Genomic DNA, 110,629 nt, shown 5'->3' with positions numbered 1-110,629 from the left:
CCATCGCTCTTGATGAGCTGAGATCGTTGATCCCGACATTTAAAATTTGAGGGGAAGGCTCAGGGTCAGGTCCACCAATGCTACACGAGCGGGACTGTAAAGCGGCCCGCCATCACCCTACGGTCCGGCCCGTGTAGAAATGGTGGACATGACCGCGGATGTAAAAATCCCCGCGCACCTTGCGATGCGCGGGGATTCTGTCATGGCTTCGATTTAGAAGTTGACTTTGAAGGTGCCGCCCCAGGTGCGCGGCTCGTTCAGCATGCCGGTCAGGTTGTCGAAGTCGATCGCGCCGACGATGACTTGCCGGTCGGTGATGTTGCGGCCGAAAGCCGCCACTTCGTACTTGCCGTTGCCCCACTTGTAGCCGGCGCGCACGCCGCCCTCGGTCAGCTTCTTGGCCTTGTATTCAGGCGCCTGGTACAGGAAGAAGTTGTAGCTGCTGCGGAAGGCCCAGTCGGTCAACGCGTAGAACTCGCCGTCGCCGATCGGGGTGCTGTACTTGAGCGTGAAGTTCACCTGCGTCTTCGGCGCGCGCGGCAGCGGATTGCCGTCGATGCGCGAGGTGCCGGCGAACGGTCCGGCCGCGTTGGTCGGCGTGCAGCCGCTGGCGCCGGTCGGATTGTTCAGCACGTTGCCGCAGTACTGGACGTACAGGTTCGGGTCCTTGATCTCGGTGTCGTTGTAGCTGCCGCCCAGGGTCATGCTGAACTCGTCGCTCAGGTTGGCCTGGAAGTCCACTTCGACGCCCTGGCCGGTCACCTTGTCGGCGTTGATCAGCTGATTCATGTTGACCGAGCCGCTGCCCGCCGTCAGCTGGCGGTCCTTGACGCGGTACTGGAACACGCTGGCGCTCAGGCGCGCGCGCTTGTCGAACAGGTCCTGCTTGATGCCGGCTTCGTACGACAGCGCTTTTTCGGCGCCGGCGAACGATGGACGGTCGCCCAGGCCGTTCAGGCGGCCCTGCATCGACGGCGCGCGGTAGCCGGTGGCGACGCGGGCGAACAGGTTGGTCGCCTTGGTCAGTTCATAGGTGCCGCTCAGATCCCAGCTCACGTTGTGCGAGGTGCTGTCGATGTTGAACGGGCCGGAAACCGCCGGCGGCTCCACGCGCGAGGCCGAGAATTCCTTCTTGTCGTTGGTGTAGCGCACGCCGCCGCGTACTTTGAACTTGTCGGACACGGTGTAGTTCAGCGAGCCGAAAGCGGCCCACGATTTCGAATCCTGGAACTGCACCGCGTAGGCGGCGTTCTGCGGATTGCCCGGCGCGAAGCTGTTGAAGCTGATGCTGTCGATCTGGATCTTCTCGTTGAAAAAGAACAGGCCGCCGATCCACTGCAACGGGCCCTTGTAGTTCGACTCGGCGCGGAACTCCTGCGAGAACTGGCGGTGGTTGGGCAGCACGTCGGCCGTTTCGACCGGGAACGGAATGAAGCCCGGGCCCGAAGGCGGCGCGAACACGGCGCCGTAGCCGCCGTCGACGTCGGCGCGGCTATAGAACTTGAGCTTTTCGTAGCCGGTGATCGAGTGCAGCGTGAGGTCGCCAACGTTGTACTTCAGGCGCATGCTGCCGCCCTTGGTTTCCAGGTCCTGGTTGTTGACGCCGTCGGTCGGGTACGAACCGTAGTCGAAGCCGTCGACCAGCTCGTTGGTGCCCTTCTTGATGATGTTGGCGCGGAACAGCGTGGCGCTGCCGTGGTAGTTGCGCGCGTGGACGTTGAACAGCGCGCTCAGGTCCTTGTTCGGTTGCACCAGCGCCTGCAGGCGGAACGCCTGGTCGCCGTAGCCTTCGAATTCCTGGGTGCCCTTGCCGGCGGTCGGGTTGGTGTTGGTCACGCGGTTGTCGCGGTGCTGGCTGGTGCCGGAGAAGCGCAGGGCCACGGTGTCGCTGACCGGCATGTTGAACATGCCCTCGACCGTCTTGGCCGAGTAATTGCCGATGCCCAGCTGCAGATAACCTTCCTGTTTGAACACCGGCTTGGCGGAGTCGAACTTGATCACGCCGGCCGGCGAGTTACGGCCGAACAGCGTGCCCTGCGGCCCGCGCAGCACTTCGATCTGGTCCACGTCGAACACCGGGAAGCCCTTGAGCATGGCGTTTTCCATGACGATATCGTCCATCACCAGGCCGACCGGCTGCGAGGCGTTCAGGTCGAAGTCGGTGTTGCCCAGGCCACGGATATAGAAGCGCGGGAAAGTGCGGCCGTAGTCGGATTCGATGGCGACCGACGGCGAGCGGCCCGACAGCACGCGGATGTCGCCGGCGCCCGAGGTCAGCACGTCGAGCTTGTCGCCTTTGATGGTGGCGATCGACATCGGCACGTCCTTGATGTTTTCGGCGCGGCGCTGCGCGGTCACGATCACGGTTTCCAGCTGGCCCTTGGTGGTCGGCTCGGGGGTCGCAGCCGCAGCGTCTTGTCCCTCAGCGGCTGCCGGCTGGGCGTTCGCGCCCGCTTCGGTGGCCAGGGCCGCGTGCAGCGGGAAGGCGCTCGCCACGGCCAGGGCGATCAACGATCGCACTGCGAAACCACTACTGTTCTTGCTCATAAATGCTGCTCCCGGTTGTATAAGTTTGGATGGTATTTGTTGTTATCCCAATTATCGTAGCATGGAAAAAAATGACATAAACCCACTTTTTCCATGGTTCGATTCATATCAATTTTATATAAATGACTAAATAAAATCGAATTTGTCGTACATATCCAGGCTGATGCATAGTAGTGGACTGCCTAAAAAATAGCCGCCTGAGAGCGAAAAGGCGTTTAGCTTGCACCAAGGAAGCTGCTTTGCGAATGACGGGCGATCACCGGACGGGTTCGCCAGGCCGGTGGCACGCGACTTATCCGAACGGCAGGAAGTTTTTCCAATAGGACAAAAAGCAACAATATAAAAATATTTAATTTGGCTGCGACTGTTGCGGCAGTGCGACATGGGCGGCCGGGAAGCGCCGGCGGCGCGAGGCGACGGCGGGTTGACAACCGCTGCCATTTAAACAAGCTTTCGCCGAGCCATGGCGGGCAACGCCGGCCCGGTAAGAGGTAAAGCTCTAAAAATCAGGGGTTTGCCGCCATAAAACGGCGCCGGATTATATGTTTCGTCCAATAAAAATATACAATATCGATCTTCCAGGAGCCTATTCATGAAACTTTCACAACTTAGTTTGACGGTTGCAGCCATTTGTATCGCGGCCAGCGCGTCCGCGGCGGATCCAAAATTGGCCATCGTGTATGACGCGGGCGGCAAGTTCGACAAATCGTTCAACCAGTCCGCTTTTGAAGGCGCCTCGCGCTTCAAGAAGGAAACCAATATCAATTTCACCGAGGTGCAAGCCTCCAGCGACACCCAGGCCGAACAAGTGCTGCGCGGCCTGGCGCGCAAGAACATGGACCTGATCGCCTCGATCGGCTTCGCCCAGCAGTCGGCCGTGCAGAAGGTCGCCAAGGAATTCCCGAAAGTGCGTTTCGTGCTGATCGACGGCGTGGCGCAAGGCGCCAACATCAACTCGATCACCTTCAAGGAAGAAGAAGGGTCGTACCTGGTCGGCGTGGCCGCCGCGATGGCGTCCAAATCCAAAAAACTCGGCTTCATCGGCGGCGTCGACATCCCGCTGATCCGCACCTTCGCCTGCGGCTACACGCAGGGCGCGAAATCGGTCGACAAAAAGGTCGACGTCACCTCCAACATGGTCGGCACCACCGCCGACTCGTGGAACAATCCTGCCAAGGGCGGTGAGCTGGCCCGTTCGCAGTTCGACCGCGGCGTCGATGTGGTGTTCGCGGTGGCCGGCGGTTCGGGCCTGGGCACGCTGCAGACGGCCAAGGAAAAAGGCAAGCTGGCCATCGGCGTCGACTCCAACCAGAACCACCTGTATCCGGGTGCCATCCTGACCTCGATGGTCAAGCGCGTCGACAACGCCGTCTACGACTCGTTCATGCAGGTCAAGGCCGGCACCTGGAAGGCCGGCGTCAGCGCCAAGGGCATCAAGGAAGGCGGTGTCGATTGGGCGCTGGACGCCAACAACCGCAAGCTGATCACGCCGGAGATCGAGAAGCGCGTGCTGGGCGCGCGCAAGGACATCATCGACGGCAAGGTCAAGGTCTTCGATATCCGTTCGGGCGCGGCCTGCCCCGTCTGACGCGGTTTGAACATTGAGCGCGCCGCCGGGGTTGTCCCCCGTGCGGCGCGTTTAACGTTTTACGCTTTACCGTCTTCTTCAACCGAACCGAAAACGACCCTATGCAGCCAGCAGTAGAATTTCGCGGCATCTCCAAGCATTTCGGAGCCGTCAAGGCGAACACGGACGTCAGCTTCGCCATCGCCAAGGGATCGATCCACGGCCTGGTAGGCGAGAACGGCGCCGGCAAATCGACCCTGATGAGTATCCTGTACGGCTACTACCGCGCCGACGGCGGGGAGATTCTGCTCGACGGCCAGGCGCGCCGCATCCACAACAGCCAGGAGGCGATCGCCCTCGGCATCGGCATGGTGCACCAGCACTTCATGCTGGTCGAGAACATGACGGTGCTCGACAACGTCATGCTGGGCAGCGAGGGCGGTTTCAAGCTTCAATCCAAGCGCGCCGCCGTCGAGGCGAAGTTGCGCGAGATTTGCGCGCGCTACCAGCTCGACGTCGATCCGCTGGCCACCATCCACGACCTGTCGGTGGGTGCGCAGCAGCGCGTCGAGATCCTCAAGCAAATCTACCGCAGCGCCAACATCCTGATCCTCGACGAACCCACCGCCGTGCTGACGGCGCAGGAGACCGCGTCGCTGTTCGAGATCCTGCGCCTGTTCAAGGAACAGGGCAAAACCATCATTCTGATCACCCACAAGCTGCAAGAAATCCTCGACATCACCGACACCGTCACCGTGATGCGCGGCGGCCGCGTGATCGGCGCCGTGCCGACCGCCGGCACCACCAAGGAAGCCTTGGCCAACATGATGGTCGGCCGGCCGATCGAGAACAACCTGCCGCGCGCGCCGTACAATCCGGGCGCGCCGGTGCTGCGCGTCGAGAACCTGCAGCTAAGCGATGACCAGCAGGTCAAGCTGCTGGCCGACATCGGCTTCACCTTGCGCGCCGGCGAGATCGTGGCGATTGCCGGCGTCTCCGGCAACGGCCAGAGCGAATTGATGGAAATCCTGTCGGGCATGCGCCTGCCGACCTCCGGCAAGCTCGAATTCCTCGGCAAGGACCTGCCCTTTAGCGGCCGCTCCGACGCCGACGGCCTGCCGCGCACCTTCCGCGAACTGGGCATCGCCCACGTGCCGGAGGACCGCCTGCGCGACGGCGTCGTCAAGGCCTTCTCGGTTATGCACAACACCATCCTCGGCTACCAGGACAAGCTGAAAAACAAATGGGGCCTGCTCAACTTCAAGGCTATCGCGGCGCGCTGCGACGCGCTGATGAAAAGCTTCGACGTGCGCCCCGATAACCACGACCTGCGTATCGGCCTGCTCTCCGGCGGCAACCAGCAGAAAGTGGTGATCGCGCGCGAAGTGCTGGCGCAGCCCAAGCTGATGCTGGTCGGCCAGCCCACGCGCGGCGTCGACATCGGCACCATCGAGAGCATCCACAAACAGCTGCTGGCCCTGCGCGACTCCGGCGTGGCGATCCTGCTGGTGTCGGTCGAGCTGGAGGAGGTGCGCGCGCTGGCCGACCGCATCCTCGTCATGTGCGGCGGCCGCATCACCGGCGAACTGAAAATTGAAGAATTCGACACGACCCGTATCGGCTTGCTGATGGGCGGAATGCACAAATCATGAACAAAGACCTGCCACGCTGGGCGACCGCGTTTGCCCTGCCCTTACTGAACCTGCTGTCGGCACTGCTGGTGACCGCGCTGGTGATCCACCTGCTGGGCGAGAGTCCGACCGAATCGCTGGCGATCCTGATCAACAGCGCCGTCGTCAACCCGGAGGGCTTGAGCTACACGCTGTTCTACGCATCGACCTTCATCTTCACCGGCCTGGCCGTGTCGATCGCCATGGAGGCAGGCCTGTTCAATATCGGCGCCGAAGGCCAGATGTACTTCGCCGGCCTTGGCCTGACGCTGGCCATGCTTACCTTCGACAGCTCGCTGCCGGCCCTTTTCCTGATCCCGGTCGGCATGATCGGCGCGGCGCTGTTCGGCGCGCTGTGGGCCTTCGTGCCCGGCTATCTGCAGGCGAAGCGCGGCAGCCACGTGGTGGTCACCACCATCATGTTCAACTACATCGCCGCCGCGCTGATGAACACCGTGATCGTCAAACTGGTGCCGCCGGGCGAGCAGAATCCTGCCAGCCGCTCCTTCGCGGCCGCCGCCGAAATGCCGCGCCTGAACCAGTGGTTCCCGGTGCTGGGCGAGACGCCGCTCAACATCAGCTTCTTCCTGGCGATCATCGCGCTGGTGATTTACGGCGTGGTGGTGTCGCGCTCCTCGTGGGGCTTCAAGCTGCGCGCCACGGGCCTCAATAAACACGCCGCCCACTACGCGGGCATCCGCATCAGCAAGATGATCATCATCGTCATGCTGATCTCGGGCGCGCTGGCCGGTCTCGGTTCGGTCAACTCCATCATGGGCTCGACCCACTACCTGTCGCTCAACTTCGTCGGCGGCGCCGGCTTCATCGGCATCGCCATCGCGCTGATGGGCCGCCAGCATCCGGTCGGCATCTTCCTGTCGGCGGTGCTGTTCGGCGCATTGACCCAGGGCGGCTTCGACCTGTCGCTGGAAAAACAGAACATCCCGCCGGAGACGGTGATCCTGGTGCAGGGACTGATCATCCTGTTCTGCGGCGCGATGGAAAACCTGTACGCGCCGGCGATCGCCAAACTGCTCAAACTGAAGAAGTGAGGACACTATGACTTTCGACGACCTCCATATCGGCAGTATCCTGGTATCGACCGTGCGCAACGCGCCGGTGTTGATTTTCGCCGGCATGGCCGGCCTGTTCGCCGAGCGCTCGGGCGTGATCGACATCGGCCTCGAAGGCAAGATCCTGGCGTCGGCCTTCGTCTCGGCGGCCGTCGCCTTCACCACGCAGAACCCTTGGTACGGCGTGATGGCCGGCATCGTGGTGTCGATGCTGCTGGCCAGCCTGCAGGCCTACATCGCCATCACCCAGAAGGGCAACCAGCTGGTGGCCGGCATCGCCATCAACATCGCCATGAGCGGCCTGACCTTCGTCGTGGCGCAGTACATCTTCCAGCAGGGCGGCCGCACGCCGGACCTGGGATCGGCGCGCCTGTTCGACGTGGTGTTGCCGGGGACGGCGGCGGTCGAGGGCATTCCGGTCATCGGCTGGGTGTACGCGCATCTGATCGGCGGCCATTCGGTGCTGGTGTACATGGCCTTCGCCCTGGTGCCGCTGGTGCACTGGATCGTTTATCACAGCCGCTTCGGCCTGCGCCTGCGCGCCTGCGGCGAGAATCCGCACGCGGCCGACGCGGCCGGCGTCAGCGTCGAGCGCCAGCGTTACATGGCGATGCTGATCGCCGGTTTCCTTTGCTCGTTCGCGGGCGCCTACCTGTCGATCGTGCAGAGCGGCTTCTTCCTGCGCGACATGTCGGCCGGCGCCGGCTACCTGGCGCTGACCGCCATGGTGTTCGGTAACTGGCGTCCGCTGTACACCTTCCTGGGATGCCTGATGTTCGGCTTCTTCGGCGCGGTGCAAATTCAGATCGAAGGCGTGGAACTGCCGGGCATCGGCCGCCTGCCGGGAGCGATGATCCAGATGGTGCCGTACGTGCTGACCGTGATCGTGCTGGCCGGTTTGATGGCCAAGTCGGTGGCGCCGAAATCGCTCGGCGTCCCGTTCGTCAAATCGCGCTAAACGCACGCCCCTCTAGCGGAACTCCCGCATATACACCAGCAGATCGGCGATCTGCTGGTCGTCGCTGATACCCCAGAAACGCATGCTCGTCCCCGGCACCACATCGTGCGGCGCGCGCATGTAGGCGGCCAGCTTTTGCTCGGTCCAGACTATCCCCGATTTCTTCATCGCCTCGGAATACTTGAAGTCGGGCGTGGCCGCGGCTTTGCGGCCGATGATGCCGTTCAGTTGGGGGCCGTAGCCGGCTTGCGCGTAGCGGCCGACCTGATGGCACGAAGCGCACTTGCGGAACGCCGCCTGGCCGGCCTTGGCGTTGCCGACGTAGCCGGCCGCGCCGGCATGGCCGGAGCAAATGCAGGCCGACAGAATCGCCAGATAGATCTTGTTCATACCGCTATTATGCGCGCGCTGTCAAAATACCGATGTTCCACGTAGGGCGGATTAGGCGGAACGCCGTAATCGGCCATGCATGCGCCGACGCGACGCATCCAGTGGCCTCGATCAAAATTTAGCGCAACAGATGCAGCGCGGCGTATTGCAGCAGCATGATGGTTTTTCCGTCGGCGATTTCGCCGGAGGCCATCATCGCCATCGCCTGCTCCATGGTCAGCTCCAGCACTTCGATGTCCTCGCCCTCTTCCGCCACGCCGCCGCCGGCGCCCGGACGCGAAGCCGGATCGTACTCCGCGACGAAGAAGTGCAGCCGCTCCGTGACGGAGCCGGGACTCATGAAGGCTTCGAACACCTTGTGCACTTCGCCGATGCGATACCCCGTCTCCTCCTCCACCTCGGCCTTGATGCGCACTTCCGGCGTAGCCTGGTCCAGCAGCCCGGCCGGCGCCTCGATCAAGAAGCCCGGATGCCCTTCGACATACGCCGGAAAGCGAAACTGCCGCACCAGCACCACGGTGCGCCGCTCGCGGTTGTACAGCAGGATCGTCGCCCCGTGGCCACGATCATAGGTTTCGCGCGACTGGCGCTGCCACGTGCCGTCACTGCGGCGATAGTCGAACGTGGTCTTCTTCAGCACGAACCAATCGTCGGACAGGGTTTCGACTTTGTGGATGCGGATGCGGTCTTCAGGCATGGCGGCCTTCCTTTCTCTGATTGCGTATTTTTACGATATCATGCATTATCGTGCAATATCAAGATAATTCGTGCAAATCATGCTAACACGTCAACGCAAGGAACTGCTGCTGTCCCGCCTCAAACAGGACGGACAGATCGTCGCCAAATCGCTTAGCGAGGAGTTGGGATTGTCGGAGGATACGATACGGCGCGATCTGCGCGAGCTGGCCGGAGAAGGCTTGCTGCAGCGGGTGCACGGCGGCGCGCTGCCGTTGGCGGCGCTACCCGCATCGCCGGCGATGGGCAACTTCGCAGAGCGCCAGCAGATATCGAGCGATGCCAAGCCGGCCATCGCGCGCGCGGCGGCCGCGATGATCCGGGCAGGGCAAGTGGTATTCATCGACGGCGGCACGACGGCGGTCCAGCTGGCGCGCCACTTGCCGCACGACTTGAAATGCACCGTCGTCACACACAGTCCCAGTATCGCGGTCGAGTTGACGGAGCATCCGCTGATCGAGGTGATCATCATCGGCGGCCGCCTGTTCAAGCATTCGATCGTCACCATGGGGCCGGCCGCGCTGGACGCCATCGCGCAGATCCGCACCGACATCTACTTCATGGGTGTTTGCAGCCTGCACCCCGAGCAAGGCATCAGCACCGGCGACTACGACGAAGCCGGCGTCAAACGCGCGATCGCGGCGGCGGCGCAAAAGACGGTGGTGCTGGCGTCGCCGGAAAAACTGGACACCGCCTCACCGTTCCAGATCGCGCCGATGCAAAGCGTGGGCGCGATCATCGTCAACGCCGGCGTGCCGGAAGCACTGCTGGCGCCCTACCGCAATATGGGCATCGAGGTGGTGCTGGCCGGTTGACGGTTCAGGGCCAGATGGCTTTGAGCACGGCGGCCAAACGATAGCCGCCCCGGGTCAGCTGCGTGCTGGCGTCGGCCGACGTCGGCACCGGATAGTCGGCGGGCACCGACACCGGCCAGGTGTAGTAGACCGCTCCGGTGCTCTTGCTGGTCTGCTTGGACGCCGTGCCCGGGACCACGCCGTCATAAGCGCGCTTGGACACCGACAAAGCCTGTTCGGCCCACCGATAAGGCCAACCTAACGGATCGCCACTGTCGGCCGCCACCGCTGGATTGGCCGCGATGACCGCTTCCGCGAACTGCCGCGGCGAGCGCGCGTCGATGCGGCGGAAGGCGTAGTTCACCACCGTGCCATCCCAATACGAATGCAGCGGACGCGTGGCCCTCGGCGCGCGCGGCGGCCCGGGCGGCTCGACGTTTTCGGCGGCCGGCGGCGGAATCAGGCGTTCACTGCTCGCACTCAGTTTGACGTCATCGAGCAGCAGGTTGTTGCCGCCTAGCGTGGCGAACGCCTCGCCGACGTCGATCTGCTTCTGTCCCGCCGGCACGACGAAACCGCCGTCCTTGCCGACATACGCCTCGCCCACGTGCAGCGGCTGCGAGATATCGCCCGTCAGGTGTGCCAGGATCAGCAATGCTTGGCGCGGCGTGAAGTTGCGCGGATTGCTGGTCTTGTCGCCCTTGCCCTGCAAAGTGGCGATGCACTGCTTGAGCGTCTGCACGATGTCGTCGTCGGCGGTGCCGACCGCGTGGTCGTGATACTCCTTCAGCTGGAACGGCACATTGGTGTAGTGGAACTCGGTGTGCCGGGGATTGGCCGCCACGTAGGCCTCCATCTCCGCTGTCTGCGGACCGCAAAAAGTCCCTTTGAGGCAGTCGGCCCAGATGGCGATCTTCTCCAGGCTTTCGCCGGGCAGCAGCAAGGCCTGCACGCGCTTCTCGGCGTTGCTGCCCTTGATCAGCTGATCGGCGATGGCGCCAACCGCGCGGTGGCCGTCGTTGCCCCACGCCTGCGCGTCGGAGGAGACAAACGCGGAGGCGAAGGCGCCGCACATCGCCGCTGCCACCAATAGCTTCTTCATTCCGCTTTGCCTTTGACAGGTTTCGGGTACTGCTTGTTGATGTCGAGCGCCTGCGCATACTGCGAGCTCCAGATCTGTTCCTGCGTCGCGGCCAGGCGCTGCGCCATTTTCTCGTTACGCATCACCACTTCCATATTACGCGAAACATCCATATAGCCGCCAGCCCAGTTGCTGGTGCCGACCCACGCGATCTGATTGTCGATCACCATGGTCTTGCTGTGGATGACGCGCGCGAACGGAATGAATCCGCCCGAGGCCACCGGTATCGTCACCACGCGGATTTCCACGTTCGGCAGCATCGCCAGGCTCTTAAGATAGGCTTGCGCCGGCTGTTCCATATTCCAGTTGGACACCATCAGCTTGATCTTGACGCCGCGATTGGCGGCGGCGCGCACCGCGTTGTCGATCACGGCGTAGTAAGGGCGCGTGCCTTTCGGCCCATAACTGAGGGGCGCGTAGTCCAGCAACTGGACGCGCACTTCGCTTTTGGCGTCGGCCAGCAGCGCCGGCAGCCCGGATTCGGAATCACCGATGCCGGCCGGGTTGTAGCGGTTCGGACTGGCCAGCAGGAAGGTCTCCTGGCGGTAGTTGGGCGCTGCGGTGATGGCGTTGAGCGCCGGTACCGCCGCGCCCTGCTCCGTCAGCGCCTGCGCGCGCCAGTCCTGGTTGAACACCGCCAGCACCTGGCCGGCGAGCTTGGGATCGGTGATGCGCAGTCCCGTCTCGTGGATATGCTCGAAGGCGCGCCAGTCGAAGTTCTGGCTACCGATAAAGGCGATGGTGCCATCGACCACCATGTACTTGGCGTGGATGATGCCGTTGCCGGTCAACTTGCTGAAATCGAGTACGCGAAGTTCCAGGTTCGGTATCGCCCGCAGTTGGTCCAGGGTCGGCTTCTCCGACAGCCCAAGGCCTTTCTGTTCAAGCAGGAAGCGGATCTTGACACCACGCTTGCCGGCCGCCGCCAGGCGCTCGACGACCTTGTCGAACAGGCTGCCCGGCTTGTTGACCGCGTAGAACTGGGCTATCACGATCTCGGTTTTGGCGTTGTCGAACATCTCGCTCCACACCGTCGCGGGATCGCGCAGGTCGTCGCTGCGCAGCGACGTTTCGACAGGCGCCGTCTGCACCAGTTCAAAGCCGGGAATGGAAAACTCGGCGCGGGCCGGTGCGGCGGATGCCAGCAACGCCGGCACGACAACGGAAAGTAAAATACGACGCATAGCGGCTACTCCAATGAATATATTTAGTCTTGACTACCGCAGGCGCCTGATGCGCTGCTGCGTTTCGGCCTTGCCGGCTGGCTTGCCCGTTTCTTCGCGCTTGACCAGGTGGGCGGTCAACGCATCGACAGCGAGGATGCCCGATTCGGCGCGGTTGGCGCCATTGGCGAACATCGGAAAAGCATCGCCGCCTTCGGCCAGGAAGTTATTCACCATCACACGATAGGACGACTCCCTCTGCAACGGCAGGCCGTTCAGCATCACGCTGTCCGCCACCACCTTGCTACCCTCGCCGCGCTTCGCATCCCACTGATAGGTGAAGCCGTCGGACACCTGCAGCAGCCCGCGCCACGAGTCGCGCCCGCCGATCCACTGCTGCTCCAGCAGCTCGTAGATCTGCCACCCTTTCAGGTTCATCGCCACCAGCTTGTTCCCGAACGGCAGCACCGCCTGCGCCTGGCCGACGGTGACGCGCTGACCCGCGCCGGTTTCCAGATCGCTGCGGATGCCGCCGTCGTTCATGAAAGCGATCTGCACGCCGAACGGACGTCCCGCCGCCAGCACCGAATCGGCCACCAGATCGCCCAAAGGCGACTCGCCGTTGTCATCGAGGCCGCGCGCCACGCTGCGCACGGCCAGCGCAGCCACTGGACGCGCCAGTTGCGCCGCGCTGCGCTCGCGCGCCTTCTTCAAATAGTCATCGAGCGCGGAAGCGGCCGGCCAGGTACCCGGCACCATCACCTCCTGCGTGGCGCTGACATCGCGCAGCGTGTTGGTGCCGGTATCGACCCTCAGCTTGATGCGCGCCATCACGTGGCCCGCCGAATCGGACTGCGTCACCAGGCGGCCGTCCACCCGGCACAGGTAGCCTTTGTGCGAATGGCCGCTGACCACCACGCGGATCGCCGGATCGAGTCGTTTGACGACATCGACCACCGCGCCTGTCAACTGACTGCAATCCTGCTGGTCGAACTTTTCGACGGTGGTGCCGCCCTGGTGCAGCAGCACGACGAATACGCCCACGCCCTGCTTGCGCAGTTCCGGCAGCTGACGGTTGATCGCGACCGCCTCGTCGATGAACTCAAGGCCGGCAATGCCGGAAGCGAGCGAGGTTTCGGCCGTCTCGCGCAGCACGGTGCCGATGAAGGCCACCTTGACCCCATGCGCGGTCTCGATCTTGTAGGCCGGAAGGATAGGCTTGCGGGTCGCCATGTCGATCACGTTGGCCGCCAGATAGCTGAATGTCGCGCCGGCGTAGTCCGGGTCGAACTTGCAGGCCTTGTCGGCGCGTGGCGATTTGCAGCCGCCCTTCTGCTGGCGCAGCAGCTCGACGCGGCCGGCGTCGAATTCGTGATTGCCGACGGTGCTCGCGCGCAGTCCCAACAAATCCATCGCGGCCATGGTCGGCTCGTCGGCCCACATCGACGAGATGGCCGGGCTGGCGCCGATCAAATCGCCGGCGCCCACCAGCAGCAGTTCCGGGTCCCGCTTGCGCCAGGCCTGCAACGCCGCGCCCAGCGTATCGATACCACCGGCCATCACCGTGCGCGCTTCCTGATCGTGCACGCTGTCCCACACGTACTTGCTCGGCTCGAGGTTGCCGTGGAAGTCGTTCAACGTGACCAGTTGAACCTCGACGACGCCAGGCGGCAACCGCGGCCCAAAAGCGCAGCCGCTGGACAAGGCCGCCAGAGCGCCCGCCAGCACGGCGGCGGCGACGGAACTCAATCGTTTAGTCATTACGGATCAACTCGAAAATAATCAAATATTGTACAGCCCAAGCCGGCTGAAGAACGCCGCCTGCCCCGGCGAAAATAATACGTTACAAACCATCCTGGAATAAAAAAACGGCTGATGTCGCCACCAGCCGTTTTTGCTTCAGAGACTTGCTACGAACTTAGAATTCGTAACGGGCCGTTGCCTGAATCGCCCACTGCGACTCGCCCTTGACTTGACGGACATCGACGCTTTCGACGTCGCGCACGCGGTACACGTACTTGCCGGACGAATCCAGACCCTGGTAGTCGACGAAGCTGCGCGCCACGCCGCCGTTGCCTTGGAAGCCGACTTCATTGATACGGCCCCATTTACGGTTCAGCAAGTTGCCGACGTTGAAGATGTCCAGCGAGAACGTCGCCTTGTTTTTGAAGAAGCCCGGAATCTCCTGCGAGATGCGCAGGTCGAAGCTGTTGGTCCATGGTGCGAAGTCGCTGTTACGATCGACGACGCGGCCTTTCGAATTGCGCAGCACGCCGTTCGAATTGACGACGCTCCAGAACTTGTCTTCGTTGGCATGGTTGGTGGCCGTGTCGCCATAGAACACCACTTGGCCCGAACCCGGCGCCGAAGGGATGAACATCAGGTCGTTGCCGGCCAAGCCGTCACCGTTCAAGTCGTTGTTGACGGTCCAGCTGTATGGTTTGCCCGAACGACCTTCGTAGAACACGCCGAAGGTGGTGTTGTAGCTGCCGAACAAGCGCTTGCGGAAGTTGAGCAGCGCGCTGATACGGTCTTTCACCAGGTAGGTCGAGTTGGCGTTGACTTCCTCGTTCGGATTGAACGTGGCGCGGCTCGAGTAGTTCGACGACGAGGTCGACGACGTCAGCGGCGATACTTCCTTGGCCGAGGTGTAGCTATACGCGGCCGACCAGCTCCAGCCGTTCATCATCGGACGGGTCAGCGAGACGGTGGCGACATTGCTGTAGCCCTGGTCGGTCTTGGTGGCGACCAGCACGTTGTTGAACGACGAGTTGCTCAATGCCTTGGAGACGAAACCTGCGCAAGTGCCGTTGGTGATCGCGGCACCGGTTGGCGACCAGCAGGACTGATTGTAACCCTGCGCGCTGTAGTACAGCGCGCGGCCGTCGGTACCAGTGCGGGTAGCCACGCCCAGGTTGGCGTTCTGGTAGTAGATCGCGTCATTGGTCTTGGTCTTCAGGAACTCGGCGCTCAGCACCAGGCCGTACCATGGCAGTTCGGTTTCAACGGCGATGTTCGCTTTCCACACCGAAGGCTGCTTCAGGCCGGGCGCCAGGATATCGACGTTGGCGGCGGGAACCGAGCCGGTGAAGCTTGTCACCTGGTTGTTGATGTCGGTGCGGAACAAGCCGTCGGTGCTCGGGCACGCCGCGTAGCCGGCGATACCGCAACCAACGGTGCGGGTCTGCACGCCGGTGTTGGAGAACGGATTCGACAGCCATACCGTCAAGGCGGAGCCTTGGAACAGGCCGGCGCCGCCGCGGATTTGCGTCTGGCGGGCAGTGTCGAGCTTGTAGTTGAAACCGGCGCGCGGCTGGAACAACTTCTGGCCGTCGAAGGTGTTGGTATTGTCCATACCGAAACCGCCGGTGGCACGGGTGTTGGTGGCTGGGTTGCCGGCGATAGCCGCTTGCGCCACGCGGTCGTTGCGCAGCGGACGCTCGGCGACATCGGTGGCGTCGACGCGCACCCCGAAGCTCACGTTCAGGTTCGAGCTGACAGCCCAGGTGTCCTGGATGAAGGCACCGTAGTTCTTCATCGTGAATTGCGACACGGCGTCGTCCAGGGTCAGGCCCGGATTGGCGACCTGCACGCTATAGCTGCTTGGACGGCCACGACGGAAGTTCTCCAGCACGGCGGATTCGATCTGGGCGTTGCTACCGGTGCCGCAGTTGAAGTTGGCGTTGTTGTTGAACTGGTAGGCAACGTTGGTGATGCAACCGAAGGTATAGTTGCCCCAGACGTTTTGCAGGAACGCGTTGTAGATCTTGTTGCGGCTGTAATCGCTGCCGAACTTGATCTCATGGTCGCCCAGCGACCAGTTGGCGCCGGCGTAGGCGTCGATGGTCTTGGTGCCCAGGACGTTACGCTGACGGCTGTTGTCAGTACCGAAGAACAGCGTACGGTTGGCCGACGAGACGGTCGACGGCGTGCCCGGTGGCAGCGCGCCCGAGAATTGCAGGCCGATCAACGGCAGCTGCGTGTTCAGCTTCGGCACGGAATCATAGTCGCGCGAGGACAACTTGAACTCGGTCGAGAAGGTAGGCGTCCAGTCCGACAGCACCTGGGCGACCTTGGTTTCGATGGTCTTGCCCTGCTGGTACCATTCGCTATTGAGCGACAGGCCGGTGGCCGACAGGCCGCTGAAGATAGGCTCGGTCTGGTCCGTCTTCGAATAACGGAACATGGCGCGGTGGTTGTCGGTGATGTTCCAGTCGAACTTGACCAGCTTGTCGGTGACATCCAGCGCGGCGCCCGACGGCACATTGCTGTTGCCGATGTCGACGCCATAGGCGCTCTGCGCGATCGACTGCGCCGAGGCGATGGCCGACGGCGTGATGCCGACGTTGGTGACAGAGCTGCCCAGCGGGCCGAAGGCCGGCGCTGCGCGCGTCGACTCCAGCTTTTCCCAGCCGGCGAACAGGAACAGCTTGTCCTGGATCAGCGGCAGGCCGATGGTGCCGCCCTTGGTGGTTTCCTTGAACGGAGCCGGCGCGGCATAGGTGTCGTTGGTCGCGTTGAAGCGGTCACCAGCCATCTTGTCGTTACGGAACACGTAGTAGACGCTGCCCTTGACGGTATTGGTACCGGACTTGGTGACGGCGTTGATGTTGCCGCCGGTGTAGCCCTTCTGGGTCACGTCGTAGTTGGCGACGTTGATTTGCACCGACTGGATGGCGTCGATCGAGATCGGCTGCTTGGCGGTCGGGGAACCGCTCGCTTCCAGGCCGAAGGTGTCGTTGACGGACACGCCGTCGATGGTCAGCGAGTTGTAGCGCGAGTTCTGACCGGCCACGGACATTTCGCCGCGCTCTTTATCGGTCTGCGACACGCGCGGATCGGCACGGGCGTAATCCTGCAGGTTGCGGTTGATCGAACCCTGGATGGCCAGTTCGGTCGCGCTGATGCTGGTGCCGGCGCCCATGTTCGACTTGTTGAACTTGTCGGAACGCGCGGCGGTGCCGGCGATCGTCACGGTCTGCATGGCCGGCGCGCCCAGGGTGGCGTCGACGCTGGCGGTTTCAGCCAGCTGGATGAAGACATCCTTGCGCGTTTCCGTCACACCATCTTTGGTGATGGTAATCGTGTACGGCCCACCGGTACGCAAGCCACGCTGCACATAACGGCCCTCGGCGTCGGTCACCACGTTGGTGACGGAACCCGATTCGGTGTGGAGAATGGACACTACGGCACCCGCCGCAGGCTTGCCGTCAGCCACCGAGACACGGCCGCCGATGGCCGACGTCGTGTTCTGTGCAAAGGCCGGTGCCGCCGCTAGCGCGATAGACAGGCTGAGCGCTATTTGCGTCAGCTTGAGCCGTTTATGATTGATCATTGTATAACCCCAAAAAAGACTAATAGTTATGTGGAAATCCTGCGGATGGCCGGATTCCTCTTTACGTTTGCTGCAACTGGTCGAGCCGCCCAAATCCCGGCGTGCCAACGGCAGCGGGTGAGTGTAACGGCTTAATATGTCAGGGCTGTGACGTCCGTAGGTGACGCTTCCGCCTGGTTTGCCACTTATCTACTGAACTGTGAGAAAGCAATAATCTTGCTTTTTTGGATCATTTCATCCAACTATGCAGGATCGAAAAAAGCATGACAAATACGATTTATTTTAAGAATTCAGATGAAAAATATATAAATAAGGCTAAATTAACAGGCGACGGCAACTACCACGAGTAATAAGGCGGAATTATAAATCAGCCATTCTCACGTGAAATCTTTTCATTGGTATAAATGCAAAAAGCGACACCACTGGCGACGCTTATGTCGCATCGCGGCCACAAGCGTGAAAAAAACGTCGCGACGCATGCCACAGAGAGGAATTTATGACAACAGTCGGATGCTGCTGTGCGGAAGGATATTTTGTAACAAACAACAGAATGGTGTGGGTTGCGCACCACACCACCCTGCTGTTGAGCCAGCTTTTCGCCGGTGGCGCCAGCCCGCTTAGCGTGCCGCCTTGCTTTGCGACGCAGCAATTTCAGCCTCAAACTTGCTGAACTTGCCGTCTAATCCCTTCAACAGCCGCTGCTTGTCGGCCTCGGCCAGGAAAGAATAACGAATGCTGTCATATGACAGTTTTTTGACTTCCGCGTAAGTCGGCTGATAACGGGCGGCGTACAGCACGAATTCGCCGGACAGGTTGTTACGCGAGACACCCGCATCGTCTGTCGACAGCACGAACGGTACGCCGTATTTGCGGTACAAGGTGACCGGGTGCGCGGCGCCCTTCACACCCAAAATAAAGTCGTTACTGGAGAGATTGACCTCGACCGGAATCTGCCGATCACGCATTTTTTTCATGATGCCCAGTGGATCGGTCTCGTGGGCGATGTCCATGCCATGGCCGATGCGGCTGGCGCCGGCGACGTCGATGGCGTCGCGGATGTGGAAGGTCAGGCCTTCCGGCTGCACCATGCCCAGCGCCAGCTCGCCGGCGTGCAGCGCCAGTTTCACCTTCGGATATTTCGTCTTCAGGAATTTGAACATCTGCATGTGCATCGCGTAGTCGCGCATCGCCACATGGACGCTTTCCTGGCCGACGATGTTCACGCCGACGATCATCGGGCTGGATGACGCCAGTTTGAAGCTCGACACCATCTGCGAGAACACCTGCGACGGCGACAGGAAGCGCAGCGCGAACGGCTGGTAGCGCATCGTGAAGTCGGCGTCGTCGATGCCGGCGCCGGAGGTCTTGACGTTTTCCAGGTAGGCGGCGATCCAGCCCTGGAAGGCCTTGTCGTCCTCCAGCTTGGCGCTGTAGGCGGCCAGATCGGCGTCGGTCACGCCGCCGGCGATGGCTTTCTCGTCGAAGGCCTGGTCCTGGGCGATCGGCGCGATCTCGTAAATGGTCTCGATGTAGCTCAGGTTCTCCTGGATGGCGCGCTGCTTGAGCGTCTTCAGGCCTTCGGCGGCATTGGTCGACGCCACCGGATTGAAATAAGCGAAGGTGTCGAAGAACTGGCGGTCCGGCGGCGACTGCACCGCGCCATGGTTGTGGAAGTCCTTGTCCGACCATTTTTGCAGCAGGTTGGCCAGCACCGTGTTGTTCTGCAGGACGTCCTGGCCGGACAGGCACGCGCGCTCGGCCAGCGGCTTGGCGCGCTCGCTGGCGACGGTGTCCTTGGCCGTGTCGATCATGAAGCTGTTCTTGTTGACGCAGTAGCCCTCTTTGTCCACCCACTCCAGATACTGCTCGGCGTAGATCGAGCCGGAATAATGGTGGTGCAGATCGCCGCCCTTGGGCATCATCGTGAAGAACATCGTCAGCTCGGCCAGTTTCGGCTCTTTGCTTGAGACCAGCGAGGCGAAATGGGTCTTGACGATGTCCTCGTTGCTGGCCGCGTGCGCGCCTTGCGGCGTGGCGCAGAACACGGCGGCGGCAAGGGCGACTGCCTTCAGGCTGGCGATATTTTTTTGCATGTGGCTTCCAATGTGAATATAGTCAAGTCGAGGCGCGGGCGTGCACTTTGCGGCCGGCGGAATATGTCGCCGCGATGGCGCGGTCGTCGCCCAGCAACGCCAGCGCGAACAGCAGTTCCTCCAGGCTTTCGACGCGGTCGGTGCGCCGCTGCAGCAGCGGCGTGGCCTGCGGGTCGACGACGATGAAGTCCGCCTCCGCGCCGGCGCTGAAATTGCCGACCGTGCCTTCAAGCTGCATGCTGCGCGCCGCGCCCAGCGTGGCCAGGTAGAACATCCGCAAAGCCGGCAGATAACTGCCGCCCAAGCGCGCTACTTTATAGGCTTCATTCATGGTTTGCAACATCGAGAACGAGGTGCCGCCGCCGACATCCGTCGCCAGCGACAGCAGCACGCCCGCCCGGTCGGCCTGTTCGAAGTCGAACAAGCCGCTGCCGAGGAACAGGTTGGAGGTCGGGCAGATGGCGGCGGCGGACCGGGTTTCGGCCATGCGTGCACGGTCGCGCTCATCGAGCCAGATACAGTGGCCATACATCGCGCGCGGACGCATCATGCCGTAGCTGTCGTAGACATCGATGTAGCTGCGCGACTTGGGGAACAGCTCGCGCACCCACGCGCATTCGGCTTCGTTCTCCGATACGTGGGTCTGGATGAAGGTGTCCGGATAGGCGCGCGCCAGTTCGCCGGCCAGGTGCAGTTGTTCCTCGGTGGAGGTGGGCGCGAAGCGCGGCGTGATGGCGTACAGCGAGCGGCCGTTGTTGTGCCAGCGCTTGATCAGCGCCTCGGTGTCGCGGGCGCTCGATTCGGCGGTGTCGCGCAGGTAGTCGGGGCAGTTCCGGTCCATCATCACCTTGCCGGCGACCATGCGCAGGCCGCGCTGCTCGCTGGCGGTGAAGAAAGCGTCGACCGATTGCGGATGCACGCTGCAATAGACCATCGCGGTGGTGGTGCCGCAACGCAGTAGCTCGTCGAGGAAGAAGTCGGCGACGCCGGCGGCGTGCGCGGGGTCGCCGAATTTGCTCTCGACCGGGAAGGTGTACGTCTCCAGCCAGGGCAGCAGGCCTTCCGCCGGCGAGGCGATCATGTCGGTTTGCGGGTAGTGGACGTGCGTGTCGATAAAGCCGGGCATCAGCAGCTTGCCGCTGTAATCGTGCACTTCCGTTCCCGGCGGGAGCGTGGCGTGCAGCGAGGCGTAGTCGCCCGCCGCCTGGACTTTGCCGGCGGCGACGATCAGCAGCCCGTCTTCGTGCCAGTCGTGGGACTGGTCGCTGAAGGCCGGATCGGCGAGAAAGTGAAGCAAGCTGCCTCGGTAGGCTTGCAGGTTTGGGGTGGACATAAGTTCTTTCAAAAATTTCGTGGATCCACGTAGGGCAGATTAGGCGGAACGCCGTAATCGGCCATCGGTGAGCCGTCGGCGGCGCATGCATAGCCGATTACGCTTCGCTAATCCGCCCTACGTGGATTAACGTCGGATCATGATTTGGTGGCCGTCGGATCAACATGACGCCACACGCATCGGCGTTGATTCGTTGAGGGCTGCGCTCTGCTGCGCCTCCCAGACCATCAACAGTTGGGCGCATACGGAGGCGGCGATGGCGGCGGGCAGCTTATTGGTGATGCCGGCCAGTCCAATCGGGCAGACCATGGCGTCGATGCGGTCTTTCGGCAGGCCGCGCGCGGCCATCCTGCGTTCGAACTGCACGCGCTTGGTCTTGGAGCCTATCAGGCCGAACCAGCCGACATCCGCGCGGGCCAATATCGCTTCGCTCAAGCGCTGGTCCAGTGCGTGGCTGTGGGTCATGACCAGGTAGCTGGCATCGGCCGGCGCACCGGCGACCAGCGCCTCCGGCATGTCGGTCGCTTCGACCGTGACGTTGGCCGGTATCGTCGATGGGAACATGTCCTCCCGCTCGTCGACCCAAGTGACGGTACACGGCAGCTCGCCCAGCATGCGGACAATGGCCGCGCCGACATGGCCCGCGCCGAACAACAGCAAATGCTCGCGCGGAGCGAGACATGGGTCTACGAGCCAGCGGCGGCCGACAGCGTCTTTCAACACATGGGTACCGCGCTTGCGGTCAACCATTGGCGCGCCTTCGCCCTCCCCCGCGACCGTCATGCCATCCGCATCCAACAGCAGCGCAGCGGACTGGCCGTCGATGGCGCTCAAACGCCAGCTATCCTCGCGGCGACGCGCGATCAAACTTTCCAGCACGGACCGCAGCGAAACATCGACCCGCTCGAACGCAAGATGAACCACGCCACCGCAGCATTGTCCCAAGGTCGGCCCGAGCGCGTACCGTTCCAGCCGCGCCGCTCCGGCGCCGGCCAGCATCGCGCGCGCCGTCTCGACCGCGCACATCTCCAGATGCCCGCCGCCGATGGTATCGACCTGGCCTCCCGCCGTCACCAGCATCTTTGCGCCCGGCTCGCGCGGACCGGAGCCTTCGACGATGGCCACCGTCACCAGCACCGCCGGTTGCGTGATCCGCGCTGTCAGCCACTCGTTCACTTAGGCCGCCATTTCCACTGCGGACACCGCGCGCAGTATCTCTTCGCTGGTCGCGGGCGCGTTCAGCGGCGGGTTGACGCGATGGCCGCCGACGCTGGAAATCGCATCGCGGATCGCGAAGAACACCGAGAACGGCAGCAGCAGCGGCGGTTCGCCGACCGCCTTGGAGCGGTGGATGCTGTCCTCCACATTGCCGTTGTCATACAGCTTGATGCGAAAATCCTCCGGGCAGTCCGACACACCGGGAATCTTGTACGTCGACGGCGCGTGCGTCATCAGCTTGCCGGCGGGGTTCCACCACAACTGTTCCGTGGTCAGCCAGCCCATGCCCTGGATGAAGGCACCCTCCACCTGGCCGATATCGATGGCCGGATTGAGCGAGCGGCCGGCGTCGTACAGCGCATCCGCGCGCAGCAGCTTCCATTCGCCGGTCAGCGTATCGACCACCACCTCGGATACGGCGGCGCCGTAGGCGTAGTACGAGAACGGATGGCCGTTCATCGTCTTCGGGTCCCAGTGCAGGCCGGGGGTGGCGTAGAAACCGTCGGACCACAGCTGCACCCGCGCCAGATACGCCTTCTGCACCAGCTCCGGGAACGGTACGGCGTGGCCGTTGACGTGGACGGCGTTGTCGAAGAAGCGCACCGGCCGGCCGTCCTCGTCGCCATATAATTTGACCGCGTAGGCGGCCAGGCGCTCGCGGATCTGGCGCGCGGCGTCCTGCGCCGCCTTGCCGTTCAAATCCGCGCCGGTCGATGCCGCCGTCGCCGATGTGTTCGACACCTTGCTGGTGTCGGTCGCCGTCGCGCGCACATGCTCCATATCCAGCCCAAGTTCATGCGCCACCACCTGCATCACCTTGGTGTTGATGCCCTGCCCCATCTCGGTGCCGCCATGATTGACCAGCACAGAGCCGTCGACGTACACGTGGACCAGCGCGCCGGCCTGGTTCAAGTGGGTGACGTTGAAGGCGATGCCGAACTTGAGCGGCGTGAACGCCAAGCCCTTCTTCAGCACCGGGCTGCCGGCGTTCCAGGCGTCGATGGCCTTGCGGCGGGCGCGGTACTCGCTGGTTTGCTCCAGCTCCGACGTCAAGGCCTCGATGACGTTGTCGACGATCTCCTGGCCGTAAGGCGTGACATTGCGCTCGGTCTTGCCGTAGAAGTTCAGGCGGCGGATATCGAGCGCGTCGCGGCCAAGGTTGCGGGCGATTTCGTCGATCACGTATTCGATGGCGATGGCGCCCTGCGGACCGCCGAAACCACGGAAGGCGGTGTTCGATTGCGTGTTGGTCTTGCCGCAGGCGGCGCGGATGTCGACGTCGGACAGATAATAGGTATTGTCGAAGTGGCACACGGCGCGCGTGGCCACGGGGCCCGACAGGTCGGCGGAATAGCCGGCGCGCAGGGTCATATCCACTTTGGCGGCGAGGATCTTGCCGTTGTCGTCGTAGCCGACTTCATATTCGTAGAAGAAGCAATGGCGCTTGCCGGTGACGAGCATGTCGTCGTCGCGGTCGGCGCGCAGCTTGACCGGCCGCCGCAGCTTGGCGGCGGCGATGCCGGCGGCGGCGGCCCACAGCGCCGATTGCGACTCCTTGCCGCCGAAGCCACCGCCCATGCGGCGGCACTCGACCTGCACCTTGTGCGAATGCACGCCAATGGCGTGGGCGACAACGTGCTGCATTTCGCTCGGGTGCTGGGTCGAGCACTGCACCAGCATGCCGTTGTCCTCCTTCGGGATCGCGTAGGCGATCTGGCCCTCCAGGTAAAACTGCTCCTGGCCGCCAACGAACAACTGTCCCTTCACCACGCGCGGCGCCGTGTCGAACGCGCTCTGGAATTGTCCGCGCTTGAGCTGCATCGGCGGCAGTACGTACGATTGCGCGGCCTTGGCCTCCTGCGGCGTGAAGATGGCGGGCAGCTCGTCGTAATCGACGACGGCGCGGCGCGCGGCGCGGCGGGCGTTGTCGTGCGTGTCGGCGACGACGACGAAGATCGGCTGGCCGACGTACATCACCTCCTCCACGCAGAAAATCGGATCGTCGTGGATGATCGGGCCGCAGTCATTGGTGCCGACGATATCGCCGGCGGTGTACACCGCCACCACACCGGCCGAGGCGCGCACCGGCGCCAGATCGAGCGCGGTGATGCGCGCGTGCGCCTTCGAGGACAGGCCCAGCGCGGCGTGCAAAGTGCCTTGCAGCTCGGGGATGTCGTCGGTATAGGTGGCCTGGCCAAGCACGTGCAGCTCGGCCGATTCATGCGGGCGGGCGACGCCGACGGCTTTCCACGCCTCGGCGGCGGCGGCCTTGGCGTCGTTCAAGGAAACAGGAGCGGCTGGATGGTTCATGGTGGCTCCTTTCAGGCGCGGCAAGCGAAGGCGTTGACGGCATCGGCCGCGAGCGGTGCATCGGCGCGCGTTTCGAACCAGAAGCGGCGCAGCAGGTTTTGCGCGGTCTGCATGCGGTAGGAGCTGGAAGCGCGCATGTCAGACAGCGGCGCGAAGTCCTGCGCCAGCATATCCATCGCCACGCGCAAATTGGCCTCGTTCCAGCGCAGGCCAATCAGCGAAGACTCGGCACGTGGCGCCCGGCGTGGCGTTGCGGCCATGCCGCCGAAAGCGATGCGGGCGTCGACCACGACGTCGCCATCGAGCTTGAACGCGAAGGCGGCGCAAACGGCGGAGATATCCTGGTCGAAGCGCTTTGCCAGTTTATAGGTGCGGAATTCGATGCCGGCGCGCGGCAACGGCACGCGCACGGCGGCGACGAATTCGTCCGCCCGCATATCCTTTTTCTGATAATCGAGGTAAAACGCCTCCAGCGGCAGTACGCGTTGGCCGGATGCGCTTTGCAGCACTACTTCGCTGCCCAGCGCAATCATCCACGGCATCGAATCGCCGATCGGCGAACCGTTGGCGACGTTGCCGCCCAATGTACCCGCATTGCGGATCGGGAGCGACGCGAAGCGCTGGCGCATTTCGCTCAGCTGCGACGGATACCGTTTCGTCAGCGCTTCATACGCGTCGTCGAGCGACACGCCGGCGCCGATCTCCAGCATGCCGTCCTTTTCGCTGATGGTTTGCAGCGCGGTGACGTGGCCAAGGTAGATGATGTCGCCCAGCTCGCGCATCTGCTTGGTGACCCACAGGCCGATGTCGGTGGAGCCGGCCAGCAGCGTCGCCTTTGGATGCGCGCCGCGCAGCGCCACCAGTTCTTCCAGCGTGCGCGGCGCGTGGAAGCTCTGGCCGTGGGCGGTATAGCTGGCGCCCGCGTCGCGCCGCAAGCCGCGCAATTGCTCCGCCAGGGCCTCGCGGTCGAAGCCGACCTTGGGCAGCTCCGTCATCCGGTGCGCGGCGTCGATGATGGGGCGGTAGCCGGTGCAGCGGCACAGGTTACCGGAAAGGCAATCGTCGATCTCCTTGCGCTGCGCCGGCCGGCCGTCTTTGTCCAGATACATGCCCCACAACGACATGACGAAACCGGGCGTACAGAAGCCGCATTGCGAGCCATGACATTCGACCATCGCCTGCTGCACCGGATGCAGCGCGCCGTCGGCCTGCTGCAAATCCTCGACGGTGAACAGCGCCTTGCCGTCCAGGGTGGGCGCGAACTGGATGCAGGAGTTCACGGACTTCATCTCCAGCTGGCCGCAGGCGTTCAAGCTGCCGATGACGACCGTGCAGGCGCCGCAATCACCCTCGGCGCAGCCTTCCTTGGTGCCGGTGCAATGCAGGTCCTCGCGCAGATGCTGAAGCACGGTGCGCGTCGGCGCGGCGTTGGTGATCTCCTGGACCGCGCCACGGAAGTAAAAACGAATCGGTTCGGACATCGTGGCCTCAATCTGCAAATGGGTGTGTGGCGTGCCAATGGTCGGCGATATCGATGCGGCGCGTGATCCAGACCTTGTCGTGCCCTTGCACGTAATCGAGGAAGCGCGCCAGCGACGCCGCCCGCGCGGGCCGGCCGGCGATGCGGCAGTGCAGGCCGATCGACAGCATCTTAGGCTGGTTCAAGCCATTCGGATCGCCTTCCGCGTACAGCACATCGAAGGCGTCCTTCAGATAGTCGAAGAACTGCGTGCCGGAGTTGAAGCCCTGCGCGGCGGCGAAACGCATGTCGTTGGTGTCCAGCGTGTACGGCACGATCAACTGCGGCGCCGTCGCGGCCTTGCCGTCGGCGCCCGTGTAGTCGACCTTTTGCCAGAACGGCAAGTCGTCGCCGTAGTGGTCGGAGTCGTAGCGGAAGCCGCCGTGCTCCATCACCAGCCGGCGCGTATTGGGCGAATCGCGGCCCGTGTACCAGCCTTGCGGGACGCTTCCCGTCAGTTCGCGGATGATATCGACCGCTTCCTTCATGTGCGCGCGCTCGGTGGCCTCGTCCATGTTCTGGTAGGTGATCCAGCGCAGGCCGTGGCAGGCGATCTCGTGACCCAGCGACTGGAACGCGGCCACCGCCTCCGGATGCCGCTTGAGCGCCATCGACACGCCAAACACCGTCAGCGGCAGCTTGCGCTCCTCGAACATGCGCAGCAGGCGCCACAAGCCGGCGCGCGAGCCGTACTCATACAGCGACTCCATGCTCATGTGGCGGTTGCCGAAGGACGCGGCGCCGATGATTTCGGAAAGGAATGTTTCCGATCCTGCATCACCGTGCAGCACGTTGTTTTCGCCGCCCTCCTCGTAGTTCAGCACGAACTGCAGGGCCACCCGGGCCTGGTTCGGCCACTGGGCGTGGGGCGGTTTCGGCCCGTAGCCGATCATGTCGCGCGGATAGTTGTCGTAAGTGGTCATGGGCGCCGGCAAGTCGATGGGGAATATATCTGTAATCATATATGCGTGGGCGGCTGTCGGTATATGATTTGTACAATAGATACTTATGACGTACACATATAGGACAACCATGGGCAAGCTCAGTACGCACGTTCTCGATATCACGCAGGGCAAGCCGGGGGCCGGCGTCAAGGTGGCGTTGTACGCCGTCGGCGCGCAGGGGCGCACGTTGATCAAAACCGACGTCACCAACGCCGACGGCCGCTGTTCGGCGCCGCTGCTGGAGGGCGAGACCATGAAAGCGGGGAAGTACGAGCTGGTTTTCGGCGCCGGCGATTATTTCGCCGCGCAGGGGGTGGCGCTGCCGGAACCGCGTTTCATCGACGAGGTAACGATCGCCTTCGGCGTGGCCGGCGCGGAGCAGAATTACCACGTGCCGCTGGTGGTATCGCCATGGGCGTATTCGACGTATCGCGGGAGTTGAGGATAATTGGTGTACCGGCGGCCGGCGACGATGAAATCTCGTATAAACACGTAGGGCGGATTAGGCGGAACGCCGTAATCGGCCATGCGCGCGCCGCCAACGGAGCATGCATGGCCGATTACGCTGCGCTAATCCGCCCTACGTGTATCCGTGAGGGATCACCGGTTGCGTAATCGCCGCCCGCTTGTCCGCCGGCGGGAACTCCCCTAAGATGCGCACCATGACCGAATCCCATTCCGCCCTCGAGGCGTCCTTCCTGCAGCAGGCCGTCGAACTGCACCAGCAGGGCCGCCTCCAGCCGGCGCAGGCGCTGTACCGCCAGGTACTCGACCTCAATCCCCGCCAGTTCGACGCGCTGCATCTGCTGGGCGTGATCGCCCGCCAGCAGGGCGACGCGGCGACCGCCATCGCGCTGATCTCGCAAGCGATCGACATCGACGGCCAACAGGCCAAAGCCCACGCCAACCTCGGCGCGGCGCTGCTCGACGCCGGGCGCACCGACGAAGCGCTGGCCAGCCACGAACGCGCCATCGCCCTGCTGCCCGACTACGCCATGGCCTGGAGCAACCGCGGCAACGCGCTGCGCAAGCTTGGGCGTCTCGACGACGCGCTGCTCAGTTACCAGCGCGCGATCGAAATCCAACCGAATTACGCCGAGGCGCACTGCAACCGCGCCATCGCGCTGCAGGACCAGGCCCGCTATCTGGAGGCATTGGGCGCGGCGGAAGATGCGCTGAACATCAAAGACCGCTACGCCGATGCCTGGTTCGCGCGCGGTAACGCGCTGCACTGCCTGCGCCTGCTGCCGGACGCGGTGGAAAGCTTCGACCGCGCCATCCATCTGCGGCCGCAATGGGCGCAGGCTTATAGCGCGCAGGGTTCGAGCCTGTTCAAGCTTGGCGAATTCGAGGCGGCGCTGGACAGCTACGATCACGCGCTCAAACTGAAACCCGACCACGCGCTGGCGCACTACCATCGCGGCAACGCCCTGCGCTCGCTGGGCCGCAACGACGAGGCCATCGCCGCCTACCGCGCCGCGCTGGCCCATGGCGACAACCCGGAAACCATCGCCTTCGCGCTGGCGTCGCTCGGCGTGGGCGAGACGCCGGCCGTGCTGCCGGCCGAATACGTGCGCTCGCTATTCGACCAATACGCCAACCACTTCGACGAGCATCTGGTGAAGGTGCTGGACTACCAGACCCCGGCCTGTCTGGACGCGATGCTCCGTCGCGTGGCGCCGGCGACCGCTCTTGACACCGTGGACATCGGCTGCGGCACCGGCCTGTGCGCCCCGTATCTGAAGGCCTACTCGCGCCGCCTCGACGGCGTCGACCTGTCGCGGCAGATGCTGGACAAGGCGGCCCGGCGCGGCGGCTACGATGAACTGGCCTGCGCCGACCTGCTCAGCTATTTGGACGGCTACGAAAACCACTGGGACCTCGCGGTCGCCGCCGACGTCTTCGTCTACATCGGCGACCTGCGGCCCGTATTCGAGAGCGTACGGCGCGCGTTGAGGTCTGGCGGACGCTTCTGCTTCTCGGTCGAAGCCGGCGACGGCGCCGACTTCACCTTGCGCCCCACCAACCGCTACGCCCACACCTTGGCCTATCTGGAACGCCTGGCCGAGGCCACCGGTTTTGAAATCCTTGCGGCCGAACCACTTGCCGCACGCCAGGAAAACGGCGCGACCATCGCCGGCCACGCCCTCATCCTGCGCAACGTGAAGTGATTTATCTGCTGTAGTCCATGATCAGCCGCGTCAACAGGTACAGGCGCGGCGCAATGCTGTCGACTTCGATATATTCCTCCGGCGTGTGGATGCCGCCGCCGACGATGCCCAGCCCGTCGATGGTCGGCACGCCGGCCGCCGCGATCAGGCTCGAATCGGCCGCGCCGCCGCTGCCTTCCAACGTCAGCTTCTTGCCCAACTCGCCGTAAATCGCCTGCGCGCGCGCCGCCATGCCGTCGGTCGCCGCGTTTTGCGGCATCGGCGGGAAGCCACGGCGCAGCTTCGCGCTCACCTGCGTGTCCGGGATCAGCTTGTTGGCGGAGATGCGCGCCATGTCCTTTTCGACCCGGTCGAACTCCTCCGCCACCGCCACCCTCACATCGGCCTCGGCGTGTGCGGCGTCCGGTATGACGTTGCTGCGCTCGCCCGCCTTGATCACCGTGAAGTTGACCGTGGTCTGCTTGCCGGCGTCGCCCAGTTTGCTCAGTTGCAGAACCTGGTGCGCCGCCTCCATGGCGGCGTTGCGGCCCGCGTCCGGCGCCACGCCGGCGTGCGCCGCCTTGCCCTTGACGTCGAGCTCGATGCCGCCGCTGCCCTTGCGCCAAATCACCAGGCCATCGGCCGGACGGCCCGGCTCCAGGTTGAAGGCCACATCGTGTTCGCGCGCCTGCTTGTTGATCAGCGCCAGCGTGCCCACCGAGCCGGTTTCCTCGTTGGTGTTGAGGATCAGCGTCACCTTGGCGTAGTCGTCGAATTTGGCGTCGCGCAGCAGCTTCATCGCATACAGCGCCATGACGATGCCGCCCTTGTCGTCCATGATGCCGGGACCGTAGGCACGCTTGCCGTCGACGCGGAACGGCCGCGCCGCCGCCGTGCCATCGCCGAACACGGTGTCCATGTGCGCCACCAGCAGGATGCGGCCCTTGCCCTTGCCGTTCCAGGTGGCGACGATGTTGCTCGACTTGGCGGGCGACGCCGGCAGCACTTCGATGCGCGCGCCGAGCTTTTTCAATTCCTCCTGCGCGATGGCGCCGACCTTGTCCAGCCCCGCTTCGTTGTAGGTGCCGGAGTCGATGTTGACCAGCCGTTCGAGCAGCGCCAGCGCCTCCGGCTTGGCCTTTTCGGCCTGCGCCAGCAAGGCCTGGTTCGGCGGCGCCGCCTGCGCGGCCGCGCCGCCCAACCCCAACATCAAGCCAAGCAAAACAAAGTTCTTACGCATGATCGACGACCCTTATCGTTATATGGAAGTAAGCTCCATAGTAACGCCTCGTCAGCGCCATGGCCACACGGCGCGCACCTCAGCCACGCGGTCCCAGGACCTGGCTGAACTGCTGCTTCTCTTCAGCCGAGGCGCCCGGACGTTTGACGGCCGTGGTCAACGCCGCACGCAGGTTGGGCGTGAGCTCCACATCGCCGCTGGTCACCGAGCTCAGTGTTTCCCGGACCAGGTCGCCGGAGGCGCCTTTCGACAGCTGCGCGATGGCGATATTGGAAGCCTCCCCGGGTGAGCTCAGGCGGTAGAGCTTCTGCACGGCCAGCGCCCGCACGATGTCGCTGCCCCGGCCCTCTGCCACCTGGTTCAAGAGTGGCACGGCGTCGGCGCGCAGGTTGGCGGTGTCGCCGTTTTTCTGCTCCGCGAGCGTACCGATGAAATTGAGCCGCGCGACGGCGGTTCGCTCATCGGTTGGCGCGCCCGCCTTCAAATCGGCCAGCGCCCGGACGATCACGTCTTGCGGCACCTGGCCCGGCAGGTTGAAATACGTCTCGTACATCTCCCCGAACTTGCCTTCGCTCTTGCCCTCCCAGATCGCGTTCGCCTCTTGCAGCACGATACCTCGGCCATCCGACGACCCGACCAGCAGCGACCGGATCATGTCGCGCTCCATGGCCTGATCGGCCGGCATGTTGTGATAAAACTGTGCCACGGCCTTGCCGACGGCGGGATCGCTTTCGATCGATGCCAGCAGCCGGACCTGGAGTTCCTCGACCTCTGTCGACGACAGGTTATCCCGCTTCAGTATCTTGTCGACGAAACCCCGCAGACTTGCGGCCGCCTCATCCGCAGTGAATGGCTTGACGGCGGCGGAGCCGGACTGATCCTGGACGCCGCCCGCCCCGGCGGACAACGCCGCCGGCGCGGCGGAGACCGTCGGCGCACGCGACAATAGCGCGTTAAAACCATCGACATACGGCGCTGCGGCCTTGTCCGCCCGAGCCTCGCCGCGGGAAACGAAGTAGCTCCCCGCCGCGATCAGGAGACACCCGCCGATGACTGCCGCCGCAACGACGCGGGGCGCGGAAAAATGTAGTTTGAAAGGCATTGTGGCGGCGCCCTCAAATCCTGTCGTACTGGCAGCTGCTGCCACGCCACTCGGGCAGGTAGCCGTCGACGGTGTACGCGCCGCCCACATACGTGCAACGCCAGCTCGGGCCGCCCATCCAGTCGGACCGCCAGCCGGCCGGGCAGCTCGACCTCAACGTCAGGTAATTATCCGCACCAAGCACGCGCATTTTTCCCCGGCGCTCGCTGAAGTTGATGACCGCGCGGCCCTTCCAACCCACCTTGGGGCTGCAGGTGACGGTTTCGCTGCGGATGTTGCAGGCAGACCAGGAATGGTTGGCCGAGGCGTTGATTTCCATGCCACCGATCTTGGTCGGAATGGCCCATTTCGCGCCGATGTTAAAACCGGTTGTGCGACACTGGGAATGACCGGTCGTCAGCGCGACGGAACCGCAGCTACCGCCCCGATCGCTGAAACAATAGTGCCAGCTCGATCCGTCCAGGTAGTAGCCGTGCTGGTCCTTACCGATCCAGCCCCAGAACTGCGTGTTGAGCTGTTGTGCGCCGGCCAGGCCGCTGTAGGCGGCCATCAAAACAAACAAAAAAGTTATCTTTATGGATTTCATCATGGGTTCCCGGGTGAGGTTCGCACAGTGATGCGCGGCGATGGAGGTATTGATGTTTGAGAATTTTTTTCTAATGCACAACCATGCGCAGCTTACAAATCTATTGTTACGGCATTGTTACGGCATGAAACTAGTCCAACTTGCACCTAGCTCATCCATGCCTTAAAATTCCAAGCTGATAACGCTCTGGGCCTGCAGCCGCTGCACGGCGACCAGTTTTCCAGACTCTTTACGGTGACTATTGGATACCGTGCCCTTATGGGTGCAACTTCTTGCACTCGCCCTCCTGATCTTGTGCTCGGCCTTTTTCGCCATGGCCGAAACCGCCCTGATGGCGGCCAACCGCTATCGCCTGCGCCACGAGGCCAAGCGCGGCAGCCGCGCCGCGATCACCACCTTGTGGCTGCTCGACCGCACCGACAAGCTGCTGTCGCTGATCCTGATCGCCAACACCTTGGTCAACGCCATGGCCACCGCGCTGGTGACGTCGATCGCCATCGAATACTTCGGCCACGACGACAACGTCATCATCATCTCGACCGGCGTGGTGGCGTTCCTGCTGATCGTGTTCGCCGAGATCTCGCCGAAGATGATCGGCGCCACCTATCCCGAGCGCATCGCGCTGCCCACCAGCGTGGTGCTGCGGCCGCTGATGGCGCTGTTCAAGCCGGTGCTGTGGTTCGTCAACCTGTTCGTCGCGCAAGTGCTGCGGCTGTTTCGCACCAAGGCCGTCGTCCACCTGCAGGACGAGCGCGTGTCGCCCGAGGAGCTGCGCTCGATCGTGCTCGAGGGCGGCAACTTCATCCCGCAAAAGCACAAGAGCATCCTGCTCAACCTGTTCGACCTGGAAACCATCGTCGTCGAGGACATCATGACGCCGCGCTCGCAGATCGAGGCGCTGGACCTGGAACAGTCGGTCGACGAGATCAAGCGCGAGCTGACCACCTGCTACCACAACAAGCTGCCCGTCTACGAAGGCGAGATCAACCGCATCGTCGGCATCCTGCACGTGCGCAAGGCGGTGGCGCTGCTGAACCAGGAAGAGGAGCTGACGGTCGAGCATTTCCGCGCGCTGCTGACCACGCCTTACTTCATCCCGCAGGACACCGGCGTCTTCACGCAGCTGCAGTACTTCCAGGAGCGCAAGGAGCGCCTGGGCATCATCGTCGACGAGTACGGCGAGGTGCAGGGCCTGGTGACCCTGGACGACATCATCGAGGAAATGATCGGTGAATTCACGACATCGGTGCCGGGCGACGCCCGCGCCGACAGCTTTGCCTGGAACGAGCAGGGCGAGTGCCTGCTGGAGGGCGCCACGGCGCTGCGCGACGTCAACAAACGCCTGGGCCTGAACTTCCCGCTCGACGGCCCCAAAACGCTGAACGGCATGCTGCTGGAACTGTTGCAAGAAATTCCAGAAGCGCCGATCAGTATCAAAATCGGCCCCTGCATCATCGAGGTGATCCAGGCGCATGATCAATCCATCAAAGTCGTCAAATTGATACGTCCCGGCACGAAACGCGGTTAAACGCGGTGTCTGATTGCTAAGCCCGCGTGGCGAACGCAACACCCGGGCGTACAATCGTTTCTTGGCAGCGACAAACGGCTTTACAAAATTAATGCTCAAGAGCATGATTCTTTGACCGCCCGTCCCCTATCAAGATAGATGCTTCTATGGCAGCAGTCCTACCCAACGCCGCGCCAGGCGCCCCGATGCCGGGGTTGGCGCGCGCATTGCTGCAAGCCGGACGGCTCTCCGCCATGCAAGCCGAGGCGCTGCAGAAAAAATCCGTGCACGACAAGCTGGCCTTCATCGACGTGTTGCTCTCGAGCGGCGTGATCGACGCCCGCGCCCTCGCCGCCTTCTGCGCCGAAACGTTCGCCTATCCGCTGATGGATGTGGCCGCGCTCAACCTCGACGCGCTGCCGGCCAAGGCCATCGACAACAAGCTGATGCAGGCCCAGCGCGTCATCGCGCTGGCCAAGCGCGGCAACAAGATGTCGGTGGCCATTTCCGATCCGACCAATCTGCAGGCGCTCGACCAGATCAAGTTCCAGACCGAGTCCACGGTCGAGCCCGTCATCGTGCCGCACGACGCGCTGCTGCAGCTGCTCGCCCGGCTCAACAAGACCAGCGAGCAAAGCATTTCGGACCTGGCCGGCGACGAAGCGGACATCCAGTTCGCCGAAGAGGAGAGCGCGGCGGCGGCGGTGGCGGCGGCCGAGTCCACCCCCAACGACGTCGAGGACGCCCCGGTGGTGCGCTTCCTCAACAAGATGCTGATGGACGCGGTCAACATGGGCGCGTCGGACTTGCACTTCGAACCGTTCGAAAAATTCTACCGGGTGCGCTTCCGCGTCGACGGCGTGTTACTGGAGCACGCCCAGCCGCCGATCTCGATCAAGGAAAAACTGGTCTCGCGCATCAAGGTGCTCGCCAAACTCGACATCTCGGAAAAGCGCGTGCCGCAGGACGGGCGCATGCGGCTGATCGTCTCGCCCACCAAGACCATCGACCTGCGCATCTCGACCCTGCCCACCTTGTTCGGCGAGAAGACCGTCATGCGTATCCTCGACGCCACGCAGGCGCAGATGGGCATCGACGCGCTCGGCTACGACCCTGACCAGAAGGAAATCCTGCTCGAGGCCATCCAGCGTCCCTACGGCATGGTGCTGGTGACCGGGCCGACCGGTTCGGGCAAGACGGTGTCGCTGTACACCTGCCTGAACGTCATCAACAAGCCCGGCATCAACATCTCCACCGCCGAGGACCCGGCCGAGATCAACCTGCCGGGCGTGAACCAGGTCAACGTCAACGACAAGGCGGGCTTGACGTTCCCGGTGGCGCTGAAATCGTTCCTGCGCCAGGACCCGGACATCATCATGGTCGGCGAGATCCGCGACCTGGAAACGGCCGACATCGCCATCAAGGCGGCGCAGACCGGGCACATGGTGTTCTCGACCCTGCACACCAACGACGCGCCGTCGACCCTGACGCGGCTGATGAACATGGGCGTGGCGCCGTTCAACATCGCCTCGTCGGTGATCCTGATCACCGCGCAACGGCTGGCGCGGCGCTTGTGCAACTGCAAGCAGCCGGTCGAGATCTCGCACGACCTGCTGCTCAAGGCCGGCTTCAAGCAGCATGAGCTGGACGGCAGCTGGAAGCCCTACGGCCCGGTCGGCTGCGAGCGCTGCAACGGCGGCGGCTACAAGGGCCGGGTCGGCATCTACCAGATCATGCCGATCACGCCGGCCATCGAAAGCATCATCCTCGCGCACGGCAACTCGATGGAAATCGCCGCCAAGTCCGAGGAGGAAGGCGTGAAGTCGCTGCGCCAGTCGGGACTGGTGAAGGTCAAGAACGGCCTGACCAGCCTGGAAGAAGTGCTCGGCTGTACCAACGAATAGGACATTCACCATGGCGACTTCGGGCAACGCGGCCAACCAGGTCAAGGAAATGATCTTCGCCTGGGAGGGCAAGGACAAGACCGGCAAGACGGTGCGCGGCGAGATGCGCGCCGGCGGCGAAGCCGTGGTCAACGTCACCCTGCGCCGCCAGGGCATCATGGTCACCAAGGTCAAGAAGAAGGCCTACCGCAGCGGCAAGCGCATCACCGACAAGGATATTTCGCTGTTCACGCGCCAGCTGGCGACGATGATGAAGGCCGGCGTGCCGCTGCTGCAATCGTTCGACATCGTCGGCAAGGGCCACTCGAATCCATCTGTGTCCAAGCTGGTGATGGACCTGCGCGCCGACATCGAGACGGGCACCAGCCTGAACCAGGCTTTCCGCAAATTCCCGCTGTACTTCGATCCGCTGTTCTGCAACCTGGTCGGCGCCGGCGAACAGGCCGGCATCCTGGAGGACCTGCTGACGCGGCTGGCGATCTACAAGGAAAAAACGCTGGCCATGAAGGCCAAGATCAAATCGGCGCTGATGTATCCGGTGTCGATTCTCGCGGTGGCGTTCGTCGTCACGGCGGTGATCATGATCTGGGTGGTGCCGGCGTTCAAGGAGGTGTTCGCCAGCTTCGGCGCCAACCTGCCGGCGCCGACCCTGTTCGTCATGGCGCTGTCGGAGTTCTTCGTGACCTGGTGGCACGTGATCTTCTTTACCATCGGCATGGGGATCTATTTGTTCTTCCGCGCCTGGCAACGTTCGCTGCAAATGCAACGCTTCATGGACAAGCTGCTGCTCAAGCTGCCGGTGTTTGGCGACGTCATCCGCAAAGCCACGATCGCCCGCTGGACCCGCACCCTGGCGACGATGTTCGCCGCCGGCGTGCCGCTGGTCGAGTCGCTCGACTCGGTGGGCGGCGCGGCCGGCAACGCGGTGTACCTCGACGCCACGCGCAAGATCCAGAACGAGGTCAGCACCGGCACCAGCCTGACGGTGGCGATGCAGAACGTCGAGGTGTTTCCCAACATGGTCACGCAGATGGTCGCCATCGGCGAGGAATCGGGTTCGCTCGACGCCATGCTGGGCAAGGTCGCCGATTTCTATGAAGAGGAAGTGGACGAGGCCGTGGCGTCGTTGTCGAGCTTGATGGAGCCGGCGATCATGGTGATCCTGGGCGTGCTGATCGGCGGGCTGGTGGTGGCGATGTATCTGCCGATATTCAAGTTGGGGTCGGTGGTTTAAACAGTATCCTCGGAAAAACGGGACGCACGAGATACACGGATGCGCGGCGGCTCGAGACCTGCGTGATACGCGCGATGCGCTGGGGCTCGGGACGCGCGAGATACTCGGAGACACGTAGGGCGGATTAGCGAAGCGTAATCCGCCATGCATGCGCCGCCGACGGCTCATAAATGGCGGATTACGGCGTTCCGCCTAATCCGCCCTACGTGTTTCCGGGATTGTCTCCGCGGTGTTGCCGGGCTCCCCGTCCACGATTAGCCACGCGATTCGGTGCGGCCCAGCCAGGCTGCTAGCCTTTGCCGCCAGCGTCCTCCGCGCTCGCTATGCGGCACGTAGCACACCTTGCCCGGCACCTTCAGAATCACCTCGGTCCCCCGCTCGGGCAAACTCAATACCTCCACACCGCCACCCATGCGCTCGGCCCGCTCGCGCATGCCGGCCAGGCCACGATAGCCAGCCTCCGACGCCAGCGCATCGATCCCCTTGCCGTCATCCCGCACGAACAGCGAAAAGAATTCGCGGCCATATACCAGCTCCAGCTCGATATGACTCGCCTGCGCATGCTGAAACGCATTGAATAGCGCCTCGCGCCCGATGCGAAAAATCTCCTCGCCGAACTCGCCATCGAGCGGCAGCGCCTGCCCGGTGACGATGATCCGGAACGGCGTCTTGAAACTATCCCGCAACGAATGTCCGACCTGCGCGAACGCCTGGCTGACATTGTCCCCGTACACCAGCGGCATGCGCAGCGCCAGCACCTGATGACGGCCGTCGGCCAACACCTCGTCGGCCTGGTCGAGAATGGTTTCGATGGTGTCGCGCTCGGCGCTGCCGGCCGGCAGCCGCTGGCCGACGCTCTGTACCCGCAGCAGCACGCCCTGCATGCTTTGCAGCAGCATGTCGTGCAGATCGAAGGCGACGCGCTCGCGCTCCTCCAGCTGCTTGAGCCGGGATTCGTAGCGGCGCGCGATGTTGCGCAGGCAAATCCGGAAGAACACGCCCAGCAGCAGGCATTCAAGGATCAACCCCAACATTACAAATAAAGGTGTCTGTATGAACAACAGCAAGAACGGCTCCGTGCGGCGTGGGTTGTAATATGAATTCCGATATCCGGCTCCCGCACATTGCCATCATTTCAATATCCTTCCCATATCCCCAACGAGAGAGGCACGGCGCGGGCCGTCCGGGGCGGCAAGCCCCGAAAAACGCCCCGCAATGTTGCCGTGATGCTTTAATATGGGCCTGTGACCACCTACCCGCCCGCCCAGGGACGATGACTCCGTATGCTCGACTCGATGCCGCAATCGCCGCTGCTGTTCGCCCCCGCCGCCGACCTGGCCATCAGCCTGATCGCCGGCCTGTTCGGGCTGCTGATCGGCAGCTTCCTTAACGTCGTCATCCACCGCCTGCCGAAGATGATGCAGCGCGAGTCGGACAACTATTGCGCCGTCGAAGCCGGCAAGCCGGAGATCCACATCGAGCGCTACAACCTGATGGTGCCGCGCTCGGCCTGCCCTCATTGCCACCACCAGATCACGGCGATGGAGAACATTCCCGTCGTTAGCTATCTGGCCTTGCGCGGCAAATGCAGCAACTGCAAGGCGCCGATCTCGCCGCGCTACCCGGCCATCGAGCTGTTGACCGGCGTGCTGTCGGCGCTGGTGGTGTGGAAGCTCGGCACCGGCTGGCAGGGCCTGGGCGGCTTGTTCTTGCTGTATTTCCTGGTCGCGCTGACCTTCATCGACGCCGACACCCAGCTGCTGCCCGACGACCTGACCTATCCGTTGATCTGGGCGGGCCTGCTGATCAACATCAACGGCACTTACGTGTCGCTGCACGACTCGGTAGTCGGCGCGGCGGCCGGCTATCTGGCGCTATGGACCATTTATTGGGTGTATAAACTGGTGCGTGGCCGCGAGGGCATGGGCTACGGCGACTTCAAGCTGCTGGCCGCGCTGGGCGCGTGGATGGGCTGGGCGACCTTGCCCGCCATCGTGCTGATGGCCTCGCTGGTCGGGGCGGTGGTGGGCATCGCGCTGATGGTGGCGAACCGGCGCGGCTTCGATTACCAGATCCCGTTCGGGCCGTATCTGGCCGCCGCCGGCCTGATCACCTTCCTGTACCGGGAGCCGCTGACCGCCTTCACCCGCGTCGTCTATCCTTACTATTAAAAGCAAAGCCACAGCATGAGCACTGCGCCCTTCTCCATCGGCCTGACCGGCGGCATCGGCAGCGGCAAGACCACGGTGGCCAATATGTTCGCCGAGCGCGGCGTGAGCATCGTCGACACCGACCTCATCGCCCATAACCTGACCGCGCCCGGCGGCTCGGCCATGCCGGCCATCATCGCCGAATTCGGCCCGGCGTTCGCCGACGCGACCGGCGCGCTCGACCGCGCACGCATGCGCCAGCTGGTGTTCGCCGACGCCGGCGCCAAGGCGCGCCTGGAAGCCATCCTCCATCCCCGCATCCGCGACGGCGCGCTGGCCGCCGGCGCGGCCGCGACCGGCAGCTATGTCATCTACGCGGTGCCGCTACTGGTCGAGTCCGGCACCTGGCGGTCCCGGGTGGCGCGCGTGCTGGTCATCGACTGCCGTGAGGAAGTGCAAATTGCCCGCGTGATGGCGCGTAACAATTTGCCGCAATCGCAGGTTCTGGCCATCATGGCGGCCCAGGCGAGCCGCGCGCAACGGCTGGCCGCCGCCGACGACATTATCGAAAATAACGACGGAATCGCCGCCTTGGGGCCTCAAATCGACCGTTTACACGCCCTGTACATGAAAATTCGCTAGCATTTTCAAAAAGAACGGTAACAATACCTTCGCAACGTTTGTATTTTTGCTTGGCTTGCTTCAGAATCACGTGAATTCACCGCAGGTCCACAAATAGAGGGATGTTATTTTGATTGTCTACGAATATCCTTTCAACGAGCGCATCCGCACGTTGTTGCGATTAGAGGATCTGTACGAGAAATTCAAATTCTTTGTGCATCAGGAACATCCGATGCAGCATCACGTCGCCCTGTCGACGATCTTCGATATGCTGGAAGTGGCCGGCCGCGCCGACCTGAAGTCCGACCTGCTGCAAGAGCTCGAGCGCCAGCGTCAAAGCCTGCTGGGCTACCGCATGAATCCCAATGTCCAGAGCGAAACCCTGGACGCCATCCTCGCCGAACTCGACGGTGTGAGCAGCGCACTCGTCGCGGCCCAGGGCAAGACCGGCCAGAACGTGCGCGACAACGAGTGGCTGATGAGCATACGCGGCCGCACCATCATTCCCGGCGGCGCCTGCGAATTCGATCTGCCGTCGTATTACGCCTGGCAAAAGCGGCCGGCCGAACAGCGTTTCAACGACATCGCCACTTGGTTCGCGCCGCTGGCGCCGTTGTTCGACGCGCTGGCCTTGGTGCTGCGCCTGCTACGCGACTCCGGCGGCCCGGTCAAGATGATCGCCGTCGCCGGCAGCTATCAGCAAATGTTGCAGGGCAAGGTCTATCAGATGCTGCGCCTGACACTGGACGAATCGATGGGCGCGATCCCCGAGATCTCCGCCAACAAGTACATGCTGTGGGTGCGCTTTACCACCCAGGGCGGCGACCTGAAACCCAAGGCGCTGGAAGATGATGTACCATTCGAGCTCACACTCTGTAACTTCTAAAGAATTATCATGGCCACCGTAGTTGACTGCCCTACCTGCTCCGCCAAAGTGGAGTGGAAGGAAGAGAATAAGTATCGCCCGTTCTGTTCGGAACGCTGCAAACAGATCGATCTCGGCGCCTGGGCCGAGGAAAAGTACGCCATCCCCGCCGCGCCGCCGAAAGATCCGCTGGAAGAAGAATAAGCTGGTTCGCTGAACGCGATAAACTTCTAAAACACGTAGGGCGGATTAGCGAAGCGTAATCGGCCATGCGTGCGTCACGTCGGCGCATGCATGGCCGATTACGGCGTTCCGCCTAATCCGCCCTACATGACCTTAACGGCTCTGCCGATATACAGGATCGGCCCGGTCGGCCTACCCGTCGGCGAGCCGGCCTCAGGCTCCAGCGTGATTTCAAACAACTGCCCGGCCTCGACCCGCGGCAGTTTGCCCAGCGCCACCTTCAGCGGCTGGTTCGGCGTCACCAATCCCAGCGATTCCGGCTTGCTCCAGGTTTTCCCCTTGGTCCAGAACTGCAGCGATTTCTGGCTCGGCACCGGCGTGCCTTCCAGCGGCGTCAAGGTCAGCTGGTTGTTCAGGCTCGCCTGCACCACATAGCCGGCGTTGCGTTCCTGTGGCGACACCAGCACCACCATATAGGCGGGCTGTGCCGGGTCGGGACGCACCAGCACGATGCTGGCCAGCACGAAGGAGGCGACCATCGCCAGGCCCGCTAGCGAGCGCCACAGCCGAAGATCGTCCCACCAGCGGCGCCATCCACCAGCATCGGTCACCGCCTGCGGGCGCAGATTGCCGACGATGCGCGGCCACAGCTTGGTGGACGGCTCGACCGGCTCGGCCAGCGCGGTCAACGGCAGCAGGCGGCGCTCCCAAGCATCCACTTCGGCGCGCAGCAGCGGCTCGTCCCGCATGCGGCGCTCCACTTGCAAGCGCGCCGCCAGCGGCAAGGTGCCCAGCACATACTCGCCGGCCAGCTGCTGCAATTCCTCCAGTGATTCGTTCATCCCATGCACTCCCGCAATGCGGCCAGGCCGCGCTTGAGCCAGGCCTTGACCGTGCCCAGCGGCGCGTTCAGCCGCGTCGCGATTTCGCTGTGGCTGCAGCCGTCGACATAGGCGCAGACGATGCTGTTGCGCTTGGCGCTATCAAGATGGCCGAGGCAATCGTTCAAGCGGCCCATGCTGGCCTGCAGTTCAAATTGTTCGGCCACGGTGTCGGTCCGGTCTTCCTGCAAGGCGTCGAGCGTGTCGGCCTCGGCATATACTTCCCGCTCGCGCGAGCGCAGCGTGTTGAGCGCCTGGTGGCGCACGACGGTGAAAATCCAGCCGCGCGCGGCGCCCCGTTGCGGGTCGAAGCTGGCGGCTTTTTGCCAGATGCTGACGAAGGCGTCGTGCAGCACATCTTCGGCCACGTCGCGCCGGCGCACGATGCGCAGCGCCACGCCGAGCAGGTGGCGGCCGTCCTGTTCGTACAGGCGCTGCAAGGCTCGCTGGTCGCCTTTGGCACAGGCGTGCAGCGCGGCATCGTAGTCAAAACCGTCCGGGGCGTTCGGCATCAGCAGTCGGGAAAAAAAGGTTGGGCGCGGCCCGGCGGTGATCTGCTGAGTGTCGGCCGATTATAGCCGATCACATCCGCGCAACCGCCGGCTATGCAACGGAATTACGCGGCTTTCCAGAAGATGTAGTCGGCCTGGTACTTCACGGTTTCCTTGGCGCCGAGGTTGGCGGCGCTGCAAGCGCTGGCGGGCGCCACGCCGCCCTTGGTGGCGACGCGCTGGATGTAGGTGACGCCGGTCATCGCGCCGCCGCCCATGGCCGGATTCGCCTTGACCAGTTGCGATGGAATATTGCCGGCGCCGGCCGGGGCAACCGCGACTTGGGTGGCGGTGACCTTGGAGCCGTCGTTGTTCTGCCAGGTGGCCGGCGGGCCGAAGTATTTGCCGACGCTCATGCCGCTGCGGTCGCTCAGGACGGCGTCGGGGCCGACGAAGGTCCATTCGAACTGGCCGGCGGCGTCCTTCTTGGCCTTGCATTCGTAGGTGATATCGCCGGCGCCGACGGTTTCCATGGCGACCTTGTTACCTGCTGGCACTTGCACGGCCACCGGCAAAGCCTGTTGATCGAAGGTCGGGGCGCTGGCGCAAGCGGACAGCAGGACGGCGGCGGCGAGGATGGCGGCGGATTGGTTGATTTGCATGTCAGGCTCCTGAGTAGTGGTAAGAACCAGCGGGATTTTCCCGTTGATAGCAGTACTACACGCCAGCGCTGAGTTTGGATGCAGAGGGATGCAAATATTTTTTGTAGGGCGGATTAGCGCAGCGTAATCGGCCATCGATGCGCCGTCGGCGGCCCGACCACGGCCGATTACGGCGTTCCGCCTAATCCGCCCTACGTGTCTCCAGACGAACCACGTCCAGCCATTCGAGCAGCGGTATCGTCGCCGGCAGCAGCGGTTCGACGCCGACCGTGCCCTGCCACGCGAACGCCTGGCCTTCGAGGCTTTGCGGCTCGCCTTGCCAATCCCGACTGATGTAGAAATGCAGCCGCACGTGCGCGTGCGGGTACACGTATTCGACACCACACCACTCCTCGGCGCTGTTGATCGTCAGCCCCAGCTCTTCGACGAACTCGCGCTTGAGCGCCTCCAGTATCGTTTCGCCGGGATCGACTTTACCGCCCGGGAATTCCCAGTAGCCGTCGTACGGTTTGCCGGCCGGGCGCTGGCCCAGCAGCACATCGCCGTTCGGCTTCATCAGGATGCCGACGGCGACGTCGACCGGTTTGATCTTCGCTTCGCCGCCGCTCATGCCTGGCCGCCCTGCGGCAGCTTGCCGGCGTAGTCCTTGGCGAACTGCCACGCCACCCGGCCCGAACGCGATCCGCGCTGCAAGGCCCAGCGCAAAGCGTCGCCGCGCGCCGCTTCGATCTGCGCCTCGGTGCAGCCCAGCGTCGACAGCCAGTGGCCGACGATGGCCAGGTAATCATCCTGCTTGAACGGGTAGAACGACAGCCACAGGCCGAAGCGCTCCGACAGGGATATCTTCTCCTCCACCGTTTCGCCGGGATGCAGGTCGCCGTCCTCGTCGTGCTTGTAGCTGGTGTTGTCCGACATCCGCTCCGGCATCAGGTGCCGGCGGTTGGACGTGGCGTAGATCAGCACATTGTCCGACTGCGCCGAGATGCTGCCATCGAGCGCCACTTTCAGCGCCTTGTAGCCGCTCTCGCCCTCTTCGAACGACAGGTCGTCGCAGAAGATGATGAAGCGCTCCGGCCGCCCGGCGACGATGTCGACGATGTCCGGCAGCTCGGCCAGATCGGCCTTGTCCACTTCGATCAGGCGCAAGCCGTCCTTGCCGAACTGGTTGAGGCACGCCTTGATCAGCGACGATTTGCCGGTGCCGCGCGCGCCCGTGAGCAGCACGTTGTTGGCCGGCCGCCCCTGCACGAACTGGCGCGTGTTCTGCTCGATCTGCTCTTTCTGCGGGCCGATATGCTGCAAGTCGTCCAGCGCGATCGGTGACACGTGCGCCACCGCTTGCAGGTAGCTGGCGCCGCCGCCGTTGCGCTTGCGCCAGCGGAAGGCGAAACCCAGCTTCCAGTCGGGTTCACGCGGCGCCTGCGGCAGCACCGCCTCCACGCGCGCCAGCAGGGCCTCGGCGCGCACCAGGAATTGTTCGAGGGGCGTCGCCATCTTAGGAACGGTAGTCGGCGTTGATGCTCACGTAGTCGTGCGACAGGTCGCAGGTGTAGACGGTGGCCGCCGCCGCGCCGCGCGCCAGTTTCACGCGCACGGTGATCTCGCTTTGCTTCATCACGCGCTGGCCGTCTTCTTCCTTGTAGTCCGGATTGCGGCCGCCGTTCTTGGCGACCCAGACATCGTCCAGGTACAGATTCAGTTTGCCGACGTCCAGATCCACGCCGGCGTAGCCGATGGCGGCCAGGATGCGGCCCAGGTTAGGATCGGAGGCGAAGAACGCGGTCTTGACCAGCGGCGAGTGGCCGATCGAGTAGGCGATCTTGCGGCACTCTTCGACGCTCTCGCCCTCTTCCACCGTGATGGTGATGAATTTGGTCGCGCCTTCGCCGTCGCGCACGATGGCCTGCGCCAGGAACAGCGACAGTTCGCCGACGGCGGCCGCCAGTTCGGCGTATTCCGGCGAGTCGACCGAGTTCACTTCCAGGGTGCCGGCGCCGGTGGCGATCAGCATGAAGGAGTCGTTGGTCGAGGTGTCGCCGTCGATGGTGATGCAGTTGAAGCTTTGGTCGGCGACCTGCTTGACCAGCACGTCGAGCACCGGCTGCGCCACCTTGGCGTCCAGCGCCAGGTAGCCCAGCATGGTGGCCATGTTCGGCTTGATCATGCCGGCGCCCTTGCTGATGCCGCTCATGGTCACCGTGTGGCCGCCGATGGTGACCGTGCGCGAGCCGGCCTTCGGCTGGGTGTCGGTGGTCATGATGGCTTCGGCCGCGTTGTACCAGTTGTCGGCCTTGAGGCCGGCGATCGCCTGCGGCAGGCCGGCGATGACTTTGGCGGCCGGCAGCGGCTCGAGGATCACGCCGGTCGAAAACGGCAGGATCTGCGACGCCTCGCAGCCCAGTTGCGCGGCCAGCGCGGCGCAGGTCTCGTTGGCCAGCGACAGACCCAGTTCGCCGGTGCCGGCGTTGGCGTTGCCGGTGTTGATCAGCAGCGCGGCGATCGGCTTGCCGCTTTCCTTGGCGGCGGCCAGGTGCGCCTTGGCGATTTGCACCGGCGCGGCACAGAAGCGGTTGAGCGTGAACACACCAGCCACGGTGGCCGTCGGCGCGACCTTCAACACCAGCACGTCCTTGCGGTTCGGCTTCTTGATGCCGGCTTCGGCGAAGCCGATTTCGACGCCGGCGACAGGCTTGAGGGCGGAGGCGAGGGGCAGAGGGGAATTGACGGCCATATAAGTGATCTCGTGGGTGGAAGGTTGGGAACTGGGAGCCGCTATTGTAATACCTGACGGGCAAAACGTCGCATGCCCGTCGCGCCCTTCCATGCCGAGCCCGGCATCGCAAGCATTAGTAACTATTAGTCACACAGCTCAAGGTTTGTGGGATCACTTGTGAAATTGACAAATATGCGTAAAGAGTATCTTGACGATGCATGCAACCCCAGGAATCCATCGGGACTTTCGCACAAAAACCACATCTTTTTAGCACGATCGTACATTTTATTGCTTTCGATTTCATGCATTTGGGAAATTAGTTTAACGTGAGCAACGAATGCCCCATCCCCGCATTGTCATACACAAACTGAACCATACCTCGACCAAGACCAAGGATTTTGATTACATGAAAAAGCAACTTTTAGTAGCGGCAGTCCTGTCCGCCCTGACCGCCACCGCCGCCACGCAGGCGCGGGCCGGCGTGCTCGACGACGGCAACCTGACCATCAGCGGCTTCGGCACGCTGGGCGTCGCCAAGAGCAATACCGACGACGTGCAATTCGCCCGCTACAACCAAGCCGAAGGCGTCGGCGACAAGGCCCGCATCGGCCTCGATACCAACCTGGGTTTGCAAGCGACCTACAAGATGAACGACTGGCTGTCCGGCACCGTGCAGGTACTGACCCGCAAGACCACCAGCGACAGCTACTCCACCGACCTGACCTGGGGCTTCCTGAAGGCGCGCGTCAACGATGAAGTGAGCGTGCGAGTGGGCCGCATCGTCATGCCGATCTTCCTGATCTCCGACTACCAGAACGTCGGCTACGCCAACACCATGATGCGTCCACCGATCGAGATGTACGGCCAGGAGCCGATGGAAAACGCCGACGGCGCCGACATCAACTACCAGCGCGCCTTCGGCGACTTCAACTTCACCGGCCAGGCCTTCGTCGGCCGCAGCCGCGGCAAGCTGTTCGTGCCGACCGGCGCCGGCTCGGTGGCCAACTACCGTGCGCCCGCCACCGGCATTAGCCTGGGCGGCGAATACGGTCCGTTCACGGTGCGCGTCGGCCACGCCCGCGCCGACTTGAAGATCAAGGATCTGGCGCCGATCAACAGCCTGGGCGCCACCCTGCGCCAGGTCGGCTTCGCGCAGCTCGCGAGCGACATTAATCTGACCGACGGCAAGAAGATCGCCTTCACATCGCTGGGCGCGACCATGGACTGGAACAACATCCTGGTGCAAACCGAGTACGCCCAGCGCCGCGCCAAGGACCCGGTCTACATCCCGGACACCAACGCCTGGTACTTCATGACCGGCTACCGCCTCGGCAAGTTCCTGCCGTACTACTCGCACGCGGCCACCAAGGACGCCGGCAGCTCGGTGAACCTGCCGGCCAACTTCCCGCGCGCGGGCGTGCTGTCGTCGACCGTGCGCAGCACCTTGACGTCTGCCGAACAGAGCTCCGACTTGATCGGCGTGCGCTGGGACTTCGCCAAATCGCTGGCGCTCAAGGTGCAGGTAGACCGCGTCAAGCCCAAGACCAAATCGGGCATGCTGATCTTCGCGCCAGCCGCCGGCTACCGCAACAGCGTCACCGTCGTCGGCGCCTCGCTCGACTTCGTATTTTAATTGGAGAGCGCACATGAAAAAAATCGTTATCTCGCTCGTGCTGTCCGCGCTGGCCATGGCCTCCTTCGCCCTGTCGGCGTCGGCGGAAACCGTCGTCATCGTCAGCCAGAAAAATCCGGCCACCCGCATGTTCTCGGAACAGGCGTCGCAATTCTTCCTCGGTAAATCGACGCTGTTCACGCCGATCGACCAGGCCGAGGGTTCACCGATCCGCGCCGACTTCTATCGCAAGGTCGCCGACAAGGACGCCGCGCAGGTCAAGGCGCTGTGGTCCAAGCTGGTGTTCACCGGTAAAGGCACGCCGCCGAAGGAATACGCCGGCAACGCCGAAGTGAAAAAAGCGGTTGCCGCCGACCCCAAGGCAATCGGTTATATTGACAAGTCGGCAGTGGACGACACCGTCAAGGTGATCCTGACGCTGCCTTAACCTTCAATCCATCATGCCGGGACGGCGCACCGCCATCCCGACATGACGAAGCGACCTTTGTGAGCCGACCATTGTGAGCCTATCGCTGCGCGCCAAATTCCTTTTACTCAGTGCCGTGATCCAGGCGCTGGTGGTCGGCCTGCTGATATGGAATAGCATCCGGCTGATGAACCACGCGGTCGGCACCAACGCCGAACGGGTCGCGCAGGAATACGCGGTCACGCTCAATCTCTCCCTCAGTCCCTACGCCACGCGCGGCCGCTTGCCGGAGCTGAGCGGCTACCTGGCCGAAATGCTGGCCGACCCCGACGACAGCTTGCTGCGCTATCTGCTGATACTCGACGAAAACGAACAACCGATCATCGAAGTGGGCAAGCGCGACGAGCCGCTGCCCGCGATCCTCAAACAAGGTGGCGGCACCAGCTTCAAGGGCGTCCACACCATCATCACCGACACGACGCTCCATGCGCGCTCGCCGCTGCTGCTGCAGGATAACCGCATCGGCAGCATCAACTTCGGCCTCACCACGGAAGATCTGAAACACGCGCGCGACAAGGTCATGCTGCAGGGCGGCGTGATCTCGCTGGCCGGCCTGGCCTTCGGGCTGCTGCTGTTCTACGCCTTCACCCATGGCATCGGCCGCCGGCTGCGCGCCCTGATGGGGCAGTCCGCGCAAATGGAACTGGGCGACTACAGCAAGGCGCTGGCGGTCGACGGCGACGACGAAATCGCCGCCTTCGCGCGCGCGCTCAACACCATGAGCGCGGCGCTGCGCGAACGCATCGCGCAGCTGGAGCATTCGGAGCTGCGCCTGTCGGAAGCCAAGCGCGATCTGAAAGACCTCAACGTCTCGCTGGAAAGCCGCGTGACGGAGCGCTCGGCCGCGCTGGAACGCGCCAACGCCGACTTGAGCGCCGCGCTGTCCACCTTGCAGCGCACGCAGGTCGAGCTGCTGGCGTCGGAGAAAATGGCCTCGCTCGGCTCGCTGGTGGCGGGCATCGCGCACGAACTCAACACGCCGATCGGCAACAGCCTGCTGGCATCGACCTCGCTGCTCGACCGCGTCGAGGATTTCGAAAGCCGTGTCGCAGCCGGCGCGCTGCGCCGCTCGGAATTGATCGTGCATCTGGAGGAGGTGCGCACGGCCAGCCAGCTGATATCGAACTCGCTGCACAAGGCGGCGGAGCTGATTTCGTCGTTCAAGCAGATCGCCGTCGACCAGACCAACGACCAGCGGCGCGCGTTCGACCTGCAGGAAGCGGTGCGCGACACCATCGCCACCTATACGCCGCGCCTGCGCCGGGCCGGTTGCGAGGTGGTGCTGGAGATACAGGAAGGATTACGCTTCGACTCGTACCCGGGCGGGCTGTATCAGGTCCTGAACAATTTGATGAACAACGCGCTCAATCACGCGTTCGAGGCCGGCCAGAGCGGGACCATCACCGTGCACGCGGAAGCGGCGGCGGATGGCATGGTGGCGCTGACTTTCAGCGACGACGGCGTCGGCATGACGGAGGAAGTGTTGCGGCGGGTGTTCGATCCGTTCTTCACCACGCGCATGGGTCAGGGCGGCACGGGGTTGGGTATGCACATCGTGTACAACATCGTCAACGCGGCGCTGGGTGGGCGTATCACGGTGTCGTCGGCGCCGGGTGCGGGAACGTCGGTGCGGATGCTGTTGCCGCGCTCCGCGCCGCAGCGCGACGCCGGCCGCTAAAACATGCGTCATTCTAAAACACGTAGGGCGGATTAGGCGGAACGCCGTAATCCGCCCTACGTGTCTCCACGTTATTCATATGCCGGCAGCCGTCGCCGCATAAAAAAACCGGAGCGCTTGGCTCCGGTTTTTTTTCTTACGCCAGCTTGCCGTGGCAAGCCTTGTACTTCTTGCCGCTGCCGCATGGGCAAGGGTCGTTGCGTCCGACCTTCAGGCCCAGCTCCATCAGCTGCTCGCCGCTCAGGCCTTGCAGCTCCGGCGGCAGGCCGCCCAGATTCGACGCCGCCTGTGGCGCCAACAACTCTTCCGGCGCCGCGTTCGGGTTGAAGTCCGCGTGCTGATAACTCACGTTCTCCACGTGCGATTGCTGCATCGCCGCTTCGGCCGCGTCGATCTCTTCGCGCGACTGGATCCGTACCGTCATGATCAACTTGACCACTTCGTTCTTGATCATCTCCAGCATCTGGCCGAACAGCTCAAACGCTTCGCGCTTGTATTCCTGCTTCGGATTCTTCTGCGCGTAACCGCGCAGGTGGATACCCTGGCGCAGGTGGTCCAGCGCGGCCAGGTGCTCGCGCCAGTGGCTGTCGACGCTTTGCAGCATGACGTTGCGCTCGAAGCCGCCGAACGATTCCTTGCCGACGATATCGATCTTGGCCTGATACACCGCATCGGCAGCAGCCAGCACGCGTTCCAGGATGTCTTCGTCGTTCAGGTTCTGCTCGGACTCCAGCATCGCCGTCAGCGGCACGTCGATCTGCCATTCCGCCGCCAGCGCCGCTTCCAGGCCCTTGACGTTCCACTGCTCCTCGACCGATTCGGCCGGCACGTATTCGCGTACCAGGTCGGTGAAGGCGCCGTGGCGCAGCGATTCGATCAGTTCCGAGATGTCGGTGGTTTCGAGCAGCTCATTACGCTGCTGGTAGATGACTTTACGCTGGTCGTTGGCGACGTCGTCGTACTCAAGCAGCTGCTTGCGGATGTCGAAGTTGCGCGCCTCGACCTTGCGCTGCGCCGATTCGATCGAACGCGAGACGATGCCCGCTTCGATTGGTTCGCCTTCCGGCATCTTCAGACGGTCCATGATGGCGCGCACGCGGTCGCCCGCGAAGATGCGCAGCAGCTGGTCGTCGAGCGACAGGAAGAAGCGCGACATGCCCGGGTCGCCCTGGCGCGCTGCGCGGCCGCGCAGCTGGTTGTCGACGCGGCGCGATTCATGGCGCTCGGTGCCGACGATATGCAGACCGCCGGCGGCGACCACCTGCTCGTGCAAGGCTTGCCAGCCGTCGCGCATCGCCTTGGCCTGCGCAGCCTTGTCGGCGTCGCTCAGGTTCGGGTTGGCTTCGATGAACTGGATCTGCTTCTCGACGTTACCACCGAGGACGATGTCGGTACCGCGACCGGCCATGTTGGTGGCGATGGTGATCGCTTTCGGGCTACCCGCCTGCGCGATGATTTCCGCTTCGCGGGCGTGCTGCTTGGCGTTCAGGACGTTGTGCGGCAGGCCGCCCTTGGTCAGGATGCCCGACAACAGCTCCGAGTTTTCGATCGAGGTGGTACCGACCAGCACCGGTTGGCCGCGGTCGTAGCATTCGCGGATCTCCAGCATCATGGCGTTGTACTTCTCGGCCGCCGATTTGTAGACCTGATCCTGGCGGTCCTTGCGCTGCGAAGGACGGTTCGGTGGAATGACGACGGTTTCGAGGCCGTAGATTTCCTGGAACTCGTACGCTTCGGTGTCGGCGGTACCGGTCATGCCGGCCAGCTTGGCGTACATGCGGAAGTAGTTCTGGAAGGTGATCGAGGCCAGCGTCTGGTTCTCGTTCTGGATCTTGACGCCCTCTTTCGCCTCGACCGCCTGGTGCAGGCCGTCGGACCAGCGGCGACCCGTCATCAGGCGGCCGGTGAATTCATCGACGATGACGACTTCATTGTTCTGCACCACGTAGTGCTGATCCTTGAAGTACAGCGCGTGCGCGCGCAACGCCGCGTACAGGTGGTGCACCAGGGTGATGTTGGCCGAGTCGTACAACGACGCGCCTTCCGGCAGCAGACCCATTTTGGTCAGGATCGCTTCGGCTTTTTCGTGGCCGGCTTCGGTCATCAGCACCGAGTGGGCTTTTTCGTCCTTGACGTAGTCGCCCGGGACTTCGACCTTGCCTTTGCCGTCAGACGTCTCTTCGCCGATCTGCTGCGTGAGCATTTTCGGCACTTCGTTGATCTTGTGGTACAGGTCCGTATGGTTCTCGGCCTGGCCGGAGATGATCAGCGGGGTGCGGGCTTCGTCGATCAGGATCGAGTCGACTTCATCGACGATGCCGAAGTTGAGCGCGCGCTGGACGCGGTCGCCGGCCTCGAACACCATGTTGTCGCGCAGGTAGTCGAAACCGAATTCGTTGTTGGTGCCGTAGGTGATGTCCGACGCGTAGGCCGCCTGCTTGGTGGAGTGCTCCATCTGCGACAGGTTGATGCCGGTGGTCAAACCGAGCCAGGCGTACAGCTTGCCCATGGTCTCGGCGTCGCGCTGGGCCAGGTAGTCGTTGACGGTGACGATGTGCACGCCCTTGCCCGACAGCGCGTTCAGGTAGGCCGGCAGGGTCGCGGTCAGGGTTTTACCCTCGCCCGTGCCCATTTCGGCGATCTTGCCGAAGTGCAGAACCATACCGCCAAGCAATTGAACGTCGAAGTGGCGCATCTTGAAGACGCGCTTGCTCGCTTCGCGGCAGACGGCGAACGCCTCGGGCAACAGCGCGTCAAGCGCCTCGCCGTTGGCGATGCGCGCCTTGAAGGCGGGCGTCTTCGCTTGCAGCTCGGCATCCGACAGTTTTTCCATCGCCGGCTCGAGCGCATTGATCTCGCGTACCGTTTTTTGGTATTGCTTGAGCAGACGCTGGTTGCGGCTGCCGAAAATCTGGGTCAGTAATGACATGCTTGAATTCTTGAAAAAACGCCGTTAAAAAAAGCTCTGTAGGTGAAAAACGCCTTACCGCACGGAGTTCGACTATGGCAAAAGACGGTGATTTTATCATGCGTCCGTGCCAAGGTTGGGTTATTGGCCTATATAACAATACCCCAAGCGTAAACAATGTCACTCAATCAATCAAATTTCCCCGTCGGCGACGGGCGCGGGCGCGGTGGCAAAGCAGGCTGATGACGGGAAAGCGGCGTCGTGATATGGTTCGCCGCATGCGATTTAATTCCTCCAATGTATCGATCAACCGCCGCAACCCGGTCGGGGCGACCGACTTCCTGCGCCGCGACGACAAACTCGCGGCCATGATGCCGGCCATCGAGCGCATGGCGGCGCTGCAAAAAGATTGTGCAACGGCCTTGCCGGCGATGTTCAAGTATTGCGAAATCCTGGCCTTCGACGACGGCCAGCTGACCTTGTCGCTGCCGAACGCCTCGCTGGCGGCCAAGCTCAAGCAGCAAATCCCCAAGCTGCAGGAAACGTTGGCGCGGCGCGGCTGGCAGGTGAACGGCGTCAAGTTGCGGGTGCAGATGACCAAGCCGGCCGAGATCAAGGAGCAGATGCGGGCGCTGTCGCTGCCCGAGGCGGCCGTGACGGCCTTCGACGCGCTGGGCGACACGCTGGAGGACACGCCGCAAAACGCCACGCTGATCGCGGCGCTCAAGGCGATGGTGGCGCGGCGCCGCCCAAAAACCACGTAGGGCGGATTAGCGCAGCGTAATCGGCCATGCATGCGCGGCCGATAGCGCATACATGTCCGATTACGGCGTTCCGCCTAATCCGACCTACGTAAGCGCCCACTCCCGCGCCATCTGGCGCAGATACGACGGCGGCGCCGATTCGTTGGTGTTAAACGAGACGATTTCATACGCATCCGGATGCTTGAGCAATTCCAGCAACAGCTGGTTGTTCAGCGCGTGGCCGGACTTGTGTGCCTCATAACTGGCGAGCAGCGGATGCCCGACCAGATACAAATCCCCGATCGCGTCGAGAATCTTATGGCGCACAAACTCGTCGTCATAGCGCAGGCCGTCCGAATTGAGGATGCGGTACTCGTCCATCACGATGGCGTTCTCGAGCGAACCGCCGCGCGCCAGGCCGATGCCGCGCAACATCTCCACGTCCTGCATGAAGCCGAAGGTGCGGGCGCGCGCCACGTCGTGCACATAGGAGACGTCGCCGAAGTCGACATTGGCGCGCTGCTGCGTGCCGTCGACCGCCGGATGGTTGAACTCGATGAAGAAATCCAGCTTGAAGCCGTTGTGCGGGGTCAGGCGCGCCCATTTTTCCTTGTCGCCCTTACCTTCTCGCACTTCCACCGGTTTCAGCACGCGGATGAATTTCTTCGCGACCGGCTGTTCGAGCACGCCGGCTTGCTGCAACAGGAACACGAACGACGACGCCGAGCCGTCCATGATCGGGATTTCCTCGGCGCTAACCTCGATGTACAGGTTGTCGATGCCGAGGCCGGCGCAAGCCGACATCAGGTGCTCAACGGTCGAGACCCTGGCGCCCTCCTTGACCAGCACCGACGCCATGCGGGTATCGCCGACGGCCATGGCGCTAGCGGGAAATTCAACGACGGGCGACAGGTCGACGCGGCGGAAAACGATGCCCGTATCGGGCTCGGCCGGACGCAAGGTCAGCTCGACCTTGGTGCCGGAGTGCAGGCCGACACCCGTGGTGCGGACCAGTTCTTTGATGGTGCGTTGTTTTAACATGGTCCGATTATAACGAAGTTGAGATCGCCGCGCTGCGGCCCGGGTTTCCTGTCGTTAAGGGTGCTCGGCCTCGACGTGCACCGCCTCGCGCCGCACCAGATAAATGCCGCTGGCGATGATGATGCCGGCGCCGAGCAAGGTATAGCCATCGGGCAGCGTCTGCCACAGCAGCCAGTCGATCGCCACGCCCCAGGCCAGCGCCGAATACTCGAACGGCGCCACCACCGACGCCTTGCCGGTGCTGAAGGCCTTGGTGATCGCCAACTGGCCAAAGAAGCCCGACAGCGCCAGCGCCACCAGCACCCAGCCGTCCTCGACGCGCACCGGCACCCAGTTGCGGTACGACAGCGCCACGGCGCCGGCCGCCATCATGGTCAGCAGCCAGAACATCATCGACTCGGTGCTATCGGTGCGCGCCAGCACGCGGGCGGCGATGGCCGACATCGCATAGCAGGCGGCCGCGGCCAGCACGGCCAGCCCGCCGATGGTCAGGAAGCCGGTGCCTTCCGGGCGCAGCACGACCAGCACGCCGATCAGGCCGACGACGATGGCGACCCATTGTCCCGGGCCGACCTTCTCCTTCAACACGAACACCGACAGCGCCGTGATCAGCGACGGCGCGATGAAGAAGATCGAATACGCCTCCGCCAGCGACAGCGACTTCAGGCCGAAGGCGAAGGTGGTGAGCATGGCGATGCCGAGCACGGCGCGGAAAATCTGCATCGACCAGCGGACCGCGAAGATGCCACGGAAGGCGCCGCGATAAATGATGTAGCCGCACAGCAGCGGCAGCGAGCTCAGCGCTCGCAAGGCCGTCACCTGCATGGCGGGATAGTGGGCGGACAGCAGCTTCATGGCCGTGTCCATGAACGAGAACATGGCCACGGCGATCAACATCGCGTAGATGCTGTGCAGATTTTCTTTGCGGGAGATGGGAGTGGAAACGGAAGACAGAAGAAGCTCCTTGCTACAGGCCCGGCTCGGGCCACTGGGAACGTCATCATGGCGACGTCCGGAGCCAGGATCGCGGACGGCAACGAAGGGTCATCGGCCGCGCGATCGATACCGATTATAGCAAGTTGACAATTGCTTTGCAGTAGGCCGGTGGGCCGGCGGTTATCGAGCGATTTTCGAGCCATGGAACTTTCGCGAGAATTCTTTCCCTTTTTTTATGAAGGTGTTGCAAAATGCATATCCCCTCTATTTCCTCTTCAGGAAAAGATGAGCGCATGTGCAATAACCGATCAAAACCATGTTTTTTCAACGTCGCTTCCTCCTTCTTGCCGCAAGCTTCGCAGCATTGTGCGGTCTGTCATCCCCAATTCTCGCGGCTCCCATCCCTATGAATGAAGAAAATTTTTGGCACCTGATTGAAGTAGTAAAAATCGAGGCCGGTACAGACCTCCAGTCCAGACCCGCCGTCTTGCAAAGGCATCTCTCATCATTTGAGCCCGAGCAGATTCAAAGTTTCCAGCAGCGATACGAGTCCCTGCTACTCGAAGCCAACAGTTGGAGCCTCTGGGGCGCGGCTTCCCTCATGAACGGAGGATGCTCCGATGATGGATTTAAATACTTTCGTGACTGGCTGATTTCCGAGGGGAAGAAAACCTTCAAGAGCGCGGTTAAGAACCCCGATTCGCTGGCCTCGGTTGCGCGGATAGAGTATTTCGAACTGGAGCTATTCGGCTACGCCGCCCTCAAAGCCTACGCCGCGAAGGGCGCCGGGGAATTGCAACGGGATTTCAAAGTGGAATATGCTGTCACGGCAGGCGAGGAATGGGACGAATCGGATTTACCTCGCCTGCTACCCGCGCTAGCCGCGAAGTACCTTGCGAACTAAAAGACACGAGTGCGGTTCCGACTTTTCCGGCGAGTTCGTCTACTCGGACACGTACGGCGGTTTGATCGATCGTGAGGACGCCGAGTTGTCTTAAGCCCCGAGCGCGTTGATCAAAAAAAATTGCGCTGGGCTGTCGAATTCACCTCCTCCTGTTCGTCGTCACCATGAAATACCTTTTATCATCCGGTTATCCTCATGGAGGCGTCATGAACAAACAAGTTATCTTCAACCTCGCGGTCAAGGACCTCGACAAGTCCAAAGCGTTCTTTTCCGCTCTGGGCTTTGGCTTCAGGCCGGAATTCAGCAACGAGAACGCGGCCTACATGGTCATCGTCGACGACAGCATTCATGCCATGCTCATGACCGAAACCTTCTTCCAGTCCTTGATCGACAAACCCCTCGCGCAAGCCAGCGAGGCCAACGAAGTCATCATCTGCCTGAGCTGCGAGAGCCGCGACGAGGTCGACAGCCTGATCGCCAAAGCGGTCGCCGCCGGCGGGCGCACGCCGCATCCGCCCGAGGATCACGGCTTCATGTACGACCAGGGCTTCGAGGATCTGGACGGCCACCTGTGGAACCTGGTGTGGTCGGCGCCGCAGGCCTAACCTGCTCGGACAGTCCCGCTCCACCCCGGATTTTTCCGAGAAAATTCTGGCGCCGGCGCCTACAACCACGCGGCACGCAAGGTGACAAGCGCGCCCCCTCGTCCGTCATAAGCTGGCCTGACTCAGGGAGACCGACGATGGCCATCGAAACGATCGACGAGGCATTCCAACCCACCGCCAAATCCACACCGGAAGGCTATGTCCACGCCGAGGATCCGGCGCACGCGCACCAGCACGAGCACCCGCACGGCTGGCGCCGCTGGCTGTACGCCACCAACCACAAGGACATCGGCACGCTCTACCTGTGGTTCTCGCTGGCGATGCTGATGGCCGGCGGCCTGCTGGCCATGCTGATCCGGGTCGAGCTGTTCCAACCCGGCCTGCAGTATTTTCATCCCGAGTTCTATAACCAGATGGTCACCCTGCACGGCCTGGTGATGATCTTCGGCGCCATCATGCCCGCCTTCGTCGGCTTCGCCAACTGGATGATCCCGCTGCAAGTCGGCGCCTCCGACATGGCGTTCGCGCGCATGAACAACTTCTCGTTCTGGCTGCTGCCGCCGGCCGCCATGCTGCTGATGGCCTCCTTCTTCAGCGCCGGCGGCGCCACCGCCGCCGGCTGGACCTTGTACCCGCCGCTGTCGACGCAAATGGGCATGGGCATGGACATGGCCATCTTCGCCATCCATCTGATGGGAATCTCGTCCATCATGGGCGCGATCAACATCATCACCACCATCCTCAACCTGCGCGCCAAGGGCATGACCTTGATGCGCATGCCGATGTTCTGCTGGACCTGGCTGATCACCGCCTACCTGCTGATCGCAGTCATGCCGGTGCTGGCCGCCGCCATCACCATGATCCTGACCGACCGCCACTTCGGCACCACCTTCTTCAACGCGGCCGGCGGCGGCGATCCCGTCATGTACCAGCATATCTTCTGGTTCTTCGGCCACCCGGAGGTCTACATTTTGATATTGCCCGCGTTCGGGATGATCTCGGAGATCATCCCGGCGTTCTCGCGCAAGCCGCTGTTCGGCTACGCGTCGATGGTGTATGCCGCCGGGGCCATCGCCATCATTTCCTTCATCGTCTGGGCGCACCACATGTTCGCCACCGGCATGCCCATCACGGGCCAGTTGTTCTTCATGTACGCGACCATGCTGGTGGCCGTACCCACCGGGGTCAAGGTATTCAACTGGATCGCCACGATGTGGCGCGGGGCGATGACCTTCGAGGCGCCGATGCTGTTCGCGGTGGGCTTCCTGTGGGTGTTCACGATAGGCGGCTTCTCGGGCCTGATCCTGGCGGTCGCGCCGATCGACATCCAGGTGCACGACACCTACTACGTCGTCGCCCACTTCCACTACGTGCTGGTGGCCGGCTCGCTGTTCGCGCTGTTCGCCGGCTACTACTACTGGGTGCCGAAGTGGACCGGATACATGGTCGATGAATGGCGCGCCGCCTTCCACTTCTGGAACTCGCTCGTCTGGGTCAACGTCACCTTCTTCCCGATGCACTTCCTCGGGTTGGCCGGTATGCCGCGCCGCTACGCCGACTACTCGACCCAGTTCACCGACTACAACCAGATGGCCACGGTGGGCGCCTTGCTGTTCGGGCTGACGCAGGTATACTTCCTGTTCGCCGTCGTGCTGCCGACCATCCGCGGCGGCAAGCGCGCCCCGGCCCAGCCGTGGGAGGGCGCCAACGGCCTGGAATGGACGGTGCCGAGTCCGGCGCCGTTCCACACCTTCGAAAAACCGCCGCAGGTGGTTTGAACGGGAGCGAGCGATGCCGCGTGATGTGCCTTCGGAACGACGCAGTTGGCTGTTGCAACGGCGCGCGGCGCTACGGCGGCCGCAACTGACCGTGCTGTTCGCCACGCTCTGCTGTCCGACGCTGGCAATCAGTATCGCCTTCCTGTATTGGGGCTACTGGCACATGCTGGCGTACGCGCTGCTCGAGATGGCCGCGCTGGCCGCCTGCTTGGGCTACTACGGACGCCACCTCGACGACTACGACCGCATCGACATATCAGAAAATGGCATCGTCGTTGAACAGCGCAGGGGCAACCGGTGCAGCTATCGCCATCTCGACCTGTGGAGCACCCGCCTGCTCTCGCCGGTACGTGAAGGCGACCCGATACGGATCGACGACAAACGCGATAGCGTGGTTACCCTGGGAGGTTTTCTCAGCACGGAGGAACGCCGCCGCCTCGCCAATGAACTAGGTCAGTGTCTGCGCAATAGATGACATCGCGGATGACATCGAGGCCATCGACGCGCCGACGGTGGCTCACGCATGGCCGATTACGGCGTTCCGCCTAATCCGCCCTACGTGGATCTGCGGTTTTCCGATTGCGCAGGCCTCCGCGCCGGTTAGATCGGCAGCAGCATCACCAGCTTCAGGTCGTGGCGTTTGGCCAGATGCAGGGTTACCTGGTTGAAGCGCAGTTCGCCGCCTTCAAGCGATTGGAAACTCCGCAACCCGCCCTCCCTGCCCACCACGTCCTGCAGGCGCCACAACTCCCGGAACTCGGCGCTGTCGCGCGCCACGTCTGCGATCAACTCGCGCACGGCCGGTTGCTCTGCGTGCTTGCCGATGTCGGCGCGGAACTCGGCCACCAGCCGCCGCGCGCGCTCCGGCCAATCGACGATCAACCCGCGCGCCGCCGCCGACTGGAACATGAAGCGCAACAGGTTCGGCGACGGTCCATCCAGCCAGCCGGCGAACAACCGCGCCGCCCCGTCGTTCCACGCCACCGCATCCCAGCGCAGATCGAGCATATACGCCGGCGCCTCCACCGCCGCCACGATCGCGTCCAGCGCCACCTCGGCCGGTGCGCCATCGGCATCGCCATGCGGATCGAGCCGCTCGGCCAAGCTGAACAAATAACCACGCTCGGCCGCGCTCAGTTGCAGCACCTCGGCCAACCTCGCGAGCATCTTGCCCGACGCCGACACCGGCCTGCCCTGCTCCAGCCACGTCAGCCACGTCGGGCTGACCTCGCACAGCTGGGCCAGCTCCTCGCGCCTGAGCCCCGGCGTACGCCGCCGTCCCCCTCCCGGCAGCCCGACGCTGGCCGGCGTGGTGCGCTCCCGATGGGCGCGGATGAAATCGCCTAACTTGTTTTGCATGGTGATTTTTATACCAGGATAAGTACTTGCCTTGTTACAGGATATAAACCCGCCTATTCTGCCCTGACCCGCCCAATTCAGGAGAAATAAAATGCAACAGCAAGCCGTCGTCGCCCAACAATTCGGCCAAACCGCCAGCGCCTACCTGACCAGCGCCGTCCACTCGCAGGGCGCCGACCTGGCCGCGCTGCGCGAACTGGCTGCCGGCCTGGGGAAACCACCCGTGGTGCTCGATCTCGGCTGCGGCGCCGGCCACGCCAGCTTCGCCGTCGCCCCGGCCGCGCGCTCGGTCACCGCGTTCGACCTGTCTTCTGAAATGCTCGCTGTGGTGGCCGGCGCCGCCAAGGAACGCGGCCTGCGCAACATCGCCACCGAACAAGGCGACGTGGCGAACCTGCCGTTCGCCGACGCCTCGTTCTGCATGGTCGTCACGCGCTTCTCGGCGCACCACTGGTTCGACGTGCCGGCGGCGCTGCGCGAAGTCAAGCGCGTGCTCAAGCCCAACGGCATGCTGGTCGTCATCGACATCACCGCGCCGGAGGTCCCGCTGCACGACACCACCCTGCAGGCGGTAGAACTGCTGCGCGACGGCTCGCACGTGCGCGATTACCGCCCGTCCGAGTGGACCGCGATGCTGCAGGCGGCAGGCTTCCTGCCGGAACGCGCCGGCGACTGGAAGCTGCAGATGGTATTCGATGAATGGACCGCGCGCATACGCACGCCGCCCGAGCGGGTGGCCGCGATCCGCAGCCTGTTCGCCAGCGCGCCGGAGGAAACGCTGAAGTACTTCGAGGTCCAATCCGATGACTCGTTCACGATCGACTCGACGCTGTTCAAGGCCACACATAAGCACAGCGACATCTACTAAACCGACAGACGTAAAAAAAGGCGCCGTCTCCGGCGCCCTCTTCACTGCATCAGCACTAGCTTACGCCTGGCCCAGCAGGGTCTCGGCGTTCGACACTTCGAACTTGCCACCTTGTTCCACGTTCAGCTGCTTGACGACGCCGTCTTCGACCAGCATCGAATAGCGCTGCGAGCGCGTGCCCATGCCGTGCTTGCTGAAGTCGGCGTCCAGGCCCAGCGCCTTGCTGTAGGCGGCGTTGCCGTCAGCCATCATGCGGACGGTGCCGGTGGCTTTCTGGTCGCGGCCCCAGGCGCCCATGACGAACGCGTCATTGACCGAGATGCACCAGATTTCATCGACGCCCTTGGCCTTCAGGTCGGCGGCGTGCTTGACGTAGCCTGGCACGTGCTGTGCCGAGCAGGTCGGGGTGTAGGCGCCTGGCAGGCCGAAGATCGCGATCTTCTTGCCCTTTACCAAGTCTTGCACATTGAACGTGTTCGGGCCGAGCGAGCAGCCTTCGGTTTCGGTTTCGACGAATTCGGACAGGGTGCCTTCCGGCAGGGTATCGCCAATCTTGATGGTCATGTGTGACTCCTTTTGTTGGGGTAGTGAACGTAAAAAAGCCGCGGCAAGCGCGGCTTCTCCCGGCATAGAACGCACAGTATGCCTGAACCCCGGCCATCCTGCACAATCGTGCGGGATGGCCCAAGCGACTTTTGGTGAGTCCCGATCGACTCTTAGTCGGCCTGCTTGCGCAGGAAGGCTGGAATGTCGTAGGTCTCCATGCCGTTCTTTTCCATCGCGCGCACCTGCTCGGATGCCGACTCGCGACGCCATACCGCCGGCGCCTTCATGCCGTCGAAGGCCGGGGCGCCACCGCCGCCCATGCCGCCGGTCGCACCCATCGACACGCCGGCCGACGCCGCGCCACCCAAGGCGCCCGAAGGCATCATCGGGCTGTTGTGGGTACCGGTGCGCAGCAGCTGCTGCGGCACCAGCTGCACGTGCTTCTTGTTCTTGCCCAGGCCAGTGGCCACCACGGTGACGCGGATCTCGTCGCCCATCGTGTCGTCGTAGGCGATACCCTGGGCGATCGAAGCGTCCGGCGCCGCGAACGCGCGCACGGCGGCCATGACTTCCTTGATCTCCTTACCCTTCAGGCCACGGCTTGCGGTCACGTTGACCAGCACACCGCGCGCGCCCGACAGGTCGACGCCGTCCAGCAGCGGCGAAGCCACCGCCTGTTCGGCCGCGATGCGCGCGCGGTCGATGCCCGACGCGGTCGCGGTGCCCATCATGGCCTTGCCCTGCTCGCCCATGATGGTTTTCACGTCGTTGAAGTCGACGTTGATGTGGCCCGGCACGTTGATGATCTCGGCGATACCGGCGACGGCGTTGTTCAGCACATCGTCGGCGTGCTGCAGCCACTCGATCAGCGATTCATCTTCGTAGATCTCTTCGAGCTTCTCGTTCAGGATCACGATCAGCGAGTCGACGTGCTGCGACAGCTGCTCCAGGCCTTCGTCGGCGATGTCCATGCACTTCTGGCCTTCGTGCGAGAACGGCTTCGATACCACCGCCACGGTCAAGGCGCCCAGCGACTTGGCCACTTCGGCCACGATCGGTGCGGCGCCGGTGCCGGTGCCACCGCCCATGCCGGCGGCGATGAACACCATGTGCGCGCCGCGCAGCGCGTCTTCGATGCGCGAACGCGATTCCTCGGCCAGCTTGCGGCCGACGTCCGGCTTCATACCCGCACCCAGGCCGGTCTCGCCGATCTGGATGACGTTGTGCGCGCGCGAGGTGGACAGCGCCTGCGCGTCGGTGTTTGCGGCGATGAACTCCACGCCGGACATGCCTTTAACGATCATGTGTTGAACTGCGTTGCCACCTGCTCCGCCGACTCCGACGACCTTGATGACGGTGCCCAAAGCTGCGTTATCGACCATATCAAACTCCATGATGTGCTCCCTATCAGAATGCGGTTTTCAAGCGCCAGTCCTCATATTTGTAGGAGAACTGGGGATTGAAAACTGCGGTTTCAATTTAAAAAAATTTGGTGAAAACCACCCGTGTTTTTACTCGTACTGCTTTAGAAATTACCTAAGAACCATTCCTTCATGCGCTGCCATACCGCCTTCACCGACCCATCCTGCCGCGTGACGATGTGACCACGCAGGTACTGCTTTTTCGCTTCCAACAACAGGCCAAGCACGGTCGCGTAGCGCGGGCTGCGCACCACGTCGGCCAACTGGCCACGATAGTCCGGCGTACCAAGGCGCGCCGGCTTGAGGAATATGTCTTCCGCCATTTCGACCATGCCCGGCATGATCGCGGTGCCGCCGGTCAGAACGATGCCCGACGAGAGCACGCCCTCGTAGCCGGATTCGCGCACCACTTGGTGCACCATCGCGAACAGCTCCTCGACGCGCGGCTCGATCACCGCCGCCAGCGCCTGGCGCGACAGGTTGCGCGGACCACGGTCGCCCAACCCCGGCACCTCCAGGCTCTCGCCCGGATCGGCCAGCACCTGCTTGGCCACGCCGTAGCGGATTTTGATTTCTTCGGCTTCCGAGGTCGGCGTACGCAGCGCCATCGCGATGTCGTTGGTGATCTGGTCGCCGGCGATCGGGATCACGGCGGTGTGGCGGATCGCACCGTCGGAGAACACCGCCACGTCGGTGGTGCCGCCGCCGATATCGATCAGCACAACACCCAGCTCTTTTTCGTCGGGCGTGAGCACCGCGTCGGCCGAGGCCATCGGCTGCAAAATCAGGTCCGACACTTCCAGCCCGCAGCGGCGCACGCACTTGACGATGTTCTGCACCGCCGACACGGCGCCGGTGACGATATGGACTTTCACTTCAAGGCGGATGCCGCTCATGCCGATCGGTTCGCGCACATCTTCCTGGCTGTCGACGATGAACTCCTGCGGCACCGTATGCAGCAGCTGCTGGTCTGTCGGGATGTTAACCGCCTTTGCCGTTTCGATGACGCGCGCCACGTCGGTCGCCGTCACTTCCTTTTCCTTGATCGCCACCATGCCGCTCGAATTGAAGCTGCGGATATGGCTGCCCGCGATGCCGGCGTAGACATTGCGGATCTTGCAGTCGGCCATCAGCTCCGCTTCTTCCAGCGCGCGCTGGATCGATTCGACGGTCGCTTCGATGTTGACCACCACGCCCTTCTTCAGGCCTTTCGATTCGTGCTGACCCAGCCCGATCACCTCGTGGCGTCCATCGCCCATCACCTCGGCCACCACGGCCACCACTTTCGAGGTGCCGATGTCGAGACCGACGATCAGGTTTTTAGCGTCTTTTGTCATGTCTGTTGCTACCTAGTGTTGGGGTTTAACGCTTATCGTTTTTTTTGCTGCCGCTTTTGGCTTGGCGCCCTCTTTCGGAATCTTCAATCCCGTCGCGCTCAGGGCCAGGCCGTTCTGGTACCGCATATCTATCGTCTCTATGTCGGGCAAGTGCTCCACCAGTTGCGGATAAATCCCCGTCAGCCGGTCCACCCGTTCCTTCAACGTGGTGCTGGTCTGCTCGCGACCCAGCGCCACGCTCATGCCGTTATCGAGCCGCACCGTCCACGCATAGCGGCTCGACAGCGACAGCGCCTGCGGCACCAGCTTGAGCGGCGCGAACCAGCCACGCAGCTCGGCGTAACGCGACATCACTTCCTTCTCGCTGCCATCGGGCCCGTCGAACGCCGGCAGCTCGTGGTCCTCTTCCGCCTCGGCCAGGTTGGCGGTGAACACATCGCCCTTGACCGACAGCAGCCGTCCGTCCTCGCCCCACGTTCCCAGCGCCTCATGCTCCTCCAGCGCCACGATCAACTGGTCCGGCCACTCGCGGCGGACCGTTGCGCGGCGTACCCAGGGCACCGATTCGAACGCCAGGCGCACCGCGTCCAGGTTGGTCGTGAAGAAGTTGCCCTTGATGCGGCCCAGCGCATTGTTGCGCAGGGTCAGATGATTCACATGCTGTAACTCGTCATGCCCGATGCTCTCGATACGAATCGTGCGCAGGTTGAACGCCGGGCGCTGCGCCACCCACCACACGCCGGCGGCGATGCATGCCAACAGCACCAGGGCGAAAATGCCGTTGGCGGTTGCATTCAAGGCTTTAGCGTCTTGCCACATCTGCTGCTTATCCCTTCATCTTCAAACTGGCCGTGCGCAAAATTTCCACGCACAGGTCTTCATAGCTGATGCCCGTCGCGCGCGCCGCCATCGGCACCAGCGAGTGCGTCGTCATGCCGGGCGAGGTGTTCACCTCCAGCAGGAACGGCTTCTGATCGCGCTCGCGCAGCAGCACGTCGACCCGTCCCCAGCCCTCGCAGCCGAGCGAGCGGTACGCTTCCACGGCGATGCGCTGCATCTCGGCGGTCAGCGCGTCCGGCAGCACCGCCGGGCAAACGTATTTGACGTCGTCGGTGAAGTACTTGTTCTGGTAGTCGTAATTGCCGGCCGGCGCGATGATCTCGACGATCGGCAAAGCGCGCGCGTCGGCGCCGCCGCCCAGCATCGCCACCGTGAACTCGCGCCCGGTGACGAATTCCTCCGCCAGCACCGAGTCGTCCAGCGCGGCGGCGATGTCGTAGGCGGCCTTGAATTCCCCGGCGGCGTTGACCTTGGTGATGCCGATGGTCGAGCCCTCGTGCGGCGGCTTGACGATCAGCGGCAGGCCCAGATCCGCCGTGATCTTGTCCAGATCCGAGCTCGAATTGAGCACCGCGTAGTTCGGCGTCGGCAGGCCGGCGGCCAGCCACACGATCTTGGTGGTGATCTTGTCCATGCCCACCGAGCTGGCCATCACGCCGCTGCCGGTGTACGGAATGCCCAGCAGTTCCAGCGCGCCCTGCAGGCTGCCGTCTTCGCCGTAGCGGCCATGCAGCGCGATGAACACGCGGTCGAATTTTTCCGCCGCCAGTTCGGCCAGCGAGCGTTCGGCCGTGTCGAAAGGATGGGCGTCGACGCCCTTGCTTTGCAACGCGGCCAGCACGCCGGTGCCGGACATCAGGGACACTTCGCGCTCGGCCGAGCGGCCGCCGAACAGCACGCCGACCTTGCCGAAAGTTTTTACATCGATAGGAGTAAGCTGGTTCACGATCAGACCTTTGGATAATTAGTCAGTTTCGCCGGGACGCCGCTGATCGAGCCCGCGCCCATGGTCATGACGACGTCGCCGTCGCGCACCACGTTCATGATGGTTTCCGGCATATCGCTGATTGCCTCTACAAAAATCGGTTCCGTCTTGCCGCGCGCGCGAAGGGCGTGCGCCAGCGCGCGGCCGTCGGCCGCCACGATGGGCGCCTCGCCTGCGGCGTAGACCTCGGCCAGCACCAGCACGTCGGGCGTACCCAGTACCTTGACGAAGTCCTCGAACAGGTCGCGCGTGCGGCTGTAGCGGTGCGGCTGGAAAGCCAGCACCAGGCGGCGGCCCGGATAGGCGGCGCGCGCGGCGCCGGTGGTCACTTCCATCTCCAGCGGGTGGTGGCCGAAGTCGTCCACCAGCGTAAAGGTGCCGCCGCCGGGAATCGCGACCTCGCCATATTTGGTGAAGCGACGGCCGACACCTGCGAAACCGGCCAGGCCGGCCTGGGTGGCGCTGTCCTCGATGCCGATCTCGCGGGCGATGGCGATCGCCGAGCAGGCGTTCTGCACGTTGTGCATGCCGGGCTGGTTCAGCACCACGTCCAAGTCCGGATAACCTTCCTGGATCACGGTGAAGTGCATCTCCACGCCGACCGCGCGGGCGTTCACGGCGCGCACTTCGGCGTCCTCGTGGAAGCCGTAGGTGGTCACCGGCTTGGTCACGTGCGGAATGATCGAGCGCACGTTGGCGTCGTCGATGCACAGCATGGCGCGGCCGTAGAACGGCAGGCGGTGCGTGAAGTGGACGAACGCCTGCTTGAGCTTTTCGAAATCGTGCTCGTAGGTTTCCATGTGATCGGCGTCGATGTTGGTGATCACTTCGATCATCGGCGTCAGGTTCAGGAACGACGCATCCGATTCATCGGCTTCCGCCACCAGATACTCGCCGCTACCCAGTTTCGCGTTGGCGCCGGCGGAAGTCAGGCGGCCGCCGATGACGAAGGTCGGATCCAGGCCGCCCTGCGCCAGCACCGACGCCACCAGGCTGGTGGTGGTGGTCTTGCCGTGCGTACCGGCGATGGCGATGCCGCGTTTGAGACGCATCAACTCGCCCAGCATCACCGCGCGCGGAACGATGGGAATCTTGCGGCTGCGCGCCGCGACGATTTCAGGATTGTCCTGTTGTACAGCGGTCGAGGTCACGACGGCGTCGGCGTCGCCGATGTTTTCGGTCGCGTGGCCCTGGAACACTTTCGCGCCCATGTCCGCCAGGCGCTGGGTGACAGCGTTGCTGCCCAGGTCCGAGCCGGAGACGGTGTAGCCGAGCGTAAGCAGCACTTCGGCGATGCCGCTCATGCCGCTGCCGCCGATGCCGACGAAGTGTATGTTCTGTACTTTATGCTTCACTGCTTAACCTTTTACCTTTGCCGATTGTTCCAATGCTTGAGCGATCGATTCGTTCGAATCGCGTTTGCCGACCTTGTACGCCGCCGTGGCCATCGTCAGGCAGGCGTTGCGGGTCAGCGTTTCCAGCAGCGTCGCCACACTTTGCGCGCTCATTTCCGTCTGCGGCATATGGATCGCCGCGTTCTGCTTCGCCATCCACTGCGCGTTGTCGCGCTGGTGGCTGGTGGTCGACGCCACCAGCGGCACCAGCACGCTGGCCACGCCGGCGGCGGTCAGCTCCGACACGGTGATCGCGCCGGCGCGGCAGACCACCACGTCGGCGGCGCTATAGGCGGCGGCCATGTCGTCGATGAAGTCGACCACATTGGCCTGCACGCCGGCTTGCGCGTACGACGCGCGCAGCGCATCGATGTTCTTCTTGCCCGACTGGTGCGTCACCAGCGGACGCTGGCCCGCCGGGATCAGCGCCAGCGCCGCCGGCAGGTTGTCGTTGAGCGCCTTCGCGCCCAGGCTACCGCCGACGACCAGTATCCGCAGCGGACCTTCGCGGCCGGCGAAACGCTGCGCCGGCGCCGGCATGTCCAGAATCTCTTTGCGCACCGGATTGCCGGTGACGACGGCCTTGTCGGCCGCTTTGCCGAAATCGGCCGGGAAGCCGAAGCACACGCGGTCCGCGAACGGCACCAGCGTCTTGTTCGACAACAGCAGCGCGGCGTCGGCGTTGACCAGCACCAGCGGCACGCCGCCCATGCGCGCCATCAGGCCGCCCGGAACCGTCACGTAACCGCCCATGCCCAGCACCACGTCCGGCTTGCGGCTGCCGATGTAGCCACGGCAGGCGATGAAGGCCTTGACCATCTTCAGCGCGCCGCCGAGCGAGTGCTTCAAGCCCTTGCCGCGCATGCCGGTGAAGTCGATGCTGTCCATCGCGATGCCGTGTTTCGGCACCAGTTCCTGCTCCATGCCGGCGGAGGTGCCCAGCCAGGTCACGTCCCAGCCGCGCGCGCGCATCGTCTGCGCGATCGCCAGGCCGGGGAAAATGTGGCCGCCGGTGCCGGCCGCCATGATCATCAACTTTTTCATAGTCTGCCACCGCGCATCAGAACCCGGTTCTCGTAATCGATCCGGAGCAGGATCGCGAGTCCGACGCAGTTAATCACAACACCCGTGCCGCCATAGCTCATCAGCGGCAGGGTCAGGCCCTTGGTCGGCAGCAGGCCAAGGTTCACGCCCATGTTAATAAACGTCTGCACGCCGATCCAGATGCCGATGCCCTTGGCCGTCAGGCCGGCGAAAGTCTGGTCGATGGCGATCGCCTGGCGACCGATATCGAAGGCGCGCTTGACGATCCAGTAGAAACAGCCGATCACCACCAGCACGCCCACCAGCCCCAGTTCCTCGCCGATCACCGCCATCAAGAAGTCGGTGTGCGCCTCCGGCAGGTAGTGCAGCTTCTCGACGCTGCCGCCCAGGCCAACGCCGAAGATCTCGCCACGTCCGAAGGCGATCAGCGAGTGGGTCAGCTGATATGCCTTGTTCAATGCGTTGTCCTCTTCCCACGGATTCAGGTAGGCGAAGTAGCGCTCGCGGCGGAATTTCGACAGCGCGATGATCGAGCCGAAGATCGCCACCAGCATGACGCCGATGCCGCCGAACCAGATGGCGTTGATCCCGCCCAGGAACAAAATGCCCATGGCGATGCAGACGATCACGCCGAATGCGCCCAGGTCCGGCTCCAGCAGCAGCAACAGACCGACGAAGCCGACCGCCGCCGCCATCGGCATGAAGCCCTTGGTCAGCTTGTGCATGTATTCCTGCTTGCGCACCGTGTAGTCGGCGGCGTACAGCACCGCGACGACCTTCATCAGTTCCGACGGCTGGATCTTGATCACCACCAGCGACAGCCAGCGGCGGCTGCCGTTGACGACCGAGCCGAGGCCCGGAATCAGCACCATCACCAGCAGCACCAAGGTGGCGATGAACAGGTACGGCGCCGCCTTCTGCAACGTCGATATGCGGGTACGGAACACGAACAGGCCGATGATCAGCGAAACGACGACGAACATCGCCTGGCGTTGCAGGAAGTAGGTGTTCTGCCAGCGGGTGTAGTTGGCGAACTTGGGCGAGTCGGGCAGCGAGATCGAGGCCGAATACACCATCACCATCCCCAGCAGCATCAGCAACAGGGTGACCCAGACCAGCGGCTGGTCGTACTCCATCATCTTGGATTGCCGCGCGCGGCTGTCCATCGACGGAACCGTCGATTTCGCGCCAAAACGGAACGGCATCTGGAGCGCCATCAGATCTCCTGTCCGTTATCGAGGGCGATATCGCGCACGGTGTCGATAAACACCTGGGCGCGATGCGCATAGTTCTTGAACATGTCCATGCTGGCGCAGGCCGGCGACAGCAGCACGGCGTCGCCGCCCCTGGCCAGTTCGCTGGCGCGCTTGACGGCCAGCGGCAGGTCGGTGCCGCAGTCCACCAGCTCGACGCCCGAAGGTTCCAGCGCGGCGCGCAGCAGCGGCGCGTCGCGGCCGATCAGCAGCACGGCGCGCGCGTAGCGCGACACCGGTTCGGCCAGCGGTGCGAAGTCCTGGCCCTTGCCGTCGCCGCCCATGATCACCAGCAGACGCTGGTCGGCGCCGGTGAACGCCTTGCCCAGGCCATTGAGCGCGGCCACGGTGGCGCCGACGTTGGTGCCCTTGCTGTCGTCGTAGTATTCGATTTCGTTGATCGCGCCGACCAGCTCCACGCGGTGCGGCTGGCCGCGATACTCGCGCAGGCCGTGCAGCAGCGGCGCCAATGGCAGGTCGATGGCGCGGCACAGCGCCAGCGCGGCCAGCGCGTTGGCGGCATTGTGCACGCCGCGAATCTGCAGCGCGTCGGCCGGCATCAGGTTCTTGACCATGCACTCGACCGGCGGTGGCGGCGGATCGTTCTTCTTGCGTTTTTTCGGCTCGGCTTCCTCTTCGGACGGAATCGCCGTCGCCAGCCACAAGACCCCGCGCTCGTTGTTCAGGCCGAAATCGTCGCGCACGGCCGGCGCGTCGGTACCGAAGGTGACGTTCTGGCCGGTGGCGCTGGCCATGCGCATGACGGTGGCGTCTTCGCGATTGAGCACGCGCACGGTGTCGGCCGCGAAGACGCGGTGCTTGGCGGCGGCGTACGACGGCATGTCGCCGTGCCAGTCCAGATGGTCCTGGGTCACGTTCAGCACCGTGGCGGCATCCGCCTCCAGGGTAAAGGTGGTTTGCAGCTGGAAGCTGGAGAGCTCAAGCACCCAAATCTCCGGCAACGTATCTTCGTCCATCACCTGGCGCAGCACGTCCAGTGCCGCCGGGCTGATATTGCCTGCCACGCGCACGCTCTTGCCCGCGCGTTCGCATAGTTGGCCGACCAGGGTGGTGACGGTGGTCTTGCCGTTGGTGCCGGTGATGGCGATGATCTTCGGCGAATAGGCGCGTTCCTTCTCCAGCGCTTCCAGCGCCTGCGCGAACAGCTCGATCTCGCCCCAGACGGGAATATTCGCCGAGGAAGCCGCAGGGCCGATCTCCGCCAGCTCGCGGTAAGGCGCCAGGCCGGGGCTGACGGCGACGAAATCGACGCCTTCGAGCAGCGCGGCGCTGAACGGACCGGCGACGAATTCGACGTCGGCGATCGCCTCTTTCAGCGCCGGCAAACGCTCCGGCGACTCACGGGTATCGGCAACGCGCACGCGCGCGCCGCTGCGGGCGAGCCACAGCGCCATCGCCAGGCCCGATTCTCCGAGCCCCAGTACCAGTGCGTTTTTGCCTTCGTAGATCATCAGCGCAGTTTCAAAGTAGAGAGTCCGACCAGCACCAGCATCATCGTGATAATCCAGAAGCGCACGACGACCTGAGTCTCTTTCCAGCCTTTTTGTTCGAAGTGGTGGTGCAAGGGCGCCATCAGGAACACGCGGCGGCCGACGCCGAAACGCTTCTTGGTGTATTTGAACCAGCCCACCTGCATAATCACCGACACCGTCTCGGCGACGAAAATACCGCCCATGATGAACAACACGATTTCCTGGCGCACGATCACGGCGATGGTGCCCAGCGCGCCGCCCAAGGCCAGCGCGCCGACGTCGCCCATGAACACTTGCGCCGGGTGCGTGTTAAACCACAGGAAGGCCAAGCCGGCGCCGGCCAGCGCGCCGCAGAAGATAATCAGTTCGCCCGCGCCGGGAATGTGCGGAATGAACAGATACTTCGAATACGTCGCGCTACCGGTCAGGTAAGCGAACAGGCCGAGTGCCGAACCGACCATAATCGTCGGCATGATCGCCAGGCCGTCCAGGCCATCGGTGAAGTTAACGGCGTTGCTGGTCCCGACGATGACACAATATGTCAGCGCGATGAAACCCCACACGCCCAACGGATAGCTGATGGTCTTGAAGAACGGGACGATCAAGTCGGCCTTGGGCGGCAAATCCATCGAAAAGCCCGACTGCACCCAGGCGAAGAACAGCTCAAAGACCTTGCCGGCGTTGGGCGCGGAGACCGAGAACGCCAGGTATAGCGCGGCGGCCAGGCCGACCAGCGACTGCCAGAAGTACTTTTCCGCCGAGCGCATGCCTTCCGGGTCCTGGCGCACCACCTTGCGGTAGTCGTCGACCCAGCCGACGGCGCCGAAGCCCAAGGTGACGACCAGCACCGGCCAGATCAAGCGGTTCGACAGGTCGCACCACAACAGGGTCGACACGCCGATGGCGATCAGGATCAACAGGCCGCCCATGGTCGGCGTGCCGTGTTTTTTCAGGTGGGTCTGCGGACCGTCGGTGCGCACGGCCTGGCCGTACTTCATCGCGGTCAGCATGCGGATCACGGCCGGACCGGCGCACAAGCCGATCAACAAGGCGGTGGCGGCGGCGAACACCGCGCGGAAGGTGATGAAGTTGAAGACCCGCAGGGGGCCGATCTCGTCCTGGAAAAACTGTGCGAGCCAGAGCAGCATGATTAGTGACTTTCCTTGTTAGCTTGTTGCGATCCAATCAAATGCTGCACGACCCGTTCCATTTTCATGAAGCGGGAGCCCTTGATTAATACGGTTGCATTCGGTGCGACGGCTGCCTCCACGGCAGCCAGCAAGTCGCCGAACTGTTCAAAATGGCGAATGGCGTCCCCCTTCATGTGGGATGCCAGTTCGCCGGTGGCCAGCACCTGTTCGATGCCTTTACTGTGCGCGTAAGCGCCTATCTCTTCGTGGAACTCGCGGCCTTGCGTGCCGACTTCGCCCATATCGCCCAGCACCAGCACACGCGGCGCGGCCGCTTTCGACAGCACGTCGATGGCGGCGCGCACCGAATCCGGGTTGGCGTTGTAGGTGTCGTCGATGACGACGGCGCCGTTGGCGGCGGTCTTCTTTTGCAGCCGGCCGCTGACGGGCGCGAAGGTGTCGAGTCCCAGCTTGATCTTGTCCAGCGCGATGCCGGCGGCATACGTGCATGCCACGGCGGCCAGCGCATTGCGCACATTGTGTTCGCCCGCCGCTTGCAAATTCACGAAGAACTGCTCCGGCTCGACGCCATCCACAGAGCGGATGGTGATGAACATCTCGCTGCCGAAGTCTCCGGCACGGAAGGTGCAGCTGACTTCAGCGTCCTTGGTCAGGCCGAAGCGGATCATGCGGCGTCCGGCCGACAGCTCTTCCCAGATCGGCGTGAACTCGTCGCCGTGCGGGAACACCGCCACGCCCCCGGCGGGCAGGCCGGCCAGCACGGCGCCGTTTTCGCGCGCCACCGCCTCCACCGTGTGCATGAACTCCTGGTGTTCGCGCTGGGCGTTGTTGACCATGGCGATGGTCGGCACGGCGATGGCGACCAGGCGGCCGATCTCGCCCGGATGGTTCATGCCCATCTCGATGACGGCCGACTGCTGCTTCGCTTCCATGCGGAACAGCGTCAAGGGCACGCCGATTTCGTTATTCAGGTTGCCGCGCGTGGCCAGGCGGCCTTCTTCGCCGTGGGCGGCGGCCAGGATCGCCGCGATCATTTCCTTGACCGTGGTCTTGCCGTTGCTGCCGGTGACGCCGATGACCGGCATGGCGAACTGGCGGCGCCAGTGATTGGCGATCTGTCCCAGCGCGGTCAAGGTATTGGGCACTACAACCGCAGGCAAGGACCAGCCTTCCGGCAGCTCCTCGACGACAACGGCCGCGACGCCCTTCTCCGCGACCTGCGCGAGGAAGTTGTGGGCGTCGAATACTTCGCCGCGCAAGGCGACGAACAAAGAACCTGCGGAGACATTGCGGCTGTCGGTCGACACGCCCGCAAATACAACTTCACCCGAATCGGCGGAGGCATTCACCAGCCGCGCGCCCGGGAGGGAAGGCAGAATCTGTGCGAGTGCTGCACGCATCAATTCGTCCTCATCATGGTTAAACGGGCCGACAACGCCAGCTGCGCGTGGTCGACATCGGAGAATGGCAATTTCTTGCCCTTGATTTCCTGGTACGGCTCATGGCCTTTGCCGGCCAACAGGATCACATCCGGCTTGGCGGCGTGCTTGATCGCCGACAGGATCGCGGCGGCGCGGTCGTCCAGGGTCTGCACCGTCGACGCCGGGTTGTTCCGGTCCATGCCGGCGACGATCTGCTCGATGATCGAGTGCGGATCTTCGCTGCGCGGGTTGTCGCTGGTGACCAGCACGTGGTCGGCCATCTGCGCGATCTTGCCCATCTGCGGACGCTTGCCCGGATCGCGGTCGCCGCCGCAGCCGAACACGCACCACAGCTGGCCGCCACGGTCGCTCGCCACGGCGCGCAGCGCCACCAGGGTTTTCTCCAGCGCGTCCGGCGTGTGCGCATAGTCGATGACGATCATCGGCGCGTCCTGCCCGCCGACCTGCTGCATGCGGCCAGGGGCCGGCACCAACGCCTCGACCGCCTCGATGGCGGCGCGCAGGCCCAGCCCCTTGGCCAGCATCGCGCCCATCACGCCCAGCGCGTTGCTGATATTGAAGTGGCCGACCAGCTTGGTTTTGATCAACGCCACGCCCAGCGCCGACTCCAGGTGGAACTCGGTGCCGGCGCTGCGGGTGCTGCGGAACTGGCTGGCGCGCAGCATCAGCACACCGTCGATGTCCGGCTGCGTGGCGGCGTCGCGCAAGGTATAGCCGATCAGCGGGATAGTCCCGGCCAACGGCGCCTTGGATTTCAGATGCGCGATCAGGCGCAGGCCCATTGGATCGTCCAGGTTGACGACGGCCGTCTTCAGGCCGGGCCAGTCGAACAATTTGGTCTTGGCCGCTTCATACGCCGCCATGTCGCCGTGGTAGTCCAGGTGATCGCGGGTCAGGTTGGTGAACAGCGCGACGTCGAAATGCATGCCCGCCAGACGGTCCTGTTCCAGACCGATCGACGACGCTTCGATCGCCAGCGACTTCGCGCCTTGGTCGCGCAGGTCGGCCAATGTGCGCGCCAGCAGCACCGCGTCCGGTGTCGTATAGCCGGTGACGTCGTATTCGACTTCCCCGCGCGCGCGGAACACGCCCACGCCCAGGGTGCCGATGACGGCGGCCGGTTCGGCGCCGCGCGACAGGGCCTGCCCCAGCCACACCGCGCTGGAGGTCTTGCCGTTGGTGCCGGTGACGGCAACGGTGAACATCGCCGTATCCGGCTGCTGGTAGAACGCGTGGGCGATCAGGCCCGCATGCTGCTTCAGGTTGTCGACGGTGATATACGGCACTCTCCAGCTGTCGTTCCAGGTGAAGCCGGCGGGATCCACGACGATCAGCGCGGCGCCCTGCTCGATGGCGCTATCAATAAAGCCACGGCCGTCGACGGCGTTGGCCGCGTCGGCTGCGAAAGCAAAAAACACATCGCCCAGCTTGATGCGGCGCGAGTCCGACGCCAGCTGGGCGCCAGGCGCCAGCTTGCGGATCGCTGCCGCGATGGCCATGAAATCGGCCGACGGGTCGAAGTTAAAAGTCGTCACATGTTCTCCTGTGCTGCTGACTCAGGAATGATGATATGGGTCAGGTCCGAATCCGGCGCCACGTTCTTCGCGCGCAGGGCCTGCGCCGCCAGGGCCGAAAACACCGGACCGGCAACGTCGCCACCGTATTTCAGCGGGCCGCTTGGTTCGTCGATCATGACGGCGATAATGAAGCGCGGGTCCGACATCGGCGCCATGCCGACGAAGTTGCCGATGTATTTGGTGTGCGAGTAGCGGCCGCCGATGAACTTTTGCGCGGTACCGGTCTTGCCGCCCACGCGGTAGCCCGGCACCTGGGCCTTGACGGCGGAGCCGCCCGGCAGCGTGACCATTTCCAGCATTTCGCGCATTTCGGCGGCGGTTTTGGGGCTGATGACCTGGGTGCCGTGCGGCGCCTCGTGCAGCTTCTGGAACGACAGCGGAATGATGTCGCCATCGCGCGCCAGCACCAGGTAGGCGCGCGCCAGCTGGATCAGCGACACCGACATACCCTGGCCGAAGCTCATGTTCGCGTGCTCGATCGGGCGCCACGATTTGTACGGGCGCACGCGGCCGGCCACCGCGCCGGGGAAGCCCCACTTGGGCTGTTGGCCGAAACCGAGCTTGGTGAACATCTCCCACAGGTCCTGCGGCGGCATCGACATGGCGATCTTGGTGGTGCCGATGTTGGACGATTTCTGGATGATGCCCTGCACGTCGATCATGTGGTGCGCGTGGGTGTCGTGGATCACGCGGTCGCCGATGACCATCGCGCCGTTGCCGGTATCGAACATGGTGTGCGGCGTGATTTTCTTCGCTTCCAGCGCCATCACCACCGGGAACGGTTTCATCGACGATCCCGGCTCGAAGGTGTCGGTCATCACGCGGTTGCGCAGCTGTTCGCCGGTCAGCTTGGAGCGGTCGTTCGGGTTGTAGGTCGGATAGTTGGCCAGCGCCAGCACCTCGCCGGTGTGCACATCCAGCACCACGGCGGCGCCGGCCTTGGCCTTGAACTTCTCGACCGCGTCCTTGATCTGGGTGAAGGCGATGTACTGGATCTTGCTGTCGATCGACAGTGTCAGGTCCTTGCCGTCGTGCGGCTCGCGGATCGACTCGATATCCTCGACGATATGGCCCAGGCGGTCCTTGATCACGCGGCGGCTGCCCGGCTGGCCGACCAGCGTTTTCTGCTGCGCCAGTTCCATCGATTCCTGGCCCACGTCCTCGACGTTGGTGAAGCCCACCACGTGGGTCGTCACTTCGCCCTGCGGATAGAAGCGCTTGTATTCCTTGCGGGTCTGCACACCCTCGATGCCCAGCTTGACGATCTTGTCGGCCACATCCTGCTCGACCTGGCGCTTCAGATAGACGAAGCCACGGTCCGAATCGAGTTTTTTCTGCAGCTCGGCGTTGCTCATGCCGAGCAGTTGCGCCAGTTGTTTGAGCTTGTCGGCCGGCGCGTTCTGCACGTCGTCCGGGATCGCCCAGATGGCCTTGACCGGCACCGACGACGCCAGCACCTGGCCGTCACGGTCGGTGATCTTGCCGCGCGTGGCCGGCAGGTCCAGGGTGCGCGCGTAGCGGATCTCGCCCTGCTTTTGCAGGAACTGCGTCGACAAGCCTTGCAGCCATGCGGCGCGGGCGGCCAGCGCGGCGAAGGCGAAGAACAACACGAACAGCACCACGCGCGAACGCCATACCGGCAGGCGCACCGCCAGTACGGGGTTCTTCGAGAACGGCACGCCCTTGGAGCGTGCCACGCGCGAGGTGTTCACGTTGGAGCCTCGGCTCATTTCGATCCTTCCGGCGTCAGGTACTGCGTGCGCGCGGCGGTCAGCGGCGTCATGGTCAGGTCGCGGCGCGCGATCTCCTCGATGCGCGCGTGCTTGCCCAGGGTCGACTGGTCAAGCTGCAGCTGCGCCCACTCGATATCGAGCTGGCGCGCCTTCGACTGCGAGCGTTCCAGTTCGATGAACAGGTGGCGCGCCTGGTACTGCGCGTTGACGAGCGACAGGCCGCAGCCCACCAGCAGCGCCGTCAGCACCAGGTTGATCTTGCCGCTCATGCCGCCTCCACCGGAATAGGCAGGCGGCGCGCCACCCGCATCACCGCCGAACGGGAACGCGGGTTGGCGTCGACTTCGGCGTCGGACGGCTTCATCTTGGACAGCAGCTTGAGCTCCGGCTGCGGCAAATCGACCGCGCGGATCGGCAGGCGCCGGTCCGGCTGTTCGACATTGGCCTTGGACGCGAAGAAACGCTTGACCATGCGGTCCTCCAGCGAATGGAAGCTGATGATCGCGATGATGCCGCCCGGCGCCAGGCTGGCGTAGGCTTGGTTCAAACCGACTTCGAGGTCTTCAAGCTCTTTATTGATGAAAATCCGGATAGCCTGAAATGTGCGGGTTGCCGGATCCTTGCCCTTCTCCCGAGTCTTGACCGCGCCTGCCACGATGCCGGCAAGCTGTCGTGTGGTTGAAATTGGTTCGATTGCCCGGCGAGCAACAATCGCCTTTGCAATCTGAAAAGCAAACCGTTCTTCCCCATATTCTTTGATCACCTTTTCCAGTGTCTGTTCGGTTTCTGTGGCAAGCCACGCCGCCGCCGACATGCCGCGCGTGGTATCCATGCGCATGTCGAGCGGACCATCGTTACGGAAGCTGAAGCCGCGCGCGGCGTCGTCCACCTGCGGCGACGAGATGCCCAGGTCGAGCAGGATGCCGTCGACCTTGTCGATGCCACGCTCGGCCAGTGAAGCCGTCATCGTGGCGAAGCTGTCGTGGACGATGGTGAAGCGCGGATCGTCGATTTGTTCGGCGGTGGCGATGGCCTGCAAGTCCTTGTCGAAGGCGATCAGGCGCGCGTTGGCGCCCAGCTTCGACAGGATCAGGCGCGAATGGCCGCCGCGGCCGAAGGTGCCGTCGACGTAGACGCCGTCGGCGCGCGCGCCGTCCAGCGCGAGGGCGTCGACCGCTTCGTCAAGCAGCACCGTGCGATGCTGAAATTCAGGCACCGATGTGGATGTCATCACGGGACCTTAGAAAGAGAAATTGGCGAGTACATCGGGGGTGCCGGCTTCAATCGCCTGCTGCTCTTTTTCCGCCTGCTTGGCGGCATCCCAGATTTCGAAGTGGGAGCCCATGCCCATCATCATGACTTCGCGTTCCAGGCCGACGGCGGCCCGCAGTTCCGGCGAAATCAGGATGCGGCCGGCCGTGTCCATTTCGACGTCGGTGGCGTAACCGAGGAATATCCGTTGCCACGCGCGGGCCTGCATCGGCCACTGGGCAATCTGTTGACGGTGCTGTTCCCACACCGGGCGGGGGAACAACATGACGCAGCCATCGGGGTGGCGGGTCAGGGTGAGGCGGCCTTCGCATTGGATCGAGAGCGCGTCACGATGCTTGGCGGGGATAGACATCCTGCCTTTTGCATCGAGATTGATTGCGGACGCGCCTTGAAACACGGGATTACCTTTTGACCTCAGTATGGTTAGCGGAGCATGAGCGGCGGCTTTCCGGTTTCATCTCCCCCGCCGCTAAGTCAGGAGAAATTTCCCACAAAAAGACACTTTTTCACACAGATGCCCACTTTAGAGGATGGGAGAATAGCGGTCAAGCGCTTTCAGGCAAACGAAACAGGGATTTTAGTAATGAAATTAAGGACTTAGCGCAATTCCTTGAAGCCAGCTAGAAATAAAATAACTCGACAAATTAAGTACTTATCGAGGAATGTGAATGTGCTACCTCATCTGCACACATGTGTATGCGTGCACTAAAGCGGTGAAAATGAATTCTCAAAATAATTGAAATATTTACATATAGTTGCAAAGCGCCAACATTGACGTATCATATTGATAACTGGTCAATAGATCGGCAAATGGCGTTGAAAGTGGCGTGATTTGATAGGGGAATGGTCGGATGTCGCGCCAGCAGCGCGATGACGGGGAGTATGAAACCTTTTAATAACTGCAACTACGATTTTGCTAGCCAGCAATGGTGGGGCAGCGGATGTATTTTCGACAAGCAATTTGTCTATACAAATTCCAGACTGCCGCACTGCACCAAAAACATCATTATACGCCTGCGCCATGGCTCAATTCCAGCGCGAATTCACGTAAAAACTGTCGACTTCCGTAATAAAAACACAATTTACGTTGCCTACCTATCAGGTCGCCCACCCCTTGGAGCGGTCCACGGCGCGCGCCCACCCCTCCATCAACGCGCCGCGCCGGTCGGCGCCCATGACGGGGTCGAAGCGGCGCTCGCAGGTCCACTGGGCGGCGACCTCCTCGCGGGTCTGCCAGAAGCCCACCGCCAGGCCGGCCAGGTGGGCCGCGCCCAGCGCCGTGGTCTCCGTCACGCGCGGACGGACCACCGGCACGCCCAGCAAGTCGGCCTGGAACTGCATCAGCAGGTCGTTGCGGGCGGCGCCGCCGTCGGCGCGCAGCTCGGTCAGCGGAATGTCCCGGCTCGACGCCGCCACATCCTTCTGCATGGCGGCCATCAGCTCCGCGCTTTGATAGGCGATCGCCTCCAGCGCGGCGCGGGCGATGTGGGCGCGGTTGCTGCCCCGGCTCAGCCCCACCAGCGCGCCGCGCGCGTACGGGTCCCAATGCGGCGCGCCGAGGCCGACGAAGGCCGGCACCATGAACACGCCGCCGCTGTCGGGCACGCTGGCGGCCAGCGGCTCCACATCGGACGACTTCTCGATGATGCCAAGGCCGTCGCGCAGCCACTGCACGGTGGCGCCGCCCATGAAGACGCTGCCCTCCATCAGATACTCGGTGGCGCCGTCGACCCGCCAGCCGACGGTGGTCAGCAGGCGGTTGTGCGACACCACCGGATGCTCGCCCAGATGCATCAGCATGAAGCACCCGGTGCCATAGGTGTTCTTCGCCATGCCAGGCGTATGGCAGGCCTGGCCGAAGGTGGCGGCCTGCTGGTCGCCGGCGATGCCGGCCACCGCGATCGGCGCGCCGAACAGCGAGGCCCTGGTCATGCCGATTTCCTCGCTGGACGACACCACCTGCGGCAGCATCGACTCCGGAATGTCGAACAACTGCAGCAAGTCCTGGTCCCAGCGCATCAGGTGGATATTAAACAGCAGCGTGCGCGAAGCGTTGCTGACGTCCGTCACATGGCGCCCGGTCAGCTTGTACACCAGCCAACTGTCGACGGTGCCGAACGCCAGCCCGCCCTGGCGCGCCCGGTCGCGCGCGCCGGGCACGTGGTCGAGCAGCCATTTCAGTTTGGTGGCGGAGAAATAGGAATCGAGTTCGAGGCCGGTGATGTCGGCGATGCGTCCGGCCTTGCCGTCGGCGCGCAGCGCGTCGCAGGTATCGGCGGTGCGGCGGTCCTGCCAGACGATGGCCGGCGCGATCGGCTCGCCCGTTTTGCGGTCCCACACCACGGTGGTCTCGCGCTGGTTGGCGATGCCGATGGCGACGATCTGGCGGCTATCGACTTGATTGTCTTGCAGGACCCGACGGGCCACGGCCAGTTGGCTATTCCAGATGTCGTCGGGGTCGTGTTCGACCCAGCCGGGCTGCGGGAAATGCTGGGGATATTCGGCCGCCGCGCTGCCGCAAATCTGTCCCTGGTGGTCGAACAGGATGGCGCGCGAACTGGTGGTGCCTTGATCCAAGGCCAGAATGTATCGTTTCATCGGCGGGTCCCCAGGTCGACGCGGTAAGCGCGTCGGTCCCGCGGCGGCCGCGAATCTATATGTGTAAGTTGAAGCAAGCCGATAGGCCGGATTTTGTTACGGCGCGGGCGAACCCGCGCTATGACAGCCATTCCTCTAGGCGCTGGATTACTCCAGCGCTCAAGCTTCCTACCCGCACGCTCCGCGAGCAGCATCATCGCGTGCCTATTTGGAATTGCACCAGGTGGAGGTTACCGCGTTTCACCGTAACTTAATACGCTCGTCTCTGTGGCCCTATTCCTCGCCTTATACCTTGGGCTTGCGCTTGCGGCTTTCAGCGGACGGCCGTTAACCGTCACCCCGCTCTATGGAGTCCGGACCTTCCTCCCGCCAGGCATTACGCGCTGGCCAGCGGCTGTCTGGCTTGCTTCAGGCGGTATTGTACCAGCCGGCCCGCCGATTCTATAATTTGATGTCGCCATTAGAAAAGCGCTGCCTCCTGCCCGGCCGTAGAATCATGCTACCTATACCCCTTGAGGCGAGAACATGACGCACCCAACCCGCACCGGCGGCCAGATCCTGGTCGACGCCCTGAAGATCCACGGCGTCGACACCGCTTTCGGCGTACCCGGCGAAAGCTACCTGGACGTGCTCGACGCGCTGCACGACTCCGACATCCGCTTCATCATCAACCGCCAGGAAGGCGGCGCCGCCTTCATGGCCGACGCCTACGGCAAGATGACGGGCAAGCCGGGCATCTGCTTCGTCACGCGCGGCCCGGGCGCGACCAACGCCTCGATCGGCGTGCACACCGCCTACCAGGACTCGACGCCGATGATCCTGTTCATCGGCCAGGTCGGCAACGACTTCATCGACCGCGAGGCATTCCAGGAGATCGACTACCGCCGCATGTACGGCCAGATGGCCAAGTGGGTTGCGCAGATCGACCGCGCCGAGCGCATTCCCGAGTACCTCGCGCGCGCCTTCCAGGTCGCCACCAGCGGCCGTCCCGGTCCGGTGGTGCTGGCGCTGCCGGAGGACATGCTGATCGACACCGCCGCGGTGGCCGACACGCGCGCCTATCAGGCGGTGCAAGCCTCGCCGTCGGCGGCGCAGATCGACGTGCTGCGCGCCATGCTCGCCAGCGCCAGGAAGCCGCTGGTCCTGCTGGGCGGCGGCGGCTGGAACGCGCAAGCCTGCGCCGACCTGCAACGCTTCGCCGAGGCCAACCACCTGCCGGTAAGCTGCGCGTTCCGCTTCCAGGATTTGCTCGACAACGCCCATCCCAACTATGTCGGCGACGTCGGCATCGGCATCAATCCGAAGCTGGCGGCGCGCGTGCGCGAGGCCGACGTCATCCTCGCCATCGGCCCGCGCCTGGGCGAAATGACCACCGGCGGCTACGCGCTGATTTCCGCGCCGGTGCCAGCCCAGCGCCTGATCCACGTCCATGCGGACGCCGGGGAGCTGGGCAGCGTCTACCAGGCGGAATTGATGATCAACAGCGGCATGCCGCAGATCGCGGCCATGCTGGCGGCGATGGCGCCGGTCGACGCCGGCGCGTGGCGCGCCTCGGTGGCCGAGGCCAAGGCCGATCTGGCGGCATGGCAGCAGCAACCGGCGATTTTCCAGGACGGCCAAGCGCCGCTGGACTTGTGGCAGGTGGTGCAACAGATCGACAAAATCGCCCCGCACGACACCATCATCACCAACGGCGCCGGCAACTACGCCACCTGGGCGCACCGCTTCCACAGCTACGGCGGCATGCGCACGCAGCTGGCGCCGACCAGCGGCGCGATGGGCTACAGCGTGCCGGCCGGCGTGGCCGCCAAGATCATCGACTCGAAGCGCACGGTGATCACCTTTGCAGGGGACGGCGAATATATGATGAACGGCCAGGAGCTGGCCACGGCGGTGCAGTACAAGGCGGGGGTGGTCATCATCGTCTTCAACAACGGCATGTTCGGCACCATCCGCATGCACCAGGAGCGCGACTATCCGGGACGGGTATCGGGCACGGAGCTGCACAATCCCGATTTCGCCGCGCTGGCGGCGGCGTATGGCGCGCATGGGGAAGTGGTCGACAAGACGGCCGATTTCGGCCCTGCGCTGGAACGCGCGCTGGCGCACGCCAACAGCCGCAACCTGCCGGCGCTGATCGAATTGCGCTACGACGGCAACCTGATCACGCCCGGCGCCACCCTGGAAACGATCCGCAAGAACGCCGAAGCGGCCAAAAAATCCTGAATGACCGGGGAGACACGTAGGGCGGATTAGGCGGAACGCCGTAATCCGCCGAGCGCCGCCGAAGGCTCATGGCGGATTACGCTGCGCTAATCAGCCCTACCTATCTCCACGAACGGCATCTGTCGCGGTAATCAATCAAGACGGCGCCTGATTCATCGGCGCCTCCTCGACCTTCTCCTTATCCTTCTTCGGCTGCGGGCAAACCTTGCAGGTGCCGGCCTTGCGCCCGAAATCGGTCACCAGCGGCAAGCGCATCGGCACCGCCTCGTCGCCGCAATAGCCGCCATCGAGCACCAGGGTCCTGCCGCCGTCGGCGATCTTGCCGCTGATCGTGCGCTCCTCCTCATCGGGCGGACGCACGGTGAAATACATCTGACGCCCACGCGGATCGATATTGACGTCGCTGGCCACCACCGGCCAGCTCAAGCCGCCCGCCGTGTACTCGTACAGCACCGTATCGACCTCGGCGAAGCGCTGCAAGGTGATGCGCTGGCCGCCGAATTCGCCGCTCTCGGCGTTGATGCACAAATCGGAAAACACCACCATGCCGTAACGCGGCAGCCCGGCATTGGCGGACGGTTTGCGCGCCGCCTTGGGCGCGGCCAGCACGGCGCACGAGGCGATCAGCATGGCGCCGGCGAACACGGCGCGTCGTTTCATCATCATGGTCGTCGTCATCAGTAAAACCGCTTTCAGAAAAGAACAACGGCTGCACCAGGCAGCCGTTGTTGATACTAACTCTGAATGAACAGATTAGAAGCTGTGTTTCACGCCGATGTTGAAGGCTTTGTCGCCGGTGCCAACTTCGGTGTTGTTGCCAACGGTGTAAGCTGCGCCGTTTTTGTTTTTGATTTTAGCGTACGCCAGGTAAGCGCTGGTGCGCTTCGACAGGTTGTACGAGTAGCCAACGCCCCACTGGCTTGCATCGTTGTTAGCGACTTCTTTGTCGTTTTTACGGATGTACGAAGCCATCACCACGCCGTTACCGGCTGGAACGGTCACGCCGACCAGTGCGTCAGCGCTGTCTTGCGACGCGACTGGAGCAACGGTGTAGCCGAATGGGTTGGTGGCGTTAGCCAGAGGCGCGCTGTTCTGGCCCTTGTCCTGGCTGTAGGCTGCGAAAACTTTAACAACTTTGAAGTCGTAGTTCGCTGCCAGCAGGGTGTTGTGGCCGATGCTGTTGGTTTTAACGGTAGCGGTGTCGTTGTTACGGTTGTTGTAAGCGACAGCAACGTTCAGAGGACCGTTGGTGTAGCCAACCGACGCGCCCAGTTGACGCTGTGCGCCGGAGTCGTCAGCGACTTCACCCAGGCTGTACGAAGCAGCAGCCGAGAAACCGTACAGCGATGGGGTTTTGTACACAACGCCGTTGTCGGCGCGGGTCATGTTGCCGGCAACCGGGAACAGGTTTTTAGCGGTACCAGCGTAGCCCATTGCGAACGGGTCGGCCACGTCGCGCAGGGTTTCGTAGTAAGGGGTGTACTGACGACCGATGGTCAGGGTACCGGCGGTCTTCGAGCTCAGACCAACGTAGGCTTCGCGGTTGAACAGGCGGTTGTTGCCGTTGTCCAGGGTGCCGTCGTCGATTTTAACGCCGGCTTCCAGTTTGAAGATCGCGCTCAGACCGCTGCCCAGGTCTTCGGTGCCTTTGAAGCCGATACGCGAAGCCGAAGCCACGCCGCTTTGTACCGCAGTCTTGTTACCAGCAGCACCGCCACGCTCGGAGGTCAGGCCGGCATCGACGATACCGTACATAACGACGTTCGATTGCGCCATAGCTACGTTGCTCAGGGCGCCCAGGATGGCGATGGAGATCAGGGATTTTTTCATTACGTGTTTCCTTCAGTTGTGTTGCTGTAAAAAGGTATAGCTAGTAGTGCGGCTAAATACGGTGCTTATCGGCGTCACCAGCAGGCGCCGTATGTGCGTGAGGGCAAACTCCCCAGCTGCCACTGTGCGGTCCCATCAGGCGGAACGCGCTCACTTAAGTTGCGGCCGATTTAATCGACGCTCGCAGGTTCGCGGTGCTCAAACGCACCGGAGGCGGCACTATACTGATGCTTGACGACTCCATCAAGTGCAAAAACGTTCATCTTGCAACGTCCCTATCCTTGTTAGATTTTCAAAACATCCGTATTTTAACGCATCGCAATATTTCATGCCGAGCAAGCGAACTAGCCCAGTTTTCCGCACGATGAACTTCATGCAGCAACCCGTTTTGCGGGCCGCCCTAGTGACAAATGCAAGATCAATGCATGCGTACTACATCGTTGTCGGACCAAGTAAAAATAGCCACTTTGCTATTTCTGGCGCTATTTTATACTGAAGCCCCCGGAGGAACCTCCGCACTCAATGGTAATAAGCTAACAACCAGAGGGAATGTTTGGCGTGGAAATACAGCAAAATGGCCTCCAAACCAACAATGATCATAGTGTTACAGGAGTAAACTAGCCATAAATTCTGTCCGCAGAGCAACTATTGCAGTGCATCAGGAATTTGTAAGAAATTGCTACCTGTTGCACATAAACGACACATCCCGCACCATTCCGACACATTGTTGCCCCAAAGAAGGGAGATGGCGGCTTGCGCCAGCGCCCTTCCATGCATGAGCCAAACTCATGTCCTGCGCTCTTATGCCGCGTCACGCGCGGCGGCGCACCGGCATCGGCAGGCGCGCGGCCGGCACTTCGCGGCTGCCGGCGGGCACCGCGCGCAGCGCCGACCGGTCCGCCGACGCCGGTTCCAGCCGGAACACCGCCACCAGCGCGGCCAAGGCGCCGGCCTGTTGCTGCATGCTGTGGGAGGCGGCCGTGGCCTCCTCCACCAGCGCCGCGTTCTGCTGCGTCACCGCATCCATCTCGGCGATGGCCGCGTTGACCTGCTCGATGCCGGCGCGCTGCTCCTGGCCGGCCGAGGTGATCTCGCTCATGATATCGGTCACGCGGCGCACGCTGACGACCACCTCCTCCATCGTCGCGCCGGCCTGCTCGACCAGCCTGCTGCCGGCCTCGACCTGGTCGACCGAATCGCTGATCAATTCCTTGATTTCCTTGGCCGCCGCCGCCGAGCGCTGGGCCAGGTTGCGCACCTCGGACGCCACCACGGCGAAGCCGCGCCCCTGCTCGCCGGCCCGGGCCGCCTCGACGGCGGCGTTCAGCGCCAGGATGTTGGTCTGGAAGGCGATGCCGTCGATCACGCCGATGATGTCGACAATCTTGCGCGACGACTGATTAATAGAGCCCATCGTATCGACCACCCGCGACACCACGGCGCCGGCCTTTTGCGCCACCGCCGACGCGCTCAGCGCCAGCTCGTTGGCTTCGCTCGCGCTGGCCGCGTTCTGCTGCACGGTTCCGGTCAGCTCCTCCATCGAGGCGGCCGTCTCCTCCAGCGAGCTGGCCTGCCGCTCGGTGCGCGACGACAGATCGACGTTGCCGGCGGCGATCTGGCCGGACGCGGTGGCGATGGTGTCGGTGCCGGCGCGCACCTGGCCGACGATATCGGCCAGGCTGTCGCGCATCGACTTCATCGCGAACAGCAGGCTGTCGCGGTCGTTCGGATGGGTGTGCACCTCCACCGTCAGCTGGCCGGCGGCGATCTGGCCGGCGATCCGCACCGCGTAGTCGGGCTCGCCGCCGAGGCGCTTGACCAGCCAGTTGGTGATCGACATCGCGCCCAGCGCGCCAAGCACCACGCTGCCGGCCAGCAGGGCGATGATCCACAGGCGGGCCGACGCGTAAGTGGCGTCGCCGCGACTGGCGGCGTCGATGCCGCCGTCGCCGTACAGCTTGACGAGCTTGTCGATCTGGCCGCGCAGCGACACGATCAGCTTGTTCGACTCGCCGCGGATCAGCGCCTTGGCGGCGGCGTCGTCGCCGGCGCGCATGGCCGCGCGGATCTTGCCGTCCTCCACCATGTAACGGTCCCACATCGACAGGAAGCCGTCATACAACTGCCTCTCCTCCGGGGTGGAGATCAGCTTGACGTAATCGGCCTGCATCTTGCCCAGGTCCACCAGGTCGTTGGCGATCACCTTGTCGTACTTGTCCATCTCGCTCGGTTCGCTGGAGATGATGTACTGGAATTCGCGGGTGCGCACGCGCGCCACCTGCGCCTTGAGATCCTGCACCACGCGCATGGCCGGCATCCAGCGCGACGACAGTTCCGACGCGGTGGCGTTGACTTGCGCCAGCTTGGCGATCGAGAACATGCCGACCACGGTGGTCAGCAGCAGCACGGCGGCGAACGCCATGCCCAATTTGGTCGCCAATTTGAGGTCTTGTAGCCATTTCATCGTTTGATTCCTTAAAAGAGGTCGTTCACGCGGGCGGGTTTCGGCGCATCGAAACGAGGCGGCAGCGGAAGCCGCACCAGCGTTAGCAAGAAGGTAACTAAGCTGTAATTTCCATAAGGCAACATGCTACTCCATTGCAACATTTCCTGCTTGAAACGTTACCCCGCATCGGCGATGGCGCCGGCGATCCGCCGGAGACCGCATCTTTCCTAGGAAAACCGAGCAAATGTTCGCAAAAACCGACACCAAACAATCGGTTGCACATTATCAATTTCACCAATACTTGCATGGGTTCTACGTAGTTTCCACATGGACATATATGTTATAAGACCGTGCCACAACAGATTATTTTGTATGAATGATTGCTTAATGTTTCAGCAAAAACAGCGTTTCTCATAGGTAAAAAAGGTAAAAGTTAAGTAAAGATCAAGGCTTGCTTGGCAATATTTCCTAAAGTTAATATCCAGGCGGTTATTTCCAAACGGAAATTGATACAGGAGGAATTGCATGCCGGCCACACACGCACAACCGCAAAACATCATCGTCGCCCCGCGCGATTTCCCTTGGGCGGACGACCTCAAATTGATCGTCGACATCGTCACGCGCCACTTCAGCGATTTCAACGGCAACGGCTTCTACCCCCATCCGGACGAAGTACGGCTGCAGCGGGAGCTGCGCGCGGTGCCGGCGCTGAACCAGCTGAGCGGGATGATCCGCCGCTTCAAGGCGCGCGGCATGGCCATCACCAATCTGGGCCTGGGCGCGCTCGGCGAAGCCCAGCGCAACGCCGTGCTGTACGCGATCGCGCTGTGCCAGGGCTTTCCGACATCGACCGACCAGCGCACCCGCCGCGTCGCCTGGGACGTGCGCGCCCGCGCCGGCAGCGAGCAGCAATCGCGCTTTGTAACCTTCTCCGAGCGCGTCGGTGGGGCCGACATGCATACCGACTCTTCGTTTTATCCGATGCCTGAGGAGCAGTTTCTTTTGTACGTGGTCGCGGCCGCGCGCTGCAACGGCGGCGAATCGCTGTTGATCGATGTCGAAGACGTCCTCGCCGAGTTGCAGCGCAGTGAAGAGGGACGGACCGCCTACACCTTGCTCAGCGAAACCCCGCTGCCGTTCCGCGTACCGTCGGTGTACGCGGCCAATGACGAACAGGTCGAATACCACATGGCGCCGGTATTTCACCGGCCGGCCGCGCTGGACGGCGCACCGGCCATGCGCTGGCGCTACGATTCCATCGTCAAGGGCCTGGCCGCGCGGCCGGAACTGCGCACCGACGCGCTGGTCGCCGCGCTGGAACTGGTCAACGAGATTGTCGAGCGGCGCGCTCCGCGCTTCCATCGGCAGTTGCCGGACGATACACTGCTGTGGGCGGACAACCAGCGTACGCTGCACGGCCGCGCCAAATACAGCGATCCGGACCGGCATTTGATCCGCATCCGCATTTCCAACACGCCCAACGCGGACCGCATCGGCCCGTCCGGCATTTCGGCAGATTAAGCATGCTCGCAGCCATCATTCCCGTTTTCCTGATCATTTTGCTGGGCGTGGCGATCCGCCGCTACGAATGGCTGCCGGACGCCTTCTTCCCGTCGATCGAGAAGTTCTCGTACAACATCTGCTTTCCGGCGCTGCTGTTTGCCGGCACGGCCCGCTTGAGCTTCCGCTCCGGCGAGGTAGGCGAACTGGCGCTGGCCACCTTGCTGCCGACGGCGCTGATCGTCGCCGCCGCCGTGCTGGCGCTGCTGGCGGCGCGCGCCCTGCCCGACGCGGCGCGCTCGTCGGTGGTCCAGGGCGCGATGCGGCCCAACACCTATTTCGGCATCGCCGTCTCGAGCCTGTTTTTCGCCCCGCCGACGGCCTCGCTGGTGATGCTGTCGCTGGCGCTGTGCCTGCCGGTGGTGAACATCATCTCGGTCGTCGCACTGTCGTGGTGGAGCGGCGTGCCGACCGATTTCGGCAAGATCCTCAAGGCGCTGGCGGGCAATCCGATCATCCTGTCGACGTTGGCCGGCGTGGTGTTCAGTTTGTCGGGCCTGGAGCTGCCGGCGCCGTTGATGAACACGCTCGACATCCTGGGGCGGGCGGCCTTGTGCCTGGGCCTGATCTGCGTCGGCAGCGGGCTGGTGTTTTCGTTGCAAGGCTTGCGGCCGCTGGCGTTGGGGTTCACGTCGCTGCTCAAGCTGGTCGCCATGCCGCTGATCGCCGCCAAGGTGTGTTTGATGTTTGCCGTCTCGGCGCCGGTGGCGCTGGCGGCATGCTTTTACTGCGCGCTGCCGACCGCGCCCAACGCCTACATCATGGCCAAGCAGATGGGTGGGGACACGCGGTTGATGGCGTCGCTGATCACGTTGCAAACGCTGCTGGCCGCGCTGACGGTGCCGCTGAGCCGCCATTTCATGCAGTGGATGGCCTAATGATGCTGAAGCGGCAAAACCGTGCGCTATGTCCCTGCGCATCAAGGTATGATCTAAAAGAAATTTGCGACATCGACCTCGGGTGATTGAAAACAATGAAACCAGCGTCGGCACCGTGGGTTTTACCACCAAGAGTTACATCCAGGGCATGACTATGGCCGCAAAACGCGCGCCGGCCGCTTGCGACACGACCTCATCACCCCCCTTAACCAGCCGATAGGCGCGGGAGAGACTGGAAATTCCTCTGCCAACAACAGCTATTTTCATTATTTTCCACCGTTACAAAATATTTTGTCCGGGACAATTCATGGGCAAAGGCGATAATCTGTTAATTAGTTCTCAATGTCAACTGCATGTCGTGGACAAGGTCTTTAGTACTGGTTATACGCACCAAAATGAGCTTTGGATGGGGAAACTTTTGGGTGCGAAACGAAGGTAAAATGCAGGTCGCGCCGGATCAGAACCGCTTCCAGCGCCGTGCACCCCGACCCTGTGCCAACACTTGCGACTGTCGAACAACGGCAGCCGCTTAAGATTCTCTAATGACAACTACTGTTTCTTCACAACCAGTTCCTAGCACGATCAGCGACGTCGAGCGAGACACCGGCGTTGCCAAGGAAACCCTGCGGGTTTGGGAACGTCGCTACGACTTCCCCCAGCCCCTGCGCGACCCCAACGGCGAGCGCGTCTACCCGATCGAACAGGTGCAAAAGCTGCGTCTGGTCAAGCGCTTGATCGACCTCGGCTTCCGTCCCGGCAAGGTGATCCAGTTCAGCGCGGAGGAATTGCAGACGCTGACCGGCCAGGCCACCGGCGGCGCCAACGGCCCGTCGCTGCCGCCGCCCGAGCTGCAGCGCTATCTCGACTTGTGCAAAACCCATCAAATGGAAGCGTTGCGCCGCCAGTTGTCGCAGGCCTTGCTGATGATGGGCTTGAAGAGTTTCGTCATCGACCTGGTGGCGCCGCTGACCACGCTGGTCGGCGACGCCTGGGCCAGCGGCCAGTTGGCCACGTTCGAGGAACACTTGTATACGGAGTCGCTGACGGTGGTGATGCGCAGCGCCATCTTCGCCATGCCGCAGGCGGCCGCCAGCAACCTGGGCGCGCCGCGCATCATGTTGACCACGCTGCCGCAGGAGCGCCACGGGCTGGGCCTGCTGATGGCCGAGGCCATGTGCGTGGCCGAAGGGGCGCACTGCATCTCGCTGGGCGTGCAAACGCCGCTGCTCGACATCGTCGAGGCGGCGCGGGTGCAGCGGGTCGACATCATCGCGCTGTCGTTCTCGGTGGCGATGAATCCGCGCCAGGCGCTCGACGGCCTGGCCGAACTGCATACCCGCCTCAACGGCAGCGTCGAACTGTGGGCCGGCGGCGGCAACGCCGCGCTCAAACGGCGCCGTCCATCCTTTGTGCGGGTGTTCGCGCTGTCCGACATCAGCGCCGCCATCACCGAATGGCGCATGCGCAACGCCAGCGTCGCGACCGGCTGAAAAAGTTGTCATTCCGGTAGCGGCCCACGGCCGCCCGGCCACGCTCTGGTAAAATAGCCGTATTTCCCCGTGTCCGGCGCTGCCGGGCATCAGCTTGAAGCGCCCCCAACCACATATCCATGTTTAGTTTCTTCAAGAAAAAACCTGTCGCCCCCGAGGCGCCAGAGGTCCAGATCCCCGCGCCGGCGCCCGTAGGCAGCCCTGTTTCCACCCCCGCTCCCCCCGCCATCGTCGACAGCTACGTCCAGGAAGCGTTGATGCCGATCGAGGAGCCGGCGCAAAAGCAGTCGTGGATGACGCGGCTGAAGGCCGGCCTGTCCAAAACCTCCAATAACCTGTCGCTGCTGTTCGTCGGCGCCAAGATCGACGACGACCTGTACGACGAGCTCGAGGCCGCGCTGCTGATGTCCGACGCCGGCGTCGACGCCACCGAATACCTGCTCGACGCCCTGCGGCAAAAGGTCAAGGACGACAAGCTGCTCGACGCCGCCGCCGTCAAGACCGCGCTCAAGCAGTTGATGGTCGAGCTGCTGACCCCGCTCCAGCGTCCATTCGAACTGGGCCGCCATCAGCCGATGGTGATGATGATCGCCGGCGTCAACGGCGCCGGCAAGACCACCACCATCGGCAAGCTGGCCAAGCACATGCAATCGAACGGCCAATCGGTGCTGCTGGCCGCCGGCGACACCTTCCGCGCCGCCGCCCGCGAGCAATTGATGGTCTGGGGCCAGCGCAACAACATTACCGTCATCTCGCAAGCGTCGGGCGACCCGGCCGCCGTGTCGTTCGACGCCGTGCAGTCCGGCAAGGCGCGCGGCCTGGACGTGGTCATGATCGACACCGCCGGCCGCCTGCCGACCCAGCTGCACCTGATGGAAGAGTTGAAGAAGGTGCAGCGCGTCATCGGCAAGGGCATGGACGGCGCACCGCACGAAACGCTGCTGGTTATCGACGGCAATACCGGGCAAAATGCGTTGGCGCAAGTGAAAGCTTTCGACGACGCCCTGAAGCTGACCGGCCTGGTGATCACCAAACTGGACGGCACCGCCAAGGGCGGCGTGCTGGCGGCGATCGCCCGCGCGCGCCCGGTGCCGGTGTATTTCATCGGCATCGGCGAAAAAATCGAAGACCTGCAGCCGTTCGTGGCCGCCGAGTTCGTCGACGCTTTGCTCCCCTAATTTGCTCGGATAACCCCCATTACATGATCGAATTCCGGAACGTCTCGAAACAATACTCCCCCGACGCGATGGCGCTGCGCGACATCTCGCTCACGGTAGAAAAAGGCGAACTGGTGTTTCTTGCCGGCCCCTCGGGCGCCGGCAAATCCACGCTGTTGAAGATGATCGCCGCCATCGAGCGGCCCACGTCCGGCCACGTCATCGTCAACGGCCAGGATATCGCCCGCATCAAGCCGGCCGCCGTGCCGTTTCTGCGCCGCAATCTCGGTCTGATCTTCCAGCAACAACGCCTGCTCAACGACCGCACCATCCTTGCCAACGTCATGTTGCCGCTGCTGGTGACGGGCGCCTCGCACCACCAGGCCGAACAACGCGCCCGCGCCGCGCTCGACAAGGTCGGCCTGGCCGACCGCGCCAACTCGCAACCGCTGGCCCTGTCCGGCGGCGAGCAGCAGCGCGTGTCGATCGCGCGCGCCATCGTCAACCGGCCGCAAGTGATCCTGGCCGACGAACCGACCGCCAACCTCGACCGTGCCAGCGCCAACAAGGTGCTCGACGCGCTCAAGGCCTTCCATTCGGTCGGCGTCACCTGCCTCATTTCCAGCCACGACGAGCAGATGCTCGACGCGGCCGCGCGCGTCATCCATCTTAACCAGGGTCAACTGGAGGTGGCGGCATGACGTACTGGTTCCGCCAACACCGTTACGCGCTGTCCGCCGCGCTGGTCCATCTGCGCCGTTCGCCGGGCAGTTTCCTGTTCAACATCATCGTGGTGGCGATCGCGCTGGCCCTGCCGTTCACGGGCGTGACCCTGCTCGACAATGTGCGTCCGATGTCCGAGCAATTGTCGGTCGATCCGGAAATCAGCGTCTTCGTCAAACAGGAAACGCCGCGCGACCAGGCCGAGGCGCTGGCCGTGCAGCTGCGCCAGACCTTGCCGGACAAGCAAGCCAAGATCATCTTCACCTCGCGTGAAAAAGCGCTGGAAAGCATGCGCGAGAAAAGCGGCCTGGCCGACGTGCTGACCACGCTGGGCGAAAATCCGCTGCCGGACAGCTATGTGCTCAAACTGGACGCCTTCCGTCTGGCGCAGTCCGGCGGCGACGTCGACCAGTTGGCCGAGCAGATCCGCGCCCTGCCCGGCGTCGACACGGTGCAGGTCGATTCGGCTTGGGTCAAGCGGCTGGCCGCGCTGCTGAATATTTTGCACCTGGGACTGCTGTTGCTGGCGGTCACCCTCGGCACGGTGGTGGTGGCCGTCATCTTCAACACCATCCGCCTGCAGGTAATGACGCAGCGGGAGGAAATCCTGGTGTCCAAGCTGATCGGCGCGACCGACAGCTTCATCCACCGGCCCTTCTATTACACCGGCGCACTGCTGGGACTGTGCGCCGGCGGACTGGCGCTGGGCGCCGTGGCGCTGGCGCTGCGCCCGTTGAACACCGCGATTGCCGAATTTGCAAGGTTGTATGCGTCCGAATTCCAGCTCGCGCCGCTGCAACCGGTGATGATGGCCTGCCTGCTGGCCCTGTCTGCCGGCCTCGGCCTGATCGCCGCGCTGCTGTCGGTGCAGCGCCACCTGTCCCGCCTGAATTAATTGCTGAGTTAATTCCGTCGGCCTTTCCGTGCGTTCGCGCACGGAAACGGTCGTCGCGCCCGCCTATCATGCAATCATCTCCCCGAACCACCATTAAGTCAGGCCTAAGCTCCGTGGCGCATGCTTGATTTATCAAAAGCCATTATTCATACCAACCCGATAGTATTTTCACTATCGTGGCGATAAAAATAAGGTGATTGGCACTCAACCGAGGAGAGTGCTAATATATGAAAACTGCAGAGTTCATAACACTCCGCAGAAATGGTAATTAAGCAATATTTTCTGTCTTTGTGGCCCTCTGGGCACTACGAGACTTGGCAATTTCGAGCGAAGGAATGAAAATGACTATGATGTCCGCACCTGCCGCGTTGGTCCCCACCAACAAGGGCGCTTTAGGACTCGGGTTCACTGGCAACCTGGGGAACCTGGACGCCTATATTTCCGCCGTCAATCGCCTGCCGATGCTGACGCACGACGATGAAATCTCGCTGGCCAAGCGCCTCAAGGACAACAACGACCTGGGCGCCGCGCAGGAGCTGGTGTTGTCGCACCTGCGCCTGGTGGTATCGATCGCCCGTGGCTATCTGGGCTACGGCCTGCCGCACGCCGACCTGATCCAGGAAGGCAATATCGGCCTGATGAAAGCCGTCAAGCGTTTCGACCCGGACCAGGGCGTACGCCTGGTGTCGTACGCGATGCACTGGATCAAGGCCGAGATGCACGAGTACATCCTGAAAAACTGGCGCCTGGTCAAAGTCGCGACGACGAAGGCGCAGCGCAAGCTGTTCTTCAACCTGCGCAGCCACAAGACCGGCCTGGACGCGATGAGCCCGGCGCAGATCGACAGCCTGGCCAAGCTGCTGGATGTCAAACGCGAAGAAGTGATCGAGATGGAAACCCGTCTGAGCGGTCGCGACATCGCGCTGGAATCGCCGAACGACGACGAGGACGACAAGTTCGCCCCGATCGCCTACCTGTCGTCCGAGCAGAGCGAGCCGACCCGCGTGCTGGAAGCGGAACAAGTCACCCGCCTGCAATCGGAAGGTCTGGAACAGGCGCTGGGCAAGCTCGATCCACGTTCGCGCCGCATCGTCGAAGCGCGCTGGCTGGCCAACGACGACGGCTCCGGCGCCACCCTGCACACGCTGGCCGACGAGTTCGGCGTATCGGCGGAGCGCATCCGCCAGATCGAATCGGCCGCGCTGAAGAAAATGAAAGGCTCGCTGGCCGCCTACGTGTAAACGTAACGGGCTGGAGCACAAAAAATGCCGCGCGGTGCGAACCGCGCGGCATTTTTATTAGGCGGCATAAATTTGCCACAGAGACACGCAGGGCGGATCAGGCGGCACGCCGTAAGCCGCCAAGCGCCGCCAAGGACTTAAGCCGCCAGCCCCTTGGCCAGCAACTCCGCCACCAACTGGTTCATATCCACACCGCGATCGGCAGCCTGCGCATTCAGCTGCGCCACCAACTCGCCATTCAGCTTGACCGCGAACGGCACCAAACCGGCCGCCTGATCGCGCCGGCGCTGCTCGCGCTTGTCGACCACCTCGGCCACTTTGCCGAAGGTCGCCGCGCTCGGCCCGGCCATCTTGCCCATCAATTTTTTGGCATCACTCTTCGCCAGGCCAGTTTTTTTCATGTCTTTAATCCAAAAATAATTCAGAGCAGACATTCTACGCAGCTTATCCACCCCGCGTGGCCCTATTTGAGCAAACCACGGCGGCATGCGGTTCGTGCGCCGTCAAAATGATACTTTTGCTAAGCTAACGGCCACTTTGCATTCAAGAGGTCGCACATGATCAAGACAATACTGCGGCAGCTGATCGTTCTGCCCTTGCTAATAGGCGTCATGGCCATGCTGTACGCCTGCGGCACCGCCAACAGCCGCGCCACGGCCGGCGCCACCGCCAACAAACCGTTCAACACAACTTACGTGCTGCAACAAGGCGCCAGCGCCGTCATCGCCCCGGCCGCCACCCAGGGCATCGCCGGCGGCGCCACCGCGCCCACCGTCAAGCTCGAGCGCGTCAACGACAGCCGCTGCCGCGTCGGCGCCGTCTGCGTCTGGGCCGGCTATATCAGCTACAGCTTCACCCTGACCAAGGCGGATGGCACGACCAGCAACTTCGTGCTGTCGGACAGCATGCCCAACGGCAAACAGAGCGTGACCCAGGACGGCCTGACCTTCGCCCTGGCCGGCGTAGAGCCGCAAGCGGTGCCCGCCAAAAATGAACCGGCGCCGGATTATCGGGTAAGCTTGAGAGTGAGCAACACGCCACCCTCGGACCCGACACCGCGCCCCTTATGACACCTCCAACCCGTCCCGCCCGCACCGTCCTCCTCTACTCCGTTATCGTCACCCTGGTCCTGCCGTCCGCGGCATGGACCAAAACCCCGGTCGCCACCGGCACCGGCGGCGCCGTCGCCACGATCAGCGAGCCGGCGTCGAAAGCGGCGCTCGCCATCCTCAACCAGGGCGGCAACGCCATCGACGCCGCCGTCGCGGCCGCCGCCACCCTGGGCGTAACCGATCCGTTCAGCTGCGGCATCGGCGGCGGCGGCTTCATGGTGATCTACCTGGCCAAGGACAAGCGCGTCATCACCATCGACCATCGCGAAACGGCGCCGGCCGGCTTCACGCCCACCGTGTTCCAGGATAACGGCGCGCCGATGAAGTTCGAGACCGTGCGCGACAGCGGCATGTCGGTCGGCGTGCCGGGCACGGTGCGCGGCTGGCACGAGGCGCTGGACCGCTACGGCTCGATGTCGTTCAAGCAGGTGCTGGCGCCGGCCATCGCGGTCGCCACCAACGGCTTCGAAGTCAGCGAGAATTTCTCGCGCATGGCGGGGGAAAACAAAACCAAGTTCGGCATGTTCCCGGCCACCGCCGCGCTGTACCTGAAAAACGGCGAGGCCATCGCGGCCGGCGGCACGCTGCGCAATCCCGGCCTGGCCAAGGCGTATCGCGAACTGGCCGCCGGCGGCGTCAAGGCTTTCTACTCGGGCAAAATGGCGCGCGCCGTGGTCGACGCGGTCAACCGGCCGGCTACGGCGCCCGGCGTGCGGGTCCGGGGCGGCAACATGACCCTGGCCGATCTGGCCAACTACGAAGCGCGCCTGCGGCAGCCGGTGCACAGCACCTATCGCGGCTACGACATCTACGGCATGCCGTTGCCCGGTTCGGGCGGCATCGCCATCGCCGAGGCGCTCAACATCCTCGAAGGCTACGACCTGAAAGCGATGCCGCGCGCGCAGGCCGAACACCTGTATCTGGAGGCGAGCCGCCTGGCCTTCGCCGACCGCAACGCCTATCTGGCCGATCCGGAATATGTCGAGGCGCCGGTCGCCGGCCTGCTGAGCAAGGACTACGCCGCGCTGCGCCGCCAGCAGATCGATCCGGCGCGGGCGCGCAGGCCGGCGCTGGCCGGCGATCCGTACCCCTTCCAGTCCGACCAGAGCGTGCCTTTGCGCCCCGCCACCGCCATCAAAATGCTGAAGGAAAGCGCGCACACCACGCACCTGACGGTGTCGGACAAGGACGGCAACATCGTCGCCTACACCTACACAATCGAAGACTGGGGCGGCAGCGGCATCGTGGTGCCGGGCTACGGCTTCCTGCTCAATAACGAGATGACCGACTTCGATTTCTCCGGCCCGCGTCCCAACGTGCCGGAGGCGGGCAAGCGGCCACGCAGCAGCATGTCGCCGACGCTGGCGTTCAGGAACGGCAAGCCGGCGTTCTCCATCGGCAGTCCGGGCGGCGCGACCATCATCACCACCGTGCTGCAGACGATCGTCAATCACATCGACCTGGGCATGAACATGCCGGACGCGTTGAACGCGCCGCGCCTGTCCGAGCGCAACGGCGAAGCGACCGATGTGGAGCCTGGCTTCCCGGGCGGCGCGCAAGCGGCCGCGCTGGAAAAAAGCGGCCAGCGATGGAGCGCCGCGCCGGAGGAAATCGGCGCCGCCAACGCGCTGGTGTTCAACCCGGACGGCACCGTCACCGCCGTCAGCGAAGGCCGCCGCCACGGCGTCGGCAGCGCGCAGGTGCAGAAAAAACCACACTAAGCCCGGATTAATTTTTTCACCACATGATGACATCTCCCCCACCCCACACAAATCGGAGACGTGATGAACAAATGGCTGCGCGCGAATAAAGGCTTTCTGATGTTCCTGATGCTGTTCGGGATTTTCCGCACCGCCGTCGCGGACTGGAATCCGATCCCGTCCGCGTCGATGCGCCCCAACCTGCTCGAGGGCGACGTCGTCTTCGTCAACCGCCTGGCCTACAACGTCAAGGTGCCGCTGACCGACATCGTGCTCGGCGCCACCGGCGAACCCAAGCGTGGTGACATCGTCACCTTCTCGTCGCCGAAGAACGGCACGCGCCTGATCAAGCGCATCATCGCCCTGCCCGGCGACCGCGTCGAGATGCGCAACGAGCGCCTGGTCATCAACGGCCAGCCGGCCGACTACGCGCCGATCGGCACCGCCACCGAAACCCTGGCCGGCGTCGGCGACATCGACGCCGTGCGCCTGGGCGAATCGCTGGGCGGCGACAGTCGCAGCCACGCGATCCAGATCCTGCCGCAGGTGATCGCGCGGCGCGACTTCGCGCCCGTCACCGTGCCGCCGGGCCAGTACATGATGTTGGGCGATAACCGCGACAACAGCGAGGACTCGCGCTACATCGGCCTGGTGCCGCGCGCGCTGCTGATCGGCCGCGCCGAGCGCGTGCTGGCCTCGGCCGACATCAAGGGCAACTGGCTGCCGCGCACCGAACGCTTCGGCATGAGCCTGTACAAGGCACCGTAAATCCGCCGTCGATCATCGACTATCTTCCGCGCCGCGACGGATGTTATGATGGATATCAACTTCTTAACATTGCAGCCCGCCGTGGCCGCGAAGACCTCATGATCGAATTCCAGGGCCTGTCCAAAACCTACGGCGGTTTCGACGCCGTCAAACCGCTGTCGATGACCGTCCGGCGCGGCGAAGTGTTCGGCTTCCTCGGTCCCAACGGCGCCGGCAAGACCACCACCATCCGCATGATGATGGGCATCCTGGTGCCGAGCGGCGGCAAGGTGCTCATCGACGGCCTCGATTGTCACGCCGAGGCGACCGAGGTCAAACGCCGCGTGGGCTACCTGCCCGACACGCCGATCTTCTATGACTACCTGCGCGGGCGCGAGATCCTGCAATTCGTCGGCGAGATGCACGGCTATTCGCGCACAGAGGCGGCCGAGCGCGGCGCGCGCCTGATCGACGAATTCGGCCTGCGGGAAGCCGGCGAGGACTACGCCGTCAACTACTCGCTGGGCATGAAGAAGCGCCTCGGCCTGGCCTGCGCGCTGATCCACGAACCGGCGGTGCTGATCCTCGATGAACCGATCAACGGCCTCGATCCGCGCGCCTCGCGCGAAGTGCAGGAGCGCCTGCTGGCGGCGGCCGCGCAAGGCGTCACCATCTTCGTTTCCACCCACCTGCTGGACATGGCCGAGAAGCTGTGCGACCGGGTCGGCATCATCCATCGCGGCGAACTCGCGGCCACCGGCACGCTCGACGAGATCCGCGCCAAGGCCGCCGCCAGCGGTTCGCTCGAAGACGTCTTCCTGAAGATCACCGACGAAGCCGGCGCAGAGACTCCACAATGATGCGGCAACCGACGGCGGCGCGCGCCATCTGGCTGATGGCGAAAATGCGCCTGACGCGCCAGGTCAACCAGATCATGGCCAGCGCCATGTTCAACCGGTTCAAAAAGAAAAACGCGCGCGACGGCATCGCCGCCAAGCGCGGCAACATGTGGATACTGACGCTGGTGGTGGCGCTGCTGTTCTCGTTCTCGTTCGGCAGCCTGGCGCGCACGGTGATCGTCAACATGCAGTGCCGGCTGGTCGAAGCCAGCGCGTGCCAGAGCGTGGACAAACAGGGACAGCGGCATGTGGACGTCGAGATCGCGGCCGCCGAACTGCATGCGGCGCCGTTCGATCCCACGCTGCTCAACGGGCTGACGATGGAGCTGGCGATCCTGTTCGCGGTCGCCGTGCTGCTACCGCTGGGCAGCAAGGAAATGGCGCAGCCGGACTGGGATCTGGAGTGGCTGGTGACCTTGCCCATCAAGCGCTCCACGCTGTTGTGGGGACGGCTGCTCGAACGCAGCGCCAGCAACAGCGCGGGCATCGTCGCCCTCACCGCGCCGTACCTGATGATCGCCTGGTACTCCGGCTTCAAGTGGACCGCGCTGCCGATCGCGCTGCTGGCGACCGCGCTGCTGCTGCCGCTGGCGGCGCTGCTGCACACCCTGGCCGACACAGGCCTGCGCATGTGGCTCCCGGCGTCGCAGCTGCGCAATCTGCAGGCCATCGCGTCGCTGTTCAATATGCCGTTGATCTATTTGGTCATGGCGCTCGGCATGCCGCGCGCCGACGGCTTCGCGATGGAATGGGCGGCCGGCTTCCCGTCCTGGATGACCTGGACGCCGCCGGGCGTGGTGCTGCAAGCGATACAGGCGCAGACGTTGGCGCAGTTCGCGTCCGCCGCCGCGCTGCTGGTGGCGCAACTCGTCGTGCTGTTGTGGAGCGGCGTGGCGCTGATGCGTTACCAGCTGCGCAATGGCGTGGTCGGCTCCAGCTCGCGCGAGAGCACGCGCGGCAAGGCTGTCGCCGCCAAGGCGCCGGCCGGCGCGCTGTCGGCGGTCGGATCGCTGCTGTCGACGATCCAGCGCCGCGAACTGCGGTTATTGAGCCGCGACCGCAACTTCCTCGTGCAAACGCTGCTGCTGCCGGTCATCATCGTCGGCAGCCAGGTGGTGTTCAACGGTACGCTGAACAGTATGGGAGAGCTGGGCCAGCACCACACGGCGGCCGCCGCGATCGCGTTCGGCATCGGCGTCTATGTGCTGATGCTGTCGGCCTTCCAGACGCTGAACAACGAGGGCCACGTCCTCTGGCTGCTATACACCGTGCCGCGCTCGATGGAAAGCGTGTTGAAGGAAAAGGCCAAGCTGTGGGGCGTGCTGGCGATGACCTACCCGTTGATCGTGCTGGCCTTTACCGCCATGCATACCGACACGTGGGACTGGCGCGCGCCGGTGCTGGCGCTGACGGTACTAGCAGGTATTCCGATCTACTCGATGATCGCCGTCTCGCTCGGCGTCTTCGCCTGCGACCCGACGGCGGTGGAAGTGCGTACCCGCGTGCGGCCTACCTACGCCTACCTGTACATGCTGCTGGCAAGCTTTTACACCTGGTCGATCTATAGCGACAACTGGGCGCAGAAGCTGATCACGATGGTGCTGACCGCGTCCTTCGCGCTAGCCTTGTGGCAGAAGGCGCGCGACGCCCTGCCCTACCTGCTCGACCCGGCCGCCGCGCAGCCGGCGCGCGTGTCGACCTCGGACGGTTTGATCGCCGCCACAGCCTTCTTCATCATGCAGGGCATCCTGGTGCTGGTGCTCGCGGATGACGCCAAGGCGCCGGGGTTGGATGTCATCACGCTGGCCTTTGGCTTATCCGGCCTGGTGGTCTACGCCTTGGTGCGGCTGATCTACTGGCGCAGCAAGACGGCGAACGTGCCGGCGATATGGCGCGGCATCCGGCTCGGCGCATCGCTGCGGGACGCCGCCGTCGCCATCGTCGTCAGCTGCGCCGTCGCTTTCGGCTATCTGTACGCGTTGAAGCACTCGTCGCTGGCGGGACTGCTGCCGGCGCTGCCGCCTGCTCCCGACACGCGCCTATGGCTGTTCGCGCTCACCGTGCTGGCGGCACCGCTGTGCGAAGAGTTCATCTTCCGTGGTTTGATTTTTGGTGGGCTGCGCCGCTCGATGCCGGCCGCGCAGGCGATCGTCATCAGCGCCGCCGTTTTCGCTGCGGTGCATCCCACCTTGTCGCTGTTGCCGGTGTTCGTGGTGGGATTGTGTACTGCCTGGGTGTATGAGCGCAGCAAGACGCTGCTGGCGCCGATGTTGGTGCACGCGGCCTACAACGCCGCGATGGTGACCGCGCAGATGTAGGGCGGAACGCCGTAATCGGCCATGCATGCGCCGCCGACGGAGCACGCATGGCCGATTACGCTGCGCTAATCCGCCCTACGTGTCTCCGTGTTCTTCGTGCGTCGCTTGTCAATCTTTGCAGGACTGCGGAAACACCACCCGATTGTGGATACGCGAATACGCGTATCCACGGAAACACGTAGGGCGGATTAGGCGAAGCCGTAATCCGCCATCTACGCGCCGCCTCAGTCCTTGTAGCGCGGTCCGACGGCGGCGAACCCGCCACCCTGATAAACGGTCGCCAGATCGTCAGCCGCCGGATACACGCCGGTGTCCGGGAACTTGTCGGAGAACTGCACCGAGCTATCCTTCGGCACGAAGCCCAGGTGCGCGGCCTTGCTGTTGTCCCACCAGCTGGCCGGGTTGGCCGAAGCGCCGAACAGGATCGTATGGCCGACGCGCGGCGTGAACAACGAGCAGCGCAGCGCCTCTTCCAGATCGTCGTAGCTCAACCAGGTCACCAGCATGCGCGGGTTGGCCGGCTCGGGGAACGACGAACCGATACGCAGGCACACCGTCTCCAGGCCGGTGCGGTCGTAGTAGTAGCGCGACAGCGACTCGCCGAAGCACTTGCTGACGCCATAGAAGCTGTCCGGGCGGGTCGGGCTGTCGGCGTCGATGTAGTCGGTCCACTTGTAGTAGCCGATGGTGTGGTTCGAGCTGGCGAAGATGATGCGCTTGGTGCCCTGCTTGTGCGCCGCCTCGTACAGGTTGTAGGTGCCGAGGATGTTGGCCTGCATGATGTTTTCAAACGTGTTCTCGGTCGAGATGCCGCCAAAGTGCAGTACCGCCTCCACGCCTTCCAGCAGCTTCATGACGGCAGCCTTGTCGGCCAGGTCGCACTGGATGATTTCCTCGCCCTCGCGCGCTTCGCCCATGTCGGCGATGTCGGACAGCACCACCACATCGGCCCAGGGCTTGATGCGGTCGCGCAGAACTTTACCCAGGCCGCCGGCGGCGCCGGTCAGCAGCAATCGTTTGAATGGCTTACTCATTGTTGTGTGTCTCTCGTTCGGTTTTTATTGAAGGATGATCGTTGAGTGTAAAGCGCTGAGGGTAAACCGCGCGTCAGGTCACCGGCGCCGGGTTGAACAGCACAAGCGCGTTATGCAGCTTCCACTTCTCGGCCCACGTTTCGCGGCCGCTGGCCACGTCCAGCACCAGCTGGAACATCTCCCAGCCGACATCGGCGATGGTGGCCTCGCCGCTGGCGATGCGGCCGGCGTTGATGTCCATCAGATCGTGCCAGCGGTTGGCCAGGTCGTTGCGGGTGGCGACCTTGATCACCGGGACTTCCGCCAGGCCGTACGGGGTGCCGCGGCCGGTGGTGAAGATATGGACGTTCATGCCGGCGGCCAGCTGCAGTGTGCCGCAAATGAAATCGCTGGCCGGCGTGGCGGCGTAGATCAAGCCTTTTTGCGTCAGCTTCTCGCCCGGCGACAGCACGCCGGAAATGGCGCTGCTGCCGGATTTGACGATCGAGCCCATGGCCTTCTCGACGATGTTAGACAGCCCGCCCTTCTTGTTGCCCGGCGTGGTGTTGGCGCTGCGGTCGACGCCGCCGCGCTGCAGGTAATTGTCGTACCAGGCCATCTCGCGGATCATGGCGTCGGCCACTTCCGGCGTCGCCGCGCGCGAGGTCAATTGGTCGATACCGTCGCGCACCTCGGTCGTTTCGGAGAACATCACGGTGGCGCCGGCGCGCACCAGCAAATCGGTGGCGAAACCGACGGCCGGATTGGCGGTCACGCCGGAGAAGGCGTCGCTGCCGCCGCACTGCACGCCGACCACCAGCTCGGAGGCCGGCACGGTTTCGCGCTGGCGCTTGTTCAGGTTGATCAGGTTGGCCTCGGCCTGCTTCATGATCGAGTCGATCATCGACATGAAGCCGACATGCTGCGCGTCCTGCAGGCACACCAGCGCCGGCTCTGTGCCGCCGCCGTTCTGGATCGGGATCGAACCCTTGGGGAACAGGCGCGTCGGCTGCAGCTTCTCGCAACCGAGGCTGACGACCATGGCCTGTCCGCCGAAGTTCGGATTGAGCGTGATGTTGCGCAGCGTGCGGATCGGGATCATCGCGCCCGGCGCGTCGATCGCCACGCCGCAGCCGTAGGTGTGCTCCAGGCCCACAACGTCGTCGACGTTCGGATACTTGGGCAGCAGTTCTTCCTTGATCCGCTTGACGGCGAATTCCACCACGCCCGATACGCATTGCACGGTGGTGGTGATGGCCAGGATGTTGCGGGTGCCGACGCTGCCGTCCGGATTGCGGAAGCCCTGGAAGGTGTAGCCCTCCAGCGGTTCGGCCGGCGGCTGCAAACGGGTCGAAATCGGCAGGTTGACCAGTTCGCGCGCGTCCGGCATCTGCACATTCTGCTCGTTGAGCCAACTGCCGGCCGGCAGGTCGTCGGCGGCGAAGCCGATGGTGACGTTGTAGCGGATCACCGCCTCGCCCTTGGCGACGGCGCGCAGCGCGACCTTGTGGCCTTGCGGGACCGCTTCCAACAGCGTCAAGCCGTCATCGAACACGGCGCCTGCGGGCAGGCCGCCGTCGTTGACAACGATGGCGACGTTGTCGTTGTCGTGCATGAGGATGTAGCGCGGCGTGGCGGCGCTAGTCGGTGGCATCATTCTGGCTTCCTTTCCGGGAGTCTCTGCCCGGCTAACGTTGTTTTTTGGTAGCATAAATTGGTCAGACCAATTTGATTATTGGCCGGCCAGCGTTCTGTGTGTATCCGGGGCGCCACAACCTTACAGCCCTGATTCTACCGTGTTTTTCGAGGTTCCTCATCGGGAAAACACGGTTGGAAAGCGGTTACCTGACGAATTTAGTATGACAGCTAAAAATAAATTTGGCTAGTCCACGTTGCCCTTTTGGTCAGACCACCTTAGAATGGCCTGACCAGATGGCAATATCAAAAACGCCACGACCATAACATTAAGAGACAAGAACGATGCTGAAGAGAACTTTAGCGGCCAATGACGGCACCACGCCGGAGACGCGCTTATACCGTCTCGTGGCCGACCGTATCCAGGAACTGATCCGCGACGAACACATCTCCCCCGGCGAGCGCCTGCCGTCGGAACGCGACCTTGCCACCAAGCTCAGTGTCAGCCGCGCCTCGCTGCGCGAAGCGCTCATCGCGCTGGAACTGGGCGGCGTGATCGAGGTGCGCGGCGGCTCCGGCGTCTACGTCAGCGAGCGCCCCACCCCGGCCGATCTGCCCGAAGCCGGCCCCGGTCCGTTCGAAGTGCTGTCCGCGCGCCGCCTGATCGAGTCGGAAATCGCCGCCATCGCCGCCCGCGTCGCCACCGACAGCGCCATCGACGCCATTCTCAAGGCGGTCGTCGAGATGGAACAGAACCACTCCAATTACTCAAGCAACGAGGCGGCCGACCGCAACTTCCATATCGCTATCGCGCGCGCCACCGGCAACAGCGCGCTGGTGGGATCCCTCGATTATCTGTGGGACCAGCGCGGCCGCCTGTGGCACAAGCTCAAGGAACACTTCCAGACCGAGGAACTGCGCCAGGAAACGCTGAAGGACCATCGCCGCATCCTGGAGGCGATCGCCGCCCACGATCCGGCGGCCGCGCGCAAGGCGATGCGCGCGCACCTGGAACGGGTGACCCGCACGTTCTCGCGCGGCTAATGTTCAACCGACTGTTCAAACGAATATTCACCGATTTGCAGTACCGCAGTAAAGCAGGAGCGGCCTTGATGCTGCCCGCTAAAAAAAAGTAATCAAGTTATTGACCGTTTGCGACCCCGGACTGTGCCCGCACAGCGACCCTCGTCTCAACGGCACGGAGTACGCGAGGTGCTCCACTCACGTTCATTGCTGTCGCGGCAAGACGTATAACTTTATTCAAAAAGACGAAGGAGACTAGAATGATCAAGCCCGAGCACCCGGTCCAAAACCGATCCGCACAACCACGGCTGCTGTTGTCGGCCATTACCCTGGCCGTGCTGACGCTCGCCAACCAGACCGCCGCGCTGGCGCAGGAAGCCGAGGCGCCGATGCAGCGCGTCGAAGTGACCGGTTCGAGCATCAAGCGCCTGGCCACCGAGGCGTCGCTGCCGGTCAGCACCGTCAAGGCCGAAGACCTGGTCAAGCAGGGCATGACCACGCTGGCCGACCTGATGATGGCGCTGCCGCAGTCGGCATCGCTGGCGCCGTCCAACGCCGGCTCGGGCACCAACATCAACCTGCGCGGCCTGGGCGTGAACCGCACCCTGGTGCTGTTGAACGGCCGCCGCCTAGCCAACGAGGCGATCGCCGACGGCTACGCCAACCTGGACGTGATTCCAATGAGCGCGATCGCGCGCGTCGAGATCCTGCGCGACGGCGCCTCGTCGATCTACGGCTCCGACGCCATCGGCGGCGTGGTCAACTTCATCACCCGCACGCAATACGAAGGCCTGGAGGCGACCGCGCAGCACGTGGAAGTGGGCCGTCGCGGCGGCGGCGAAGAGGAACGCGGCACCCTGACCTGGGGTAAGGGCAATCTGGAACGCGACGGCTGGAGTATCTGGGGCACGATCGACGCGCACAAGCGCTCGGCCCTGGCCGCGAGCGACCGCGCCCGTCTGAGCTCCCCGGAACTGCTGACCAGCATCGGCCGCGCGCCGAACCTGGGCACCGGCGGCAACGCCACGCCGGCCAACTTCACCACCGCCACCAACCGCACCGCGCGCAATCCGTACGCCGCCACCGGCTGCGTGGCGCCGTATTCGCTCCCGGGCCGCGCCGGCACTTGCGTGATCGACAACAGCGCATACGGCAACGCGCTGTACGAAAACCAGCAGGTGACGTTCTACGCCCGCGCCTCGAAAAAGCTCGGCGAAGACCACACCGTCTCGATCGACTACTCGCGCGGCGAGGAGCATATCATCGGCACCCGCAATCCAACCAACGCGCTGGCCGTCAACGGCGTCCAGCCGCAGCTGCCATCGACCAGCAAATGGTATCCGGGGAACAGCGGCGGCGTGCCGGCGATGTCCGGCCTGAACGGCGCCACCCTGATCCCCACCTGGGCCGTCGCCGACTACGGCGCCGCCGCCACCAAGGACGTGCAGCTGAACCAGCGCGTGGCCATCACCGCCGAAGGCACCGTCAAGGGCTGGGACTACAAGACCGGCCTGGTGATCGGTATCTCCAACCGCGACAACTACTACGACAACGGCTACTTCACCGGCCAGGGCCTGCTCGACGGCCTGCGCAACGGCCAGCTCAATCCGTTCGGCCTGCAGGACGCCGAAGGCCGCGCCTACCTGGCCAGCATCAACGTCGACGGCCAGAAGAACCGCGAGTCGAAGAGCACCTTCACCGGCGTCGACCTCACCGCCAGCCGCTCCGTCATGGAACTGGGCGGTGGCTCGATGGCGGTCGCCGTCGGCACCAGCTTCAGCCGCGACACCAACGAGGACACTCGCCTCGACATCGTGCGCCAAGTGACCTACGCCAACGCCAGCCCGTCGCACGGCGAAGGTGGCCGCAATGTCGCCGCGCTGTTCGCCGAACTGGATATGCCGTTCACCAAAAAACTGAATGTCAACGTCGCCGTGCGTGACGACTATTTCAGCGACTTCGGTAACACCATCAATCCGAAGGTCAGCTTCCGCTATGAGCCGACCAAGCAGCTGATGTTCCGCGGTTCGGCCAACACCGGCTTCCGCGCGCCGACCCTGTTCGACCGTTACGGCTACCGCCTGCCGGGCGCCACCGGCCTGACCTCGGCGCGCTGGGACGATCCGGTACTGTGCCCGGGCGGCCGTCCAGGCGTGGCCGGCACCGGCACCGCGCAACCAGGCTACGTCGCCGCGACCGTCTGCAACGTGCAGCTGCCGCGCCAGACCGGCAGCAATGCCGACGTCCAGCCGGAAAAATCGAAGGGCTTCACCTTCGGTACCGTGTTCGAGCCGACCGCCACCTCGATGGTGTCGATCGACTACTGGAACATCAAGATGACCGACATGCTGGCGAACTTGCCGGAACAGGTCTACTTCCTCGATCCGGTCAAGTACGCGCCCTACTTCGTGCGCAACGCCGACGGCACCATCAACTTCATCCGCAACACCATCATGAACTTGGGTGGACAGAAGGCTGCCGGTATCGACGTCTCGGCGTCGTACGCCTTCCCGCGCACCTCGTTCGGCGACTTCAAGGTATCGATCGACGGCACCTACCTGACGCAGTTCGACAATCAGCTCGACAACGGCAGCCCTTACGTGTCGAACGTCGGCCGCTTCGGCCTGGCGTCGAACGGCACCACCAGCAGCTTCCCGATCATCACCTATCGCTGGAAGCACGTGGCCAAGTTCAACTGGGCGATGGGCAACTGGAACAGCACCTTCACCCAGAACTACAACTCGAAGTACGAAGACCAGAACCTGGTGGCGCAGCAGTACTGGCGCGACATCAACTCGTACAAGAACTGGAACTGGACCACGACCTACACGGGCTTCAAAAACCTGTCGCTCACCGCCGGCATCACCAACCTGCTCGATTCCAAGCCGCCTGTGACCAACAGCAGCCTGTATAGCAACGGTTATCTGAGCAGCGCAGCCAGCCCAATCGGCCGCGCCTTCAACTTCCGCGCCACCTACAAGTTCTATTAATAGAACCCGATGATGTCGATGGATGCTTGATCAACGGCGCCGGCCCGCAGCGATTGCGGCCGGCGCCTTTTTTTATTCGAGAAGCCTATGAAACTCCCGATCAGCTTTTTCGCCGTCGCGTTGTCGATGTGCGCCCACGCCGTCCACGCCGCCGACCCCGCGCCCCCTCCTCCGGCCAAGCCGGTGCGCGTCATCCTTGTCGGCGACTCGACGATGGCCAGCAACAGCGGCTACGGCGACGCCTTCTGCGCACGCGTACAACGGTCGAACACCTGCATCAACCTGGCCCGGGGGGGCCGCAGCTCCGGCAGCTTCCGCGCCGAGGGCCGCTGGGACGAGGTCGAGGGACTGCTGCGCGGCAGCGCCGCCTACCGTGCCACCTATGTGCTGATCCAGTTCGGCCACAACGACCAGCCGGGAAAACCCGGCCGCTCGACCGACCTCAAAACCGAATTCCCGGTCAATATGAACCGCTACGCCCAGGAAGTGAAGGCGCTCGGCGGCGTTCCCGTGCTGGTCACGCCGCTGACGCGCCGCACCTTCAAGGACAACGTCCTGGAGAACACTCTACAGCCGTGGGCCGACGTGATCCGCGCCGCCGCCGCCGCCCAGCGCGTGCCGCTGCTGGATCTGAACGCCGACAGCTACGCCGCTGTGCAGGCAATGGGCCAGGACGAAGCCGACACGCTGGCGATGGCGCCGCGTCCCGAAAAAACCGCCGAGGCCACACCGGCGCCGACGGCCGGCAAGGTGGAAGTCGCGGGCGCCGCCAAATCGGCCTTCGACCGCACCCACGTCGGCCCGAAAGGCGCCGCGTTCTTCGCGAACATGGTGGTGGAAGAGATGAGGCGCGCCGTGCCGGAAAGCGTGGGCATGTTCAAGCGCGAGGGTGAGCAGTGAAGCTGGCGCCTTCCGTTTTCGCCGCCGCGTTGATGGTCGCCGCCGGTGTCGGGGCGGCGCAGGGCAATTCCAGCACCCGCCCCCAACTGAGCGCAGCGCAAGCCAAACAATTCGCGTACGGCGAGGTGCTCAAGTATGTCGGCGCCGCCGGCAAGGAAAACGTCGATCCCTGGGACCCGCTGACCGATCCGCTGGCCAGGGGCGCCGCGTTCACGCCCGACTACATCGTCGACCATGCCGCGAAGGCGGACGGCGTCAAAACGTTCAACACCATCCAGCAGGCGGTCAACCGCGCGGTGCTCGACAGCGCCGCGCATCCGGCCAGGCGCCTGTACATGCTGGTCAAACCTGGCACCTATCATGAGCTGGTGTACGTCCCCGCCAACACCGCGCCGCTGACGATGTATGGCGACGGCAAGGACCCCGCCGCCACCAAAGTCACCGCCAAACTGGACGCCTCGGTGACAGGGGCCGCCTACGCCGCGCAATACGGCGCCCAGTTCGCCAAAGCGGCGCCCGGAGCGCAGGCGATGTACGCGACGATCAAGGACCGCGCCGTCATCGGCACCTTCGGCACCGCCACCGTCTGGGTACGGAACAATGGCTTCCAGGCGCGCAACCTCACGTTCGAAAACGGCTACAACAAGGACATCGGCAATGCCCGCGCCGAGTCGCTCCCCAACGTCAACAACGTGCACCATCAGGCATTGGCGCTGCAGGTGGACGGCTCGGACAAGGCGCAGTTCGAGAACATCCGCCTGATCGGCTTCCAGGACACGCTGTACCTCAAGTCGCCGCGCATCGGCAGCACCTCGCGCAGCTTCTTCAACAAGTCCTACATCGAAGGCGACGTCGATTTCATTTTCGGGGACAGCACCGCCTACTTCCACCAAACGGAAATCAGATCGATCGGCGATCGCGGCCTGTCGTATGTCGCGGCGCCGGACACGCACTTGAAAACCAAATACGGCTTCGTCTTCGACAACTGTCGCTTCACGCACGACGGCTCGGCCAACGCGCGACGGGGGACGTTCTACCTGCTGCGCCAATGGTTCCACAGCGCCCGCTGCACGCCCTATGCGCCGGTGCCGGTCGAAGGTTACGCTTGCCTGCTGGGCGACACCAACGGCTACCAGGCGCCTACCGGCACCATCGCCCGCGTCTCGCTGGAGGCGGTGGGCAAAATGGCCGTGCTCAATTCCCGCATCGGCGCCCATATCAACCGCTTCAAGCCGTGGTCGGACTGGAACAAGCATGGCGGCCTGCCTTACCGCCCTGTTCAATACAGCTCCGACGACTATTGGAACAATTTGATCAAGGCCGGCATCGATCCGGTCAAGGATCTCGGCTACACCGCGAAACCTACTCCCGCCGACATCTTCATCGGTGAATTCAACAATCAGGACGACTAAGGAATACAGCATGTCTATCAATACCCAGCGCCGCAGTTTGATGAAAGCCCTGCCGGCCGCCGGCCTGTCGCTAGGCCTCCCCGTTACCGCTAACGCCGCCACAGCGCCCGATCCATGGCTGCAGGCGCAGGCGATCGTCGATCACGTCTCAAAACCGCTCAAGTTCCGCAAGCAGGATTTCGATATCACCGCCTACGGGGCCAAGACCTGCAAGCTGTCCAAGGTCAAAGCCTGGATCTCTTTCGAGGAGCAGGACACCATCGACACGCCGGTGGCCGGATCGCCCGACTGCTACACCGCCATCCGCGACGCCATCAAGGCCTGCAGCGACGCCGGCGGCGGCCGCGTGG

Annotated in this window: 91 protein-coding genes and 1 other RNA gene (1 of these 92 running past the window's edge); 41 read left to right on the top strand and 51 right to left on the bottom strand. The window is 63.4% G+C overall.

Features of this window, described 5'->3' with window-relative positions; translation table 11 throughout:
• Positions 1–213: 213 nt before the first annotated feature.
• Positions 214–2,547, bottom strand: coding sequence for a TonB-dependent receptor (locus tag AC07P1_RS25705; RefSeq protein WP_494698496.1), 2,334 nt, complete (start codon positions 2,545–2,547; stop codon positions 214–216).
• Positions 2,548–3,139: 592 nt separating this feature from the next.
• Between AC07P1_RS25705 and AC07P1_RS25700 the strand changes: the two genes are divergently transcribed.
• The 4 genes from AC07P1_RS25700 (at position 3,140) to AC07P1_RS25685 (ending at position 7,815) form a co-directional block, all read left to right on the top strand.
• A complete protein-coding gene (locus tag AC07P1_RS25700) occupies positions 3,140–4,135 on the top strand; it encodes a BMP family lipoprotein (RefSeq protein WP_494698495.1) in 996 nt (331 codons plus the stop codon).
• A gap of 101 nt (positions 4,136–4,236) precedes the next feature.
• Positions 4,237–5,766, top strand: a complete 1,530-nt coding sequence (locus AC07P1_RS25695; protein ID WP_494698494.1) for an ABC transporter ATP-binding protein — start codon at positions 4,237–4,239, stop codon at positions 5,764–5,766.
• Positions 5,763–6,836: an ABC transporter permease gene (locus AC07P1_RS25690; RefSeq protein WP_494698493.1), complete on the top strand. Its 1,074-nt coding sequence runs from the start codon at positions 5,763–5,765 to the stop codon at positions 6,834–6,836. The genes AC07P1_RS25695 and AC07P1_RS25690 overlap by 4 nt, the downstream gene beginning before the upstream one ends.
• A gap of 7 nt (positions 6,837–6,843) precedes the next feature.
• On the top strand, positions 6,844–7,815 hold the full coding sequence (locus AC07P1_RS25685; RefSeq protein ID WP_494698492.1) for an ABC transporter permease: 972 nt from the start codon (positions 6,844–6,846) through the stop codon (positions 7,813–7,815).
• 12 nt (positions 7,816–7,827) lie between these two features.
• Here AC07P1_RS25685 and AC07P1_RS25680 read toward each other — a convergent pair whose 3' ends face one another.
• Positions 7,828–8,205 (bottom strand): c-type cytochrome, encoded by a 378-nt coding sequence (locus tag AC07P1_RS25680; protein WP_494698491.1) that lies wholly within the window; start codon positions 8,203–8,205, stop codon positions 7,828–7,830.
• Positions 8,206–8,323: 118 nt separating this feature from the next.
• Positions 8,324–8,902: an NUDIX domain-containing protein gene (locus AC07P1_RS25675; RefSeq protein ID WP_315212052.1), complete on the bottom strand. Its 579-nt coding sequence runs from the start codon at positions 8,900–8,902 to the stop codon at positions 8,324–8,326.
• 79 nt (positions 8,903–8,981) lie between these two features.
• Between AC07P1_RS25675 and AC07P1_RS25670 the strand changes: the two genes are divergently transcribed.
• Positions 8,982–9,755 (top strand): DeoR/GlpR family DNA-binding transcription regulator, encoded by a 774-nt coding sequence (locus AC07P1_RS25670; RefSeq protein ID WP_494698490.1) that lies wholly within the window; start codon positions 8,982–8,984, stop codon positions 9,753–9,755.
• A gap of 4 nt (positions 9,756–9,759) precedes the next feature.
• On the opposite strand, the gene AC07P1_RS25665 is transcribed toward AC07P1_RS25670, so the two are convergent.
• The 10 genes from AC07P1_RS25665 to puuE all read right to left on the bottom strand — a co-directional run bounded on the left by AC07P1_RS25665 (position 9,760) and on the right by puuE (position 26,769).
• Entirely contained in the window at positions 9,760–10,836 is a 1,077-nt protein-coding gene (locus AC07P1_RS25665) for a S1/P1 nuclease (protein WP_494698489.1), read from the bottom strand.
• A complete protein-coding gene (locus tag AC07P1_RS25660) occupies positions 10,833–12,059 on the bottom strand; it encodes a phospholipase D-like domain-containing protein (RefSeq protein WP_494698488.1) in 1,227 nt (408 codons plus the stop codon). Before AC07P1_RS25660 ends, AC07P1_RS25665 begins: the two co-directional genes overlap by 4 nt.
• Before the next feature lie 33 nt (positions 12,060–12,092).
• A complete protein-coding gene (locus AC07P1_RS25655; protein ID WP_494698487.1) occupies positions 12,093–13,799 on the bottom strand; it encodes a bifunctional metallophosphatase/5'-nucleotidase in 1,707 nt (568 codons plus the stop codon).
• Between the two features lie 157 nt (positions 13,800–13,956).
• Positions 13,957–17,373 (bottom strand): TonB-dependent receptor, encoded by a 3,417-nt coding sequence (locus AC07P1_RS25650; RefSeq protein WP_494698486.1) that lies wholly within the window; start codon positions 17,371–17,373, stop codon positions 13,957–13,959.
• Between the two features lie 617 nt (positions 17,374–17,990).
• Positions 17,991–19,466, bottom strand: coding sequence for an adenosine deaminase (locus tag AC07P1_RS25645; RefSeq protein ID WP_494698485.1), 1,476 nt, complete (start codon positions 19,464–19,466; stop codon positions 17,991–17,993).
• A gap of 22 nt (positions 19,467–19,488) precedes the next feature.
• Positions 19,489–20,799, bottom strand: a complete 1,311-nt coding sequence (guaD, locus tag AC07P1_RS25640) for a guanine deaminase (protein ID WP_494698484.1) — start codon at positions 20,797–20,799, stop codon at positions 19,489–19,491.
• A 159-nt stretch (positions 20,800–20,958) separates the two neighbouring features.
• On the bottom strand, positions 20,959–21,975 hold the full coding sequence (gene xdhC, locus AC07P1_RS25635; protein ID WP_494698483.1) for a xanthine dehydrogenase accessory protein XdhC: 1,017 nt from the start codon (positions 21,973–21,975) through the stop codon (positions 20,959–20,961).
• Positions 21,976–24,327, bottom strand: a complete 2,352-nt coding sequence (xdhB, locus tag AC07P1_RS25630) for a xanthine dehydrogenase molybdopterin binding subunit (RefSeq protein ID WP_494698482.1) — start codon at positions 24,325–24,327, stop codon at positions 21,976–21,978.
• An 11-nt stretch (positions 24,328–24,338) separates the two neighbouring features.
• The gene (gene xdhA, locus AC07P1_RS25625) at positions 24,339–25,808 is read right to left on the bottom strand and encodes a xanthine dehydrogenase small subunit (protein WP_494698481.1); all 1,470 of its coding nucleotides are present in this window, start codon (positions 25,806–25,808) and stop codon (positions 24,339–24,341) included.
• 7 nt (positions 25,809–25,815) lie between these two features.
• Positions 25,816–26,769 (bottom strand): allantoinase PuuE, encoded by a 954-nt coding sequence (puuE, locus tag AC07P1_RS25620; protein ID WP_494698480.1) that lies wholly within the window; start codon positions 26,767–26,769, stop codon positions 25,816–25,818.
• 109 nt (positions 26,770–26,878) lie between these two features.
• Here puuE and uraH point away from each other — a divergent pair, with 109 nt between their 5' ends.
• Together uraH and AC07P1_RS25610 are read left to right on the top strand one after the other, a co-directional pair.
• Positions 26,879–27,232, top strand: coding sequence for a hydroxyisourate hydrolase (uraH, locus tag AC07P1_RS25615; RefSeq protein ID WP_494698479.1), 354 nt, complete (start codon positions 26,879–26,881; stop codon positions 27,230–27,232).
• 220 nt (positions 27,233–27,452) lie between these two features.
• Positions 27,453–28,961: a tetratricopeptide repeat protein gene (locus AC07P1_RS25610; protein ID WP_494698478.1), complete on the top strand. Its 1,509-nt coding sequence runs from the start codon at positions 27,453–27,455 to the stop codon at positions 28,959–28,961.
• Between the two features lies 1 nt (position 28,962).
• On the opposite strand, the gene AC07P1_RS25605 is transcribed toward AC07P1_RS25610, so the two are convergent.
• From AC07P1_RS25605 to AC07P1_RS25595, 3 genes are all read right to left on the bottom strand, one after another.
• Complete coding sequence (locus tag AC07P1_RS25605) at positions 28,963–30,150, bottom strand: glutamate carboxypeptidase (protein WP_494698502.1); 1,188 nt, start codon at positions 30,148–30,150, stop codon at positions 28,963–28,965.
• Positions 30,151–30,259: 109 nt separating this feature from the next.
• Positions 30,260–31,282: a hypothetical protein gene (locus tag AC07P1_RS25600; RefSeq protein WP_494698477.1), complete on the bottom strand. Its 1,023-nt coding sequence runs from the start codon at positions 31,280–31,282 to the stop codon at positions 30,260–30,262.
• A gap of 13 nt (positions 31,283–31,295) precedes the next feature.
• Complete coding sequence (locus tag AC07P1_RS25595; RefSeq protein WP_494698476.1) at positions 31,296–31,844, bottom strand: hypothetical protein; 549 nt, start codon at positions 31,842–31,844, stop codon at positions 31,296–31,298.
• A gap of 265 nt (positions 31,845–32,109) precedes the next feature.
• Here AC07P1_RS25595 and AC07P1_RS25590 point away from each other — a divergent pair, with 265 nt between their 5' ends.
• The 3 genes from AC07P1_RS25590 to AC07P1_RS25580 all read left to right on the top strand — a co-directional run bounded on the left by AC07P1_RS25590 (position 32,110) and on the right by AC07P1_RS25580 (position 36,513).
• Positions 32,110–33,396, top strand: a complete 1,287-nt coding sequence (locus tag AC07P1_RS25590) for an HlyC/CorC family transporter (RefSeq protein WP_494698475.1) — start codon at positions 32,110–32,112, stop codon at positions 33,394–33,396.
• Between the two features lie 146 nt (positions 33,397–33,542).
• Positions 33,543–35,279, top strand: a complete 1,737-nt coding sequence (gene pilB, locus AC07P1_RS25585) for a type IV-A pilus assembly ATPase PilB (RefSeq protein ID WP_494698474.1) — start codon at positions 33,543–33,545, stop codon at positions 35,277–35,279.
• 10 nt (positions 35,280–35,289) lie between these two features.
• The gene (locus AC07P1_RS25580; protein ID WP_494698473.1) at positions 35,290–36,513 is read left to right on the top strand and encodes a type II secretion system F family protein; all 1,224 of its coding nucleotides are present in this window, start codon (positions 35,290–35,292) and stop codon (positions 36,511–36,513) included.
• Positions 36,514–36,767: 254 nt separating this feature from the next.
• Here AC07P1_RS25580 and AC07P1_RS25575 read toward each other — a convergent pair whose 3' ends face one another.
• Positions 36,768–37,547 carry a sensor histidine kinase gene (locus AC07P1_RS25575; protein ID WP_494698472.1) on the bottom strand — a complete coding sequence of 260 codons (780 nt, stop codon included), beginning with the start codon at positions 37,545–37,547 and terminating at the stop codon, positions 36,768–36,770.
• Between the two features lie 261 nt (positions 37,548–37,808).
• On the opposite strand from AC07P1_RS25575, the gene AC07P1_RS25570 reads away from it, so the two are divergent.
• The 4 genes from AC07P1_RS25570 (at position 37,809) to yacG (ending at position 40,353) form a co-directional block, all read left to right on the top strand.
• Positions 37,809–38,684 carry a prepilin peptidase gene (locus tag AC07P1_RS25570; RefSeq protein ID WP_494698501.1) on the top strand — a complete coding sequence of 292 codons (876 nt, stop codon included), beginning with the start codon at positions 37,809–37,811 and terminating at the stop codon, positions 38,682–38,684.
• A gap of 15 nt (positions 38,685–38,699) precedes the next feature.
• Entirely contained in the window at positions 38,700–39,305 is a 606-nt protein-coding gene (gene coaE / locus AC07P1_RS25565; protein WP_494698471.1) for a dephospho-CoA kinase, read from the top strand.
• Positions 39,306–39,414: 109 nt separating this feature from the next.
• Positions 39,415–40,170 (top strand): cell division protein ZapD, encoded by a 756-nt coding sequence (gene zapD, locus AC07P1_RS25560; protein ID WP_494698470.1) that lies wholly within the window; start codon positions 39,415–39,417, stop codon positions 40,168–40,170.
• Between the two features lie 9 nt (positions 40,171–40,179).
• Positions 40,180–40,353 (top strand): DNA gyrase inhibitor YacG, encoded by a 174-nt coding sequence (gene yacG / locus AC07P1_RS25555; protein WP_090316479.1) that lies wholly within the window; start codon positions 40,180–40,182, stop codon positions 40,351–40,353.
• Between the two features lie 122 nt (positions 40,354–40,475).
• Here yacG and AC07P1_RS25550 read toward each other — a convergent pair whose 3' ends face one another.
• From AC07P1_RS25550 to argJ, 6 genes are all read right to left on the bottom strand, one after another.
• The gene (locus AC07P1_RS25550) at positions 40,476–41,174 is read right to left on the bottom strand and encodes an anti-sigma factor (RefSeq protein WP_494698469.1); all 699 of its coding nucleotides are present in this window, start codon (positions 41,172–41,174) and stop codon (positions 40,476–40,478) included.
• On the bottom strand, positions 41,171–41,725 hold the full coding sequence (locus AC07P1_RS25545; protein ID WP_315212118.1) for a sigma-70 family RNA polymerase sigma factor: 555 nt from the start codon (positions 41,723–41,725) through the stop codon (positions 41,171–41,173). Before AC07P1_RS25545 ends, AC07P1_RS25550 begins: the two co-directional genes overlap by 4 nt.
• Positions 41,726–41,829: 104 nt before the next feature.
• Positions 41,830–42,366 (bottom strand): DUF3455 domain-containing protein, encoded by a 537-nt coding sequence (locus AC07P1_RS25540; RefSeq protein WP_494698468.1) that lies wholly within the window; start codon positions 42,364–42,366, stop codon positions 41,830–41,832.
• Between the two features lie 181 nt (positions 42,367–42,547).
• Entirely contained in the window at positions 42,548–42,976 is a 429-nt protein-coding gene (locus tag AC07P1_RS25535) for an NUDIX domain-containing protein (RefSeq protein WP_494698467.1), read from the bottom strand.
• Positions 42,973–43,860: an ATP-binding protein gene (locus AC07P1_RS25530; protein WP_494698466.1), complete on the bottom strand. Its 888-nt coding sequence runs from the start codon at positions 43,858–43,860 to the stop codon at positions 42,973–42,975. The genes AC07P1_RS25535 and AC07P1_RS25530 overlap by 4 nt, the downstream gene beginning before the upstream one ends.
• Position 43,861: 1 nt before the next feature.
• Positions 43,862–45,097, bottom strand: a complete 1,236-nt coding sequence (gene argJ / locus AC07P1_RS25525) for a bifunctional glutamate N-acetyltransferase/amino-acid acetyltransferase ArgJ (RefSeq protein WP_494698465.1) — start codon at positions 45,095–45,097, stop codon at positions 43,862–43,864.
• Positions 45,098–45,485: 388 nt separating this feature from the next.
• Between argJ and AC07P1_RS25520 the strand changes: the two genes are divergently transcribed.
• The 3 genes from AC07P1_RS25520 (at position 45,486) to AC07P1_RS25510 (ending at position 48,856) form a co-directional block, all read left to right on the top strand.
• A complete protein-coding gene (locus AC07P1_RS25520) occupies positions 45,486–46,712 on the top strand; it encodes a porin (protein WP_494698464.1) in 1,227 nt (408 codons plus the stop codon).
• Positions 46,713–46,725: 13 nt separating this feature from the next.
• Positions 46,726–47,139 carry a type 2 periplasmic-binding domain-containing protein gene (locus AC07P1_RS25515; RefSeq protein ID WP_494698463.1) on the top strand — a complete coding sequence of 138 codons (414 nt, stop codon included), beginning with the start codon at positions 46,726–46,728 and terminating at the stop codon, positions 47,137–47,139.
• 73 nt (positions 47,140–47,212) lie between these two features.
• Entirely contained in the window at positions 47,213–48,856 is a 1,644-nt protein-coding gene (locus AC07P1_RS25510) for a sensor histidine kinase (protein WP_494698462.1), read from the top strand.
• Between the two features lie 136 nt (positions 48,857–48,992).
• Here the strand turns inward: AC07P1_RS25510 and secA are convergent, their stop codons facing one another.
• Entirely contained in the window at positions 48,993–51,785 is a 2,793-nt protein-coding gene (gene secA / locus AC07P1_RS25505; RefSeq protein ID WP_494698461.1) for a preprotein translocase subunit SecA, read from the bottom strand.
• Between the two features lie 257 nt (positions 51,786–52,042).
• Here secA and AC07P1_RS25500 point away from each other — a divergent pair, with 257 nt between their 5' ends.
• Entirely contained in the window at positions 52,043–52,528 is a 486-nt protein-coding gene (locus AC07P1_RS25500; protein ID WP_494698460.1) for a DciA family protein, read from the top strand.
• A gap of 84 nt (positions 52,529–52,612) precedes the next feature.
• Here AC07P1_RS25500 and lpxC read toward each other — a convergent pair whose 3' ends face one another.
• A complete protein-coding gene (lpxC, locus tag AC07P1_RS25495) occupies positions 52,613–53,548 on the bottom strand; it encodes a UDP-3-O-acyl-N-acetylglucosamine deacetylase (protein WP_494698459.1) in 936 nt (311 codons plus the stop codon).
• A gap of 54 nt (positions 53,549–53,602) precedes the next feature.
• Complete coding sequence (locus AC07P1_RS25490; RefSeq protein ID WP_494698458.1) at positions 53,603–54,445, bottom strand: DMT family transporter; 843 nt, start codon at positions 54,443–54,445, stop codon at positions 53,603–53,605.
• 355 nt (positions 54,446–54,800) lie between these two features.
• On the opposite strand from AC07P1_RS25490, the gene AC07P1_RS25485 reads away from it, so the two are divergent.
• The 4 genes from AC07P1_RS25485 (at position 54,801) to AC07P1_RS25470 (ending at position 58,246) form a co-directional block, all read left to right on the top strand.
• A complete protein-coding gene (locus tag AC07P1_RS25485) occupies positions 54,801–55,388 on the top strand; it encodes a DUF4240 domain-containing protein (protein WP_494698457.1) in 588 nt (195 codons plus the stop codon).
• A 206-nt stretch (positions 55,389–55,594) separates the two neighbouring features.
• Positions 55,595–55,993, top strand: a complete 399-nt coding sequence (locus AC07P1_RS25480) for a VOC family protein (RefSeq protein ID WP_494698456.1) — start codon at positions 55,595–55,597, stop codon at positions 55,991–55,993.
• Positions 55,994–56,130: 137 nt separating this feature from the next.
• A complete protein-coding gene (ctaD, locus tag AC07P1_RS25475; protein ID WP_494698455.1) occupies positions 56,131–57,771 on the top strand; it encodes a cytochrome c oxidase subunit I in 1,641 nt (546 codons plus the stop codon).
• Between the two features lie 13 nt (positions 57,772–57,784).
• Positions 57,785–58,246: a DUF2244 domain-containing protein gene (locus AC07P1_RS25470; protein ID WP_494698454.1), complete on the top strand. Its 462-nt coding sequence runs from the start codon at positions 57,785–57,787 to the stop codon at positions 58,244–58,246.
• 125 nt (positions 58,247–58,371) lie between these two features.
• On the opposite strand, the gene AC07P1_RS25465 is transcribed toward AC07P1_RS25470, so the two are convergent.
• Positions 58,372–59,130 carry a helix-turn-helix transcriptional regulator gene (locus AC07P1_RS25465; protein ID WP_494698453.1) on the bottom strand — a complete coding sequence of 253 codons (759 nt, stop codon included), beginning with the start codon at positions 59,128–59,130 and terminating at the stop codon, positions 58,372–58,374.
• Between the two features lie 91 nt (positions 59,131–59,221).
• Between AC07P1_RS25465 and AC07P1_RS25460 the strand changes: the two genes are divergently transcribed.
• Positions 59,222–59,998 (top strand): class I SAM-dependent methyltransferase, encoded by a 777-nt coding sequence (locus AC07P1_RS25460; protein ID WP_494698452.1) that lies wholly within the window; start codon positions 59,222–59,224, stop codon positions 59,996–59,998.
• Positions 59,999–60,058: 60 nt separating this feature from the next.
• Here the strand turns inward: AC07P1_RS25460 and AC07P1_RS25455 are convergent, their stop codons facing one another.
• The 18 genes from AC07P1_RS25455 to rnpB all read right to left on the bottom strand — a co-directional run bounded on the left by AC07P1_RS25455 (position 60,059) and on the right by rnpB (position 80,494).
• Positions 60,059–60,562, bottom strand: a complete 504-nt coding sequence (locus AC07P1_RS25455; protein WP_463452512.1) for a peroxiredoxin — start codon at positions 60,560–60,562, stop codon at positions 60,059–60,061.
• Between the two features lie 152 nt (positions 60,563–60,714).
• The gene (gene ftsZ / locus AC07P1_RS25450; protein WP_315212158.1) at positions 60,715–61,938 is read right to left on the bottom strand and encodes a cell division protein FtsZ; all 1,224 of its coding nucleotides are present in this window, start codon (positions 61,936–61,938) and stop codon (positions 60,715–60,717) included.
• A gap of 131 nt (positions 61,939–62,069) precedes the next feature.
• Positions 62,070–63,302, bottom strand: a complete 1,233-nt coding sequence (gene ftsA / locus AC07P1_RS25445; RefSeq protein WP_209724832.1) for a cell division protein FtsA — start codon at positions 63,300–63,302, stop codon at positions 62,070–62,072.
• A gap of 12 nt (positions 63,303–63,314) precedes the next feature.
• On the bottom strand, positions 63,315–64,121 hold the full coding sequence (locus tag AC07P1_RS25440) for a cell division protein FtsQ/DivIB (protein ID WP_315212162.1): 807 nt from the start codon (positions 64,119–64,121) through the stop codon (positions 63,315–63,317).
• Between the two features lie 7 nt (positions 64,122–64,128).
• Positions 64,129–65,088, bottom strand: a complete 960-nt coding sequence (locus tag AC07P1_RS25435; protein WP_494698451.1) for a D-alanine--D-alanine ligase — start codon at positions 65,086–65,088, stop codon at positions 64,129–64,131.
• A gap of 2 nt (positions 65,089–65,090) precedes the next feature.
• Positions 65,091–66,482 (bottom strand): UDP-N-acetylmuramate--L-alanine ligase, encoded by a 1,392-nt coding sequence (gene murC / locus AC07P1_RS25430; protein ID WP_494698450.1) that lies wholly within the window; start codon positions 66,480–66,482, stop codon positions 65,091–65,093.
• A gap of 3 nt (positions 66,483–66,485) precedes the next feature.
• Positions 66,486–67,565 (bottom strand): undecaprenyldiphospho-muramoylpentapeptide beta-N-acetylglucosaminyltransferase, encoded by a 1,080-nt coding sequence (murG, locus tag AC07P1_RS25425; protein WP_494698449.1) that lies wholly within the window; start codon positions 67,563–67,565, stop codon positions 66,486–66,488.
• Positions 67,562–68,782, bottom strand: a complete 1,221-nt coding sequence (gene ftsW / locus AC07P1_RS25420; protein WP_494698448.1) for a putative lipid II flippase FtsW — start codon at positions 68,780–68,782, stop codon at positions 67,562–67,564. Before ftsW ends, murG begins: the two co-directional genes overlap by 4 nt.
• On the bottom strand, positions 68,782–70,290 hold the full coding sequence (gene murD, locus AC07P1_RS25415; RefSeq protein WP_494698447.1) for a UDP-N-acetylmuramoyl-L-alanine--D-glutamate ligase: 1,509 nt from the start codon (positions 70,288–70,290) through the stop codon (positions 68,782–68,784). Before murD ends, ftsW begins: the two co-directional genes overlap by 1 nt.
• A complete protein-coding gene (gene mraY, locus AC07P1_RS25410) occupies positions 70,290–71,459 on the bottom strand; it encodes a phospho-N-acetylmuramoyl-pentapeptide-transferase (protein WP_315212174.1) in 1,170 nt (389 codons plus the stop codon). Before mraY ends, murD begins: the two co-directional genes overlap by 1 nt.
• 2 nt (positions 71,460–71,461) lie before the next feature.
• The gene (locus AC07P1_RS25405) at positions 71,462–72,862 is read right to left on the bottom strand and encodes a UDP-N-acetylmuramoyl-tripeptide--D-alanyl-D-alanine ligase (RefSeq protein ID WP_494698446.1); all 1,401 of its coding nucleotides are present in this window, start codon (positions 72,860–72,862) and stop codon (positions 71,462–71,464) included.
• Positions 72,862–74,403, bottom strand: coding sequence for a UDP-N-acetylmuramoyl-L-alanyl-D-glutamate--2,6-diaminopimelate ligase (locus AC07P1_RS25400; protein ID WP_494698500.1), 1,542 nt, complete (start codon positions 74,401–74,403; stop codon positions 72,862–72,864). The genes AC07P1_RS25405 and AC07P1_RS25400 overlap by 1 nt, the downstream gene beginning before the upstream one ends.
• Positions 74,404–74,435: 32 nt before the next feature.
• A complete protein-coding gene (locus AC07P1_RS25395) occupies positions 74,436–76,211 on the bottom strand; it encodes a peptidoglycan D,D-transpeptidase FtsI family protein (protein ID WP_494698445.1) in 1,776 nt (591 codons plus the stop codon).
• Positions 76,208–76,483, bottom strand: a complete 276-nt coding sequence (ftsL, locus tag AC07P1_RS25390) for a cell division protein FtsL (protein ID WP_494698444.1) — start codon at positions 76,481–76,483, stop codon at positions 76,208–76,210. The genes AC07P1_RS25395 and ftsL overlap by 4 nt, the downstream gene beginning before the upstream one ends.
• Positions 76,480–77,445, bottom strand: coding sequence for a 16S rRNA (cytosine(1402)-N(4))-methyltransferase RsmH (gene rsmH, locus AC07P1_RS25385; protein ID WP_494698443.1), 966 nt, complete (start codon positions 77,443–77,445; stop codon positions 76,480–76,482). Before rsmH ends, ftsL begins: the two co-directional genes overlap by 4 nt.
• Before the next feature lie 9 nt (positions 77,446–77,454).
• On the bottom strand, positions 77,455–77,883 hold the full coding sequence (mraZ, locus tag AC07P1_RS25380; RefSeq protein WP_090316576.1) for a division/cell wall cluster transcriptional repressor MraZ: 429 nt from the start codon (positions 77,881–77,883) through the stop codon (positions 77,455–77,457).
• Between the two features lie 701 nt (positions 77,884–78,584).
• A complete protein-coding gene (gene glpK / locus AC07P1_RS25375) occupies positions 78,585–80,084 on the bottom strand; it encodes a glycerol kinase GlpK (RefSeq protein WP_494698442.1) in 1,500 nt (499 codons plus the stop codon).
• 66 nt (positions 80,085–80,150) lie between these two features.
• Positions 80,151–80,494: RNase P RNA component class A (gene rnpB, locus AC07P1_RS25370), an RNA gene on the bottom strand.
• A gap of 115 nt (positions 80,495–80,609) precedes the next feature.
• Here rnpB and AC07P1_RS25365 point away from each other — a divergent pair.
• The gene (locus tag AC07P1_RS25365) at positions 80,610–82,310 is read left to right on the top strand and encodes a thiamine pyrophosphate-binding protein (RefSeq protein ID WP_494698441.1); all 1,701 of its coding nucleotides are present in this window, start codon (positions 80,610–80,612) and stop codon (positions 82,308–82,310) included.
• A gap of 135 nt (positions 82,311–82,445) precedes the next feature.
• Here the strand turns inward: AC07P1_RS25365 and AC07P1_RS25360 are convergent, their stop codons facing one another.
• The 3 genes from AC07P1_RS25360 to AC07P1_RS25350 all read right to left on the bottom strand — a co-directional run bounded on the left by AC07P1_RS25360 (position 82,446) and on the right by AC07P1_RS25350 (position 86,604).
• Complete coding sequence (locus AC07P1_RS25360; RefSeq protein ID WP_494698440.1) at positions 82,446–82,976, bottom strand: hypothetical protein; 531 nt, start codon at positions 82,974–82,976, stop codon at positions 82,446–82,448.
• Between the two features lie 87 nt (positions 82,977–83,063).
• Positions 83,064–84,140, bottom strand: coding sequence for a porin (locus AC07P1_RS25355; RefSeq protein WP_494698439.1), 1,077 nt, complete (start codon positions 84,138–84,140; stop codon positions 83,064–83,066).
• Between the two features lie 811 nt (positions 84,141–84,951).
• Positions 84,952–86,604 carry a methyl-accepting chemotaxis protein gene (locus AC07P1_RS25350; protein ID WP_494698438.1) on the bottom strand — a complete coding sequence of 551 codons (1,653 nt, stop codon included), beginning with the start codon at positions 86,602–86,604 and terminating at the stop codon, positions 84,952–84,954.
• A gap of 507 nt (positions 86,605–87,111) precedes the next feature.
• On the opposite strand from AC07P1_RS25350, the gene AC07P1_RS25345 reads away from it, so the two are divergent.
• From AC07P1_RS25345 to rpoH, 7 genes are all read left to right on the top strand, one after another.
• On the top strand, positions 87,112–88,107 hold the full coding sequence (locus AC07P1_RS25345) for a TauD/TfdA family dioxygenase (protein ID WP_494698437.1): 996 nt from the start codon (positions 87,112–87,114) through the stop codon (positions 88,105–88,107).
• Positions 88,108–88,109: 2 nt separating this feature from the next.
• Positions 88,110–89,024, top strand: coding sequence for an AEC family transporter (locus tag AC07P1_RS25340; protein WP_494698436.1), 915 nt, complete (start codon positions 88,110–88,112; stop codon positions 89,022–89,024).
• A gap of 542 nt (positions 89,025–89,566) precedes the next feature.
• Complete coding sequence (locus AC07P1_RS25335) at positions 89,567–90,514, top strand: MerR family transcriptional regulator (protein ID WP_494698435.1); 948 nt, start codon at positions 89,567–89,569, stop codon at positions 90,512–90,514.
• Positions 90,515–90,633: 119 nt separating this feature from the next.
• The gene (ftsY, locus tag AC07P1_RS25330; protein ID WP_494698434.1) at positions 90,634–91,692 is read left to right on the top strand and encodes a signal recognition particle-docking protein FtsY; all 1,059 of its coding nucleotides are present in this window, start codon (positions 90,634–90,636) and stop codon (positions 91,690–91,692) included.
• 23 nt (positions 91,693–91,715) lie between these two features.
• The gene (gene ftsE / locus AC07P1_RS25325; protein ID WP_494698433.1) at positions 91,716–92,372 is read left to right on the top strand and encodes a cell division ATP-binding protein FtsE; all 657 of its coding nucleotides are present in this window, start codon (positions 91,716–91,718) and stop codon (positions 92,370–92,372) included.
• Complete coding sequence (gene ftsX, locus AC07P1_RS25320; protein ID WP_494698432.1) at positions 92,369–93,289, top strand: permease-like cell division protein FtsX; 921 nt, start codon at positions 92,369–92,371, stop codon at positions 93,287–93,289. The genes ftsE and ftsX overlap by 4 nt, the downstream gene beginning before the upstream one ends.
• Before the next feature lie 347 nt (positions 93,290–93,636).
• Positions 93,637–94,530, top strand: a complete 894-nt coding sequence (gene rpoH, locus AC07P1_RS25315) for an RNA polymerase sigma factor RpoH (RefSeq protein ID WP_494698499.1) — start codon at positions 93,637–93,639, stop codon at positions 94,528–94,530.
• A gap of 137 nt (positions 94,531–94,667) precedes the next feature.
• On the opposite strand, the gene AC07P1_RS25310 is transcribed toward rpoH, so the two are convergent.
• On the bottom strand, positions 94,668–94,931 hold the full coding sequence (locus AC07P1_RS25310) for a hypothetical protein (RefSeq protein WP_494698431.1): 264 nt from the start codon (positions 94,929–94,931) through the stop codon (positions 94,668–94,670).
• Positions 94,932–95,087: 156 nt separating this feature from the next.
• Between AC07P1_RS25310 and AC07P1_RS25305 the strand changes: the two genes are divergently transcribed.
• From AC07P1_RS25305 to AC07P1_RS25285, 5 genes are all read left to right on the top strand, one after another.
• The gene (locus AC07P1_RS25305; protein WP_494698430.1) at positions 95,088–95,600 is read left to right on the top strand and encodes a hypothetical protein; all 513 of its coding nucleotides are present in this window, start codon (positions 95,088–95,090) and stop codon (positions 95,598–95,600) included.
• A complete protein-coding gene (gene ggt, locus AC07P1_RS25300; protein ID WP_494698429.1) occupies positions 95,597–97,363 on the top strand; it encodes a gamma-glutamyltransferase in 1,767 nt (588 codons plus the stop codon). Before AC07P1_RS25305 ends, ggt begins: the two co-directional genes overlap by 4 nt.
• Before the next feature lie 63 nt (positions 97,364–97,426).
• A complete protein-coding gene (gene lepB / locus AC07P1_RS25295; RefSeq protein WP_494698428.1) occupies positions 97,427–98,110 on the top strand; it encodes a signal peptidase I in 684 nt (227 codons plus the stop codon).
• Between the two features lie 98 nt (positions 98,111–98,208).
• Complete coding sequence (locus tag AC07P1_RS25290) at positions 98,209–98,949, top strand: ABC transporter ATP-binding protein (protein ID WP_494698427.1); 741 nt, start codon at positions 98,209–98,211, stop codon at positions 98,947–98,949.
• Positions 98,946–101,306, top strand: a complete 2,361-nt coding sequence (locus AC07P1_RS25285; RefSeq protein ID WP_494698426.1) for a CPBP family intramembrane glutamic endopeptidase — start codon at positions 98,946–98,948, stop codon at positions 101,304–101,306. Before AC07P1_RS25290 ends, AC07P1_RS25285 begins: the two co-directional genes overlap by 4 nt.
• A gap of 224 nt (positions 101,307–101,530) precedes the next feature.
• On the opposite strand, the gene AC07P1_RS25280 is transcribed toward AC07P1_RS25285, so the two are convergent.
• Positions 101,531–102,340, bottom strand: coding sequence for an NAD-dependent epimerase/dehydratase family protein (locus AC07P1_RS25280; protein WP_494698425.1), 810 nt, complete (start codon positions 102,338–102,340; stop codon positions 101,531–101,533).
• Positions 102,341–102,413: 73 nt separating this feature from the next.
• Entirely contained in the window at positions 102,414–103,976 is a 1,563-nt protein-coding gene (gene garD / locus AC07P1_RS25275; RefSeq protein WP_494698424.1) for a galactarate dehydratase, read from the bottom strand.
• A 323-nt stretch (positions 103,977–104,299) separates the two neighbouring features.
• On the opposite strand from garD, the gene AC07P1_RS25270 reads away from it, so the two are divergent.
• The 5 genes from AC07P1_RS25270 to AC07P1_RS25250 form a co-directional block, all read left to right on the top strand.
• Positions 104,300–104,998 (top strand): FadR/GntR family transcriptional regulator, encoded by a 699-nt coding sequence (locus AC07P1_RS25270; protein WP_463452551.1) that lies wholly within the window; start codon positions 104,300–104,302, stop codon positions 104,996–104,998.
• Between the two features lie 239 nt (positions 104,999–105,237).
• On the top strand, positions 105,238–107,967 hold the full coding sequence (locus tag AC07P1_RS25265; RefSeq protein WP_494698423.1) for a TonB-dependent receptor plug domain-containing protein: 2,730 nt from the start codon (positions 105,238–105,240) through the stop codon (positions 107,965–107,967).
• A gap of 87 nt (positions 107,968–108,054) precedes the next feature.
• Positions 108,055–108,867, top strand: coding sequence for a rhamnogalacturonan acetylesterase (locus tag AC07P1_RS25260; RefSeq protein ID WP_494698422.1), 813 nt, complete (start codon positions 108,055–108,057; stop codon positions 108,865–108,867).
• Positions 108,864–110,279: a pectinesterase family protein gene (locus tag AC07P1_RS25255; protein ID WP_494698421.1), complete on the top strand. Its 1,416-nt coding sequence runs from the start codon at positions 108,864–108,866 to the stop codon at positions 110,277–110,279. The genes AC07P1_RS25260 and AC07P1_RS25255 overlap by 4 nt, the downstream gene beginning before the upstream one ends.
• Before the next feature lie 10 nt (positions 110,280–110,289).
• Positions 110,290–110,629 carry the 5' portion of a glycoside hydrolase family 28 protein gene (locus AC07P1_RS25250; protein WP_494698420.1) on the top strand. It continues 1,505 nt past the right edge of the window, so 340 of the gene's 1,845 nt are visible here — the first part of the coding sequence; the start codon lies at positions 110,290–110,292; its stop codon lies off the right edge, out of view.

This window comes from Duganella sp. GW821-FHT07F09 (assembly GCF_059418705.1).
The sequence above is the reverse complement of the archived record's forward strand: the minus strand, read 5'-3'. Positions and strand labels throughout refer to the sequence as shown.

Coding starts and splice junctions, on each gene's coding strand:
- lpxC (WP_494698459.1), bottom strand. CDS start 53,548: ATGTTAAAACAACGCACCATCAAAGAACTGGTCCGCACCACGGGTGTC.
- ftsX (WP_494698432.1), top strand. CDS start 92,369: ATGACGTACTGGTTCCGCCAACACCGTTACGCGCTGTCCGCCGCGCTG.
- ftsL (WP_494698444.1), bottom strand. CDS start 76,483: ATGAGCGGCAAGATCAACCTGGTGCTGACGGCGCTGCTGGTGGGCTGC.
- AC07P1_RS25685 (WP_494698492.1), top strand. CDS start 6,844: ATGACTTTCGACGACCTCCATATCGGCAGTATCCTGGTATCGACCGTG.
- murD (WP_494698447.1), bottom strand. CDS start 70,290: ATGATCTACGAAGGCAAAAACGCACTGGTACTGGGGCTCGGAGAATCG.
- xdhB (WP_494698482.1), bottom strand. CDS start 24,327: ATGAACCATCCAGCCGCTCCTGTTTCCTTGAACGACGCCAAGGCCGCC.
- murG (WP_494698449.1), bottom strand. CDS start 67,565: ATGAAAAAGTTGATGATCATGGCGGCCGGCACCGGCGGCCACATTTTC.
- AC07P1_RS25350 (WP_494698438.1), bottom strand. CDS start 86,604: ATGAAATGGCTACAAGACCTCAAATTGGCGACCAAATTGGGCATGGCG.
- ftsA (WP_209724832.1), bottom strand. CDS start 63,302: ATGACAAAAGACGCTAAAAACCTGATCGTCGGTCTCGACATCGGCACC.
- argJ (WP_494698465.1), bottom strand. CDS start 45,097: ATGGCCGTCAATTCCCCTCTGCCCCTCGCCTCCGCCCTCAAGCCTGTC.
- AC07P1_RS25395 (WP_494698445.1), bottom strand. CDS start 76,211: ATGAGCCGAGGCTCCAACGTGAACACCTCGCGCGTGGCACGCTCCAAG.
- AC07P1_RS25670 (WP_494698490.1), top strand. CDS start 8,982: ATGCTAACACGTCAACGCAAGGAACTGCTGCTGTCCCGCCTCAAACAG.
- AC07P1_RS25580 (WP_494698473.1), top strand. CDS start 35,290: ATGGCGACTTCGGGCAACGCGGCCAACCAGGTCAAGGAAATGATCTTC.
- AC07P1_RS25610 (WP_494698478.1), top strand. CDS start 27,453: ATGACCGAATCCCATTCCGCCCTCGAGGCGTCCTTCCTGCAGCAGGCC.
- AC07P1_RS25570 (WP_494698501.1), top strand. CDS start 37,809: ATGCCGCAATCGCCGCTGCTGTTCGCCCCCGCCGCCGACCTGGCCATC.
- AC07P1_RS25690 (WP_494698493.1), top strand. CDS start 5,763: ATGAACAAAGACCTGCCACGCTGGGCGACCGCGTTTGCCCTGCCCTTA.
- AC07P1_RS25285 (WP_494698426.1), top strand. CDS start 98,946: ATGATGCGGCAACCGACGGCGGCGCGCGCCATCTGGCTGATGGCGAAA.
- AC07P1_RS25280 (WP_494698425.1), bottom strand. CDS start 102,340: ATGAGTAAGCCATTCAAACGATTGCTGCTGACCGGCGCCGCCGGCGGC.
- ftsZ (WP_315212158.1), bottom strand. CDS start 61,938: ATGGAGTTTGATATGGTCGATAACGCAGCTTTGGGCACCGTCATCAAG.
- ftsE (WP_494698433.1), top strand. CDS start 91,716: ATGATCGAATTCCGGAACGTCTCGAAACAATACTCCCCCGACGCGATG.
- AC07P1_RS25645 (WP_494698485.1), bottom strand. CDS start 19,466: ATGCAAAAAAATATCGCCAGCCTGAAGGCAGTCGCCCTTGCCGCCGCC.
- yacG (WP_090316479.1), top strand. CDS start 40,180: ATGGCCACCGTAGTTGACTGCCCTACCTGCTCCGCCAAAGTGGAGTGG.
- rpoH (WP_494698499.1), top strand. CDS start 93,637: ATGATGTCCGCACCTGCCGCGTTGGTCCCCACCAACAAGGGCGCTTTA.
- AC07P1_RS25260 (WP_494698422.1), top strand. CDS start 108,055: ATGAAACTCCCGATCAGCTTTTTCGCCGTCGCGTTGTCGATGTGCGCC.
- AC07P1_RS25660 (WP_494698488.1), bottom strand. CDS start 12,059: ATGCGTCGTATTTTACTTTCCGTTGTCGTGCCGGCGTTGCTGGCATCC.
- puuE (WP_494698480.1), bottom strand. CDS start 26,769: ATGACCACTTACGACAACTATCCGCGCGACATGATCGGCTACGGGCCG.
- mraY (WP_315212174.1), bottom strand. CDS start 71,459: ATGCTGCTCTGGCTCGCACAGTTTTTCCAGGACGAGATCGGCCCCCTG.
- AC07P1_RS25600 (WP_494698477.1), bottom strand. CDS start 31,282: ATGCCTTTCAAACTACATTTTTCCGCGCCCCGCGTCGTTGCGGCGGCA.
- AC07P1_RS25490 (WP_494698458.1), bottom strand. CDS start 54,445: ATGTTGATCGCCGTGGCCATGTTCTCGTTCATGGACACGGCCATGAAG.
- AC07P1_RS25355 (WP_494698439.1), bottom strand. CDS start 84,140: ATGAAAAAATCCCTGATCTCCATCGCCATCCTGGGCGCCCTGAGCAAC.
- AC07P1_RS25465 (WP_494698453.1), bottom strand. CDS start 59,130: ATGCAAAACAAGTTAGGCGATTTCATCCGCGCCCATCGGGAGCGCACC.
- AC07P1_RS25335 (WP_494698435.1), top strand. CDS start 89,567: ATGACAACTACTGTTTCTTCACAACCAGTTCCTAGCACGATCAGCGAC.
- garD (WP_494698424.1), bottom strand. CDS start 103,976: ATGATGCCACCGACTAGCGCCGCCACGCCGCGCTACATCCTCATGCAC.
- AC07P1_RS25655 (WP_494698487.1), bottom strand. CDS start 13,799: ATGACTAAACGATTGAGTTCCGTCGCCGCCGCCGTGCTGGCGGGCGCT.
- AC07P1_RS25305 (WP_494698430.1), top strand. CDS start 95,088: ATGATCAAGACAATACTGCGGCAGCTGATCGTTCTGCCCTTGCTAATA.
- AC07P1_RS25545 (WP_315212118.1), bottom strand. CDS start 41,725: ATGCCGAACGCCCCGGACGGTTTTGACTACGATGCCGCGCTGCACGCC.
- AC07P1_RS25485 (WP_494698457.1), top strand. CDS start 54,801: ATGTTTTTTCAACGTCGCTTCCTCCTTCTTGCCGCAAGCTTCGCAGCA.
- pilB (WP_494698474.1), top strand. CDS start 33,543: ATGGCAGCAGTCCTACCCAACGCCGCGCCAGGCGCCCCGATGCCGGGG.
- AC07P1_RS25605 (WP_494698502.1), bottom strand. CDS start 30,150: ATGTTGGGGTTGGGCGGCGCGGCCGCGCAGGCGGCGCCGCCGAACCAG.
- AC07P1_RS25675 (WP_315212052.1), bottom strand. CDS start 8,902: ATGCCTGAAGACCGCATCCGCATCCACAAAGTCGAAACCCTGTCCGAC.
- AC07P1_RS25400 (WP_494698500.1), bottom strand. CDS start 74,403: ATGGCCATCGCGGCAGCGATCCGCAAGCTGGCGCCTGGCGCCCAGCTG.
- ggt (WP_494698429.1), top strand. CDS start 95,597: ATGACACCTCCAACCCGTCCCGCCCGCACCGTCCTCCTCTACTCCGTT.
- ftsW (WP_494698448.1), bottom strand. CDS start 68,782: ATGGCGCTCCAGATGCCGTTCCGTTTTGGCGCGAAATCGACGGTTCCG.
- ftsY (WP_494698434.1), top strand. CDS start 90,634: ATGTTTAGTTTCTTCAAGAAAAAACCTGTCGCCCCCGAGGCGCCAGAG.
- AC07P1_RS25290 (WP_494698427.1), top strand. CDS start 98,209: ATGATCGAATTCCAGGGCCTGTCCAAAACCTACGGCGGTTTCGACGCC.
- AC07P1_RS25460 (WP_494698452.1), top strand. CDS start 59,222: ATGCAACAGCAAGCCGTCGTCGCCCAACAATTCGGCCAAACCGCCAGC.
- AC07P1_RS25470 (WP_494698454.1), top strand. CDS start 57,785: ATGCCGCGTGATGTGCCTTCGGAACGACGCAGTTGGCTGTTGCAACGG.
- rsmH (WP_494698443.1), bottom strand. CDS start 77,445: ATGACATCCACATCGGTGCCTGAATTTCAGCATCGCACGGTGCTGCTT.
- AC07P1_RS25540 (WP_494698468.1), bottom strand. CDS start 42,366: ATGCAAATCAACCAATCCGCCGCCATCCTCGCCGCCGCCGTCCTGCTG.
- AC07P1_RS25340 (WP_494698436.1), top strand. CDS start 88,110: ATGCTCGCAGCCATCATTCCCGTTTTCCTGATCATTTTGCTGGGCGTG.
- AC07P1_RS25440 (WP_315212162.1), bottom strand. CDS start 64,121: ATGTGGCAAGACGCTAAAGCCTTGAATGCAACCGCCAACGGCATTTTC.
- AC07P1_RS25345 (WP_494698437.1), top strand. CDS start 87,112: ATGCCGGCCACACACGCACAACCGCAAAACATCATCGTCGCCCCGCGC.
- AC07P1_RS25695 (WP_494698494.1), top strand. CDS start 4,237: ATGCAGCCAGCAGTAGAATTTCGCGGCATCTCCAAGCATTTCGGAGCC.
- AC07P1_RS25530 (WP_494698466.1), bottom strand. CDS start 43,860: ATGGCGACGCCCCTCGAACAATTCCTGGTGCGCGCCGAGGCCCTGCTG.
- AC07P1_RS25550 (WP_494698469.1), bottom strand. CDS start 41,174: ATGAACGAATCACTGGAGGAATTGCAGCAGCTGGCCGGCGAGTATGTG.
- AC07P1_RS25365 (WP_494698441.1), top strand. CDS start 80,610: ATGACGCACCCAACCCGCACCGGCGGCCAGATCCTGGTCGACGCCCTG.
- AC07P1_RS25310 (WP_494698431.1), bottom strand. CDS start 94,931: ATGAAAAAAACTGGCCTGGCGAAGAGTGATGCCAAAAAATTGATGGGC.
- AC07P1_RS25480 (WP_494698456.1), top strand. CDS start 55,595: ATGAACAAACAAGTTATCTTCAACCTCGCGGTCAAGGACCTCGACAAG.
- AC07P1_RS25700 (WP_494698495.1), top strand. CDS start 3,140: ATGAAACTTTCACAACTTAGTTTGACGGTTGCAGCCATTTGTATCGCG.
- AC07P1_RS25575 (WP_494698472.1), bottom strand. CDS start 37,547: ATGTTGGGGTTGATCCTTGAATGCCTGCTGCTGGGCGTGTTCTTCCGG.
- lepB (WP_494698428.1), top strand. CDS start 97,427: ATGAACAAATGGCTGCGCGCGAATAAAGGCTTTCTGATGTTCCTGATG.
- guaD (WP_494698484.1), bottom strand. CDS start 20,799: ATGTCCACCCCAAACCTGCAAGCCTACCGAGGCAGCTTGCTTCACTTT.
- AC07P1_RS25265 (WP_494698423.1), top strand. CDS start 105,238: ATGATCAAGCCCGAGCACCCGGTCCAAAACCGATCCGCACAACCACGG.
- ctaD (WP_494698455.1), top strand. CDS start 56,131: ATGGCCATCGAAACGATCGACGAGGCATTCCAACCCACCGCCAAATCC.
- AC07P1_RS25520 (WP_494698464.1), top strand. CDS start 45,486: ATGAAAAAGCAACTTTTAGTAGCGGCAGTCCTGTCCGCCCTGACCGCC.
- AC07P1_RS25705 (WP_494698496.1), bottom strand. CDS start 2,547: ATGAGCAAGAACAGTAGTGGTTTCGCAGTGCGATCGTTGATCGCCCTG.
- AC07P1_RS25360 (WP_494698440.1), bottom strand. CDS start 82,976: ATGATGATGAAACGACGCGCCGTGTTCGCCGGCGCCATGCTGATCGCC.
- xdhA (WP_494698481.1), bottom strand. CDS start 25,808: ATGTCCGAACCGATTCGTTTTTACTTCCGTGGCGCGGTCCAGGAGATC.
- AC07P1_RS25270 (WP_463452551.1), top strand. CDS start 104,300: ATGCTGAAGAGAACTTTAGCGGCCAATGACGGCACCACGCCGGAGACG.
- AC07P1_RS25680 (WP_494698491.1), bottom strand. CDS start 8,205: ATGAACAAGATCTATCTGGCGATTCTGTCGGCCTGCATTTGCTCCGGC.
- AC07P1_RS25405 (WP_494698446.1), bottom strand. CDS start 72,862: ATGCGTGCAGCACTCGCACAGATTCTGCCTTCCCTCCCGGGCGCGCGG.
- AC07P1_RS25650 (WP_494698486.1), bottom strand. CDS start 17,373: ATGATCAATCATAAACGGCTCAAGCTGACGCAAATAGCGCTCAGCCTG.
- glpK (WP_494698442.1), bottom strand. CDS start 80,084: ATGAAACGATACATTCTGGCCTTGGATCAAGGCACCACCAGTTCGCGC.
- AC07P1_RS25665 (WP_494698489.1), bottom strand. CDS start 10,836: ATGAAGAAGCTATTGGTGGCAGCGGCGATGTGCGGCGCCTTCGCCTCC.
- AC07P1_RS25455 (WP_463452512.1), bottom strand. CDS start 60,562: ATGACCATCAAGATTGGCGATACCCTGCCGGAAGGCACCCTGTCCGAA.
- AC07P1_RS25515 (WP_494698463.1), top strand. CDS start 46,726: ATGAAAAAAATCGTTATCTCGCTCGTGCTGTCCGCGCTGGCCATGGCC.
- coaE (WP_494698471.1), top strand. CDS start 38,700: ATGAGCACTGCGCCCTTCTCCATCGGCCTGACCGGCGGCATCGGCAGC.
- AC07P1_RS25535 (WP_494698467.1), bottom strand. CDS start 42,976: ATGAGCGGCGGCGAAGCGAAGATCAAACCGGTCGACGTCGCCGTCGGC.
- uraH (WP_494698479.1), top strand. CDS start 26,879: ATGGGCAAGCTCAGTACGCACGTTCTCGATATCACGCAGGGCAAGCCG.
- AC07P1_RS25500 (WP_494698460.1), top strand. CDS start 52,043: ATGCGATTTAATTCCTCCAATGTATCGATCAACCGCCGCAACCCGGTC.
- secA (WP_494698461.1), bottom strand. CDS start 51,785: ATGTCATTACTGACCCAGATTTTCGGCAGCCGCAACCAGCGTCTGCTC.